Annotated in this window: 87 protein-coding genes, 3 tRNA genes, 1 other RNA gene and 1 pseudogene (1 of these 92 running past the window's edge); 34 read left to right on the top strand and 58 right to left on the bottom strand. The window is 43.1% G+C overall.

Translation table 11 applies throughout. The features are described from left to right. The 19 genes from BW947_RS08080 to BW947_RS07990 form a co-directional block, all read right to left on the bottom strand. A protein-coding gene (locus tag BW947_RS08080) for a peptidoglycan DD-metalloendopeptidase family protein (RefSeq protein WP_076498253.1) crosses the window boundary here: on the bottom strand, positions 1 to 659 show its 5' portion. The gene continues 643 nt to the left of window position 1, outside the view; 659 of the gene's 1,302 nt are visible here — the first part of the coding sequence; its start codon is at positions 657 to 659; the stop codon falls past the left edge of the window. 264 nt (positions 660 to 923) lie between these two features. Further along, positions 924 to 3,980 (bottom strand): AAA family ATPase, encoded by a 3,057-nt coding sequence (locus tag BW947_RS08075; RefSeq protein ID WP_076498251.1) that lies wholly within the window; start codon positions 3,978 to 3,980, stop codon positions 924 to 926. Continuing rightward, the gene (locus tag BW947_RS08070; RefSeq protein ID WP_076498250.1) at positions 3,977 to 5,122 is read right to left on the bottom strand and encodes an exonuclease SbcCD subunit D; all 1,146 of its coding nucleotides are present in this window, start codon (positions 5,120 to 5,122) and stop codon (positions 3,977 to 3,979) included. Before BW947_RS08070 ends, BW947_RS08075 begins: the two co-directional genes overlap by 4 nt. Positions 5,123 to 5,492: 370 nt before the next feature. Then, on the bottom strand, positions 5,493 to 6,263 hold the full coding sequence (locus BW947_RS08065; RefSeq protein WP_076498496.1) for a TSUP family transporter: 771 nt from the start codon (positions 6,261 to 6,263) through the stop codon (positions 5,493 to 5,495). A 491-nt stretch (positions 6,264 to 6,754) separates the two neighbouring features. Then, on the bottom strand, positions 6,755 to 7,150 hold the full coding sequence (locus BW947_RS08060; protein ID WP_076498248.1) for a ribonuclease E inhibitor RraB: 396 nt from the start codon (positions 7,148 to 7,150) through the stop codon (positions 6,755 to 6,757). Between the two features lie 22 nt (positions 7,151 to 7,172). Further along, a complete protein-coding gene (locus BW947_RS08055) occupies positions 7,173 to 7,403 on the bottom strand; it encodes an RNA-binding S4 domain-containing protein (protein WP_076498245.1) in 231 nt (76 codons plus the stop codon). A 74-nt stretch (positions 7,404 to 7,477) separates the two neighbouring features. Next, positions 7,478 to 8,014 carry a GNAT family N-acetyltransferase gene (locus BW947_RS08050; protein ID WP_076498242.1) on the bottom strand — a complete coding sequence of 179 codons (537 nt, stop codon included), beginning with the start codon at positions 8,012 to 8,014 and terminating at the stop codon, positions 7,478 to 7,480. A gap of 84 nt (positions 8,015 to 8,098) precedes the next feature. Beyond that, positions 8,099 to 8,377 (bottom strand): peptidylprolyl isomerase, encoded by a 279-nt coding sequence (locus BW947_RS08045; protein WP_076498240.1) that lies wholly within the window; start codon positions 8,375 to 8,377, stop codon positions 8,099 to 8,101. Positions 8,378 to 8,544: 167 nt separating this feature from the next. Further along, positions 8,545 to 10,377 carry a DUF885 domain-containing protein gene (locus BW947_RS08040; RefSeq protein WP_076498239.1) on the bottom strand — a complete coding sequence of 611 codons (1,833 nt, stop codon included), beginning with the start codon at positions 10,375 to 10,377 and terminating at the stop codon, positions 8,545 to 8,547. A 448-nt stretch (positions 10,378 to 10,825) separates the two neighbouring features. Continuing rightward, positions 10,826 to 12,073 carry a tetratricopeptide repeat protein gene (locus BW947_RS08035; RefSeq protein WP_076498237.1) on the bottom strand — a complete coding sequence of 416 codons (1,248 nt, stop codon included), beginning with the start codon at positions 12,071 to 12,073 and terminating at the stop codon, positions 10,826 to 10,828. Positions 12,074 to 12,075: 2 nt separating this feature from the next. Continuing rightward, the gene (locus tag BW947_RS08030; RefSeq protein ID WP_076498236.1) at positions 12,076 to 12,696 is read right to left on the bottom strand and encodes an energy transducer TonB; all 621 of its coding nucleotides are present in this window, start codon (positions 12,694 to 12,696) and stop codon (positions 12,076 to 12,078) included. A 1-nt stretch (position 12,697) separates the two neighbouring features. Further along, entirely contained in the window at positions 12,698 to 13,102 is a 405-nt protein-coding gene (locus BW947_RS08025; protein WP_012588012.1) for an ExbD/TolR family protein, read from the bottom strand. Between the two features lie 13 nt (positions 13,103 to 13,115). Then, positions 13,116 to 13,643: a MotA/TolQ/ExbB proton channel family protein gene (locus BW947_RS08020; protein WP_076498234.1), complete on the bottom strand. Its 528-nt coding sequence runs from the start codon at positions 13,641 to 13,643 to the stop codon at positions 13,116 to 13,118. After that, a complete protein-coding gene (locus BW947_RS08015) occupies positions 13,643 to 14,998 on the bottom strand; it encodes a MotA/TolQ/ExbB proton channel family protein (RefSeq protein ID WP_076498232.1) in 1,356 nt (451 codons plus the stop codon). Before BW947_RS08015 ends, BW947_RS08020 begins: the two co-directional genes overlap by 1 nt. Beyond that, complete coding sequence (locus BW947_RS08010; protein ID WP_076498230.1) at positions 14,998 to 15,780, bottom strand: DUF3450 domain-containing protein; 783 nt, start codon at positions 15,778 to 15,780, stop codon at positions 14,998 to 15,000. The genes BW947_RS08015 and BW947_RS08010 overlap by 1 nt, the downstream gene beginning before the upstream one ends. 316 nt (positions 15,781 to 16,096) lie before the next feature. Then, complete coding sequence (locus BW947_RS08005; RefSeq protein WP_076498228.1) at positions 16,097 to 17,050, bottom strand: class I SAM-dependent methyltransferase; 954 nt, start codon at positions 17,048 to 17,050, stop codon at positions 16,097 to 16,099. A 102-nt stretch (positions 17,051 to 17,152) separates the two neighbouring features. Then, a complete protein-coding gene (locus BW947_RS08000; protein WP_076498225.1) occupies positions 17,153 to 19,759 on the bottom strand; it encodes a TonB-dependent receptor in 2,607 nt (868 codons plus the stop codon). 291 nt (positions 19,760 to 20,050) lie between these two features. Next, a complete protein-coding gene (locus tag BW947_RS07995; RefSeq protein ID WP_076498224.1) occupies positions 20,051 to 21,262 on the bottom strand; it encodes a porin in 1,212 nt (403 codons plus the stop codon). 220 nt (positions 21,263 to 21,482) lie between these two features. Then, entirely contained in the window at positions 21,483 to 23,912 is a 2,430-nt protein-coding gene (locus BW947_RS07990) for a DNA polymerase II (protein ID WP_076498222.1), read from the bottom strand. A gap of 120 nt (positions 23,913 to 24,032) precedes the next feature. Here BW947_RS07990 and dinG point away from each other — a divergent pair, with 120 nt between their 5' ends. The 5 genes from dinG (at position 24,033) to BW947_RS07965 (ending at position 29,004) form a co-directional block, all read left to right on the top strand. After that, the gene (gene dinG / locus BW947_RS07985; RefSeq protein WP_076498220.1) at positions 24,033 to 26,105 is read left to right on the top strand and encodes an ATP-dependent DNA helicase DinG; all 2,073 of its coding nucleotides are present in this window, start codon (positions 24,033 to 24,035) and stop codon (positions 26,103 to 26,105) included. Positions 26,106 to 26,114: 9 nt separating this feature from the next. Continuing rightward, entirely contained in the window at positions 26,115 to 26,888 is a 774-nt protein-coding gene (locus BW947_RS07980; RefSeq protein ID WP_076498219.1) for a sulfite exporter TauE/SafE family protein, read from the top strand. Further along, positions 26,879 to 27,547, top strand: coding sequence for a primosomal replication protein (locus BW947_RS07975; protein ID WP_425272273.1), 669 nt, complete (start codon positions 26,879 to 26,881; stop codon positions 27,545 to 27,547). The genes BW947_RS07980 and BW947_RS07975 overlap by 10 nt, the downstream gene beginning before the upstream one ends. A gap of 9 nt (positions 27,548 to 27,556) precedes the next feature. Further along, the gene (locus tag BW947_RS07970; protein WP_076498217.1) at positions 27,557 to 28,246 is read left to right on the top strand and encodes a DUF2057 domain-containing protein; all 690 of its coding nucleotides are present in this window, start codon (positions 27,557 to 27,559) and stop codon (positions 28,244 to 28,246) included. Between the two features lie 470 nt (positions 28,247 to 28,716). After that, positions 28,717 to 29,004 (top strand): late competence development ComFB family protein, encoded by a 288-nt coding sequence (locus BW947_RS07965; RefSeq protein WP_076498492.1) that lies wholly within the window; start codon positions 28,717 to 28,719, stop codon positions 29,002 to 29,004. Between the two features lie 277 nt (positions 29,005 to 29,281). Here BW947_RS07965 and ffs read toward each other — a convergent pair. The 8 genes from ffs to pspA all read right to left on the bottom strand — a co-directional run bounded on the left by ffs (position 29,282) and on the right by pspA (position 36,062). Further along, positions 29,282 to 29,378, bottom strand: an RNA gene (gene ffs / locus BW947_RS07960) — signal recognition particle sRNA small type. 258 nt (positions 29,379 to 29,636) lie between these two features. Next, entirely contained in the window at positions 29,637 to 30,002 is a 366-nt protein-coding gene (locus BW947_RS07955) for a ComEA family DNA-binding protein (RefSeq protein ID WP_076498216.1), read from the bottom strand. A gap of 170 nt (positions 30,003 to 30,172) precedes the next feature. Then, positions 30,173 to 31,366, bottom strand: coding sequence for a methionine gamma-lyase (gene megL / locus BW947_RS07950; RefSeq protein WP_076498214.1), 1,194 nt, complete (start codon positions 31,364 to 31,366; stop codon positions 30,173 to 30,175). 622 nt (positions 31,367 to 31,988) lie between these two features. After that, positions 31,989 to 33,197, bottom strand: a complete 1,209-nt coding sequence (locus tag BW947_RS07945; protein ID WP_076498213.1) for a TIGR01620 family protein — start codon at positions 33,195 to 33,197, stop codon at positions 31,989 to 31,991. After that, positions 33,194 to 34,654 (bottom strand): YcjX family GTP-binding protein, encoded by a 1,461-nt coding sequence (locus BW947_RS07940; RefSeq protein WP_076498211.1) that lies wholly within the window; start codon positions 34,652 to 34,654, stop codon positions 33,194 to 33,196. Before BW947_RS07940 ends, BW947_RS07945 begins: the two co-directional genes overlap by 4 nt. Before the next feature lie 94 nt (positions 34,655 to 34,748). Further along, complete coding sequence (gene pspC, locus BW947_RS07935; protein WP_076498210.1) at positions 34,749 to 35,135, bottom strand: envelope stress response membrane protein PspC; 387 nt, start codon at positions 35,133 to 35,135, stop codon at positions 34,749 to 34,751. Next, positions 35,122 to 35,361 (bottom strand): envelope stress response membrane protein PspB, encoded by a 240-nt coding sequence (gene pspB, locus BW947_RS07930; RefSeq protein WP_107882410.1) that lies wholly within the window; start codon positions 35,359 to 35,361, stop codon positions 35,122 to 35,124. Before pspB ends, pspC begins: the two co-directional genes overlap by 14 nt. Before the next feature lie 17 nt (positions 35,362 to 35,378). Then, positions 35,379 to 36,062, bottom strand: a complete 684-nt coding sequence (gene pspA / locus BW947_RS07925) for a phage shock protein PspA (RefSeq protein WP_076498208.1) — start codon at positions 36,060 to 36,062, stop codon at positions 35,379 to 35,381. A gap of 178 nt (positions 36,063 to 36,240) precedes the next feature. On the opposite strand from pspA, the gene pspF reads away from it, so the two are divergent. The 8 genes from pspF (at position 36,241) to BW947_RS07885 (ending at position 44,487) form a co-directional block, all read left to right on the top strand. Continuing rightward, the gene (pspF, locus tag BW947_RS07920; protein ID WP_076498207.1) at positions 36,241 to 37,332 is read left to right on the top strand and encodes a phage shock protein operon transcriptional activator; all 1,092 of its coding nucleotides are present in this window, start codon (positions 36,241 to 36,243) and stop codon (positions 37,330 to 37,332) included. Between the two features lie 69 nt (positions 37,333 to 37,401). Continuing rightward, positions 37,402 to 39,027: an ABC transporter substrate-binding protein gene (locus BW947_RS07915; RefSeq protein ID WP_076498205.1), complete on the top strand. Its 1,626-nt coding sequence runs from the start codon at positions 37,402 to 37,404 to the stop codon at positions 39,025 to 39,027. After that, positions 39,027 to 40,058 carry an ABC transporter permease gene (locus BW947_RS07910; protein ID WP_076498204.1) on the top strand — a complete coding sequence of 344 codons (1,032 nt, stop codon included), beginning with the start codon at positions 39,027 to 39,029 and terminating at the stop codon, positions 40,056 to 40,058. The genes BW947_RS07915 and BW947_RS07910 overlap by 1 nt, the downstream gene beginning before the upstream one ends. After that, positions 40,045 to 40,935: an ABC transporter permease subunit gene (locus tag BW947_RS07905; protein WP_076498202.1), complete on the top strand. Its 891-nt coding sequence runs from the start codon at positions 40,045 to 40,047 to the stop codon at positions 40,933 to 40,935. The genes BW947_RS07910 and BW947_RS07905 overlap by 14 nt, the downstream gene beginning before the upstream one ends. 3 nt (positions 40,936 to 40,938) lie before the next feature. Then, on the top strand, positions 40,939 to 41,946 hold the full coding sequence (locus tag BW947_RS07900) for a peptide ABC transporter ATP-binding protein (RefSeq protein ID WP_076498201.1): 1,008 nt from the start codon (positions 40,939 to 40,941) through the stop codon (positions 41,944 to 41,946). Continuing rightward, entirely contained in the window at positions 41,927 to 42,712 is a 786-nt protein-coding gene (locus BW947_RS07895; RefSeq protein WP_076498199.1) for a peptide ABC transporter ATP-binding protein, read from the top strand. Before BW947_RS07900 ends, BW947_RS07895 begins: the two co-directional genes overlap by 20 nt. 105 nt (positions 42,713 to 42,817) lie before the next feature. Continuing rightward, a complete protein-coding gene (fabV, locus tag BW947_RS07890; protein WP_076498197.1) occupies positions 42,818 to 44,020 on the top strand; it encodes an enoyl-ACP reductase FabV in 1,203 nt (400 codons plus the stop codon). A gap of 254 nt (positions 44,021 to 44,274) precedes the next feature. Continuing rightward, positions 44,275 to 44,487 carry a TOBE domain-containing protein gene (locus BW947_RS07885; RefSeq protein ID WP_076498195.1) on the top strand — a complete coding sequence of 71 codons (213 nt, stop codon included), beginning with the start codon at positions 44,275 to 44,277 and terminating at the stop codon, positions 44,485 to 44,487. Positions 44,488 to 44,667: 180 nt separating this feature from the next. Here the strand turns inward: BW947_RS07885 and BW947_RS07880 are convergent, their stop codons facing one another. The 9 genes from BW947_RS07880 to BW947_RS07840 all read right to left on the bottom strand — a co-directional run bounded on the left by BW947_RS07880 (position 44,668) and on the right by BW947_RS07840 (position 53,767). Beyond that, on the bottom strand, positions 44,668 to 46,533 hold the full coding sequence (locus BW947_RS07880; protein WP_076498194.1) for a SurA N-terminal domain-containing protein: 1,866 nt from the start codon (positions 46,531 to 46,533) through the stop codon (positions 44,668 to 44,670). Positions 46,534 to 46,758: 225 nt separating this feature from the next. Continuing rightward, on the bottom strand, positions 46,759 to 47,031 hold the full coding sequence (gene hupB / locus BW947_RS07875) for a nucleoid-associated protein HU-beta (protein WP_006081127.1): 273 nt from the start codon (positions 47,029 to 47,031) through the stop codon (positions 46,759 to 46,761). Positions 47,032 to 47,290: 259 nt separating this feature from the next. Beyond that, positions 47,291 to 49,648: an endopeptidase La gene (gene lon / locus BW947_RS07870; RefSeq protein ID WP_076498192.1), complete on the bottom strand. Its 2,358-nt coding sequence runs from the start codon at positions 49,646 to 49,648 to the stop codon at positions 47,291 to 47,293. Between the two features lie 135 nt (positions 49,649 to 49,783). Beyond that, entirely contained in the window at positions 49,784 to 51,061 is a 1,278-nt protein-coding gene (gene clpX / locus BW947_RS07865; protein WP_076498191.1) for an ATP-dependent protease ATP-binding subunit ClpX, read from the bottom strand. A gap of 85 nt (positions 51,062 to 51,146) precedes the next feature. Continuing rightward, positions 51,147 to 51,755, bottom strand: coding sequence for an ATP-dependent Clp endopeptidase proteolytic subunit ClpP (clpP, locus tag BW947_RS07860; protein ID WP_006081124.1), 609 nt, complete (start codon positions 51,753 to 51,755; stop codon positions 51,147 to 51,149). Positions 51,756 to 51,844: 89 nt separating this feature from the next. Then, entirely contained in the window at positions 51,845 to 53,149 is a 1,305-nt protein-coding gene (tig, locus tag BW947_RS07855) for a trigger factor (RefSeq protein WP_076498189.1), read from the bottom strand. Positions 53,150 to 53,412: 263 nt separating this feature from the next. Beyond that, positions 53,413 to 53,488, bottom strand: a tRNA-His gene (locus BW947_RS07850). 9 nt (positions 53,489 to 53,497) lie between these two features. Then, positions 53,498 to 53,574 (bottom strand) — tRNA-Arg (locus BW947_RS07845). A 116-nt stretch (positions 53,575 to 53,690) separates the two neighbouring features. Further along, positions 53,691 to 53,767, bottom strand: a tRNA-Pro gene (locus BW947_RS07840). Positions 53,768 to 54,033: 266 nt separating this feature from the next. Here BW947_RS07840 and folD point away from each other — a divergent pair. Beyond that, on the top strand, positions 54,034 to 54,888 hold the full coding sequence (gene folD, locus BW947_RS07835) for a bifunctional methylenetetrahydrofolate dehydrogenase/methenyltetrahydrofolate cyclohydrolase FolD (RefSeq protein ID WP_076498188.1): 855 nt from the start codon (positions 54,034 to 54,036) through the stop codon (positions 54,886 to 54,888). Between the two features lie 148 nt (positions 54,889 to 55,036). Here folD and cysS read toward each other — a convergent pair whose 3' ends face one another. Continuing rightward, positions 55,037 to 56,416, bottom strand: a complete 1,380-nt coding sequence (cysS, locus tag BW947_RS07830; protein WP_076498186.1) for a cysteine--tRNA ligase — start codon at positions 56,414 to 56,416, stop codon at positions 55,037 to 55,039. Between the two features lie 140 nt (positions 56,417 to 56,556). Here cysS and BW947_RS07825 point away from each other — a divergent pair, with 140 nt between their 5' ends. Both BW947_RS07825 and BW947_RS07820 read left to right on the top strand, forming a co-directional pair. Further along, positions 56,557 to 57,051 carry a peptidylprolyl isomerase gene (locus BW947_RS07825; protein ID WP_076498185.1) on the top strand — a complete coding sequence of 165 codons (495 nt, stop codon included), beginning with the start codon at positions 56,557 to 56,559 and terminating at the stop codon, positions 57,049 to 57,051. Between the two features lie 9 nt (positions 57,052 to 57,060). Beyond that, positions 57,061 to 57,783, top strand: coding sequence for a UDP-2,3-diacylglucosamine diphosphatase (locus BW947_RS07820; RefSeq protein ID WP_076498183.1), 723 nt, complete (start codon positions 57,061 to 57,063; stop codon positions 57,781 to 57,783). Positions 57,784 to 57,910: 127 nt separating this feature from the next. Here the strand turns inward: BW947_RS07820 and miaE are convergent, their stop codons facing one another. Beyond that, entirely contained in the window at positions 57,911 to 58,681 is a 771-nt protein-coding gene (gene miaE / locus BW947_RS07815; RefSeq protein ID WP_076498182.1) for a tRNA isopentenyl-2-thiomethyl-A-37 hydroxylase MiaE, read from the bottom strand. Between the two features lie 282 nt (positions 58,682 to 58,963). On the opposite strand from miaE, the gene BW947_RS07810 reads away from it, so the two are divergent. Beyond that, entirely contained in the window at positions 58,964 to 59,560 is a 597-nt protein-coding gene (locus BW947_RS07810) for a Yip1 family protein (RefSeq protein WP_076498180.1), read from the top strand. A 235-nt stretch (positions 59,561 to 59,795) separates the two neighbouring features. Here BW947_RS07810 and glnS read toward each other — a convergent pair whose 3' ends face one another. The 3 genes from glnS to BW947_RS07795 form a co-directional block, all read right to left on the bottom strand. Beyond that, complete coding sequence (gene glnS, locus BW947_RS07805) at positions 59,796 to 61,466, bottom strand: glutamine--tRNA ligase (RefSeq protein ID WP_076498178.1); 1,671 nt, start codon at positions 61,464 to 61,466, stop codon at positions 59,796 to 59,798. Between the two features lie 222 nt (positions 61,467 to 61,688). Next, the gene (gene feoB, locus BW947_RS07800) at positions 61,689 to 63,983 is read right to left on the bottom strand and encodes a Fe(2+) transporter permease subunit FeoB (RefSeq protein WP_076498177.1); all 2,295 of its coding nucleotides are present in this window, start codon (positions 63,981 to 63,983) and stop codon (positions 61,689 to 61,691) included. Beyond that, a complete protein-coding gene (locus BW947_RS07795) occupies positions 63,976 to 64,215 on the bottom strand; it encodes a FeoA family protein (RefSeq protein WP_076498175.1) in 240 nt (79 codons plus the stop codon). The genes feoB and BW947_RS07795 overlap by 8 nt, the downstream gene beginning before the upstream one ends. 728 nt (positions 64,216 to 64,943) lie before the next feature. Between BW947_RS07795 and BW947_RS07790 the strand changes: the two genes are divergently transcribed. From BW947_RS07790 to panP, 11 genes are all read left to right on the top strand, one after another. Next, complete coding sequence (locus BW947_RS07790; protein ID WP_076498174.1) at positions 64,944 to 67,136, top strand: OmcA/MtrC family decaheme c-type cytochrome; 2,193 nt, start codon at positions 64,944 to 64,946, stop codon at positions 67,134 to 67,136. Between the two features lie 349 nt (positions 67,137 to 67,485). Continuing rightward, the gene (locus BW947_RS07785; protein WP_076498172.1) at positions 67,486 to 69,456 is read left to right on the top strand and encodes an OmcA/MtrC family decaheme c-type cytochrome; all 1,971 of its coding nucleotides are present in this window, start codon (positions 67,486 to 67,488) and stop codon (positions 69,454 to 69,456) included. A 68-nt stretch (positions 69,457 to 69,524) separates the two neighbouring features. Further along, positions 69,525 to 70,526 carry a decaheme c-type cytochrome MtrA gene (gene mtrA / locus BW947_RS07780; RefSeq protein ID WP_076498171.1) on the top strand — a complete coding sequence of 334 codons (1,002 nt, stop codon included), beginning with the start codon at positions 69,525 to 69,527 and terminating at the stop codon, positions 70,524 to 70,526. Between the two features lie 12 nt (positions 70,527 to 70,538). After that, positions 70,539 to 72,626 (top strand): MtrB/PioB family decaheme-associated outer membrane protein, encoded by a 2,088-nt coding sequence (locus tag BW947_RS07775; protein WP_076498169.1) that lies wholly within the window; start codon positions 70,539 to 70,541, stop codon positions 72,624 to 72,626. A 238-nt stretch (positions 72,627 to 72,864) separates the two neighbouring features. Next, positions 72,865 to 73,470 carry a hypothetical protein gene (locus tag BW947_RS07770; protein WP_076498168.1) on the top strand — a complete coding sequence of 202 codons (606 nt, stop codon included), beginning with the start codon at positions 72,865 to 72,867 and terminating at the stop codon, positions 73,468 to 73,470. 54 nt (positions 73,471 to 73,524) lie between these two features. After that, entirely contained in the window at positions 73,525 to 74,178 is a 654-nt protein-coding gene (locus BW947_RS07765) for a uracil-DNA glycosylase family protein (RefSeq protein WP_076498166.1), read from the top strand. Between the two features lie 19 nt (positions 74,179 to 74,197). Then, positions 74,198 to 75,439, top strand: a complete 1,242-nt coding sequence (locus BW947_RS07760; RefSeq protein ID WP_076498164.1) for a sugar diacid recognition domain-containing protein — start codon at positions 74,198 to 74,200, stop codon at positions 75,437 to 75,439. A 364-nt stretch (positions 75,440 to 75,803) separates the two neighbouring features. Continuing rightward, positions 75,804 to 76,796 carry a catalase family peroxidase gene (locus BW947_RS07755; RefSeq protein ID WP_076498162.1) on the top strand — a complete coding sequence of 331 codons (993 nt, stop codon included), beginning with the start codon at positions 75,804 to 75,806 and terminating at the stop codon, positions 76,794 to 76,796. A 306-nt stretch (positions 76,797 to 77,102) separates the two neighbouring features. Further along, positions 77,103 to 78,461 (top strand): GntP family permease, encoded by a 1,359-nt coding sequence (locus tag BW947_RS07750; protein WP_076498160.1) that lies wholly within the window; start codon positions 77,103 to 77,105, stop codon positions 78,459 to 78,461. Positions 78,462 to 78,713: 252 nt separating this feature from the next. Further along, positions 78,714 to 79,907 (top strand): glycerate kinase, encoded by a 1,194-nt coding sequence (locus tag BW947_RS07745; protein WP_076498158.1) that lies wholly within the window; start codon positions 78,714 to 78,716, stop codon positions 79,905 to 79,907. 254 nt (positions 79,908 to 80,161) lie between these two features. After that, the gene (gene panP, locus BW947_RS07740) at positions 80,162 to 81,811 is read left to right on the top strand and encodes a pyridoxal-dependent aspartate 1-decarboxylase PanP (RefSeq protein WP_076498156.1); all 1,650 of its coding nucleotides are present in this window, start codon (positions 80,162 to 80,164) and stop codon (positions 81,809 to 81,811) included. 1,034 nt (positions 81,812 to 82,845) lie between these two features. Here the strand turns inward: panP and BW947_RS07735 are convergent. Further along, positions 82,846 to 84,936, bottom strand: coding sequence for a DNA topoisomerase III (locus BW947_RS07735; RefSeq protein WP_076498154.1), 2,091 nt, complete (start codon positions 84,934 to 84,936; stop codon positions 82,846 to 82,848). 165 nt (positions 84,937 to 85,101) lie between these two features. On the opposite strand from BW947_RS07735, the gene BW947_RS07730 reads away from it, so the two are divergent. Further along, on the top strand, positions 85,102 to 85,389 hold the full coding sequence (locus tag BW947_RS07730) for a hypothetical protein (RefSeq protein ID WP_076498152.1): 288 nt from the start codon (positions 85,102 to 85,104) through the stop codon (positions 85,387 to 85,389). Between the two features lie 81 nt (positions 85,390 to 85,470). Here BW947_RS07730 and purF read toward each other — a convergent pair whose 3' ends face one another. From purF to fabB, 9 genes are all read right to left on the bottom strand, one after another. Then, positions 85,471 to 86,985, bottom strand: a complete 1,515-nt coding sequence (gene purF, locus BW947_RS07725; protein ID WP_076498150.1) for an amidophosphoribosyltransferase — start codon at positions 86,983 to 86,985, stop codon at positions 85,471 to 85,473. Between the two features lie 266 nt (positions 86,986 to 87,251). After that, entirely contained in the window at positions 87,252 to 87,740 is a 489-nt protein-coding gene (locus tag BW947_RS07720) for a CvpA family protein (protein WP_076498148.1), read from the bottom strand. 116 nt (positions 87,741 to 87,856) lie between these two features. Further along, positions 87,857 to 88,609, bottom strand: a complete 753-nt coding sequence (gene dedD / locus BW947_RS07715) for a cell division protein DedD (RefSeq protein WP_076498146.1) — start codon at positions 88,607 to 88,609, stop codon at positions 87,857 to 87,859. Then, the gene (gene folC, locus BW947_RS07710; protein WP_076498144.1) at positions 88,602 to 89,873 is read right to left on the bottom strand and encodes a bifunctional tetrahydrofolate synthase/dihydrofolate synthase; all 1,272 of its coding nucleotides are present in this window, start codon (positions 89,871 to 89,873) and stop codon (positions 88,602 to 88,604) included. Before folC ends, dedD begins: the two co-directional genes overlap by 8 nt. 70 nt (positions 89,874 to 89,943) lie before the next feature. Next, entirely contained in the window at positions 89,944 to 90,729 is a 786-nt protein-coding gene (gene truA / locus BW947_RS07705) for a tRNA pseudouridine(38-40) synthase TruA (protein ID WP_076498142.1), read from the bottom strand. 109 nt (positions 90,730 to 90,838) lie between these two features. Further along, positions 90,839 to 94,648 carry a FimV/HubP family polar landmark protein gene (locus BW947_RS07700; RefSeq protein WP_076498140.1) on the bottom strand — a complete coding sequence of 1,270 codons (3,810 nt, stop codon included), beginning with the start codon at positions 94,646 to 94,648 and terminating at the stop codon, positions 90,839 to 90,841. Between the two features lie 177 nt (positions 94,649 to 94,825). After that, positions 94,826 to 95,842, bottom strand: a complete 1,017-nt coding sequence (locus BW947_RS07695) for an aspartate-semialdehyde dehydrogenase (protein WP_076498138.1) — start codon at positions 95,840 to 95,842, stop codon at positions 94,826 to 94,828. Between the two features lie 2 nt (positions 95,843 to 95,844). Next, a complete protein-coding gene (locus tag BW947_RS07690) occupies positions 95,845 to 96,975 on the bottom strand; it encodes a 4-phosphoerythronate dehydrogenase (RefSeq protein WP_076498136.1) in 1,131 nt (376 codons plus the stop codon). 158 nt (positions 96,976 to 97,133) lie between these two features. Beyond that, a complete protein-coding gene (fabB, locus tag BW947_RS07685) occupies positions 97,134 to 98,345 on the bottom strand; it encodes a beta-ketoacyl-ACP synthase I (RefSeq protein WP_076498488.1) in 1,212 nt (403 codons plus the stop codon). Between the two features lie 138 nt (positions 98,346 to 98,483). Between fabB and mnmC1 the strand changes: the two genes are divergently transcribed. Then, entirely contained in the window at positions 98,484 to 100,598 is a 2,115-nt protein-coding gene (gene mnmC1 / locus BW947_RS07680) for an FAD-dependent 5-carboxymethylaminomethyl-2-thiouridine(34) oxidoreductase MnmC1 (RefSeq protein WP_076498134.1), read from the top strand. A gap of 109 nt (positions 100,599 to 100,707) precedes the next feature. On the opposite strand, the gene BW947_RS07675 is transcribed toward mnmC1, so the two are convergent. The 6 genes from BW947_RS07675 to prmB all read right to left on the bottom strand — a co-directional run bounded on the left by BW947_RS07675 (position 100,708) and on the right by prmB (position 106,325). Then, the gene (locus BW947_RS07675; RefSeq protein WP_076498132.1) at positions 100,708 to 101,370 is read right to left on the bottom strand and encodes an RNA methyltransferase; all 663 of its coding nucleotides are present in this window, start codon (positions 101,368 to 101,370) and stop codon (positions 100,708 to 100,710) included. Positions 101,371 to 101,375: 5 nt separating this feature from the next. Then, the gene (locus BW947_RS07670) at positions 101,376 to 101,660 is read right to left on the bottom strand and encodes a YfcL family protein (protein WP_076498130.1); all 285 of its coding nucleotides are present in this window, start codon (positions 101,658 to 101,660) and stop codon (positions 101,376 to 101,378) included. Between the two features lie 5 nt (positions 101,661 to 101,665). Further along, positions 101,666 to 102,844 carry an ATP-NAD kinase family protein gene (locus BW947_RS07665; RefSeq protein ID WP_076498128.1) on the bottom strand — a complete coding sequence of 393 codons (1,179 nt, stop codon included), beginning with the start codon at positions 102,842 to 102,844 and terminating at the stop codon, positions 101,666 to 101,668. Positions 102,845 to 102,921: 77 nt separating this feature from the next. Beyond that, positions 102,922 to 104,094, bottom strand: a complete 1,173-nt coding sequence (locus BW947_RS07660; RefSeq protein WP_076498126.1) for an MFS transporter — start codon at positions 104,092 to 104,094, stop codon at positions 102,922 to 102,924. Between the two features lie 67 nt (positions 104,095 to 104,161). Further along, positions 104,162 to 105,256, bottom strand: a complete 1,095-nt coding sequence (gene aroC / locus BW947_RS07655; protein ID WP_076498124.1) for a chorismate synthase — start codon at positions 105,254 to 105,256, stop codon at positions 104,162 to 104,164. Positions 105,257 to 105,380: 124 nt separating this feature from the next. After that, complete coding sequence (prmB, locus tag BW947_RS07650) at positions 105,381 to 106,325, bottom strand: 50S ribosomal protein L3 N(5)-glutamine methyltransferase (RefSeq protein ID WP_076498122.1); 945 nt, start codon at positions 106,323 to 106,325, stop codon at positions 105,381 to 105,383. An 81-nt stretch (positions 106,326 to 106,406) separates the two neighbouring features. On the opposite strand from prmB, the gene smrB reads away from it, so the two are divergent. After that, a complete protein-coding gene (gene smrB, locus BW947_RS07645; protein ID WP_076498120.1) occupies positions 106,407 to 106,937 on the top strand; it encodes an endonuclease SmrB in 531 nt (176 codons plus the stop codon). A 105-nt stretch (positions 106,938 to 107,042) separates the two neighbouring features. Here the strand turns inward: smrB and sixA are convergent, their stop codons facing one another. After that, complete coding sequence (gene sixA / locus BW947_RS07640) at positions 107,043 to 107,513, bottom strand: phosphohistidine phosphatase SixA (RefSeq protein ID WP_076498118.1); 471 nt, start codon at positions 107,511 to 107,513, stop codon at positions 107,043 to 107,045. Positions 107,514 to 107,682: 169 nt separating this feature from the next. On the opposite strand from sixA, the gene BW947_RS07635 reads away from it, so the two are divergent. The 3 genes and pseudogenes from BW947_RS07635 to BW947_RS07625 all read left to right on the top strand — a co-directional run. Further along, positions 107,683 to 110,472 carry an insulinase family protein gene (locus tag BW947_RS07635; protein ID WP_076498116.1) on the top strand — a complete coding sequence of 930 codons (2,790 nt, stop codon included), beginning with the start codon at positions 107,683 to 107,685 and terminating at the stop codon, positions 110,470 to 110,472. 281 nt (positions 110,473 to 110,753) lie between these two features. Next, positions 110,754 to 115,043: an EAL domain-containing protein gene (locus tag BW947_RS07630; protein WP_076498115.1), complete on the top strand. Its 4,290-nt coding sequence runs from the start codon at positions 110,754 to 110,756 to the stop codon at positions 115,041 to 115,043. A gap of 109 nt (positions 115,044 to 115,152) precedes the next feature. Next, positions 115,153 to 115,343: pseudogene (locus BW947_RS07625) on the top strand (hypothetical protein); the annotation flags it as partial.

Raw genomic sequence — 115,343 nt, 5'->3', positions numbered from 1 at the left:
GCACGTAAATCACGGGCGAAATTTAACTTTTCTTTGAGTAAATCTTCAATGCGCTGAATGTCGGCGGCCGCTAAACCCATTTTTTGTGCCGAAACATAAAAAGAGCCTTTAATATCCCCACTGATAATACGATTTTGCCAAACACCTTCTACGTTAACTTCCTCAACATTAAAACTACCATCTTCATAACGAGTAAAAACAACTTGGCGGGCAGTGTTAAAATAAAGTTCTAATTTCTGTAGTTGGCCTTCGTTATCTAACCAAAATTGAATTCTGTTGCCGGGTAATAAAGTATCAAGTGCGAGGATATTTAAATCAGCTTCTAACACCTTATACATAGTCTGTTGATCAACGCCCGCTTTTGAAAACAAGCCACTCAATGTATCACCAGAGGCAATAACGCGTTCGAAATGAGGGATATTACTGATGAATGCACTATTTTCAGTTTCTTGAGACTCAGAAACTTGAGGTAGTATATTTTCGATATCGAGGGTAATAGGGATCCGCTGTGCAGTAGGCATGATATTGCTACTATTAGGCATTAGCATAGCAGCGCCAATCAACAGGCCACCCATTAATAGAATGTTCTTCTGTTTTGATGATAAGTTCTGCAAACGGGATTGCGATAAGTTGATAAAGTTGGGTTTGCCTGTTTGCAACGCTTCTCACCTTTCGTTAACTTTGTACTCTATTTTTGAACCAGCCCCTTAAAGGGAAGCTCTAATTTTTTCCAACTTATCCCAAAAAAACGATTATGACAATCGCTATTTCGCACTTTTAGCCCGATATTAACAAGAAACATGCGCTAGTTCGCACTTCAAATTAATTCCCCTTATATTTCCCAATGTTAAACACGAAAAAATCACAACAAATAACAGATTAAAAACAAATGTTTAAATGCGACTTCTGTAGAAAGTAAGCGGCTAAGGTAAAACAACCACCATTTCACTCCCATGTGAGGTTTTATGGATATCGATGCGGGTATTTATCTGCTCTTTCATCTCTGAGACGTGCGATATTACCCCTATCATACGGCCTGATGATTGCAGATCCATCAGGGTTCGAATGGCCAATTCTAATGAATCTTGGTCCAAACTACCAAAGCCTTCATCAATAAATAAGGTGTCGAGTTTGATGCCACCTGCATAGGCTTGCACCACATCGGATAACCCTAATGCCATTGATAATGCCGCCATAAAACTCTCACCGCCACTTAAGGTCGCCACAGGACGTACTTTTGAGGTGTAGGCATCTTCGACTTCTAACTCTAGGCCTGAAGCCTTGTTACCTTTTGCTCTATCTTCCTTACGCAATAAGCGATAACGCCCTTTACTCATCAAATGCAGCCTATGACTGGCTTCAAGTAACACATCATCAAGCAACACACTTAAGACAAAACGCTGCAAGCTAATTTTATTGCCCGTATTACCATTAGCAACGTCGGCGAGCGTGCCAATAACCGCATACTCATCTTCTAAACTCTTAGCTTTCGTATCGGCAATATTCAGCTGGGTTTGTGTTTGAAGCAGAAGCGCAGCTCGAGTATGGAGCTGTTGCCATGTGTGTTCGGCAGTGTGTAATGCTTGCTGCGCCATCTCAAGCTCTGCCGCAAGCTTAGTGCTATCGGGCGGTACTTTATCTTTAAGCTTAAGTGTCAGTTGCTCACTCTGGGCTTGAATTAACGCACATTGCTGCTGGTACGCTTCAATCTCACTTGCTAGTAGATGTAGTTGCTGCTCATCCAACATGGCCTCAAGCAAAGCTTGTTGATCGGTAAAACCGGCAGCTAATAACTGTTGACTGAGCTGCTGCTGTGCTCGAGTTAACTGCGTTAGTGCGGTCTCAGCGGTGTTCTCTGCTCCATTTAACGCAGCTTTAGCGGCGACAAAAGCCTGCCCAGTTTGTAGTTGAAGCTCGCGAATGCTGGCAATCTGTTGTTTAACATGATTAATATCTTGTTGGTTTTGTGCTATTGCAGCGTTTAATACCTCGAGCGTAGCCAGCTCCTTCGGTACATTTTGCTGCATTTGCGCTAGCTGCCCTTGCAATACATCAACCTTTGATTGCGAGGTATTTTCTTGCGCGTGTCCTTGCTCCAGCTTTTGCTGTAATTGCGTTTCTTGCATCTGTAGCAGCACGATATCTTGCTGCAGCTGCTGCAAACTTAAGTGGGCTTGTTCGGCTGTTGTAAGTGAAGAAGCCAATTGCGCCAAAGTATGCGTATGTTCATCGAGAGAAGTATCAACTGCAACGCCTAATTGTGCTGCGAGATCCTGCGATTGTTGCTGCAAGGTTTCTAACTGCGTTTGAAAGCCCCGATATTCAGCTCTTGCCTTACTCAACATATCTTGGGCATAGGCTTCTGCATCTTGGGCTGATTGCAGCGCTTCATCACTGGGCAGCGCTTCTTGGCTCTGCGCTGGCTGTGGGTGGATTGTGCTACCGCATACAGGGCAAGGTTCATCTTGCTGTAATTGCCGAGCTAAAATAGCCGCCTGCCCTTGATGCCAAGTCAACAATAGGGTTTTATGCGCTATCTGTGCTTGTTGATGTTGAGTATTAAGCAGTTGGCCTTGCGCCTTAGCCTTGTCAAGTTTAGCCAGTGTTGAAGCAACTCTGACCGCCACCTGTTGCCATTGCTGATAAGCAGATAATACCTGCTGTTGCTGCTGGTGCGATTGCTGTAATGACAGACGAGCTTCACTGCTAGCTTGTAATGGTGGCAGAGTTGATTCCAGTTCACGGCGTTTTTGGCTAACAGCGGTTAATTCATTTTTGCTAGCCAGAAACTGCGCCTTAGCCTTAGTTAACAGCTGTTGTTCTTGCTCGACTGTCTTAGTGAGTTTATCGAGTTCCCTAAGCTGAGGTCCTAATGCATTCAGTTGCGGTTTAGCTTGCTCCTTTTCAAGTAACTGCGCTTCCAACACGGGTAACCCTGTTGCTTTTAGTTCAGCACTTTCAAAAGCTTGCTTAGTATTTAATAAGGCTGTTTTTGTGTGGTTAAGGTTAAGGTTTGCTGATTTAGATTCTTGCTCACGGGACAAAAACACTTCAACGATTGGCCCTAAACGTTGCGCTTGCTTAGCAAGTTCCACTGCGTGACTTTTAGCCTTAATATTATTTTGCTGCGCACTAAGCTCTGCAGCAGTTCGAGTTAACACATCCAGCTGAGTAAAATCGGCCAGTAAATGCTGCGCAGCGGCGCCCCGCTTGATGATAAGTTGCTGTTGTTGTAATGCCTGCTCTTTCGCGCTTTGGGCCACTTCAAGTTCTGGTGCGAGCTTAGCTAATTCATTATTCAGTTCATCATCGGATGCAACAGCCGCACTTTGTAAGATGCCATCGCGACGACTACGCTGGTCTTTTACTAAGGCGCGAATATCCGCTGCCTTACTTTTTAAGGAATCTTCAATGCGGCGATAAATATGAGTTTGAAATAATTGACTAAATATCTGCTCACGCGCCTTAGAATCTGCCATTAATAACTCACGGAACTTGCCCTGTGGCAATACCATGACTTGGCGAAACTGTTCGACATCAAGCCCTGTTAAGGCTTCAATTTCAGCAGTCGCCTCAGAGACTTTACTCGCCACAAGCAAGCTTTCATTGCCATCAGCGTCAATTTTATAGAGCTGAGCTTCAGGCTTTTGTACCGTTGAGCCATCGCCGCTTTTTTTTACTCTATCTTGCTCTGGCACGCGTCGAATACGATAGTGATTACTGCCAAGCTGAAAGCTAAATGTGACCTCAGTGAGCAAGTTATCATCGGCCATATCGCAACGCATCTGACTGCCTTCACGCTCGTTACCCGTAGTTTTGCCGTAAAGCGCAAAACAAATACCGTCGAGCAAGGTCGTTTTACCCGCACCTGTTGGCCCATTAATTAAAAATAATGGATTAGTGCCAAGCGCTGTAAAATCAAGTGATTGAGTTGATGCAAAGGGGCCAAAGGCTGACATTGAAAGGCTAAGGGGTCTCATGCTTGACGCTCCTCATTGTGCAACTTAGTCAAGAGGTCGTCCATCACAGTTTGCTGTGCCTGCGTTAATGGCTCGCCAGACACCTGAGAGAAAAAGTCGCAGAACATATCCATTTCGCCTTTTTTGATATGATCGCGGCTTAAAGCGACTTGCTGCTGCCCCGCCATCAAGCCTGTGCGCTCTAAATGCAGTACATTAGGGTAAACGGCTCTGAGTTTGCCCATAGCATCTAAAATGGCATGTTTATCCAGTAGTCTCACCATCAGGTAATCTTCACGCTTTATATCCGTTTTGCCTTGAGCGAGTAATGTTTCTAATTCCCCCTCTAAGATGCGCACATCACGCATCGACGTTAATGGTAATAAACGAATATTTAGCGGCGTTTGCGCGCCAAGTTCAACTAAGGTTACCGACTTGTGTTGATGTTGTTCGCTAAAGGAATATTTTAAAATCGAACCTGAATAGCGCACATGTTCGGCGCCTTTGTATTGTGGCCCGTGCAAATGGCCTAATGCAACATAATCAAATTCAGTAAATAGCTTTGGCGATATTTTGTCGGCGCCGCCAATACTGAGCGGTCGCTCTGATTCTGACTCACTGCCACCATCCAAAAAGCAGTGGCCAATCACCACTTTGGGTAAGCCTTGACTATCGTGCTGACGCACTTGCTCAAGCAAAATATCCATAGCCATTTCGTGGCTCGCAGCCTCGCACTCAAATACGTGGCGCACGGTGGCTGGATCAGCATAAGGCAGGGGATAAAAAACCACATCACCGCTTAAACTCGACAAAGTAATAGGATGAATATTAACGCTCAGTGGCCCAATAATGTGTAACCCACTTGCCGCCATTTGTTTTGCTGCAAAACCCAAACGCTCGTGGCCGTCATGGTTTCCAGCAATCATAATCACTTGCAAGCCTAAACCATGTACCAAACGATTAAGCACATCATCTAATAACGCAACTGCATTAGCTGGCGGAATCGAACGGTCATAAATATCCCCCGCAACAATCACAGCATCAACCTTATGCTCACTTGCCAAAGCAATAATTTGCTCGAGCACAAAGACTTGATCATCTAGTAATGACTGATTGTGTAACTGGCGGCCAATATGCCAGTCTGAGGTATGGATAAATTTCATAATCGCTCTTTTAACAAAGTGATGGCGCCAAAGCTAAGCACTCGTATCGCCCATTAACGCAAAATAAGGTAAACAATTTACGTATTCAAATCTAATTAAATCTTAATAAGTAAAACATAGTGTTAAAATACACATAGAAAAATAAGAACACAAAAAGTGTATTAAAAAGGACGGGATATACTATTCAAAAACCTTGAAAGAGTACACCTATTGCCAAAATAGGAGGTGGGATTTTTGATAGTATTGGAAGGTTCTACACTGCGATATCATCCTCGACCTAACTGTTAAGCCAAGGTTGACATCATTCAGATAAAATAGCGCACTAAGATAAGCTAACGCGCCGTTTAAGGCTGCGCCTATTGATTGTCTATTAGAATAACTGGTATTGCGTTGCGAGCAGTTTAAAGCTCATCGCAAGGGACATAGTCACCACGAGTGGCTTAATGATCTTAGTGCCTTTAGTCACCACTAAACGAGAACCTAAGGTTGCGCCAATGGCTTGTCCGGCCAGCATTACTAACCCCAATAACCAAATCACTTTCCCGCCTAAGGCAAAAAAGATCAACGAGGCGATATTGGTCGAAAAATTTAGCAGCTTCGCGTGAGCTGTAGCCTTTGCCAAACCAAAACCAGCTAATGATACAAAAGCTAATGCAAAAAAACTGCCGGTACCTGGACCAAAAAAACCATCGTACAAGCCAACGCCTAAAGCCGCAGTGAACGCAAACGCGGTCGGTGTGAGCACTTGATGTTTATCATCCTCAGATATCTTTTTCGAAAACAAAAAGTAACAACCAATGGCCAATATTAAAAATGGCAACATCAATTCGAGCACTTTAGTATCAACAAGTTGAACTAAAACAGTCCCTAATGCAGCGCCGATAAACGCACAAATTAAAGCTAACTTAACCGACTTAAGATCAACCAGCCCCTTGCGCACAAAGTACCAGCTCGCAAAAAAACTACCGCCACAAGCCTGTAACTTATTGGTCCCTAAGGCAACCGTAGGCGGTAATCCAGCCCACATGAGTGCCGGAATTGTTAATAAACCACCGCCACCGGCAATTGAATCAATAAAACCTGCCACCAGTGCCACGGCAAAAAGTATTGCTGCGATTTGTAGAGTTAATTCAAATTCCATAATTTTTATTATTCTGTTGATAAAAAGAGAGTCATTGCCGAGCATTAGACTGCGTTTGCCAACTAAATGCAAAGGAGTTATTACCGCCTTTACATCAAATATAGTGACGTAAGAGTGAGATATTCCGGCTCCAACACCCGCCATAGGAAATAATATACTCACCGGTTTATTACCACTTAACGTCATAAAAAATAACTGATACATAACATTGCAATCAAACCATAAGTCTCAATACTCATGTCCCACCTTTATAATTTATTCACGCCGACATCCCCTTACCTACCACTAGAAACCTAGCCTTTATCGCTTGGTTACTGGAGATTTATCCTTTGATTGTTAGAGATTGATGTTTCTTAGCGATATTAAGTATTTTGGCAAGGGATTGAGCATGGATAAGACTTTAGCATTAACGCATCCAATAGCAGACAATGAGTAATAAAAAACCACCCTCGGGTGGTTTTCGTTTAAATTTAACAACTAACAGGATAGCATTAATGGTTACAGTTTGGACCATGTACATGCCCATGGTCGTCTTCGTCTATAAACTCATCGTCACCGTCTTGATGTTGCATTACACCCCAACCGTCACTCGTACCACCAAACTCGGCAGCAAAATCATTAAGCATGACCTCTTGCTCAACTAAAGTGTCGTACTCAGGTACCATATTTAGGCAAACAATAATTTCCCACTTGCCAAGCTCATCATTCAGATTGAGCTCAATCTCGCCTTGCAAGTCAGAATTAGTTAACTCTTCTAACGCTGTCTCTGCATCGCGTTGATCATCAAATACTAAAAAGAAATCAACATCTAACGCTTTAGTTAAATCGATTCCCGATTCAGCCATTGCTGCCAGCATTTTACCATTGTCATCATCTGGAAATTGCATATATTGCTCCACTGTTGCAGGCTTATTCTGCCGCAATGATTTGAACTGATTCACCGTTAAAGCTGACGATATCGCCCGCCACGATCTTTTTACGTTTACGAGTTTCAACTTCACCGTTAACAGTGACTTGACCTTCGTCAATAAAATGCTTAGCTTCACCGCCAGCACTGCTCATGCCTTGGACTTTTAATACCTTGTACAATTCAATGAAATCTTCGCCAGAATGCAAAGCTAATTGATTAATTTGCGTCACTTAGTACACGCCTTCTAAAAATAAACCTGTGGCATTATACCAGCACCGCGCCAAATACGCTGAAGATAATTAGGCTAGAGGCGTCTTTCATCAGCGAGTAAACCATAGGCACATTCATCAAGCCAATTTTCCCCGATTTTGAATTGCTGTCTGAGCAAACCCTCAAGCCGAAAACCACATTTCTCAAGGACACGTGCTGATGCATGATTATCTTTGGCACAATGACCAACAAATTTATGAAGATTAAAACTTAAGCAGGCCCAATCAATGACCGCCCTTAAGCTCTCAGTTGCATAACCTTTGCCGTGGCCTTCTGCTGCCAGCAAGTAACCTACTTCAGCCCGTTGCTCATCAAGGCTTTGACAATAGAGGCCTGTTAACCCGATAAATTGCCCTGTATCAACGGTCTCAATCACTAAGGTCAGCCAATCGCCAGAACCATAAAACCAAGTGTCAGAACGCTGATCAAATTTACTGCGAAGAGCTACTTGCGACTCAGGAACTCGCACATAGCGATTAATCTCAGGATCACTGTGCAATGCATAAAAATGTTCCCAGTCGCTATCTTGTAAGCTCCGGAGTTTCAATCTATCGGTATAGAGTTCCAGCATAATAACTCCGTGATGAGTAGATAAAACAAAAACGGCAGCCACCGCTGCCGTTTCAAACACCTTGCATGAAACAAACCGTAAAACTTATGCGCGGCTGGTCACTTCAAGTAAATGAAAACCAAATTGAGTTTTAACAGGGCCTTGCACTTCATTTAATGGTGCACTGAATACCACTTCGTCAAACTCTTTGACCATCATACCTGGGCCAAATGAACCTAATTCGCCACCTTGTGCACCTGATGGACAAGATGAATGCGCACGAGCAATCTCGGCAAAATCTGCTCCATCTACTATTTGTTGTTTCAGCGTTTGGCATTGATCTTCACTGCTGACTAACAAATGTCTTGCTGTTGCCTGGACCATAATAAAACTCCTATTTGGATCATGAGACATTTGCCTCAAATATCATCAACGTCCCATTATCATTCGATCTAATGGGCTGGGTTCAATAGTATAAAAACTTTCTATTGAATAAAAAAGTTTTAAAATACCGTTACTCCTATCAATCTCGAGTAACGGCATATTGAGTACTAAACTTGTTTAGCCGCTATCCAACGATCGATTTTTTGCTCCATCACTGCCATAGGAAGTGAACCTGAAGTGAGGATTTGATCGTGGAATGCTTTTAAATCAAACTTATCACCCAGGGCTTTTTCAGCGCGAGCGCGTAAGGCAATAATTTTTAACTGGCCCACTTTGTAAGACAAAGCTTGGCCTGGGATCGCCATATAACGCTCAACTTCTGCGACAATATCGCTTTCAGCCATTGGCGAGTTATCTTTCATGTACTGAATTGCTTGCTCACGGCTCCAGCCTTTAGCATGAAGGCCAGTGTCAACGACTAAGCGCATTGCGCGCAGCATTTCATCTGAAAGCTTACCAAAATACTGGTAAGGATCGGTAAACAAGCCCATTTCAACGCCTAAATATTCAGCATAAAGTGCCCACCCCTCTTCAAAGGCGGTATAACCACTAAAGCGTTGGAACTCAGGCACGCCCGTTAATTCTTGTTTAATTGCAATTTGGAAGTGATGCCCTGGTGCAGCTTCATGTAAAGACAGCGTCGTCATACCCCACTTTGGCTGTGCTTTAAGATTATAAGTATTGATATAAAATACACCTGGGCGACTACCATCAACGGCTGGCGCTTCATAAGAGGCTCCGGCTGCAGACTGTTCTCTGAAGCTTTCAACCGGTTTCACTACATAATCAGCCTTTGGCATCACATTAAAGTAGTTAGGTAAAACTTTATTGATTTTATCTTTTAGTACCATATAGCCATCAATCAAGCCTTGACGATCATCATAAAAATACTGCGGTTCAGATGATAATGCCGCAAAAAATGCCTTTAAATCCCCTTTAAAACCCACTTGAGCACGCACCTTATCCATTTCTGATAAAATTCTTGCCACCTCAGTTAGGCCAATTTGATGGATTTCATCGACTGACATAGTGGTGGTAGTGTGAAAGTTGGCCAAATGCTGATACCAAGCTTTACCATTAGGCAAGCCTGACCAGCCATCTGTTGCACGCGACTTAGGCAAATAAGTTTGTTTAAAGTAATCTCGTAAACTCGTTAAAGCGGGTAAAATACGTTCAGTAATCATGGCTTGATAACGCGCAGTTAATTCCGCTTTATCTTGTTCAGAAAAACTTTCAGGAAAATGCAGGATAGGTGAGTAGAAAATACTCTGGGTAACATCCGTGGTTAACATGGCGTCTAACTGTGGAATAATACGCTCTACCAGTACTCTTGGTAGCACGACTTTACTTTCAATACCTTCATCCATCCGATTTTCAGCTAATGATACCCACTTGATAAAACCATCAACTCTTTGCTCCCAATTTCGATAATCTTGCACGCTATTAAAAGGTTGTGCACTTTCACCACTACCTAACTGCACCATAGTGATCACGGTACTATAGAACTGGCTTATCGGCATAAAGCGTGACGGATACGTTTCATCAACTAAAGCCATATCACGGTCGTAGACAAACAAGTCATAACTCAACTGGAGATCTGCAGGTAACTGCTTAGGATTAATCGCGCGCACCTGTTCTAAATAACGCGTATTAAGATCATGACGAGCTTTAAGATAATCTTCAGTTAAATCACCACCAAAATCAGCGTTATAATCATTAACACCGACAAAAGTGGCGTAAATAGGCTCTAATTTCAAATAATCTTTAAAATAAGCATCAACAAGTGCTAAGTAACGCTGTTCTGCTGTCTGCGTTTCGCCCTGCTCTGCAGCCGCAGCATTAGCCGTGCTATTTTCTTGAACTGCGGTAACTTCAGGCTTAGAGCAACCTTGAAGAGTTAAGATTAATGCGATTGAACCCGCTAATAAACCCAATTTCATTTTAATATTTCTCCTATTTAGTCCGTTATTACAGACTTCTTTTAATTCTTTTCTCAAAATCTACTGTCGAATGAATTGATCATATCGATATTACACAGTGAAGATTCGTTGTTAACCCCCAAAACACTAGGACTGAAATCTTATAGCGGGTAAGAGATACAGGTTAAACATACTGGCATGATTACACATTTAAACCGCACCTCTTAGTTTGGGGCTGCTGTGAAATAGATAAAATAGTCCCGCGAATGTATTAAAGCGATTAAACCAACAAACGCCTGACTTTAATCAAGAATATGGTAAAAAACACAAGCTGGCAATCTGCGGTAAACTGACTATTACTATTTGCTACACCCACACAAGACCAACAAAAGTAAGCTCAGCCCTCTCTCCCAAAGAAAAAGCCCCTTTCGGGGCTTTCAAACTAAAACATTAACAAACTGCGAAATGATTACAGTGCGACATCATGCATACGTGCTTTCTCTTTAATATAAGAGATATAGCTTTTTGCACTCTTCTCAGTCTTCTTATCGTTAGCAGCTAATACCGCGCGGTTATAAGCAGACTTGTACTGTTTCAAACTTAAATGAGCCAAAGCTAATTCAAAGTTTGCTTCTCCAGGATGATCAACGCCTACTGCGATGGCTTTTTCAAGCACTGGGATCGCAGCAGAATATTGTCCATCTAAGCTTAACAAACGACCTTGCTTGAGATAAGTCTTACCATCATTATTGATAGCAGCAGATTTACCATAATACTCAGCGGCTTGTTTAAACTCTTTCGCATTTTGGAAAAATCCTGCCAAAATATCGAACGACTTAGCATCTTCAGCGATCATGCCTGACTTTATATGCTTCTGGTAGATTTTAGCCGCTTGATATGGAGCACCTTTCTGTGCCATCAATTGTGCTAAACGCGTGATATTACCCGCGCTATCTAAGAAACCATTTCTGTAGGCTAAATCGTAAGCTGCCAGAGATTTGTCGTAGTCTTCAACCATCAAATAAAACTGTGCTAATTGAACCCATAATCTGCCATCAGATGGAAATAAAGGCACCATGACTTCTAACACACCAACCGCTTTCTTATACTTCTTTTGATTGAAGTAAGCAGTCAGTTTCATTTGATACAGACCTTTATCAGGAGCTTCAGCTAATGAAAGACCTTTATCGGCCACTTCAATCACTTTATCCCACTGTTTAAGCTCTGAATGTGCAATACCAATACGGCGATACATTTGAGAATCTGCTTTACAAGTAAAATCCATCCACTTGTAATAATAAGGAATCGCTTCCTTAAACTTTTTCTCTTGTAACAGCAAATCCGCATAAAGACGCATTGTCGCAGCGTGATCCGTTCCACCTAAAATATCAGCTTCTACAGCCTGTTTCAGGTACTTGATCGCAGTATCCATTTTGCCTTTTTCGGCATAAAAGTTACCTAGCATACGTGCAACATAAGCTTTATCGAAATCGTTCTTCGCATTCGCCTCAAGCAAAATAGTAATAGCTTCATCTATTTTGCCATTAGTATAAGCTTCAAATGATTTCTGAACTTTTTTCGCTGCGCCTTCGCCTACCGCTTTAGATTGACGTTTATCGATGGCACACTTCTCTTCAGCCATAGCTGAAGACAATGTTAACGTACCACCACAAACAGAAAGCAATAATAGCACTGCGATTTTATTAACATTACGCATAATTATTTGCCTCCCTTATCTAAGGTAAAGTCTATTTGGACAGTCATACCCGGCTGTTTCAGTGGTTTGCCATCTACAATCTTTGGCTTGTATTTCCACTTCTTCAATGCACGAATCGCTTCTTTATCAAATAAACGCTTTGGTTCTGCTTGAATAACTTCGACATCGTCAATACCACCGAGTTCGTTAATGGTAAAACGAAGTTGTACCCAACCTTCTTTACCATCGCGAGCCGCAGCAATTGGATACTGAGGTTCGATACGAACGATAGGCGTAGCATCGCCGTCGCGAGTCATCATATTACCTAATTTAAAGCCGGTGCTTGGACCGCCAGCTTCTACACCACCCATATTGAACGACATTGATGTATCAATATTGCTTGAGGAGTCTGGTGGTGTTACATCAGGCTTCTGCGGCTGTTCTGGTGGTGGTGGTGGCTTAGGCACAACCCTTGGCTTATTCTGTGCTTTTGAATCTTGTCTATCCATTGTGATTTCAATTACAGGGGTCTCGGCCGATGTATCACCGCGCTGTGCGCCGCCACCGACCAAGAACGCCATAAAAGCGAACAGACCAAAAGTCACAGCAGCACCAATAATGATCGATACTAGTGCTCTTAGCATATTAATCGTTCCCCGCAGATACCGAAATTTTATCTATACCAGCCGCTTTCACTTGGTCTAGAACTTTAACAACTAAGCCGTGTAATGCATCTTTATCAGCCTGAATTAATACAGCAGCTTCAGGTGCTTCAGCCAGCATACGCTCAACGTTTGCCGTTACACGTTCGATATCAACCTGACGGTTTTCCATCATAATGACACCAGTTTTACTGACGCCAATAAAGATGTTCGCCGAAGGCTTTGAAGTCGCTTGTGAAGCTTTTGGTTTGTTATAGTCCAAACCAGATGGTTTCACGAATGACGTTGTTACAATGAAGAAGATTAGCATAATGAACACGATGTCGAGCATCGGTGTCATATCAATTTGCGCTTCCTCATCTATACTGGAATGCTTTTTACGTGCCATGTTCAATCTCTCTCTAGTGGTGCGGCATGCTGTCTTTTAGCTTTTCTAAACTGATTTTCATTTTTGCATCAAGACGAGTACTAAAAAATACTCCTGATAATGCTGCAACCATACCAGCCATAGTCGGCATGGTCGCCATTGAAATACCAGCCGCCATCAAACGAGCATTACTCGTCCCCTGAACTGCCATCACATCGAACACTGAAATCATACCGGTTACGGTACCTAATAAACCTATCATTGGGCAAATTGCCACTAAGGTTTTAATGATCAGCATACGTGCATTCAAATCTTGCTTCGCTTGGGACATCCAAGCTTCACGGATACGGTGCGCATACCAAGAGGTTGTTTCCTCTCTGGCGTCCCATGCAGTTATGATTGCTTTATGGTGCTTTGGTGATATCCAATTAAGATACCAATAACGCTCCAGCATCAATACCCACATTAAGAACAGTACAGCCGCTACAAGCCAGAGGACGTTGCCCCCGGAGGCCATGAAGCCCCTGACGGAATCCCAAATATCCATCAGGTATATCATCATTAGTCAGCCCTCTTCTCAGCATGTGCTGCGATGATGCCAGCGCTTTGCTCTTCAAGGATCTGTACAATTGACTTACTACGCGCAACAACAATTGCATGCATTAACATTAATGGCAGAGCCGCAACCAGACCTTGTACTGTTGTTACCAACGCCATCGAAATACCGCCAGCCATCAGCTTTGGATCGCCAGTACCGAATAATTGAATACTTTGGAAAGTTGCAATCATACCCGTTACTGTACCTAACAGACCCATCATAGGTGCGATAGCAGCTAGAACTTTAATGATTGAAATACGTGCTTCTAATGCTGGTGTTTCTTTCAAAATAGCTTCGTCAAGTTTCAACTCTAATGTTTCAACATCAACATCTTTGTTTTCTTGGTAAACTTTTAAGATACGACCTAAAGCATTATTACCAGGCTTATCAACATTTTTACGTTGGCTGTTAACACGAGCACCGATAATAGTCATAGTCACTAAACGCTCGATAGAAATCAGCATACCTAGCGCGAGTAATATCATGATGATATAACCGATTGTGCCGCCAGATTCTATACGATCTTCCATACTCGCTTTGTTAGTAAAGATGTTTAACAGTACACCACGAGCTGGGTCAACGTAGAAAGGTGCAGTACCTGAAGTGGTTTCTTCCCATTTAGCAACAGCGCGAACTTGATAGCCTTCTGGTTGCTGAGACAACTGCTGAATTAACCGTAAGTCTGGGTTATAGACAACATATTTACCATCAGCGGTAAGGTTATATGCTCCAACACGATAGATAGTCGTTGTTTTAACACTACCGTCGATACCTGTAACAGAACCTTCGAACTTAACAACTTTGCCAGATTGCGCCATTTCAAATAGCTGCTCTTGCCAGAATTGCTCTAGTTCTTCGATTTTAGGTAATTGTTTGCGAGAACCTAAATCAGCGATAAACTTGTCACGATTTGGAAATTGGGCACTGGTATTTGAACTTGCTAATTTACCAGCAAAATCACCCGCTTCACCTTTAACCACACCAAACATCTCGCCCAAGTCACCTTGAGCAGTTTTCAAGTCTTCTTCTAACTGAGCGATTTTGCGCTCATTATCTAAAAACGCTTGGTTTAAATCTTTACCGCGTTGTTTCTCAGCGGCTAAAGCATCTTTTTCACGCTTTAACAATGCTGCTTTATCACCACGTTCGGCTTGGAACTCTTGTTCGCGTTTGCTGTTGATTTTGCCTTCTGCAGCGCGTTCAGATTTAACTTGTTGCAACAATTGGTCAATAGATTTAGGCGCATCAGCAGCGCTTACCATGCCAACAGTTAAAGAGAGACTTGCAGCCAACACTGCTGTAGTAATTAACTTCTTCATTATTGTGCAGTCTCCGCAGCAGGAATTGGTAATGCGAATAGGTCTAGAGCGCCTTGTTTACGGGCAATGCGGATACCTTTAGTCAGTTCACGCAAATAGCTGTCATCCAACTTATCCCAACCCTTAGATTCGGAGTTATACATCCAGCCAGTCTTTTGATCTAAACTCTGTGCATAAAGAGCCACACGGCCTAGGTTAAAGAAGTCAACTAACACTTCTTTTCCATCTAGGTTTAACTTGCCTTGGTTTACTGCAACTGCACTGCCATATTCACGTTCGATACTATAAGCATCAAGGATTAAGCGGTATTTTTCTGCCAGTGTTACTTCAGCAGTGTTCAACAGTGTTTTTAATTCTGCTACGCGATTAGTACGTACTTCAGAGTTAAAAGGTAAATCTAATTGAACAAACTGTTCTAATGAGTCAACCATTTTGAACATTAATGGCACAACGCCCTGGCGAAGTTTATCAACACCATTAATGTCAACTTGCACAGAATCCATCGTCTTTTGCTGGTCAGCGACCAAACTTGCGACATAATCGTTATATGACTTCAGTGATTCGCGCTCATCAGCAACAGAACCATACTCAAAGAGCATGTCTTGTGCTTGATCAAAATACTTATCAACGTTCTTCTGCGACGCAGCAGCATCAGCATGGATTTGACCATCTGCTTTCTGTACGTCGGTAAGAGGATCTGCAACCACGAAGTTACTGCTCGCTAATGCCAGCACGCCAACAAGTGCAGTAGCGATTTTTGTTCTATTGCTTACCTTGGACATAGCTCCCAACCAATTTGAAGTGAATAAAAAAGGTTTAACTTACACTTAACAATGTTTATATTTTTAACAAATTAAGACAAATTAATGTAAGTATCTCTTTATCTTGTGATTGTTTATTTTTTTCTTCCCTTTCCTACACTATTAAAGCGTAGACCCGCTGGCATCATTCCATAAAATGTTGACCGGTGTCAACATTTGAGATTGCTGAAAAGTTGCTAATTAGGGTGCTTTTAAACAGATAACCTACTAATGGCTAATTTGTGTACATTTATAGTGCAAAACCCTTTACATTCGTTGCGAGTAAAGAATGCTATATTCACTTTAATGCCTTTTGAAAAATAAAATGCCAAGCAAGTAATTGTGCATCAGTTGATTTTAAGGTTGTAGCGGATACGAACTCAACACGCTCATTCGATAGAATTTTTAGCATTGAAGCTAACTTAGTTTCGTCAATTGCCGCGCATACTAACTCTTCAAGTCTAAGCGCTAAATCACTTAATTGTTTTTGAACAAATTTAAGATAATCATTTTTCTTATCTACAGACCAATAAAGCCCTTGTTTGAAAAAAGTCGTCACATAATTCAATATTTCTGAATCCATTAATGCGGCTTCATTAGATTCATATAATTCACCAATTAATTGATTAATGTCATTACGCAACACTTCACAAACTTGATCGTTTTTTATTCTATTTATATCAACTTTAGTTGTGACTTGCCCCATTGAGTCTGCGAGCGAATATAATTTCTCTATCAGTTTTTTTGTTGTGACGCTTTGTATAAGCAATAAAACTTGTTTATTCCTACTAATAATCATCGAGTTATGATGATGACAGACAAGAGACAATCTCCCTCCTGTTTTTAAAATATTTGCGACGGTTTTTAATGATGCTGATAGATTAGAATACTCAATTCCGAATTGAGAAGTCACTAGATCGACAGGATCACTGAAGGGCAAGGATTCACAGTTAACTTCACCAATCAGTTCTATCTTAATTGAGTTGTCAGCATCAACTTTTCTAGGCTGTATCTTCGCAATATCTACACCACGAACACGGCCATTTATATTGGATTCATCTAAATAGTTTTTAAGTAATAAAGGTAAAGCACCATTACCTGTTGCAATATCTAACACTTCAAAGTTTGGCCTTAATTCTTTAAATATTGGAAGCCAAATATCTTTTAGTATTCCAGCATAATTACTGCTGAAATCTGTCCCAAACGAAGTTAAATGGCCTTGTTCCCAATACTCACTCCAATGTTGACTCATGCAATCTCCTACGAAATTGAAATATCACCGCTTTTAGATGTTCGAAATATAACAAAAAGGCCAGCAATTTGCTGGCCTTGTCATCAGTATTCTAACGGTTTATTAGAATTTTAGAGTATAGCTTGCACGATATTCACGACCATAGTTGTTATACAACTCTGGGTTGTCGTACGAACCAGAAGAACTCAGTACAGGATCTTCATTAGTCAGGTTATTAACACCTAACAATACTTTGCCATAACTACCGATATCGTAGCTGTAGCTGATATTGTGGATTAACCAAGAATCTAACTTACCTTCTTCTTTATCTTCATTTGTTGAGCTGGTGTAGTTCATGTTCCACGAGAAAGCGTTATCACCAATTTTATATACTGTAGTAAATACAGATCTATAGTCTGGCTGACCATTCCATCCTGCGGTATCAACTGAACCTGCGCCACCTTCAACTTCTTCATCATATTTAAGTATGAAACTGTTAGTCCAGTTTACTGAAAAGTCACCAAACTCTGTTTCAAGGTTGCCATTAAGTGCAACGTCAATGCCTTCAATTTGTAACTTATCGCCGTTGCCATAACCAGTACCTACTTCATAGGCCTTACCTAGGCTTCCACCAGTACCTGGCGCACGTAAAACATAGAAAGTCCCATCTTGAGCTAACGAACCGGAGGCTACACCTTCCATTACGTTAGTAATACTGCGCTGACTGATTACGTTATCGATGTTTAAATCGAAGTAGTCAACCTTGATACCAAAGTTATCAACGATATCCCAAGCAACACCTAAGTTGATATATTCAGAAGTTTCAGGGCCTAACTCGCTGTTTGCTGAGATAAATGTATCGTACTGCGTTTCTAAACATTGAGTGTCGCTAATGCCATTAGAACGACAATACGCATAGTCCGTACCATATTCCGCACTATACGTAGTAGCCGCATTTAATTGATCTAGGCCTGGAGCGCGGAACGCTTCTGAGTATGATGCACGCACAACAACGTTATCCAGCGCTTGCCAACGAACAGAAGCTTTAGGCGCAACGTTACCACCAAAATCGCTATAATCGTCATAACGGGCAGCAAGGTTTACTTCAATTGTTTCTGTAATAGGTAAGGCTGCTTCATAAAACGCTGCCCATACTTGACGATCGCCGCCAGCAGAGTTACCCGCGCTACCACCAACTAAACCCGCTTCAGATTGAGCATCATAGACTGATGTAAAGTTCTGATCGAAGTATTCCATACCGAAATAATGCGCAATAGCACCAGCTGGTAGGCTGAATGCGTCAAAACCGATACCGGCGTTCCATTGCTTAAACGTTGCACGGTCTTGCGTTAACGTAGTAGCTTTCATGTTATTAACGCCAGCCTCAGAGCCGAGATCAATACCATTAGCTTCGTTGTATGCTAAACCTGAATAACTAAGATAATACTCGCCGATAGATTTGTTATCAGCGATGTTGTGGTGATAATAGACTTCCCAAGTGGCATCATTCCACGCACTAATACTACCGCGCAGTCCGGTTAAGTAATCTTGGTTGTAATCATTAACGTTACCGTCACGATTGCCAATATCTACCCAGCGAAATGCTCCTATAGCACCATCTACACCATAAGGGTTATGTGGGTTGTCAGCAGTCATGTTGTTCCAATTTGCTGCAGGTGGCGCATAGCGACCAAAAGAGCTGTTTTGAGTGAACATGACACGGCCAAACCACTCTACATCTTCAGCAACTTCATAGTTAGAATCGACATAGACAGTATTACGATCTACAGAGGCTTTGTTATAAGAAACGTTAGCTGGAGCAAACGCACAATATGTGTGGCCTGCGCCTGATACGTTGTCAGCTTTAATCGTTCGGAATTTATCAGAGCCATACTTTGCTTCTAAATCATCACAAAGTGGTGAAGCTTGAGTCATTGTTCTATCGGGGTTAGTAATAGTTGCGCCGTATCTACTCCAACCGATAGCTTCTTCGAACTGGATTTCTCCGTCACCGTTTAAATCGTTCAAGCTAGGCGCAGTGTAAGAGCGATCTGCATCTCTAATACCTTCACGGTCCTGATGATCAAACGCAAAGGTCAGGTTACCTTTATCCATCTGATAACCAGCAACAACAGAAAACTCTTTACTTGTCATGCCTTCATCTTGATCGCGAGCACCAGCGCCAACGTTAAATTCGATACCCTGGTAGTTCTTTTTCATGATGATGTTAACAACACCAGCAATGGCATCTGAACCATAAGTAGAAGAAGCACCATCGGTTAGAATTTCAATGCGCTCTACTGCCGCCATAGGAATAGCGTTTAAGTTCGCAGATGAACCGCCTAACGTTGGAGAACCAGGAAAGCGTTTGCCATCGATTAACACAAGCGTACGACTTGAGCCGGCACCGCGTAAATCAATAGTCGCTTGCGACTGAGCTGAACTACCTGAACGCTCAGAAAAAGAACCAAATGAGTTTAAGTTACTATTTCGTAAAGCGTCCGCAACGGTAAAGTTACCTTCAACCTTCATGTCTTCAGTCGTAATGGTTGTAACTGGTGAAGCACCTTCTAGGTCAGTACGTTTAATTCGTGAACCTGTAACTTCAATACGCTCGACTTTCGCCCCATCTTCAGCCGCCACAGCAACTGGAGCCGTAAAAGCAGCAACTGCTACGCCGCTAATCAAAGCTAAGCGTACAGAATTAGCAAGTAAATTATGTTTTAGCATTGTCAATCTCCCTGGAAATATTATGTCTTTATTATAATCCGCTTATTTAATAAACGGTTTCAAACAGAGGTGTCTTCGACCCTCGCTTGAAACAATAAAATCACATATAAAACCTTTAAGCAACAATAAATACACAAACGTCTCATTTGCGCGACAATTTGCACATTATGTGTACATATTAGCTAAAAGAAAGACTTTGAAACCACAAAAAAAATACCAGTCATTTCTGACTGGTATTTTTACAAAGAGAGTTCGGTATTAACTCAATTTATGTTTTAAAGAATGAAACGACTAGAGTGAGTATCGAATACCAATTGCGACACCGTCATCTTCAGAAAGTGCCATTCTGGCCTCCTGATCTTTATCTGCACTCGTAAAATCGCTGTAATCTTTACGTGCTTCTACGTAAAGAACGGTGTTTGGGTCCCAAACAAAATGCAACCCCACCACCACAAACTGACGCTTAAACACGTCTTTTGGATCTGCATTAAAGTTAGGCTGGATTACGTAGTCATCACCTGCGTCTAATATGTTGTACGATATAAATGGACGTAGTCCATTATCAAACTTATAAGAGGCTAATGATTCAATACCATAAGCATCTTTAATTAAGCGGCCAATGTTATCTGTATCGTGATTTTCTTGTTTATTGATGTTTGCTGCTGCGTATAAACCATCATTGTCGAAATTGCCCCAAGTAATACCGGCACCATAGATAAGATCAACCGCAGTAGATTGCGTGCCATTGCCAAAACTTACATCAAACTCACCGCGGTTAGCACCTGCAGTTAATGTCAGCATGTCAGTCGCTTTATAGGTCAGCGCGCCACCATAGGTGTAGTTATATTCGACTTTCTGCGCCGCTTTATCGCCACTTTCCCAGTTTATTTGGCACTGACTTTGAGAGATCTCAGCGGTTGTGTCACAGGTGTAAAAACTGTCGTTTTTTAACTGAGCTTGAATAGCGAAGCTTAGATCGCCAAAAGCGTTACGATACTGAACCGTTTTATCACCACGACCCACACCGTTTACTGCGCCATCATCTTTGTTAAAAGTATAAACACCGGCAGTATTACCATCCCATACAAAACCGTAGTTTGTGCTGTAAACAACATCGTACCAAGCACCCCACTGCTTGCCGATAGTTAAGGTACCGTATTTATCGTGGGATAAACCTGCATAACCTAAACGATTATAAAAGAATTCTTCTTGTACCGATTCAAAGCGATTATTGTACACAATATCGCTATTACCCACCGGATTGACACCCCATTCTAGTTTTGCAAATGCTTTCCAGCCATCGGTCAACTCACGGTTAAAACCGAAATTAATCCGTGAAGCACCATTAACAACCTCTGTTTCATCTTGAGTGTTGATCACGCGAGCATCGATAAAACCACCGATTTCTACGGCATTTTTATTATCTTTGTAGATCTCGATAGCACTGACAGAAGGGGCTATAAATATTACTGCCAGCGCAGTGGCTACTAACGTCTTGTTCATTTGGGGTTTAACCTTTTTGTTTATGTTTTACCAACGTCATTTCGTTGTTACATTTCCTTACAGTTTCAGCTTAAAGAGTAGCAAACTTTCAATATCTCCTCAAAGCGAAACCTAAAAAATATGCATCGCAGCATCACAAAAACAAAATTATTAACAGTATAAAACCTATATACCCTCCACGCTCACCACGGAATAAAACACAATAAAAACAGCTAACACACTATATTAACAACAGTTGTTTTGATGCAATACTCATGTAGTTTAGTTTCATTATTGAAAACACAGGCTCGGCAATAGGGCCTATTTGCTTGTCTATGTAGTATTGATAGTCAATTTTAGACGTTCTGTACTCAACAGACTCAGGACCGTTTACAGTGATTAGGTAATCTATTTGTGTGCCTCGCTTGCCAAAAGCCGCATTATCTGTCGCATCACATAATTGCTGTGCAACCTTTACATGTGGAGAAGACTTAGCCGTATAATCTTCAATATTGCGCCGCATACGTTTACGAAAGACCAAGTCATCATCTAATTGCCCATCGAGCAGTTTTTCAAACACACTGGTTAAATAAATACTGATATCCCTTTGGTTAAACATACGTTCATAGAGTGACGCTTGAACTTTACGTGCTAAAGGACTCCAATCACTACGCACTTGCTCCATGCCTTTAAAAATAAGTTCAAGTTCATCGCTCGCATTACGCCAAGCACCCACATAACGCTTCTTACTGCCTTCTAATGACCCTCTTAGCGTTGGCATAAAGAACTGCTCGTAATGACGCTCAAACTGTAACTCGAGAAAACTCTCAACTTGGTATTCTTCAGTAATCTTAGCGTGCCATTTTGCGTTGATATCGTCGGCAAGTGTCTGACCTAAGGCGCTTATATCGGTGACATCGGGCTCGCTGCCAAGCCAGACAAAGGTGGAATCCGTATCGCCGTAAATCACTTGATAGCCCATTTCTTCTATCCAGGCGCGGGTTTGCTTCATAATTTGATGACCACGCATAGTGATAGAACTTGCCAACTTAGCATCATGAAAAACACAGCCTTGGGAGCCTAAAACCCCATAAAGGGAGTTCATGATAATTTTTATCGCTTGGGATAACGGCGCATTATGTTCACGTTTAGACTTTTCGCGCTGCTCTGATAAGGTTTGGATAAGCTTAGGTAAAATAGGCTGCTTCCGGCTAAATCGGCCACCTAAAAAACCTGCGACACACTCAGACTCAGGTAACTGTAAACCTTCAATCAAACCTTTAGGATCGATCAAAAAGGTGCGAATAATGGAGGGATACAGACTTTTAAAATCGAACACTAAGATATGTTTATAAAGACCCGGCACAGAATCCATCACGTAGCCGCCAGGACTTTCAATGCCCTGACTCACAGGCTCTGCAGGAGCGACATAACCCGCTCGATGTAAATGTGGTAAATACAAATGATTAAACGCCGCCACCGAAGCCCCTACTCGCCCCAGTTCTAAACCTGTCAGTTCGGCCCGCGCGAGGGCAAAATCCCACAATTGAGTGTGAGTAAAAATATCCCACACTAAGCGGCTATCGGTAAGATTATAATGCGCTAAGGCTTGTTTATTGGTCTTAAACAGCAGGTCAATTTCTTCAACGCGGTTGTCCACGTTATGAATGGCCTTGCCTTCCCCTAATAGTTGCCGCGACACAAATTCCAACGAGAAACGCTCAAAGTGATAAAAAGCAGCTTTAAGCCAATCGATACCATCGAGTACAACGCGCCCCGGTAAACTCAAGGTTTCTGGGCGAAACTTATTTTCAACTTTCCAATCGAGCTTGGCGCCGCCGCGGCCAATAGTGAGCGGAATACGGTGTAATTGCGCGCGACGCGAGAGTAGCGCGAGATCAAAACTGACCACTGACCAACCGATAATAAAGTCAGGATCAAACTCATGGAACCAAGCGATTAATCGATGGATCAGCGTCGCTTCATCGGCCACCCATTCGATATAATCGGGGGAGTTTAGTTCAGCTTCCCCCACCATAATGACTTTTTCATAAGTCTGCTTGAGGCTAGCTTGACCATTAGATTGGCCACCGTCTTGACCATATAGCGCCACCGAATAGAGCAAACCCTCAAAACTGCATTCAAAATCCAGTGAGATACAACGTAAATGCACAGCCGTTAAAGGAACAATACTCTTAGCTCGCTCGGCGATAAACACGGGGAGCAAATTAGTCTCAGGATTATCAAAACCCTGCTCAAGATAAGATCCTAAAAAAGCCACATCAAGTGCCACAAAACGCTCAAATAAATAACGTTGCTCTGGGCGAATATCAGCTTCAAATAAAGGAATATCAGCATCTTTAGCAATGCGTTGTAAAGTACGTAAGCTACTGCTGGATTTAGCATAAATGCCACTGACTGCGCCGCCTTTAAAGCTCTTAAGCGCTAATGGCACAAAACGCAGTGCTTGACCCGGTGTTTGTAATTGTAACGAGGCGACATCTGTTTGATGACAAAAACAAATATGTTCAGTGTCTTGCACCTCCACCAGTACTGGGCCTTTCTCGGTGGCTAAATAATACTGCAACACTAAACTCCCATGACGATGAATCGCATGGCGTGTTATGACTCGACCTTGTACACTAACGGCCGCGGTTGCCTCAGGCTTCATCGCATTGGTTCCCAAATCGCATCGCTACTCAATTTAAATGCCGCCAAATGGCAGAAAAGTTTCTTAGGCTATGCAATCACTGTTATTATGTACAGCATTAATTCGATAAAGTAGTGACGCATGTTACCTGACAATGTAAAAACCCAGATCCGCGCCATCTATAAAGATATTGCTACCGCCTTGCCTAATTTTAGGCCGCGCCGTGAACAAAATTATATGGTGGCAGAAATATCTAAGACCCTCGCCGGCGACTATGACAAAGATAGACGCATTATTGTGGTCGAAGCGGGGACGGGTATCGGTAAATCATTGTCTTATATTCTTGGTACCATCCCACTGGCATTATCGAGTAAGAAAAAAGTTTGTATTGCCACCGCTACCGTGGCATTACAAGAGCAACTGCTGCATAAAGACTTACCGTTTTTCTTTGAACAATCTGGTTTAAATTTCCGTTTTGGCCTAGTAAAAGGTCGACAACGTTATGTGTGTTTATCAAAACTGGCGATGCTCATCGGTGATGACGACAGTACACAAATGGCCATGTGGCAAACTAAGCCAGACAATAGCCAAGTGGCGATGATGCACGGCCTGTTAAAAGACTATAACGAAGGTCGCTGGAACGGTGAAATTGATACCTTAGACGTGCCATTGCCAGATCATTTATGGCAACAAATCGCCTGTGACAAACACAGCTGCCATCGCCAAGTTGCCAGCCATAGAAATTGTCCGTTCCATAAGGCCCGTGAAGATATCGACACATGGGACGTGCTCATCGTCAACCACAGCTTATTATTTGCCGACTTAGAACTGGGTGGTGGGGTAATTTTACCCGATCCTGAAGATGTGTTTTACGTTATCGATGAGGCGCATCATTTACCGATTGTGGCACGGGACTTTTCCAGTGCACAGGCCACGCTAAGAGGCGCTGGCGACTGGCTCGAAAAAATTGGCAAGACTTGCGCTAAGTTACAAAATCAAATAAAGAGCAACAATATCATTGCTCCTGCACAGGCGATGCAAGATCATTTAGGCGATTTGATCACTCAGCTTAATCAAGTTGCTCAATATTGCGACTCCCAGACCAAGCACTTTGCCAACCCGGAAAACCGTTTACGTTTTGAGCACGGAAAACTGCCCGAGTCACTGCTTATTCTTGCCGAAAACCTTGCTGTTACCTCTAATCTCGCCCTGAAGCAATTTAATAAAATGCTGTCACTATTGGCCGAAGCAATAAAAGATGGTGATATTCCTAAACATCAATCCGAAGCGCTACTGGCTGAAACCGGATTTATGTTGCAAAGGCTCGAAAATCTACAGAAATTGTGGAAGATGATGGCCAAGGAAGATAAACACAAAGGTGCCCCTATGGCGCGCTGGGTTGAACTTATCACCGGTAAACAAGCAGATTACCTCTTTAGTGCCTCGCCTATCGAAGTCGGCTTTATGCTGGAATCTATGTTGTGGCAAAAGGCTGCGGGCGTGGTCTTATGTAGTGCCACGCTGCGCGCACTGAATAATTTTGACCATTTCGTGCATCAAGTCGGTTTATCTCTTAATGATGGCAGCCGTTATTTAGCCTTACAATCCCCCTTCGATTACCCGAATAATGCGACACTGTATTTACCCAAAATGCGTACTGAGCCGACTGACGATGCCTATACGGCAGAGCTTGCCGAACAAATCATCACGCTTATTGATGGTGAAATGGCCACCTTAGTGCTATTTGCTTCTTATTGGCAGATGGAAAAAGTGGTTGAATTACTTGAAGGTAAACTCACCACTGAGCTGCTTATTCAAGGCAATGCTCCGCGACAGCAGTTGCTCGAAAATCATAAAGCCAAGTGCGATAAAGGTGAACCGAGCATATTATTCGGCACCGGCAGTTTCTCTGAAGGTCTCGATTTACCCGGCGATTATCTCACTAATTTAATCGTCACTAAACTGCCCTTTGCCGTGCCAACCTCGCCCGTTGAGCAAGCCCATGCAGAATATGTAAAAGTGAAAGGTGGTAACCCCTTCTTACAATTAACCATCCCCGATGCATCGCGTAAGCTAATTCAAAGTTGTGGTAGATTACTGCGTAAAGAGCAAGATTATGGCAGAGTCACTATCCTAGATAGGCGATTAGTAACTAAGCGTTATGGCAAATCTTTGTTAGATGCCTTACCGCCCTTTAGACGAGTTATAGAGTAGGATTAAAATTTGGAATTGTTACTCGAGCCTAGTCATTGGGCCCTGTTGGCAGTTATTGGCCTTATCGCTGGATTTATTGATGCCGTTGTGGGTGGTGGTGGCTTATTGTCGATCCCTGCACTATTAGCTTTAGGCATGCCGCCGCATATGGTATTAGGCACTAATAAGTTAGCGGCAAGTTTTGGATCATCTATGGCGGCTTGGACCTATTATCGCCAACATCTTTTTACTCCTTCGTTTTGGTACATGGCTTTTATCGCTACATTTATTGGCGCAATCTTGGGCAGTTTTTTAGTCTATTTAGTCGATACACAGTGGCTTGAAAAAGCCTTACCACTACTCATCATTGGCATTGCTATTTACAGTTTAGTCAGCCCCAATGCGATATCCGATATCAACAGCCAAACCCCAATTGTTAAACCTCCCGCTAAAAAACAGTGGCTTCAGGGATTAGCTTTAGGCACTTACGATGGTTTTGCAGGCCCTGGTATTGGTGCATTTTGGACGGTAACATCAGGCTCTTTGTATAAGCTGCCTTTACTGCACTGCTGTGGCCTAGCCCGAGCAATGACCTTTACCAGCAATTTAACCGCATTAGCTATTTTTGGCTGGCTTGGACAAGTACAGTGGCAAATAGGTTTAGGAATGGGATTGTGCATGATGTTAGGCTCATTTATTGGCGCTCGCTGCGCGATTAAATTTGGCATGCCATTTATTCGTCCACTGTTTATTTTGATCGTGCTAATGATTGCAGCAAATTTGGCATGGAGCGCATGGTTGTGAACACCCAACAATTACTGGTGATGCTGAAAAATCAGCTCAAAGCCCTAGAGCAAGAAGTACTGCAGCACGATAATCGGCTTGCACCACCGCAACGTAAGCTATTACAAGAAACAGAGCGCTTTAACCATTCGCTATTTGTTCAGCACGGCGCTTTGCTTAGTCCTTGTATCGAACAAATCCGTAGCAGCATTATTCAGCTCGAAAAACAAATTAAGCTAAAACTTGCCCCACAAACTATCGCGCTGAGCTGTGAGCGAATCCAAGACAGATTCACCGCTGTTAAACGTGCCTTGCTAACAACCTCTATTGATATCAAGTCTAAAACTCAGCAACGTGCCAGTAGTCGTGCTCGCTTTACCCAACGCCAGAATCAATCTCATCAAGCCAGTGGTTTTGAATGGATTGCCAATAACGTGATGCAAAATAGTCATGAAATTTACGCAGAATTGAACAAACATTTAAATTGGGCGAAAAAATTTGAACAAAAAATTGAAGAAATGGAATCAAAACTTGAAAACTGTCATAGTGCTGACAAAATACAATTGCAAAATGACATCCTTTTGATGCATCGTCGTTTAGGAAAATGCAGGCAAGCTATTAGTTATATAGAAAATCGCATTCAAATATTCGAACGCCCGTATCAGAGTAATAATCGTTAAGGAATAATAATGAAATCACTTTTGCCAATTAGCAGCCTGCTCGTATTACTTAGTTCTGCCTCAGTGTTCGCAGCAGACCTAACCATTCCTATGTCGTTTGAATATATTGCCCTTGACGGTAAAAAAGTGGAGTCCAGTCTATTCAATCATAAAAGCAGCTTAACCTTGGCACCCGGCACTCACAAAATTGCTCTTCGTTACCATGAAATGGTAGAAGATGATTATAGTGACAGCCAAACCTTCGTTAAATCAGCTCCTTTTATCGTGACGTTAAACGTGGATGGCGACTATCAATACCACCTTGAGGCCGCCGAAGGAGAAGTTGTTAAAAAGCCCAAAATCTATGCTAAAAATCCGCAAGTTAAATTAACCCGTAGTGACAAAGGCGACGTCAATTACCAAGTCACTAATACTGATTTAGAAGAAGAAAGCTTTGTTTCTCGTTTGTTCACGGGTAATCAAACTGATGATGTATCTGGTAGTGCCACTGCAGCTACTGCCGCAGCGGGTGCTGTTGTCGCTGTTACCCCTACGGCAACATCCGCTCAAACGGCGATTAGCGCAACCTCGTTAACTGCTCCTGTTGATACATCTAAAGCCGCTGGTGCTCATCCACAGCAAATGTTGCAATACTGGTGGCTACAAGCAGATGAAAAAACACGCAAAGAGTTTATGAGTTGGGCAATTTCACAGTTATAACTATTGGCTATTAGTCGATATTGACTATCGAGCTAACAGACTATTGCGCCAGCATAACTAAGCTGGCGCTCCCTCTACAAATCAGAGTTTAACGCCAACATAGATTTTCACTTAGCGATAAAATACTGCCTAATAAAAACTCATAAAATGATGATGTTAAAATAGTATCAATAACTAAATCACTACTAAATTAATAGGTTAAAGCTGACTGACACAAAATCAAGTCATCTTCATGATGCGAAGGCGACATGGAGCTATTGTTTTACCGTCAATTAGCGAATAAGGACAAGGAGTCTTTAAAATGGCTATTGGTAGTGATTACAACAACAGCTGAAAACTCATTAATAGACCCAATTAGCGGCAATGTTAAAGCCGTCACACTACAATATAAGCTAAAGATTCGACCAAATTTTGATTGTGATAAACTATTTGTAGTAGCAAACTCAATAAAACAGTCATGGAGTATCAAAATGCAACTTGAAATCCGTAATTACTATGAAGTGCTTTTAATGGAAATATTGTCCGACGAAGGACTGATGGATGAGCTTCCCGAAGATTATCTCGCAGATCTTTGCTGCGTCACCTTAAACCAACTCCCTGTACGTTACGTTCGTCATCTTGTCGATACCTACTTTTTTGAGGATTACAACGAACTACAACAATTAAAACGCGAGATCCAAACAGCACTAGAAAAGTCGCGAGCCTTTCTTAAACAAAATCTGCAAAAAAGATTACAAGAGGTTGAAGCAAGCAATTAATATTGACTAAGTATCGCATTCGGACTGAATTAACAATTGCCGAGGAATAATCAGGTAAAAATCATCAAACACAACTTTCAAACCTCAGATGATACGAATAATACATATAATTAGATGGAAGAGTGCAATAGATAAATTTGACGTTTAATCTAAACGTATTCGAATGCTGATAATCGTTATTAAGCGTATTTCAGATAAAAAACAAACAAAAAATACGATAGAAAAGACATGGTGGAGAAAGGGGGATAATAAAATAGCAGATTAAAAATTGGAGGTTCCCCTAGAGCCGCACCCCGGCACACGAGTCACTTGCTGCGGTTGCTCCCTTCCAGGCCTGGCCGAGTTCACAAGTTATCATTGCGGGGGGACCCTAGGGTCACCATAACTTCGAGCATTTTCTTGTGATTAGATAAACCAAAGAGCTTGCTAGAACGCGAAGGATTATCCCCTATGGCCACTACGGGATCAAGCGCTAATCAACAAGATCTGCTAATATCCTAGTCAACTGCACAATCTATAAGCAAATTAAGTGATTAAAATAATAAAAGCCTAACTATGTAGGCTTTTATTTAGATGTTACTGAACATTGTTATCCCAAACTTAGCATTGCTAAACACTGAATATCTTAAAGATTATAACTTGATGATATGACGATTCTGTTCAATCAATTTAGTTCCAACACCCGACACATTGGCTAAATCATCTATTGTACTGAACTTGCCATTTTTAGTGCGGTAATCAACAATTGCTTGAGCTTTAGCAGCGCCAATTCCTTTCAGCGTTTGTAACTGTTCAACCGAAGCCGTGTTTATGTTGACTTGGGCGGCATCTGGCATCGCCTTTTTCGCAGTACCAGTCATCTCACTGGTCTCAGATTTAACCTGAGTCTGCATTTTTTCGGCGGCTTTTTTTGTTTCTGTGGCACTCACTGGTGTTGTTAATAACAAGGTTAATGCCATGACACTCATAATAACGGGTATACGATTTGTGGTTTTCATAACGATTCCTCTGCTCCATGAAATTCGGCCTCTCGTCCTACTTCCGTGGCCTTCAATCAAAAATAGACTAAGGGATCCTAAAATACCAAATCGATACTGAAAAATATTCTAAATAACTTAACTGCCCCCTAAAATAACCAAGCAGGCCTAATCTTAGTAGGATTAACTTGCTACATGATGCGCATCAAAGCTTGCTTTAAGTCGGCGATAATATCATCACAATCCTCTAAGCCAATTGAAATACGCAGTAAATTATCACTAATTCCCGCCGCGGCTCTGGCTTTTACGGTATAAGGCGAATGTGTCATCGATGCCGGATGTTGAATAAGGGATTCAGCGTCCCCTAAACTTACCGCTATGGAAAACAGCGTTAGATAACCTACAAATGCCATGGTCTCATCTAAATTTGCGGCTAATTCAAAAGCAATTACACCACCAGCACGTTTCATCTGTTTACCGATAAACCTATGGCCCGGGTGGCATTTAAGCCCAGGGTAGTACACTCGAGTGACCGCGGGATGCTCAGATAAAAACTCAGCTACACACTCGGCGCTATCGCAATGACGCTGTAAACGCACATCTAGGGTTTTAAGCCCACGTAAAATCAACCATGCATCGTGCGGCGATATGACCGCGCCGATATCTTTTAAGATTTCATACTTCACTTTATGGATCTGTTCTTCGCTACCGCACACAATGCCTGCAATCACATCACCGTGACCATTTAAATATTTAGTGGCACTATGAACTACTATATCAATCCCCAAATCCAGTGGTCGCTGCAGCAAGGGCGTCATAAAGGTATTGTCGACAATACTAACCAGTTGATGCCGTTTAGCGATATTGGCAATAGCCGTTAAATCAAATACCTGTAAATGAGGATTCACCGGCGTTTCACAGAAAATCACTTTGGTATTAGGTTTTATCGCCGCTTCAACTTCCGCTACAACTGAAAAGTCGACTAACGACACTTCAATACCAAAACGAGCCAATTGAGTGGTCATTAAGGCAAATGTGCAACCATAAACCGCATTAGATGCGACCAAGTGATCGCCCATTTCTAAATTAGCCAGTAGTGCGCCAGAAACGGCGCCCATACCAGATGCTGTCGCAGCAGCGGCCTCAGCCCCCTCTAAAATCGCCATTTTACGCTCAAGTTCAGCAGTGGTGGGATTACCTAAACGAGTGTAAATATAACCCGGTTCATTACCCGCAAATCGCTCACCACCTTGTTTTGCCGACTCAAATACAAATGTTGCACTTTGATAAAGCGGCGTCACTAAAGCGCCAAAAGCCTCTCGCGTATGTCCTGCATGAATAACCTGTGTTGCCGCTTGCCACGCTTTAGCTGACTTATCTTGCATACCTAGCTCCTTGTCATTAGCTTTGAGCTCTTCCTGCTCTTTATGGTTGTTAGTTGTTGGGTTAGAAAGCTTAATATCCGCATTATGTGGCGATGCTATAGAAAGGATTCGTCCCATCGAATAAGTTCTACCATACCTTGACTAAACACTTAAGCTAGTAACATGGCGAAAAAACCCACGGTCAAACTGTAACTAACTTGTTACGTAGAGATTGTTGCAAAGTACTTGCTATACCAATCGTATTAACTATCTGTTCATTCAGCGGGAATTCAACGCGCTTTAGACAAGGCGAAGGATTGAAGACATAGTGGTGCTCTGTCGAAAGCCTTAAACGCAGTATAAAGCGCGTTGCCATGCAGTTAAATCAGCCGCCCTTTGGGAGCCTCACAGGCATCCCACTCCCGTGTTGCATTGACTTAAAAGGGAATAACCATTTCTGCGTCAATGCGCCTCGGATTGAAATACCCGTGAGGCTCTGAACTGATTAGATAGTTAATGTGATTGGTGTTAATAGCTATTTACGGGCAAAAATCTCCACCATAAGCGATAAAAAATGCGCTAAGGAGCAAGTCCATTAGCGCATTTCCGGCAGTTTAACGCTCTATTTGATAGAGAGTATTTTTTACTCTTTAGACGGTCGATAATCCTTGTCATCTACATCAGCAAATTGGCCTTTTAGTGCATCGCGGCCTTCCTTGGTAAACAGTTTGCCTGAAAACTGCTTAAGCTCGATTAATAATTCCTGATGCACTTTTGATAATTTAGGCCTTTGATCTTCCCTAAACACTATCGGACGACACAGCGCCATCGCTTGATACCCAAGGCGTGCGGTTAACATGCCGCCGCCTAAGCCTTGAGCCAAGCGAGCTGACAATTTACCGGTCATTTCAACCGATAATAACTGTGTGCCTAAATCGGTGACTAACTCACTCGTCCCCGCATAGATAATATTAATAATGATACTGCGGATAAGTTTAATCCGGCTCCAATAGCCTAATTCAATACCATAACAGCGGGCTACATCGCGCAGCATGCGTTGATTACGCCATAGGATAATCGCCATATCGAGCACAGCTAAAGGGCTAGCGGCCAACAACACGGCTGATTCTGCCGCATATCTTCGCACCACTTTTTTCGCCAGTTCATCTCGCTCAGTTAGCACTAAATCTTCGAATAGCATGACTTTCTCGGCATCATTATGCTCATCTTTTAATGAGCGGCGAAGTTGCTGTAGCCCTTGGCTGTTTTCATAATGACAAACGATATTATCGATAAAACTGTCAGCTTCACCCATTTGCATGCTCTGCGCTAACCTTGCTCCCGTTTCTTGAGTATCTGCGACATGTTTTAGTCGCTTAAGTTTGCGGTACTCACTGATAGCTCCCGCCAATGCCCACGCACTGACGACCCCAAGCACTACAGCATAAAAACTAAACAACCAAGGGCTTTCAAGCCATGCATCCCTTAGCCCTAATCCTGTTTGAACCACAACGAGCAGCAATAGACTCAACGCCGCAAAACGAGCGAGCCAAGACCAACGGCGCGATTTAACCAGTTGAGGCGATACCGATTTAGCATCAATAATTTTAGGATGGGCTAACAATGTCTCGTCCATTAACGCCTCAACATCGGCGGTAACGTCTTGCACTGGTGTATTGGGCTCAAAGGCTTTCGCTGCTTTGAGTTCCTCTTTAGTAGGGTTAAGTTCTACGCTTTGTGAGTCAAACAGCTGCTGTTTTTTCAGTGGTTTATTCTCAATCAATTGTCCTGCTGCGTTTACAGCGGAATTGGAGGTTTGATCATTGGGTTTATCCGATAGCTTTAACGTCATTCCAACTTATCTCCTAATAAATACTGCAGCAGATGATCAAGTCGAATATGCTCAAAATGCACTTGGGATGGGTCGACATTGGCATTACTTGGCGGTGCAAAGCCGATAAAGTTAAACCCTTGGTTACGCCAAAAATCAGGATCAGGTAAGCGAGTAGGTACTTCGCCGGGAAACAAGGTGAGAGGTTTACCGTTAAGTCCGATGCCCTGCACCACTTCGACCTCACCCTCTTGTGTTTTCACCATGCCATGACGAGTCGCTTTGATAGCGCTAATCGCCATGGTTTCTACTTTGCAACCATCGAAACTGGCAAAATGTTGGCTGTGTTTGAGCATATCGGTTAACAGCGACAATACATGGCTTTGTTGATCGCGGGTGACATGGTCAACCTTGCTCGCAGCAAATAGTAAGCGATCTATTCGCGGAGCAAATAACCGTCGTAAATAACTCGATTGACCAAACTGAAAGCTTTCCATAATGGCATTGAGCGCCGCGCCCATATCCTCAAATTGCTTTTTACCGCGATTCAACGCACTAAAACAGTCAACGAGTACTAACTGCCGGTCAAAACCAGCAAAATGATGTTTATAAAAAGGTTTAACAACTTTAGCAACATATTCTTGATAGCGTTTTTCAAGCACATGAAAAGCACTGTGCTTATGACTTTGCTGTAACTTGGTAAACTCTTCACTTGTTATCAATAACAAGGGGAAAAATGCTAATAAAGGCGCGTCCTGCCATTCGCCCGGCAATAACATACGCCCAGGCTGCGCTTGGTAATAGCCTTGCATATGCACTAAATCATTGAGTAACTGCTGGTATTGATCGGCAATCAGCTTTAACTGCTGCTCGTCGGCATTGGCCGCTAAATCCAATGTCTTTAAAGATTGCTCAAACTGGGCATATAAGGGTGAACTTTTAAGATTATCAATACGCACTTGCTGGGCACTGCACCAAGTTACAAAATCTTGGCGCAGCATAGGTAAATCAAGTAACCACTCACCGGGGTAATCAACGATATCTAAATAGAGCGTGGCGGTATCAGAAAACTTAGCCAGTAACCCTTTTTTGGGCTGGTATTTAATCGCCAGTCGCAATTCAGAAATGGTACGAGTGGAAGCAGGCCAAGTCGCAGGATTGGCAGTAAGCGCTAACATAGCGCCTTGATAATCAAAACTGGCAATTTCAAGATCCGGCTGCATGGCACGCTTTACGCCGAGCAATCGCTGATCGCGGCTCACTTTCCACAGGGGTAACGCATTATTATTGTGGGCATGGGGTAACGTAGACACGGGGCCTGCATTGAGCAGCTGATTGACTAACCCAGTAATAAACGCAGTTTTACCTGCACCAGAAAGCCCAGTCACAGCCAAGCGTAAATGCCGGTCTGCGGTTCGATGTAATAGAGATTGACCCTTTTGGGTTAATTTATGGAGTGAAGCATCAAGCATTCCCATTAGAGACTTCCCTTATGTCGAATGATGTTAACTATACACTAGAATCAAAAAGAAATTAAACAACAAGGGCGGACATAGCCGCCCTTTAAAAGGGTTATAAACTGTTGATTTGTCTTTTTAAATCAAAGTTATCAGAGGTGACGTGACGTTCTAAATTTTGTAGTCTGATTTCTAAACTTCTAAATTGACGATTCACGTCACTCAGCGCTTGCTTGGCAGGTTCTCCCGATTGCCACGGCTTCTTCTTTAGCTCGATATCGTCTCTATCGTAATGCTTTTGTGGCTTGATATCTAAAATCACCCACAAAGCGACATAAATGATAAATACAACACCTGAACCCCCAAGTAAGAAGATAGACGCTGCTAACACTCGTACTAGCCAGGTTTCTATCGCAAAGTAATCAGCAATCCCAGCACATACACCCGCTATTTTTCCTGACTGGGGAATGCGGTACAAAGTACGGCCATTAGATCCTCTCATGTTTCCCCCTCCATTCAGGCGATTCTGTATCCAGAATGGCCTCTAAGGTCTCGATACGCGCCGCCATTTTATCGGCCTTAGATATCAAGTCATTGAGTTGTGAAAACTCTTCTTCTGTGAGTCCCTGGCTCACTTGTCGCTTACTGCGATAATGAAGAACTAACCATATAGGCGCGACTATCACCATAAAAATAATAATCGGCGCCATTAGCATGTCCATATCCATAACTCACCTCTGAATTGTTATTCTTTTGACGTAGTGGGTGCTTTACTTTTTATCTTGGCTTTTAGTGCTGCCAGTTCTGCATTCACAGAATCTTCTGCTTCTAGTGCAGCAAACTCATCGGCTAAGGTCTTTTTACTGCCAAGATCATAGGATTCAACTTGGGCTTCTAAACCTTCGACACGACGCTCATATTGCTCAAATTTAAGCATAGCGTTGTCAATCTTGCTTGAATCTAACTGCTTTTTCACTTCTAAGCGTGATGACGCGGTTTGCGTACGCAAAATAATGGTCTTTTGACGCGCTTTAGCATCGAGCAGCTTTTCTTGTAGCATGCCCACTTCATCTTTCAAGCGTGCAATATGTTCCTCTATAACGACTAATTCTTGATTCAGCGTGTCAGCTAAACCGGTCGCTTTTTGCTTTTCAACTAAAGCGGCTTTAGCTAAATCTTCACGGTCTTTCGACAGTGCCAGTTCAGCCTTATCTTGCCAATCTTGCACTTGCTCTAACACACGGTTGATACGACGTTGCAGCTCTTTCTTCTCTGCTAACACTTTAGCTGAGGTAGAACGCACTTCAACGAGTGTATCTTCCATTTCTTGGATAATCAGTCGAACCATTTTTTCTGGGTCTTCAGCTTTATCCAGCAATGCACTGATATTAGAGTTAATGATATCGGCGAAACGAGAGAAAATTCCCATAATCTTATCCTCAAATTGATGTTGGTCTCGCAGAAGGTATTACACTAACCGTGCCAACTTTAAATTTAATATTGCATACAGCCACTTAAACAAAATTTTAACTTTTTACTTCCTTTTACGCTTCAAGCCACCTATTATCATTTTCACCAAATTGTAGCGTGAAAGACTAAAAAATACCGTGGATAATAAATTTCAGCAAGACAACCTAATCGGTCAATCTAACGCCCTACTCGAAGTGCTAGAACATGTGTCGCAACTTGCACCACTGTCTAAACCCGTGCTGATTATTGGTGAACGTGGCACAGGTAAAGAGCTTATTGCTGAACGCTTACATTATCTATCTAAGCGCTGGGATCAAAGTTTTATTAAGCTAAACTGTTCATCATTGAGTGAGAATTTACTCGAGAGTGAATTATTTGGCCACGAATCCGGCGCTTTTACCGGCGCAAAAGGTAAACACGAAGGTCGGTTTGAGCGCGCCGACGGCGGTACGTTATTCCTTGACGAACTCGCCAACACCTCTGGACTTATCCAAGAAAAATTACTGCGCGTGATTGAATATGGTGAATTTGAACGAGTAGGCGGCAGTAAAACCGTACAGGCCGATGTTCGTTTAATCTGCGCTGCCAACGAAGATTTACCATCACTTGCTGAGGCAGGCGAATTTCGTGCCGATTTGTTAGATAGACTCGCGTTTGATGTCATCACGCTGCCGCCGCTGCGTTGTCGTCCCGAAGATATTATGACGCTGGCAGAATACTTCGCTATCGGCATGGCGCGGCAATTAAAACTACAACTTTTTAGTGGTTTTAGCCCCTATGCTATCGAGCAGTTAATGACCTACGATTGGCCGGGTAACATCCGCGAGCTTAAAAACGTCGTTGAGCGCAGCGTGTATCGTAATGGCGGTGAAAATAGTCCTATTGAGCATATTACCCTCGATCCTTTTGCTTCGCCCTATCGCCCTAAAACGCGAATGAAAACACGCGAACGTCAAATAGCCTCAGTTACACCCACCACAGTGATAAATATGCCACAAGCTACACCAATAGCTGAGGTTGAAGTCCAAACCCTCTCAGGTTCACCAGCCAATAGCTTTAATTTTCCATTGGACTTTAAAGAGCAAACCGAGAAATATGAGATGGACCTGATTCAACAGGCACTATCAAGCAGCCAATACAACCAAAAGAAGACCGCAGACATGCTCGGATTAAGTTATCACCAACTACGTGGTATCCTCAAAAAATACAATTTACTTGATAAAGCATAAGCAGATTGCCCACGGGGGAGATGCACTGCTAAAATGGGCATTCATAGTCGATAAAATAATGATTTATAAATGAGTATGCAAATTAGACGCTGGTGCCTAACAACTGCAGTAATCTGCATGAGTGGGTTGTTGGTCGCGTGTAGTCCTCAACAACTCCCTTCTGGTTTGGTATATTGCTCCGAAGGGAATCCTGAGTCATTTAATCCACAATTGGTGACCTCAGGCACCACAATTGATGCCACCTCGCATCAGATTTACAGTCGACTCATAGATTATGATACTCAGTCAGGTAAACTTGTCCCTGCTTTAGCTACGAGTTGGGCCATGTCCGATGATGGTTTAAGCTATCGATTCACCCTCAGAGAAAATGTACAGTTTCAGCATTCAAGCCGTTTTATCCCGAGTCGTTACTTTAATGCCGATGATGTGTTGTTCTCCTTTAATCGCATTATCGATGCTCAACACCCTTACCATTTTGTCTCCCGCACTGGTTATCCTTTTTTCCAAAGTATTGGCTTTTCGGAACAAGTTAAAAAGATAGAAAAAATAAACGAGCATGAAGTGGTGCTTTATTTAAACCGTAAAGATGCATCGTTTCTATCAAACCTAGCAACTGACTTTGCCATTATTTTGTCCGATGAATACGCACAGCAACAATTAGCGCTAGGCCAGCCAGAAAATGTAGACCATTTTGCGATTGGCACGGGTCCGTTCACCTTAGTTCAATACGCTAAAAATGAATATATTCGCTATCGACGTAACCCTGATTATTGGGGAGAACCCGCAAACGTTGAAATGCTAGTATTTGATATCACGCTAAAAAGTACCACCCGACTCGCTAAACTCATTACTGGTGACTGCAGTGTATCTGCCCTGCCTAAAGCCGGTGAGCTAGCCGTTATCAAACAACATGAAGAATTAAATATTGAATCTCAACCAGGGCTCAATGTGGCATTTTGGGCTTTTAACACACAAAAACCTCCTTTGAATGACGTCAGAGTACGCCGCGCCCTTGCCTACGCTGTTGATAAGCAAGATATCTTGCGAGCGGTTTATCAAAATACTGCCATCGAAGCTACAGGTGTTCTGCCGCCGGCTTCTTGGGCTTATGAAAACAATAAAAGAATTGATGATTATAATCCGCAAAAGGCGCGTGATTTACTGAAAGAAGCTGGTGTAGCCAATCTCAGTATCGATATTTGGGCTATGCCTGTCGCCCGTGCTTATAACCCTAATACGATGAAAACGGCTGAGTTAATCCAGTCAGATTTAGCCAATATAGGCGTAAAAGTTAATATCATCAGTTACGATTGGAGCGTGTTTACTCAAAGGCTTAGTCGTGATGAATATGATTCTGTACTCATTGGTTGGAATGCTGATAACAGCGATCCAGATAACTTCTTTACGCCAATATTGAGCTGTTCAGCCATGCAATCGAATAATAATCGGTCTCGTTGGTGTAACCCAGAGTTTGATGCTCTGTTAGATAGCGCCAGAGAAATAGCTGATCAAGCCGAACGTAAAGTCATTTACCAACAAGCTGAAGCTTTTTTAGCCGATCAAGTCCCTCTGCTTAGTTTTGCCCACGCCAAACGCGTTATTTTAACACGACATGATATCAGTAATATGCAAGTAACCCCCTTTGGCGGGATCTCCTTCGCGCGCACAAGCCAAGTCCACTCGGAGGCGAATTAATGTTTGCATATCTATTACGCCGCCTTAATTTGTTCCTTGCGACCTCATTAGTGATGATCGGGGTCTTATTTTATGCCACTGGATTATTTCCAGTTGAACGTACCTATGCACTAACGGGGATCCATGCGCCTACGACTAGCCAGCTAATTCAAATCGAACAAGACTATAAGCTAGATAAGCACTCTGGGTGGCAATTTATCGCTTATCTGCAACAGCGGCTCAGCGGCAATTTAGGCATTTCGGTGACTTCGCACCAACAAGTCGCTGAAGAATTACGTTCTGTTTTACCTGCCTCTTTTGAATTAGCCACTATGGCGGCAATTATCGCCATTTGTCTCGGAGTCCCTATAGGCGTTTTGGCCTCTCAAAGTCAGCATAAACTCACCCAAAATACCATTATGGCCATCACCTTAACTGGCTACTCTGTCCCGGTATTTTGGCTAGGATTATATCTTTCACTGTGGTTTGGGGTCGATTTGGGTTGGTTACCCATTTCAGGTCAAATCAACCTACTGTATGAAATTAAGCCCATTACTGGCTTTATGCTGGTTGATACTTTGCTATCAAAATCTGAATACGGTATGTCTGCATTTAAAGATGCACTGCTGCATATTATTTTACCGGCGATGACTCTAGCAGTTTTACCCTTTACCGTTGTCGTTCGTAGCACCCGCTCAGCCATGATGAATGTGATGGATCAAACTTATATTCGCGCTGCAGAAGCACGAGGCATGCATACTAGCACTATCATACTGCGTCACGCCTTGCCTAATGCGCTCATTCCTGTACTTAAACATTTAGGCCTAATGCTGGGTTCATTTGCCAGCTATGCTATTGTCGTTGAAATGATTTTCTCTTGGCCAGGTGTTGGCTCTTGGCTGGTTTCAGGTATTTACCAACGAGATTATACCGTTATCCAAGGAGGGATTCTGGCCGTGGCCCTACTGATCATCTTCCTAAGTATCTTGATTGAAGTACTACACACAGTCTTTAATCCACTGAGCAGAAAAGACCTTTATGCAACCCGTTAAAGTTTATCAAGAAGACCGTATTGCTTCTCCGGCAAAGCGAGTTTGGATAACATTTTCTGCCAACCCCTTTGCGTTAGCAGGCCTGTGGTCGATTTCATTATTGCTCTTACTCACCTTATTTGGCCCGATGATCGCGCCCTTTGCGCCAGAAACTCAAGATCCTAGAGCTTTGCTATTACCGCCCTCTTGGGATCCTTCAGGTACAGTGACGCATTTTTTAGGCACTGACGATCTTGGTCGCGATATTTTTAGTCGATTACTATACGGTGCCCATCTTACTTTTGGCATGGCGTTATTAATCGTCATCACGGCACTCATTATAGGATTTATTATCGGCTCGTTATCGGGCATGATGCGCGGGTTAAAATCCAGTATTCTTGCCCATTTACTCGATTCGCTTCTATCCATCCCATCATTATTAATGGCTATTTTAGTGGTCGCCGTGATGGGGCCTGGGTTAGAAAACGTTTTTTGGGCAGTTGGTATCGCGTTAACCCCGCAATTTGTACGATCAATTCATCATTCTGTACATGAAGAACTACAAAAAGAATACGTTACTGCCGCGCGTTTAGATGGTGCGAATTCTCTGCAAGTTTTTTGGTATGTGATCATGCCAAACGTCTGGGAAGTCGTTATTATTCAAACGACGCTAGCTATTTCAGCGGCAATTTTAGACATTGCAGCCCTCGGTTTTTTAAACTTAGGCGCACAAGCGCCAAGCCCTGAATGGGGCGCGATGGTGGCACAAGGCATGGACAATCTATTAACTGCGCCTTGGGCAGTCACCATTCCGGGTTTAGCGATTCTCTTTAGTGTGCTGGCCATTAACTTGGTTGGTGATGGCTTACGGTCGGCGCTCGCGCCCATCAGAAACTAACTTATGCCTTTACTCGACGTACGAAATCTAACGATTGAGCTCGATACTCCCCATGGCAGAGTGCGGGCACTTGAGAATGTCAGCTTAACCCTCAATGCCGGTGAGATTCATGGTCTAGTCGGCGAGTCTGGTTCTGGTCGTAGTTTATTAGCAAGGGCTATCTTGGGAATACCGGGACCTAGCTGGACGATTACCGCTGACCGCATGATGTGGGATGGTAATAACCTGATGGCGATGAGTTCAAAAGAGCGTCGCAATCTGATGGGCTCAGATATCGCGATGATTTTTCAAGATCCCTCGGGTAGTTTAGATCCCACTCAAACCATCGGCCGCCAATTAATGCCTGCAATGCCCAAAAATCCAAATATTTACTTTTGGAAACGGCGTAAATATGCACGGCTTACGGCACAAAAATGGTTACATAAAGTGGGCATTAAAAACCCTCAACAAGTCATGTCTAGCTATGCATGGCAGTTGTCCGAAGGTGAGTGCCAAAAGGTTATGATTGCCATGGCAGTTGCTAACCAACCTCGCCTTTTAATTGCTGACGAACCAACAAGCTCAATGGAGCTCAGTACTCAAGCACAAATATTCAGATTATTATCGCAATTAAATCAGTTACAAAACGTATCTATTTTATTAATAAGCCATGAGCTTGAAACCTTGGCTCAATGGTGCGATCACTTATCAGTGCTCTATTGTGGCCAAGTGATGGAGTCAGGGCCGACAGATGATGTAATCAAGCAGCCCTATCATCCCTACACCAAGGCATTACTGGATAATATGCCCGGCTATTCAGGTATTATTGGCCATAAAGCGATTATGCCGACATTACCGGGCTCAGCCCCTGCATTGCAGCATTTACCTATTGGTTGCCGTTTAGGGCCTCGTTGCCCTGAAGCACAGAAAAAATGCGTTTATCAGCCAAAGTTAAGTCATATAAAAGACCGCTATTTTGCCTGTCATTTCCCTTATCACGGTGACACTCCAAATGACGACTCCACTGCTTAAAGTTAACGATCTTTATAAAAGATACGATATGGGCTACAAAGGCTTTTCGCGTCAGTACAAGGACGCACTAGCCCCTATTTCCTTTGAGTTAAAGCGCGGTGAAACCTTAGCGATTGTCGGCGAAACGGGTTCGGGTAAAAGTACACTCGCACGGATTTTAGTTGGCGCGGAGTCTCGTAGCGGCGGTGAAATATTTTTTGAAGGAGAGGCACTAGACAGTCGCAATCTTAAACAAAGATGCCGCTTAATTAGGATGATTTTCCAAGATCCTAACACCTCACTTAACCCGCGACTAACAATAGGGCAGTTGCTCGATGAGCCCTTAAAGTTTAATACGCAATTATCATCGCACTTACGTCATACACAAGTAGTTGATACTTTAAAAAAAGTGGGATTATTACCCGAGCATGCCGATTTTTATCCGCATATGATTTCTGAAGGCCAAAAACAACGAGTTGCGGTTGCACGAGCTTTAATGTTAAATCCTAAAATCATTATTGCCGACGAGGCATTAACCGCTCTGGACCTTTCAGTACGCTCGCAAATTTTGAATTTACTGCTCAAATTACAAAAAGATCTCGGTTTGTCCTATATCTTCGTATCTCATAATCTCAATATTATTCGCCATGTCAGCGATAAAATAATGGTGCTCAACAAAGGCATAATGGTTGAGAAAGCATCGACAGAACAGATATTTAGCTCACCTCAACATGAATATACCCAGAGGTTGATTCAAGAGCAAAGTGTGTTTGTCCACAAACGTTAAACTGCTCCAACCACTTAACTAATCAGGGGAATTGGTTAAAAATAGGTGCCATTTACCCGTCGATATATTTATCCTATTGGTCATTTTGATAGAAGAAGCTTAAACATGATTATCAAACCAAAAATTCGTGGATTCATTTGTACCACTACACATCCAGTTGGTTGTGAAGCAAACGTTAAAGAACAAATCACCTTTACTAAAGCAAAAGGTAAAATTGCTAATGGCCCTAAAAAGGTATTAGTAGTGGGTTCATCAAGCGGTTATGGCCTATCTTCACGTATTGCAGCAGCATTCGGTAGCGATGCAGCCACCATTGGTGTGTTCTTTGAAAAACCGGGAACTGAAACCAAGCCCGGCACTGCAGGTTGGTACAACACTGCTGCTTTTGATAAGTTTGCTAAAGCCGAAGGCTTATATTCTAAAAGTGTCAATGGCGATGCATTTAGTCACGAAGCAAAACAAAAAGTTATCGAGTTAATTAAGCAAGATCTCGGTGAAATCGATATGGTCGTTTACTCACTGGCCTCGCCTGTACGTAAACTGCCAGATTCTGGTGAGTTAATTCGCTCAGCTTTAAAACCAATTGGCGAAACTTACACCGCAACTGCCGTTGATACCAATAAAGACTGCATTATTGAAGCCACTGTAGAACCTGCAACTGAACAAGAGATTGCCGATACAGTGACGGTAATGGGCGGTGAAGATTGGGAACTGTGGATTAAAGCCTTATCTGACGCAGGTGTTTTAGCCGATAACTGTAAAACAGTTGCTTATAGCTACATTGGTACTGAACTAACTTGGCCTATCTACTGGCACGGCGCCCTTGGCAAGGCTAAGATGGATCTCGATCGTGCGGCAAAAGCCTTAAATGAGCAACTGTCTCGCACGGGTGGCAGTGCCAATGTCGCAGTGCTTAAAAGCGTAGTGACTCAAGCAAGTTCAGCTATCCCTGTGATGCCATTATATATTGCTATGGTATTCAAAAAGATGCGCCAAGAAGGTCTGCATGAAGGCTGTATGGAGCAAATTTATCGTCTATTTACCGAACGTCTATTCCGCGCTGACGGCGCTAAACCCGAAACAGACAGCGACAATCGTTTACGCTTAGATGACTGGGAACTGCGTGAAGATATTCAGCAGCACTGCCGTAATTTGTGGCCACAAGTGACCACTGAAAACCTATCAGAACTGACTGATTACCGCGAATATAAAGCTGAATTCATTAAGTTATTTGGCTTTGGTATCGAAGGCATTGATTATGATGCCGACGTTAACCCCTATGTTGAGTTTGACGTTATTGAGCTTTAATTAACGCTGATAATAGAGATCGTTCACAAAACATAAACGCCACTTTTAAGTGGCGTTTTTTATTTATAACGCTCTGATTAAAATGGTTATACTATCTCTGTTAATTTATAAAAAATATTTATCATGTCCAGCGCTTTTCAGTCGATAAGCTCACACATGCTGCATTAGATAAACTAAACAGCCATCCGTCAAAGCGACACTGAACTGATTGAATGTTAATACTCTTAGTTTGAAATACTCTATAAGGAAATATAATGAAAATTAGCGCAAGAAACACACTCAGCGGCACAATAAAATCCATCGAAATGGGCGCTGTTAATAATGAAATAACTATCGAGCTTGCACCAGGCGTAGTATTAACGTCAGTTGTCACTAAAGCATCCTGTGAGCGCCTTGGCCTTAAAGTGGGTGATTCTGCCTACGCACTCATCAAAGCCAGTAGCGTGATGATAGGCGTTGACGACTAAACCCGAATCATTAGTACTGAGTAATGGGCTCTTCTTATATTAATAGATAAATAAAACAGCTCCTTTTTTAAAAATAAAAAGAATTAGAAAACAAAAAAGGCCAAGTAAAATTACTTGGCCTTTTTAATTAACATTTATCAGTAGCATGGCAGGTTTACCCCGCCACCTTATACTTGTGGACTACTCAGCTACAGGGTAAAGCACCTTAGCGTTAGCCTTTAACGAATCAATCAGCCCACGGTAGTCTGCTTCACTGTATTGTGCGTTCAAGCGTTGTTTAAGCGCATTAACCAGCTCATCGCTAACGCCTTCTGCTGCGTTAACTTTATCGAGTGCAATGACTGCATAGCCATTAGCTAAACCAACAATGTCTACAACCGCAGTTGTACTAGGCGTTGGCATTTGGAACGCCTTACCTATAATTGCGGCATCAACATCCTGTGCATCACGAGCGAGCTTAACCTTAGACACAAATGCTAAATCAGTTGCACCGGCTTTTACTTGTGCCATCAACTCTTGCGCTTTGGCGCGCGCGGCATCATTGGCTTGCTCTTGCTTTAAACGTTCAACAATGCTGTCTTTTACTTCAGCTAACGCCATTGTACCCGCATCGTGGTGCTCTTTTACGCGGATAACCACAACATGGTTAGGCTCCAGCTCAATTACTTCACTGTTTAAACCTTTCAGCATTACCGTTTCAGAGAAAGCGGCTTTGACTAAGTCTGGTTTGTTTAGCGCAGCAGGAACATTATCGCGAGAAAACAGAGCTGTTGTCTTAATATCAACGCCGACAGCTTTAGCCGTTTCAGATAGTGTATCTGGCACTTCGTAGCTAGTATCAGCTAGTTTGCTTTGTAAACTGTAGAACTGATCAACTGCTTTTTTATCTTGCAGTTGAGCAATAATTTTAGCTTTCACATCATCAAATGGCACAGTGGCACCGGCTTGCACATCTAATAACTTAATAACGTGGAAACCAAAGTCAGTTTTAACGACTGCTGAATATTGACCTTTATTTAAGGCGAACAATGCCGCATCAAAAGACGGTTCCATTACGCCAGGCTCAAACCAATCCAGCTTGCCGCCCTGCTCAGCACTCAGAGTATCATCTGAATTTGCTTTAGCTAATGCAGCAAAATCAGCACCGTTATCTAATTGCTTAACAATATCTTCTGCTTTAGTTTTTGCCGCAACTTCATCGCTACCTGGCATGACCAGAATATGTGCTGCTAAACGCTTTTCATTAGAGACGTACTGCGCTTTATGTTCTTCATAATAAGCTCGTGCTTCATCATCTGAAACTGGGCTATTTTTAGCAAAATCGGTAGCATTTAACTCAACATATTCTAAGCTCACCATTTCAGGGCTAATAAACTGCCCTTGGTTAGCATCGTAATAATTTTTGACTTGTTCATCGCTGACAACTGCTGTTGCGAAGAAAGGTGCGGAATCTACAAGCAAATAACGCACATCGCGAGTTTGACCTTGCAGTTCTGCCAATTGCTTAGCTTCCCCAGGTAAAACAAACTCAGTGCCAATAAGCGCTGCAGTTAACTGACGACGGGTCATATCGACACGCATCATATCTCTGAAAGCTTGAGGCTGATAACCTAACTGGCGCAAAATAGCTTGATAACGATCATTATCAAATCTGCCATCCGTTTGGAATGCCGGCTCAGTTTTAACTGCATTAATAATCTGTTCGTCAGAAACGCGCAGACCCATAGCTTTAGCCGCTTGGTCAATTAATTTATCAGCAACTAAGCGCTCTAATACACTTTGTTTAATGCTTTCTAGGTATCTTTCGTCTGCCGATAATGCGGCAAACATTTCACCGAGTTGTTGCTCCATACGAGAGCGCTCGCTCTGGTAGGCTTGTTCTAACTCTGCTTTAGTGATCATGTCACCATTAACTTCTGCAGCGGGTTCATCAGTGGTTGAGCCTAAGTAGCTACTGACACCTGCGAATGCAAAAGATAAAATCACAAGTACGAGAATGCCTTTAGCAATCACGCCTTGCGAACCGTCGCGGATCTTTTCTAACATCAGATTTCTCGCTTGTTGCGATTAACAAAATAAAAAGGCGCATCAGTTCGAGATGCGCCTTTCTGTAATTTATGGGGATGGTTCAGACGCTACCACAGGTAAATTCTAACACCCCGAGTAATGGTAGAAACTAAGCTTCATATTCCATTACTTTCAATTCGTAAAAAGCACTGATAAACAGTGCTTGTAATTACGAACGCCTTACAAAGGCTACGATATTAATGATTAGTTAACAGCGTCTTTCAGTGCTTTACCGGCTTTGAATGCTGGAATTTTAGCTGCTGCGATTTTGATCTCTTCACCCGTTTGTGGGTTGCGACCAGTACGCTCAGCGCGTTCACGCACTTCAAAAGTACCAAAACCAACAAGAGAAATTTTATCGCCTTCTTTCAGACCTTCAGTCACAGCAGCGATAAAAGAATCCAGTGCGCGGCCAGCAGCGGCTTTAGAAATGTCAGCACCAGATGCGATTTTCTCGATTAGTTCAGATTTGTTCATGTCATCCCCTTGAATGTAATTTTTTTTGCGCCGCAACCAAATCCATGTCTAGAGCGGTCTGCGGAGGCTTTTATAACAAGCTTGAATTCAAAGTTCAAGCTGAGTTCGAAAACCAAAGAATTAAAACTGGATACAGCTCAAAGCCAGTTGCGCCAAGGGCTTGGAGCAGCTGGCTCTCCACAGACCTAGGCTACCACAGGTCTGCGCTTTGTTAAGCCCTTTTTTCACTTTTTTTAGCGTGATAGCGCAATTTCTTGCGTTATGCCAAGTTTTTAACCACTTCGAAGCCTTCAACCGGTCTTTCTAGTGCCAGTTTCAGTACTTCATCGACCCAACGCACAGGACGAATTTCTAAATCAGCGATCACATTGGCTGGAATTTCTTCCAAATCACGCTCATTTTCCTTTGGAATCAATACTAACTTAATGCCGCCACGGTGAGCTGCCAGCAGTTTCTCTTTTAAACCACCAATAGGTAATACTTCACCCCGTAAGGTAATTTCACCGGTCATGGCTACATCACTACGCACTGGGTTACCCGTTAGGCTTGATACTAAAGCGGTACACATAGCCGCACCCGCAGATGGGCCATCTTTTGGCGTAGCACCTTCTGGCACATGCACGTGAATATCACGCTTCTCGTAGAAATCAGCATTAATACCTAATTGTTCCGCACGGGCACGAACGACTGTCATTGCCGCTTGAATCGACTCTTGCATCACATCACCAAGAGAACCGGTATAAGTTAACTTGCCTTTACCTGGTACCGATGTTGCTTCAATCGTCAGTAAATCACCGCCGACTTGTGTCCAGGCTAAGCCTGTCACTTGACCGATTTGGTTTTTAGACTCAGCTTTACCATAATCAAAACGCTGCACGCCAAGGAACGATTTAAGATTATCTTGATTAACCGTCACAGACTTAACTGACTTATCAAGCAAAATCATCTTCACGACTTTACGGCAAATTTTAGACAATTCACGCTCAAGCGATCGCACGCCAGCTTCACGGGTGTAATAACGGATGATGCCGACTATCGCACTATCATCCACATGAATTTCACTCGCTTTTAAGCCATTACGCTCAATTTGCTTATTCAGCAAATGTTGTTTGGCGATATTCAGCTTTTCATCTTCGGTGTAACCCGATAAACGGATCACTTCCATACGGTCAAGTAGCGGCCCTGGAATATCCATCGAGTTCGACGTTGCCACGAACATTACATCGGATAAGTCATAATCGACTTCCAAATAATGATCGTTAAACGTTGAGTTTTGCTCAGGATCTAACACTTCTAATAGTGCTGATGCTGGGTCGCCACGCATGTCCGAACTCATTTTATCGATTTCATCGAGCAAAAATAATGGGTTTTTAACGCCCACTTTAGCCATTTTTTGAATGACTTTACCCGGCATAGAACCAATATAAGTACGGCGATGACCACGGATTTCCGCTTCATCACGCACGCCGCCCAAAGCAACACGCACATATTTACGGCCCGTCGCTTTAGCGATTGATTGCCCCAGCGAAGTTTTACCCACACCTGGTGGCCCAACTAAACACAGAATAGGCCCTTTAAGCTGGCGAACTCGGCTTTGTACGGCCAAATATTCCAAGATACGTTCTTTAACTTTTTCAAGGCCAAAATGATCGGAGTCGAGCACCTCTTTGGCTTTCGCTAAATCACGCTTAATTTTAGAACGTTGGCTCCAAGGCACGGCTGTCATCCAATCGACATAGCTGCGTACGACAGTAGCCTCAGCTGACATAGGCGACATCATACGTAACTTGTTCAGCTCGGCGAGGGCCTTTTCTTTGGCATCGCTTGGCATATTGGCGTCTTCAATCTTACGATTTAAGACGTCAAATTCGTCATGACCTTCGTCTAAATCACCCAGTTCTTTTTGGATGGCTTTCATCTGTTCGTTGAGATAATACTCGCGCTGGCTCTTTTCCATCTGTTTTTTAACACGAGTACGGATACGTTTCTCAACCTGTAATAGATCGATTTCCGATTCCATCATCGCCATTAAATATTCTAGACGCTCGCCGACATTGACCATCTCAAGTACAGATTGCTTATCTTCAAGCTTAAGCGGCATGTGAGCAGCCATAGTATCTGCCAGACGCGCCGCTTCATCGATTCCCGATAAAGAGGTCAAGACTTCTAGCGGGATCTTTTTGTTCAGTTTGATATAACCTTCAAACTGACCAATAGCACTGCGCACTAACACTTCTTCTTCTTTGTCTTCTAGCGGCTCTGATTCCAGATACTCAGCCTTGGCAACAAAGAACTCTGTTTCTTGGGTATAAGCGGTAATACGGGCACGACGGCCGCCTTCAACCAGTACTTTCACAGTGCCATCTGGCAGTTTAAGTAACTGTAAAATAGAGGCCACCGTACCCACTTCGAAGATGTCATCTTTTGATGGTTCGTCGAGCTCGGCATCACGCTGTGCCACTAAAATAATTTGCTTATCCTGCGCCATTGCGGTTTCGAGACATCGAATAGATTTTTCTCGTCCGACAAATAACGGAATTACCATATGGGGATAGACCACCACATCTCGCAGTGGCAGCACGGGGAGTTCGATATGCGCTTCACGCTCTTGGGTCATAGCTCGATTCCGTTTTGGTGAAATGGATTAATACTGGAGTATATTGGGACGCTTTCTTAAGTTTCAATGGCTAATACGAAAAAAGGAGCCCATTGGACTCCTTGTTTTTCAGTTTATTAGTAATCAGTACGATTATTACTCACCAGAGGCGGTTTGAGTCTCATTTGGCTCATAAATCAGGATAGGTGCAGATTCACCCTTCACGACCGATTCATCCACAACGGCTTTCACAACACCATCTACAGAAGGAATATCGTACATAGTATCCAGTAAAATACTTTCAACGATTGAGCGTAAACCGCGGGCGCCAGTCTTACGTGACATCGCTTTATGTGCAATCGCTTTGAGTGCATCTTCGCGGAACTCAAGTTCTACACCTTCCATCTCAAATAACGCACTGTATTGCTTAGTGAGCGCATTTTTAGGTTGAGACAAAATTTGAACTAGGGCTTCTTCATCTAACTCAGTTAACGTTGCGACTACAGGCAAACGGCCAATAAACTCTGGGATCAGACCATATTTGACTAAGTCGCCCGGCTCAACTTGAGCGAGGGTTTCAGAAATAGAGGCCTTTTCTTTTTCACCTTTCACTTGCGCACCGAAACCGATACCCGAGCCAACGTGTGCACGTTGTTCGATGACCTTTTCAAGCCCAGCAAATGCACCACCACAGATAAACAGGATCTTAGAGGTATCAACCTGTAAGAACTCTTGTTGTGGATGCTTACGGCCGCCTTGTGGTGGAACTGCGGCAACAGTACCTTCAATCAGTTTAAGCAGTGCTTGCTGCACGCCTTCACCCGATACGTCACGGGTAATTGATGGATTGTCAGACTTGCGACTGATTTTATCAATTTCATCAATATAAACGATACCGCGCTGTGCTTTCTCAACATCGTAGTCGCACTTTTGCAGCAACTTTTGAATGATGTTTTCAACGTCTTCACCCACATATCCCGCTTCGGTCAATGTAGTGGCATCCGCCATAGTGAAAGGCACATTCAGTGAGCGAGCCAAAGTTTCAGCTAATAGCGTTTTACCACTACCGGTTGGACCGATCAGCAAAATGTTACTCTTACCCAGCTCAATGCCATCTTTAGGTGAGGCATTTTTTAAACGCTTATAGTGATTATACACTGCCACAGCAAGCACTTTTTTTGCTCTGTCTTGGCCAATGACGTAATCATCTAAATGCGCACGTAACTCGTGCGGTGTAGGCAATTTATCGCTATCGCGCTTTGGAGAGATTTCTTTAATCTCTTCACGAATGATGTCATTACACAGCTCAACACATTCGTCGCATACATACACTGATGGGCCAGCAATGAGTTTTCTGACTTCATGCTGGCTCTTACCGCAAAAAGAGCAGTACAGCAATTTGCCACTGTCACCATTATTTTTGTTGTCGCCCATTAATTACCTCTTTTTGCAGTCTGCTGTACTGCCTGTCTTAAATTTGCTTAACTTTTACAGAGCATAGCTCAGTCAAAAGCAAAAATCAGCCGCGTTTAGTCATCACTGAATCAACTAACCCGTATTCAACGGCTTGAGTGGCGCTCATAAAATTATCACGATCGGTATCGCGTTCTACAACTTCAAGTGGTTGGCCGGTATGTTCTGCCAGCATCTGATTAAGCTTATTTTTAATGCCTAATATTTCTTTAGCATGAATAGCAATATCAGAAGCCTGGCCTTGAAAACCGCCCAGCGGCTGATGGATCATCACCCGAGAATTTGGTAAACAGTGACGTTTGCCCTTCTCACCACCAGCTAATAAGAAAGCACCCATGCTGGCCGCTTGGCCGATACAGACAGTGCTCACGTTTGGCTTAATAAACTGCATAGTATCATAAATAGCCATACCTGCTGTAACTGAGCCACCTGGAGAGTTAATGTATAAAAAGATATCTTTATCTGGGCTTTCTGATTCTAAGAATAATAATTGCGCCACGATAAGGTTTGCCATGTGTTCTTCAACTTGACCAACCAAAAAGATAATACGCTCTTTCAACAAACGAGAATAAATATCGTATGAGCGTTCACCCTTAGCGGTCTGTTCGATCACCATCGGCACTAAAGCACTTTGTATGTCTGACGCATTATGCATTATTCACTTCCCTAAATAAAAATGGCTCGCATGAGGAGCCTCATACGAGCCATTATAAATGGCGAACAGCTAATCAAGTCAAGCTTAGCTTATGCGCGACCAGTAGCCTTGTTCATAAATTCTTCAAAAGCGACCTGTTTTTCAGTTACTTTTGCAGATTTTAACAGTGCTTCAACCGCTTGTTCTTCTAAAGCAACGTTGCGCATGTTTTGCATCATTTCTTTGTTGCTATTGTAATAAGCAACAACTTCACTTGGATCTTCATAGGCAGAAGCCATAGAAGCGATCAAGCCTTGTACACGTTCGTCTTCAGCTTTTAGCTCGTTAGTCTTGATAACTTCGCCTAATAACAAACCGATTTTAACGCGACGAGCAGCTTGTTCAGTGAACAATTCTGCTGGTAGCTCTGGCATGTTAGCCGTTTGGCCGCCAAAACGTTGCATAGCTTGCTGACGCAGTACGTTAACTTCGGCATCTATTAATGCTTTTGGCAACGTGATGTCGTTATTAGCTAACAGACCTTCGATCACTTGCTCTTTAACGTTAGCTTTTAACGCTTGATCAAGCTCACGGTTCATGTTTTTACGGATTTCAGCTTTTAGGGCTTCTAAACCACCTTCGCTAATACCAAACAATGAAGCAAACTCATCATTAACTTCTGGTAGGTTAGCAGCTTGAACTTCAGTCAAAGTAATCGCGAACTTAGCGGCTTTACCTTTCAGGTTTTCAGCGTGATATTCTTCTGGGAAGTTTACGTCGATAACAAATTCTTCACCTGCTTTGTGACCTAAGATACCCGCTTCAAAACCTGGGATCATACGGCCGCTGCCTAATTGCAGTTCGAAATCGTCAGCTTTTCCGCCTTCAAATTCTTCACCATCAACAGAGCCGATAAAGTTCATTTTCACTTTATCGCCATCTGCAGCAGCGCGGTCAACAACTGCAAATGTTGCATGTTGCTTGCGAAGTGTTTCGATCATGGTGTCAACGTCAGCGTCAGTGACTTCAGCTTTTGGTTGTTCTACTTCGATTGCATCTAAGCCTTTAAGCTCAACTTCTGGGTAGACTTCAAACGTAGCGATAAATTCAAATTTATCGCCATCAGTTGAACCAGGCACGAAAGTCGGTGCACCCGCTGGGTTTAACTTCTCAGCAATAATTGCATCGATGAAGTTACGCTGCATTACTTCGCCCATGATATCTTGACGAATAGCCGCACCATAACGCTTATTAATCACTGTTACAGGCACTTTACCAGGACGAAAACCTGGAATACGAGCACGCTTAGCTTCACGTTGTAGACTGTCTTTAACCAGCTTTTCAATTTGTTCCGCAGGAACAGAAATGGTCAGGCGACGCTCTAGGCCTTGAGTTGCTTCAACAGAAACTTGCATTGTTTTACCTCGAAATTTGTCTAACGTCCTTTTTAATAGCCGAGTTGTCAACTATTCAGGTATTCGTTTCTTGATCATTAAATTTGACTACCATGCCTACCACTACTGGCTTTAGGCACAAGTCGCTCATAATATTTGATATCTATCAAGACGCGACATTATAGCCACCGTTTTCTGCAGAGTCGAGCCTCTATAGCCGAATCTGAGGTATAAAAAAAGCGACCTAGGTCGCTTTTTTTATTTTGTACTCAAAGTACTAAAAATGGGGTGACTGATGGGGCTCGAACCCACGACAACCGGAATCACAATCCGGGACTCTACCAACTGAGCTACAATCACCATTAAAACTGGTACGCCCGGCAGGATTCGAACCTGCGACCACCCGCTTAGAAGGCGGGTGCTCTATCCAACTGAGCTACGGGCGCATGGTTCTACAGAATAGTCTGTATCCTAACCGATTCGGAAAGCATTTATGCTAACCCTATCATTCGCTATTTGAATTTAAAAAATATCAGTTCAACGATTGCAAATGACCTTAAAATGGTCGGTGATAGAGGATTCGAACCTCTGACCCTCTGGTCCCAAACCAGATGCGCTACCGGGCTGCGCTAATCACCGAAAGTGTTACTGTATAACAAAAACAAGGTTTACAGACGACATCAACACATGTGCCTGAGAACGGAGCGCATCTTATCGCCTCACTTTGCACCCGTCAACGATTTTTTTAATGATTGACTCTAGGTGCTGAATTATCAGGCTAATATCGCTTTTTAAATCCATTTGTAATCAGCTTTAGCACGACACAGTAGCCGTGCCCTGTTAAAATAGTGGCGATTGCCAATCTCTGTTTTAACCATCGCCCATATAAAGGATATCCTACACCCATGACAGCCCAAATAATCGACGGCAAGGCGATTGCTCAATCCATCCGTACTCAACTACGTAAAAAAGTCACCGCCCGCAAAGAGGCTGGACAACGCATACCAGGTTTAGCCGTGATATTAGTGGGGGCCGATCCGGCATCTCAAGTTTATGTTGGAAGTAAACGTAAAGCCTGTGAAGAAGTTGGCTTTATTTCTCGCTCATACGATTTAGAAACAAACTGCAGCGAAGATGAGTTATTAGGCCTTATTGATAATTTAAATAATGATCCGACTATCGATGGCATACTTGTGCAACTTCCCTTACCTGCCCATATCGAAGATTCAAAAGTTATCGAGCGTATTCGTCCTGATAAAGATGTTGATGGCTTTCACCCATACAACGTTGGCCGCTTAGCCCAACGTATTCCAGTGCTACGCTCATGCACCCCCATGGGTATCATGACGCTGATCAAATCAACTGGCATCGATACCTATGGTTTAGATGCTGTGGTGGTTGGCGCGTCTAATATTGTCGGTCGCCCTATGACCTTAGAATTACTGCTGGCGGGTTGTACCACTACCACTTGCCATCGTTTCACTAAAAATCTTGAGCAAAAAATCCGCCTAGCAGATTTAGTTGTTGTCGCTGTGGGTAAACCAGGCTTTATTCCTGGTGAATGGATCAAACCTGGCGCAATTGTCATTGATGTAGGTATTAACCGTTTAGATAACGGCACCTTAGTCGGTGATGTGCAATATGAAGTGGCCGCGCAACATGCCAGTTTTATTACTCCTGTACCTGGCGGCGTTGGCCCTATGACTATAGCAAGCCTCTTAGAAAACACCTTGTACGCTGCTGAGCAGTATCACGACTAGATTCTAGATTCTAGATTCTAGATTCTAGATTCTAGATTCTAGGTTCTAGGTTCTAGGTTCTAGGTTCTGTAAGCATAAAAAAACCTGCGTAATGCAGGTTTTTTTATGCCAGGCGATTAACCTATATTGAAGATAAAAGCTAATAAGCTTATTTCTTACGCCAAGTAGTGCCACTAGGGCCATCTTCGAGCTCAACCCCTAACTCATTTAAGCGATTACGCGCCACATCGGCAGCAGACCAATCCTTTTCAGTACGAGCACGGTTACGTTCAACAATTAAGGCTTCAATTTCGGCCACTTCATCGTCACTACCACCACCTTGAAAGAAAGTCTCTGGCGATTGGCTTAATAAGCCTAAAACATCCGCTAACTGCTTTAACGTGACCGCTAACGCAGATGCTTGCACCATATTGGTTAGCTTTAAACGATTAACCTCACGCACCATATCAAATAGCACTGAATAGGCTTCAGGCGTATTAAAGTCATCGTCCATAGCCGCATTAAATCTTGCGACAAACTCTTCTGCGGGTGCGGCTATAGCAGTTAAATCGACATCTTTTAACGCAGTATATAAACGCTCTAATGCTGAACGAGCTTGTTTTAAGTTATCTTCCGAATAGTTCAGTTGGCTACGATAATGGCCAGACAATAGGAAATAGCGCACCGTTTCAGCATCATAATGGCCAAGTACGTCACGAATTGTGAAGAAGTTGCCTAAAGATTTAGACATTTTTTCACGGTCGACCATCACCATGCCAGTGTGCATCCAATAGTTCACGTAGGGCGTGTCGTGGGCACAGCAGGACTGAGCTATTTCGTTCTCATGGTGTGGGAACTGTAAGTCTGAACCCCCACCATGAATATCAAAATGCAGACCTAAATGTTTGCTGTTCATCGCGGAACATTCAATATGCCAGCCTGGACGACCTGGTCCCCATGGTGATTCCCACGTTGGTTCACCTGGCTTAGACATTTTCCACAACACAAAATCCATTGGATTTTGTTTGGTTTGATCCACTTCTACCCGAGCACCAGCTTGTAGTTGATCTAAATTCTGCCCCGACAAACGGCCGTAATCAGGATAAGAGGCCACGCTGAAAAGTACATCACCATCGCTCGCCACGTAGGCATGACCACGAGCGAGTAATAACTCGACCATATCAATAATTTCTTCGATATGCAGTGTTGCGCGCGGTTCAAAGTCAGGGCGAAGCATATTCAAAGCATCAAAGTCTTGATGCATTTCACCAATAAGACGCTCAGTTAAGGCTTCACAGCTTTCGTTATTCTCGTTGGCACGCTTAATGATTTTGTCGTCAACATCGGTAATATTGCGTTGAAAATTCACTTCATAACCCGCATAACGCAGGTAGCGCACTATCATGTCAAAGGAAACAAAAGTACGCCCGTGACCAATGTGACAGAGATCGTATATGGTCACACCACACACATACATCCCGATTTTTCCGGGAGTAATTGGCTTAAATTCCTGTTTTTGGCGGGTAATACTGTTGTAAATCTTCAACATCGACATTCTCTTTAATGATACATTCAGGTGTAAAATCAATGAGTCAGTCTACCACGGCAAGCCCGCTTTTGAATACTGCACTTTGCGCGCAATCCTAGATAAGTTAGAATCGCGCCACTATTTATGGAGAGTATGAAAACATGATCACATTACACACCAATTTTGGCGACATCAAACTGCAACTGAATGCTGAGAAAGCACCGTTAACAGTAGCAAACTTCATGAAATATGTTGACGAAGGTTTCTTCGACGGCACTATCTTCCACCGTGTGATTGACGGTTTCATGATCCAAGGTGGTGGCTTTAATGAAGATATGAGCCAAAAGCGTAGCGGCGAGCCCGTGAAAAACGAAGCGAACAATGGCTTATCAAATCGCACTGGTACTGTGGCTATGGCACGTACCTCTGATCCACATTCAGCCACTGCACAATTTTTTATTAACATTAATGACAACACTTTCTTAGACTTTAAAGCAGAGAACAACCAAGGTTGGGGTTACTGCGTATTTGGTGAAGTCGTTGAAGGTATGGATATTGTCGAAAAAATCAAAGCGGTTAGCACAGGTAATAAAGGCATGCATCAAGACGTACCTTTAGAAGCCGTGGTGATTGAAAAAGTTAGCGTTGCGGCATAATCGCGCCTAATGCGAACTCTATTTATAGGCGATCTGCACCTGAGTGCAGATCGCCTTGATATTACCCAAGCGTTCACTCATTTTCTCGATACACAACTCGATAATGCTGACGCCCTCTATATCCTCGGTGATTTGTTTGAAGTCTGGGTTGGCGATGATATCGCCTTGCCTTTTGCTCTAGAACTCGCCAAAAAACTCAAACAAGTATCACAAAAGCTGCCAGTGTATTTCATCCACGGCAATCGTGATTTTATGCTAGGTAAGCAATTTGCGCACGCCGCAGGTATGCAAATCTTACCCGAAGTGACTTGCCTGAATTTATACGGTGTAGAAACGGTTATTTTACACGGCGACAGCTTATGTACGTTAGATAAGGCTTACCAACGTTTTAGAAAGTTGCGCAGTTTTGCACTAGCAAGATGGTTATACGGTTGCTTATCGAGAAAAACTCGCCAAGGTATTGCTAATAAAATTCGTAATAAGAGTAAGAGTAGCAATCAGCAAAAAAGCTATACCATCATGGATGTGGAGCCCAATGCGGTCGAGGCATTATTTGCCCAGACGCATACTCAGCAGATGATCCACGGTCACACCCATAGACCCGCGATTCATCAACTCGATAATGGCTGCAGACGCATTGTAGTGGGTGATTGGTATGAACAAGGAAGTGTACTGAGTGTAAGCGCTGAAGGGATTAATTTAGAATCGTTACCTTTTGAGCCGACAACTTAAGTTAGGTTACTTTTATTGACGTTATTTGAGCCTAAAGATGCTTTATATTAACGGTTCGCTCGAACCGTTAATCGTTTCAGTAAGTTCGAGCTAACCCTGCAAGGCTTAAATTTAAAAATCTTTAAAGTCAAATTGATAGTGGCGACCCACTGTGGAAACGAAACTCATCATCGGGTGCTAAAATCAACTGCGCCTCGACCTCACCAAAGTACTTTACTCGCTCACTAATATCCTCTGGTGAAACCAACTGTGCTAACGCAAGATAGTCTTGATAATGACGCGCTTCAGAGCGCAACAATGACACATAAAATTTACTCAGTTCGCTGTCTAAATAAGGCGCCAACTTAGCAAACCGCTCACAGGAACGAGCTTCAATATAAGCACCTACAATCAGTTTATCCCGCAGGATATCTTTCTCATGGGTGGTCACATAACTCATCATGCCCTTGGCATAACGGCCCGCGCGAATATTACGGTAATCGATACCACGCTTATGCATTAGCTCCAATACTTGCTCAAAATGATGAAACTCTTCTTTAATCAAGCGGATCAAAGGTGAAACCAGATTAGCGGCAAACTTAAAATTAGGCTTAGGCATAAGTTCAGCCACCAGCTCATTCTTTTTCACATCTCGGGCCAGAAAACTCACCACATCGTGATCTTGCGAATAAATAAACTCTTCATAGGGTTTAGCCCACGCCAACAGGGTTCGACCGCTATCTTTATCTAACGCATATTTTCGTAGCAAAAATATCGCTGTCTGAGCCGCTTTCAACTCACAGTTACAATGGTCAATCAGCAGCTTATCCAAGGAGTCTGATTTTATCGCGATATCAATCCAAGTTTGCGGCGTATCACAGCGAAGAAAGGCGCGGATGGGGGCAAGAAGTTGCTGCATGGAGTCACTCAAGATCATTCTCAGTATTAGGCTATTTTACGCATATTTACCTATAAGCTACAGCACTAGGGCTTAGTAAACTTGACGTACAAGATTTTTTGTTCAATAAATGTTCTACACTCTATAGAACTGAGATATTGATCACGCTGTATCTCGGTTTGTTTGTGTAACCAATCGAGAGTTAAAAAAACAAGATAATGTTTTAACCTCGATTGTGGAGCTGTTATCAGCTCGTCTGACGTTTGGCGAGCCACTTATCAATGCTGAACAAGGATAATTATAATGATACTGAATCACTTAATGGGGCTCTACATCCATCCTAAGCAAGAATGGCAAACAATTGAAAAAAATCATGAGGCACTAAAAAGTAGTTTAAGTCATGTGATGCTTATCGCCTTAATACCGGCAGTTTGCAGCTATATAGCTACGGCTTATATTGGTTGGAATCCTGGCGCTGGCGATCCAATTTACCTCACTCCACAAAGCGCCTTATTTATGTCAGCAGGCATGTACTTAGGCCTTATTGCGGGCGTCTTCGCCCTCGCCTATTTAGCCTATTGGATGGCAAAAACCTTCGATGCAAATCCAACCTACACTCAAGCATTAGAGCTTGCATCCTATACGGCAACACCGTTGTTTATGGTCGGTCTAGCCGCATTATATCCAGTACTGTGGTTTATTATGATAGTGGGATTGATTGGTTTGGCTTACTCAGTATATTTACTGTACGCGGGTGTACCCATAATTATGAATATCCCTGAAGAGAAAGGCTTTATTTATGCCAGTTCGATGGTGACCGCTGGTTTAGTGCTGTTAGTGGCGTTAATGGCAACCAGCGTTATTCTATGGAGCCTAGGTTTTGGTCCTATGTATCAATAACAACTTAAATTAACTGCAACTCACACAAGTCCATAGCTCTTTCACTGATTCCAAAAATAAAAAAGAAGGCCTAAAAGGCCTTCTTTTTTAGTCGCATTAATTGTTTGAACAACTTAGCTTCGTTTAATTGAGTGCTTAATTGAGTGCTTAATTGAGTGCTTAATTGAGTGCTTAATTGAGTTGAGCTGTTTGTCTTATGCCATTAAACGCACTCAATCAAACCAACACTATCAAATCATTCGAAAGAATCACGCAGTGCTACGGTTAAGTTAAACACTAAATTATTTGGTGATGAATCTTTGCTGTCTGCGCAAAAATAACCTTCACGTTCAAACTGATACGCTTTTTCGGCGGGTGCATTGACTAGACTTGCTTCAGCAAAGCCTTGCACAACAATCAGTGACTCTGGGTTTAATACTTCGTCCACAGTCTCAGCAGCTGCTGGATTAGGATCGGTAAATAAACGCTGATAGAGACGGAACTGCGCTGGTTTAGCCGTTGATGCCTCAACCCAATGGATAACGCCTTTAACTTTACGGCCATCAGCAGGGTTTTTACCTAATGTCTCAGGATCATAAGTACAGTAAACTGTTGTGATATTACCATCACTGTCTTTATCGCAACGCTCAGCTTTAATCACATAAGCATTACGTAAACGTACTTCTTTACCTGTAACCAGACGTTTATATTGTTTGTTACCTTCTTCTTTAAAGTCAGCGATATCAATTAAGATTTCACGGCCAAAGGCTAATTCACGCGTGCCCATGTTCTCATCATTTGGATGAGCGGCTGCTTGAATGAACTCAAGTTTACCTTCTACATAGTTTTCAATAATCACTTTTAATGGACGCAATACGGCCATTGCACGCGGTGCATGTTCGTTTAGTTCTTCACGAATACACGCATCTAACATGCCGACTTCAATCATATTTTCTTGCTTAGTCACACCAATACGTTGGCAGAACTCGCGAATTGATGCAGGTGTATAACCACGGCGACGTAAGCCAGCAATCGTTGGCATACGTGGGTCATCCCAACCTGATACGAGTTTACGCGCCACAAGGTCGTTCAGCTTACGCTTAGACATCAAGGTATATTCGAGATTTAAGCGTGAAAATTCGTATTGACGCGTACGATTCGGCGCTTGAAAATCATTTAAATTATCTAATACCCAATCGTATAAACGACGGTTATCTTGGAATTCTAATGTACATAAAGAATGGGTAATATGCTCTAACGCATCAGAAATACAGTGAGTAAAGTCGTACATTGGATAAATGCACCACTTGTCGCCCGTTTGATGATGATGGGCAAAACGAATACGGTAGATAATTGGGTCACGCATGCACATGAATGGTGAGGCCATATCAATCTTAGCACGCAGCGCACACTCACCTTCTTTAAAACCACCGTCGCGCATCTTAGCAAATAGAGCGAGGTTTTCTTCAACTGAAGTATCGCGGAAAGGGCTGTTTTTACCTGGCTCTTTTAACGTACCACGGTACTCACGAGTTTCATCGGCATTTAAAAAACAGACGTAGGCCAAACCTTTATTAATCAGCTCAACCGCATATTGGTGCAACTGATCAAAGTAGTTTGATGAATAGCGCACATCGCCATCCCATTGGAATCCAAGCCAACGTACATCCGCCTGAATAGAATTAACATAATCAATGTCTTCTTTTTCAGGATTGGTATCGTCAAAACGTAAATTACATAGACCGTTATAGTCTCGCGCTATGCCAAAATTTAAGCAGATAGACTTAGCATGACCGATATGAAGATAGCCATTGGGTTCAGGCGGGAAACGAGTTTGTACACTCTTGTGTTTACCAGTTTTTAAATCTTCATCTATGATATTACGAATAAAGTTACTCGGACGTACTTCAGTGTCCACATGACTCATGGAATTCCTCTTTGCGAACAATGGCAATTTTAATAAAGCCAGCATGATCCTACAGATCACTACTAGTTACAATGCCTAGTGATAAAACTATCGGTTATGGCCGCGATAGTAAAACAATAAAAGCAGCTACGAAAGCTGCTTTTATCTTTACTCTTACTAAGCTGACATTTATTGCTCAGTCAGGCTTATGCAGTAAACCTGACCAGTAGCTTACTCAGTCACCTATTCAGTAATGATGCGGATCCCAGGAATGATTTGCTGAGTTCTTCTGCCCTTACGTTTTAACCACAGATAAAAAGCAGCCAATGCAAATAAGAAGAAGCCAATCCACAGGCTTGATTGTAGTGGATGCTCGTTAAACGTTGTAGCTTGATACACCACAGTTGCAGTGCCATAAGCAAGTGCAAAAGTCCATGTACCGGCAAACGTTGCCCAGCGAGAACCAAACTCATGTACTAAAGCGCCCATCGCTGCAACACAGGGAGTGTAGAGCAAGATAAATAGCAAGTAAGAAAATGCCGCTATCTTAGTCGTAAATCCAGCCTGTAATGCACTAAATGTCGATGTGGCCACGCCTTGTGATTCTGCTGCAGCACTGGTGCTAGAGACATCACCAACAGATAATTTCAACGGATCCTCTAAATCTAAACCAAATAAATTAGCGGGGATCGTAGCCAACGCGGCATTAAAACTATCTGCCAACGGAGTTAACTCTGCATCATCTGCACCAGCATTGCTATAAAGACTGTTTAACGTACCCACAACAGCTTCTTTTGCAAAAATACCGGTAATAATACCCACAGTTGCGGGCCAGTTTTCTTGTTCAATCCCCATCGGCGCAAAGATTGGCGTCACTTTTTGACTCGCAACACTGAGTAATGATGCTTGGCTATCTTCATGGCCAAATGTGCCGTCAACACCAATAGCGTTAATAAAATTTAAAAAGGTAACGACTAAAACAATGGTTTTACCTGCACCAAAAATAAAGCTTTTAGTCCGTTTACTCGTGCGAACCATCACGGCTTTAAGTTTAGGCATCTCATAGCTTGGCAGCTCCATTACGACCGCACTACTGGTACCGGGTAACAATGTATTTCTGAGTAATAAACCAGTACCGATTGCAGCTAATATCCCAATGACATAAAGCAAGAATACTAAATTTTGCCCTGAGTCAGGGAAAAACGCTGCAGCAAATAAAGCATATACAGGTAAACGCGCGCCACATGACATAAATGGCGCCATCATACCGGTGACGATACGTTCACGCTCACTGCCTAAGGTTCGCGTCGCCATGATCGCAGGTACTGAACAGCCAAAACCCACAATCATTGGCACAAAAGCTTTGCCAGGAAGGCCAATACGACGCATCAAACCATCAACCACAAATGCCGCTCGCGCCATATAACCCGAACTTTCTAATACCGACAAGGCAAGGAATAACGCTGCAATAACCGGGATAAAGGTTGAAACAGTTTGAATACCTTGGCCAACACCACCGGCTAAAATAGTCACCAGCCAAGTTGGTGAGCCCATACTGGTTAAAAACGCTCCAAAATGGTCGACCAGTAATGCGCCAGCAAACACATCAAAGAAATCGATAAAGGCACTGCCAATATTAATGCTGAACATAAACATCAAATACATCACCAATAAGAACACCGGAATACCTAACACCGGATGCAATATCAGCTTATCGAGTTTGTCACTTAATGTAAGAAAACCATCAGCTTTAACTGAACCTTGAAATACCCTTTCAACAAAGTTAAAACGAGTCGTGGCCAGCATAATTTCAATATCATGGCCTTGCTGAGAAGTATTCTGAGTACAAGTGTTAATGTCACTCTGTAATTCAGCCCCTTGACTGCTACTACAACCTGCTCGATTACCTAGCAGCGCTAAAGCACGACCACGGCTTAATTCCACATCTTGATTGCAAAGTAACTTCACGCTCGTTTCAATTTGAGCGTCGTAATTAAGCATTAATGGCGCTTCAGACACTCGCCCTTGCAGTAAATCCAATACTTGCGCTTGCACTTTTTCTACATCAGCAAGATCGCGCGAACACACGCCAATTACAGGGCAACCGAGTTCTTGACTCATTTTCTTTAAGTCGACTTTTATCCCATGCTTTATCGCGACATCGATTTTATTCAATACAACGACCATAGGTACAGCAAGTTCACGCAACTGAACCGTGAGGTATAAGTGGCGCTCAATATTGGTCGCATCAACTAAATTGATAATGCCATCGACGCGTTGCTCTGCCAGATACTGCTGCGCGATTTGCTCATCTAAAGAGCAGTCACAACTATTACCCGCGGGAAGAAGATCGTAAATACCGGGTAAGTCAGTCAGATAGATATCAGCACCATTTAGGGTGAAATGGCCCGTCTTTTTCTCAACCGTCACACCAGACCAGTTGCCGACTTGTTGATTCGCGCCAGTTAGCGCGTTAAAGAGTGTCGATTTGCCCGCATTAGGGTTACCAACGGTGACGCAATGAAACTGCTTAGCCATTCGCCTTTTCCACCTCAATGATGTCTGCCAAGTCTTTGCGCATACAAAGTTTACTACCACGAATATCCAACTCTAAACCTGAGCCCATTGGTGCGTATCGGATCAATAAAAAACGCGTATTGGGTGTTATCCCCATAGATAACAACTTGCGCTTTACGGTTTGTGGTAGATCTAAGCGCCCGACTTCAGAAATAACACCGCGATCACCGGGGCTGAGTTCGCTTAACTTCATTACGTATCCTACCTTTGCAACAGGTCCAGTTCGAAAAACTGTGCTCATTGTAACTGAGCAATGACCCTAATAACTTTACCTAGATCAAGATTTTTGATTGGTAACGATAATAGTTTTCAATTGTGTTGGCTATTATGTGACAAAAAACCTCATGAATAAACGGTCTACTGAAAATAAAAAAAACGAGTAGCAATCATTACCTCTAAGACAACTAATTTACTAACGGTCAATCTTCAACTCAAAACACTGACGCAGGCTTAATGTGTCACATAAATAGCCTCGCTAGAGCGAGTTTACTGACGTCGATGGCAAACCATTACCACAGTTTATTCATACAACTGATATTACGATATAGTCAGCCATAACATCAAAAACCTAAGCACCTGCTTTTATTAAAAAACATTGTAAAACTACCGAAGTTGAAATCGTAATCTTCTGCCACAAATAAGACTTAAGTGATTCGTGAACTACGCGTCCACCCATTTCTAATTTAAGCTTAAAAAAGTCAGTAACAACAGATATTAGAGACGCGCTTACGATACAGCCAACTACTCCAAAAGAAATAGTCAGATCTCAGTCACATTACCCACTTAAAATAACTGATTAATCGCTGTGACTTCGCTAGCCTTACAGATGGAAACTAATTCCACACATCCTATGTGGGTAATGAGATTTATTACCATTTACCCAGTATTCGATGATGATTACAATTATTGCAGGGAAATATCATGATGAAACGGTTCAATTTCAATAGCGCAACAAAAGCGATGTTGGGTGCCGGTTTACTTTCACTACTGCTCACCGCTTGCGGTGGGAGTGATGGTAAAGATGGTGAAGATGGAAAACCAGGAGTGGTTGGTGTCAATATCGATGCCACTCCTACACTAAAAGCTGATTTCACTAATGCTACTGTTGAAGCAGGTAAGGTCACTGTCAACTTTACATTAGAAAATGCCAATGGCGTAGCCGTTCTAGGCTTAACAAAAGATCACGACATTCGCTTTGGTATTGCGCAGTTAACACATGTCACTGTTGCAACAGACGATCCCGCTAAGCCTGCTGATCGCGGCTTCCAATGGCAAGCCTACATAAATGACAAAAAAGCACCCGGTACTGTCCCTACAGGTGTAGATAATCTTAATCCATCAGATCAATATCAGGCCAACGTGGAAGCAGCAGCTAAGTGTGATAGCTGTTTAGTCGACCATGGTGATGGTAGTTATAGCTACACATACCAAGCCAATATTGCCAATGTTACTGAACCATTAACCATCACTTATAGTGCTGATGCAACTCAACGTGCAACATTAGAACTTGAATTACCTCAAGTCACGGCTAATGCGCACCTAGACTGGCAGCCATCTACCGGTAAAACAGAAGGTATTCAGACACGTAACGTTGTTTCAATTGAGACCTGTTATACTTGTCACCAGCCTGAAAGTTTAGCGCTACACGGCGGTCGCAGAATCGATATTGAAAACTGTGCATCCTGCCATACTGCTACCTCTGGTGACCCAGAATCAGGCAATAGTGTTGATTTTACCTATATGATCCATGCAATTCATAAAGGTGCTGACCGAAATACTGTCGATGCCAATGGTGCACCATTAGCAGCACCGTACAAGATTGTGGGCTATGGCGGTAAAGTCATCGACTACGGAAAAGTCAATTTCCCTCAAAAACCAGCTGCTGATTGTACTTCCTGCCACCTTGAAGGTGTAAATGCGCCTGCGAATGCAGATCTATTTAAAGCGGACTTAAGCAATACGGCTTGTATCGCTTGTCATACAGAGAAGCCTTCGAGCAACCATAGCAGCACAGATTGTGTCGCTTGCCATAATGCAACCGAACCCTATGGTGGAACAGGCAGTGCGGCTAAACGTCACGGGGATGTATTAAAGGCATACACAGATGCCGAAGCAATGAGCGTTAAATTCACGAATGTAGGCGCTAATAACACGGGCAAAATCACTTTTGATGTCCAAGTTGTTGACAAAGATGGTAATGCCGTCGAGAAAGCCTTCGTCAGTCAAAGCTCACGTGTAGTGGTTGCATGGGATTCAGATAAAGATTACCCAAGTGATGCTAGCGCATCTTATAGCAAACGTCGTATCGCGCTAAATGAAGGTACCTATAATGAAGTAAGTAAAACTTATTCATTAACAGGCACTAATTTTAATTTACCTGCTGATGCTAATGGCAAGACATTCGAACTATTTTCGACACTAGATGTGTGTTTCAATAATGGTGGCTATGGCGTTGCAGCAGTCATAATGACTGATTGTTCTGCAGCAAACGTACGTAAGGTCGCAGTTAAAGAAACTCCATACCATTTTGTGTGGAAAGATAATGGAGTAGACAGTTCTGCCACAGCAAAAAATCGACGTGAAATCATTGATGCTGCTAAGTGCCAAGGTTGTCACAATCAAGAAATCCACCATTATGACAACGGTGTAAACTGCCAAACTTGTCATACTTCGGATAAAGGCTTGAAAACTGACACCAATTATCCTGGTGGCAAGATCCCAACCAGCTTCGCTTGGAAAGCCCACGAGCGTGAAGGCCATTACCTGAAATATGCAGGCGTACAATCAGGTACTGTATTAAAAACCGATTGTGCAACTTGCCATACGGTTGATAAGTCAAATGTCATTACTGGTATCACTTTAGGCCGCGCGCCAACACGCACATGGCGTTTTGGTGATATGGCTAATAACGGTGCCGATATTTGGATTTCCTCAGATACGGGTACTTGCTTAAGTTGTCACCAGAAGTACCTTAGTGACACAGCGAAATCTCACATTGAGACTAACGGTGGTATCTTAAATGGTAGCAGTGCAGCGGATGTTCAAACTCGTGCATCTGAGAGCTGTGCAACATGCCACACGCCGACTCAACTGAGTGAAGTACACGGTAATTAGTCAACAATAACACTGCCTCGTTTTGTAAATAAAGACGCAGTGCTGGACTAACAAAAAGAGAGAGAGATGCAAACCTCTCTCTTTTTATTATCATCTTCAAAAACCTGCTGTTTTTTCGTTCTAAAATCATTTTTTGCCCTCGCTTTAAATACCCCTTTAGAAATAGAAAGATCCAAGTCACACATTAGCAAAGGCCTTGGAGATTTTAAGGTCATGTTAGGTTAGCCTTTCCTTGGGGAATTCTATTTCCAGCATCCACTTAATACTTCTACTGGCCAAAAATACAGACATAGATCTGTTGGCTTTAGAACATAACGTTTAAGTAATGCCAAACCTATGCAGGGAAAAAATGATGAACACACATAAAACTAAAATCGCACTGTTGCTCGCAGCAAGTGCAGTGACTATGGCCTTAACGGGTTGTGGTGGCAGCGATGGTAATTCTGGTGAACCGGGTGAACCTGGCGGTGAGCCCGCAGGCGCCATTAAAACGCTTAATTTCACGTTCGAAAAAGCAATAATAACTGATGGTCTGCCTCGTGTTGATTTTCGCGTTACTAACGAAGATGACATGCCAGTTGTCGGCTTACAGTATTTCAAATTTTATGCCGAACAACTGGTACCACAAGGTGCAACAGGGGCGGGAAATGCCTCCCAGTGGCAATATCTTGTTGACGAGACTTGTGATTTAACGCCTAAGGTAAACAAATGCGCTGGCACCTTAGTTGATAACAAAAATGGTAGCTACAGCTATAGCTTCAGCACCAACCTCAACTCAAGCACTCGCGCAGCCTATAACAGTGATTTAGCACAACGTATTGTGCTAAACAACTATATCCGTGGCACAACCCCAGCGCCACTCCCAGATGGCACTACGCTGCCCGTATTTACCGGTATATTTGATTACGTTGCAGACACAGGCGCAGAAGCGACCTATAGCCGCAAAATCGTCACTACCGCCAGCTGTAATACTTGCCACGAAGATGTCATCAACGCTAAACACTACACCAGCGATGTCAACTTCTGCGCCAGTTGCCATACCGAAGGTAAAGTAAAACCTGGCAATGAGTTCAATGTTTTGGTGCACGCAAAACATAAAGACTTAAAGCTAGGCTCATTAGACAGCTGTCAAAGCTGCCACACAGCCAGTGATGCGGCGCCAGATTGGGGTAATTGGTCACGTATTCCAACGGCTGCCACCTGCGGAAGCTGTCATAGCAATATCGATTTCGCAGCGGGTAAAGGTCACTCACAACAGCTAGATAACTCTAATTGTATTGCCTGCCATAACAGTAATTGGACTGCTGAAATACACACTGGCAAGACTGCCGATAAGAAAGCGGTTATTGCGCAGTTAGGTATGTCAGCAGTATTAGCCGCTCAAGCTGATGATGCTGCGGTATTAACAGTCTCTATCTTAGATAAAGACGGTAACGCTATTGATGCAGCCACAGTTCAAGACAAAATCAAACGCTTAGAAACAGCAACGAACGTTGGCCCTAATTTCCCAATCATGGGTTACAACCCAAGCCCTGGTAGTGGAAAAGCCAAAATAGCTAAAGATTTAATTTTGGATGGTGCACTGCAAGCAGATGTAAGTATCGTTGACGGTAAACTGGTATTCACAACGCCTGCCTTACCTTTCGGTGCTGGCGACACAGATACTGCCTTTACCTTTATCGGCTTAGAAATGTGTAACACTGGCACAACTTTAACAGCATGTACCACTGACAGCGCCACAACCAGTATGAAGTCTGCACTAGCCTTTGGTACTAAGTCAGGTAAAGCACCAAGCATGCGCCATGTTAACTCTGTTGAGTTTAGCACTTGCCAAGGCTGTCACAGTGATACCTTCGAAATCCACAAAGGCCATCACTCAGGTTTTGTGATGACAGAACAAGTTTCACATGCCAAAGATGCTAACGGTAAAGCGATCATTGGTGTTGATGCTTGTGTCGCTTGTCATACACCTGATGGTACTTATGCCTCTGGCGCAAACAAAGGTGCATTTGAGATGAAACTGCACGTGGTTCACGGCAAACAGGGTGTCATTAAAGAATGTACTCAATGTCATAACGACTTCAACCTAGATGCATTCAAGGTCAAAGGCGCATTGGCAACATCTGCAGGTAAGTACACCACGCCAATCACTGCAACTTGTACTTCATGCCATACGCCAGAGTCTATTGGCCATGGCTTAGAGAATATGGGCGCGATTGTGAACGGCGATTATGTTCAAGCTAATCAAGCGGCGCAGTCAGAAACCTGTTTCTACTGTCACAAACCCACACCAACAGATCACACTCAGGTGAAAATGTAATTTGCCCAAGCAGGGGGAGCTCTATCCCCCTTTCTTGAATATTGTTGGGACAAATTGGGAAGCCTATTATGAAAAACAACTTAAAAATTAAAAACCTACTGCCGGCACTGGTCATCTCTTTGACTATGTCAGCGGTGATGTCATTGTGCATAACACCGAGCGCTTACGCCTCAAAGTGGGATGAAAAAATGACTCCTGAGCAAGTTGAAGCCACATTGGATAAAAAGTTCGCCGAAGGCAACTATTCACCCAAAGGTGCTGATTCTTGTTTAATGTGCCATAAAAAATCTGAAAAAGTGATGGACCTTTTCAAAGGTGTCCATGGTGCAATCGACTCATCGAAAAGCCCAATGGCTGGCCTACAATGTGAAGCCTGTCATGGTCCTTTAGGTCAACACAACAAAGGCGGCAATGAGCCGATGATCACTTTTGGGAAGTTATCGACCTTAAGTGCAGACAAGCAAAACAGTGTGTGTATGAGCTGTCACCTAGACGATAAACGTATGTCTTGGAACGCGGGTCACCATGACAATGCCGATGTTGCTTGTGCCTCTTGCCACCAAGTGCATGTGGCAAAAGATCCTGTGTTATCAAAAAATACTGAAATGGAAGTCTGTACTAGCTGCCACACTAAGCAAAAAGCAGACATGAACAAGCGTTCAAGTCACCCACTGAAATGGGCTCAAATGACCTGTAGCGATTGCCATAATCCCCATGGGAGCATGACGGATTCCGATCTTAACAAGCCTACCATCAACGAAACTTGTTATTCCTGTCACGCCGAAAAACGCGGTCCAAAATTGTGGGAACATGCTCCCGTTACGGAGAATTGTGTTACATGCCACAATCCTCACGGCAGCGTGAACGATGCCATGTTGAAAACCCGCGCACCGCAGCTGTGTCAGCAATGTCACGCTAGCGATGGCCACGCCAGCAATGCTTATTTAGGTAATACAGGGGTAGGCTCAAATATCGGTGACAATGCCTTTACGGGTGGAAAGAGCTGTTTAAATTGCCACAGTCAGATCCATGGTTCAAACCATCCATCTGGCAAGCTATTACAGCGCTAAGGAGACGAGAAAATGAAATTTAAACTCAATTTGATCACTCTGGCGTTACTAGCAAACACAGGTTTTGCAATAGCGGCCGATGGGTATGGTTTGGCCAATGCCAATACTGAAAAAGTCAAAATGTCCGCTTGGAGCTGTAAAGGCTGCCTTGTTGAAACCGGAACATCAGGCACAGTAGGCGTAGGGATTGGTTACAACAACGAAGCTGATATTCGCTCAGCGAATGCCTTTGGCACTTCAAATGAAGTCGCGGGTAAGTTTGATGCAGACTTAGCCTTTCGCGGTGAAAAAGGTTATCGCGCCAGCGTTGAAGCTTATCAGCTGGGGATGGATGGCGGCCACTTAGATGTGAACGCCGGCAAACCAGGCCAATATAATGTCAATGTTAACTATCGCCAGATTGCCACGTACAACAGCAATAGCGCCTTAACGCCCTACTCTGGCATGGGTGGTAACCACTTAACCCTACCAGACAACTGGATAACGGCGGGTTCAAGCAGCCAAATGCCTTTGTTATTAGATAACCTCAATGCCTTAGAACTGTCGCTTAAACGTGAACGCACAGGTTTAGGGTTTGATTATCAAGGTGAATCGCTGTGGAGCACACATGTGAGCTACATGCGTGAAGAAAAAACCGGTTTGAAAAAAACATCAGGTGGATTCTTCAACCAATCGATGATGCTCGCTGAGCCTGTGGATTACACCACTGACTCCATCGAAGCTGGCATCAAGCTTAAAGGCGATCGTTGGTTTACTGCACTTAACTACAACGGCTCGATTTTTAAGAACGAGTACAACCAGTTAAACTTCGACAGCGCTTTCAATCCTACTTTTGGCGCACAAACCTCGGGTACTCTCGCCCTTGACCCAGATAATCAGGCACATACAGTGTCGTTAATGGGTCAATATAACGACAGTACCCATGTATTCACTGGCCGTTTACTTGCCGGGCAGATGAGTCAAGACCAAGCGTTAGTGACTTCAGGTTATGGTTATCAAGTACCAACTGAAGCTGTTGATGCCAAAGTTGACCTTATCGGTTTAAACTTAAAAGTGGTCAGCAAAGTGACTAACTCACTGCGTTTAAGTGGTAGCTACGACTATAACGACCGTGATAACAATACGCAGATTGAACAGTGGACCCAAGTCAGCATCAACAATGTCAACGGTAAGGTGGCCTATAACACGCCTTACGATAACACCAGCCAACGCGTCAAAGTGGCGGCGGATTATCGTATTACCAACGGCATGAAGCTTGATGGCGGCTATGATTTCAAACGTGACGAACGTAATTATCAAGACCGTGAAACTACGGATGAAAACACTGTTTGGGCACGTTTTCGAGTTAATAGCTTCGAGATGTGGGATATGTGGGTTAAGGGCAGCTACGGTCAACGTGACGGCTCGCAATACCAAGCCTCTGAATGGACATCGTCTGAAACCAACAGCCTGTTACGTAAGTATAATCTGGCTAATCGTGACAGAACCCAAGTCGAAGCTCGTGTGACTCACTCGCCTATCGAAAGCCTGACGATTGATTTAGGTGCTCGCTATGCCCTTGATGACTACAGCGATACTGTGATTGGTTTAACTGAGTCAAAAGACACCAGTTATGATGCTAACATCAGCTACATGATCACCGATGACATACTGGCAACGGCATTTTACAATTATCAAACGATTAAATCTGAACAAGCTGGTAGCAGTAATTACAGCACACCAACCTGGACTGGATTAATTGAAGATCAGATTGATGTTGTTGGCGCAGGCCTAAGTTACAACAACCTATTCGAAAATAAGTTACGTCTAGGGCTGGATTATACTTACTCAGACTCCGACAGTAACACTCAAGTCAGACAAGGTATCACCGGTGACTATGGCGATTATTTTGCCAAAGTACACAACATTAACCTATACGCTCAATATCAAGCCAGCGAGAAAATGGCGCTACGCTTTGATTACAAAATTGAGAATTATGAGGATAATGATGCCGCCAATGATATCGCCGTTGATGGGATTTGGAACGTTGTAGGCTTTGGCAGTAATAGCCATGATTACACGGCGCAGATGATCATGTTAAGCATGAGCTACAAAATCTAATCAATAGCTATACTCATATTTAAAATTAGCATTTGAAATCAGCATCTAAAACCCGCATTTTGCGGGTTTTTTTCTCGTAATATCCCCGACTAAAGTCAGTAAATCACGGTAGATAATATGAGAATCTTGAATAAGATCAGACTCTGGCACTAAAGTTAGCCCATAAAAATCTTATTCCTTGAGTTTTGGTTCACTTTAGCGGATCTTAATTCAATCTTTTGGTTAATCTTCTGAGCTCATGCGTATTTATTCTCCAGTCACCCAATATCAATGGCTATCATCAACTCCTGCCTTATTAGGGTTGAGCCTGCTGCCTATGCCCGTTATGGCATTTGACCCATCTGGCGGCACTGCTAGCCTGTTTATCATTCTCGGCCTTGGCGGATTTACCTTAATCAACCTGCTTTTACAGGGCTTATTCTTTTTCGCGGGAAAGTATCGCAATGCCACATTTGCCAAACGTCACGTATTAAGCGCACTGATTATCCCCTTAATGGCGATTGCATTAGCCATTTATGACCACAGAGGTTGGAGTGATTTGGCCCTTAACTTAGGCATTATTTGTGTGGGTATTGGGTTGATTCTATTGCCGCTACAGCTTTGCCAAATTGAAAAAGTGGCGAATCATAATGCTGACTGGATAATCAGCGTGGGCGCATTATTTATCTTAGCCCTAAGTTACGTGATTGCGCCATTCGCCTTTTTTACCATTGTGTTAGCCCATATCTGCTTGGCCTCTTCACCCAGTAAAGCACCTAAACGATTAAGTTATCTAGGCTTAGTGCTTGGTTATGCGCTTTTTGGCTACTGGATATACCAAACGATAATGATGCTGCAATCTTAATCGCCTATGAATACAATAACTAAAGTGCCGTCTCACCCATCCTCTTCTGCGCCCATGGATGAGCTATTGATAAAAATTAGAGCCTGCACACTATGTCAAGCCTATTTACCCTTAGCGCCCAAACCGATATTACAGGCCAGTAGCCAAGCGCGGATTTTAATTGCTGGCCAAGCACCGGGCGTTAAAACCCATCACAAAGGTATTCCCTTTGATGATGCCAGCGGCGAGCGTTTACGTACTTGGTTAGATGTCACGCGGGAACAATTTTACGATCCAACTCTTTTTGCTATTGTACCTATGGGATTTTGCTTTCCCGGTAGTATTGAGAAAAATGGCAAAAAACAAGGCGATAAACCGCCTCGACCCGAATGCGCTGCCACTTGGCATCAACAGTTACTCGCCTTAATGCCACATATTGAGTTAATCGTGATCCTCGGACAGTATGCGATTGATTACCACCTGCCCCGCGAGCCTATTGATCTAATCAGTACAACAGCACAGGCTAGCAAGACACACTCGAAAAGCATTAAAGTAAAATCAATCACAGTGACGCAAGCAACTGTGCAGTGGCAGCAATATTGGCCTAAATACATTGTGTTGCCCCACCCAAGCCCTCGCAATAATCTCTGGCTGAAGCGCAATCCCGAATTTGAGCGCGATATGCTACCCAAACTCAAAATGCGCATTGCGTCGCTATTACACCCTTAACAATATACTGGGCACTTGTATGTATCTGCTTGATTCTGCTATTGCTAAACAGATTGTGAGCCGCACAATGAAAATCATCGGCCACAATATTAATGTGATGAACGGCCAAGGAGTGATTTTAGGCTCTGGCGATCCTAAACGCATTGGTTCAATCCATGAGGGCGCACTGCTAGCGATTGCACAAAACCGTAATGTAGAAATCAATCAACAAGTTGCCTCTGGGTTACATGGCGTAAAACCCGGTATCAATTTACCCTTACACTATCAAGGGCAAATCGTTGGTGTGGTGGGTATTACAGGCGAACCAAGTGAGTTAACTCATTACGGTGAATTGCTCAAAATGACCGCTGAAATAATTGTCGAACAAGCGAATCTTCAAGATAAATTACAGTGGGAGAACCGCCAACGGGAAGAGTTTATTCTGCAGCTAATCAAAGCTGAGAACAATGATGATGAGCAGTTGCAACGCTGGGCGAAACAACTTGAGATTGATATTAATCTTCCACGAGTCGCCGCGATTATTGAAATCAGTGAGATCGGTTCACCGCGACATCTCTCAAAAAATAATGTGCCGACACCCATCATAAACCTAAGCCCAAAAAATCATCAGCCCAATGATGAACACAATCCCAGAGTCAGTGAAACACTGAAGCAAGTGCTACATTTGTTGCAATATCCCGATCGAGGCAACTTAATTGCCATGACCTCAATGTCGCAACTGGTTATCTTAAAACCAGCCTTTTTAGATGGTAAACAATGGGATCCTGAGCTTGAAAATCAGCGTATCGACAAATTGTTGCAACGCTTACCGGCGCAAATGGATTTACACTTTAAAATTGCCCTTGGCCATTTTTTCCCTGAAAAAGGAGGCATCACGCGCTCCTATCAAACAGCGCAAGAAACCTTAACCTTAGGTAAGCAACTTAACCCTGAAGCTAATAAGTACTTGTTCGAAACCTATTCACTACAAGTGCTGCTTGCAGGGCTTAAACATGATTGGCGCGGTCAAGCCCTAGCATCACCTTATCAGCAACTGGCTAAGGCTGATAAAAATGGACAGTTACGTAAAACCTTAGCGGCGTATATCACTCACTTTGGTGATGCGCAGCAATGTGCTAATGCACTGTTTATTCACCGTAATACCTTAAGATACCGCCTCGATAAAATTCAACAGATTACTCAAGCTGATATTCAATCACTACATGGATTGTTAAGCCTGTATTTAGGACAATTAATCGATACTTCCACCCGTTCGCTTTAATCCGTCGATAAACATAAACGCGGCGGTCAAGCCTGTTTTTTTAAACGGTTAAATAACCTGATCCCGGGATAAGCTCTGCGTCTCTACAGGTTATTTTTCCCTTTATCTGCGTTAACTTTGCTACTAATAGCCCACTATTAGGTACGCAAACTTGCCTTGATAACGGAAAAACTACCTCTGTAGAGTTAATTTTTCGAATAAGGTAATAAGATTAATTCGTTACCACAGCCACTATCCCGAGTTCAGGTTAAATAATCTTTCTGATTTATTAAAAGATCAATTGAAAGATTTTTACCGTATTGCCTTTCTAATACTGCAATCAATGCTAAACATTATTTGACTCAACCCATTGAAAGGAATTGCAATGAACCCAATAAAACTCACTTTACTCGCTAAAGCATGCCTTATTACTGGCTTTGCACTAACTTCCCCTACATTAATTGCTGCCGAAAAAACGATTCCAGAATTGGTTGATGCCGTTAATGGCACGCCCGATGCGGCAAGTCGAGAAGCGGGTAAAAAAGTCAAACTGCGTAATCACACTAAAGGGTTTTGCACCTCTGGTAGCTTTAAGCCCAATCCAAAACTACAAGACACGCTAGCAATCCCATTTTTTAATCAAGATACGATTAAAGTAACGGCACGTTTCTCCCTCGGCGGCGCTAACCCAAAGATTTCAGACAAAACCCCGGGGCGTTTTATGTCGCTTAAGATTGATGGCGATAAAGAAAACCTGAATTTTGTGACAACCAATATTCCTGTATTCTTTGCCAGCAATCTTGACGAGTTTTTTACCTTTCAAACAAAAAGTAAACAAGGTGCAGAAGGTAAACAATGGCTTATTGATAATCAGCCACACGCCAAAGCCTTCTTCGATTTTGTTAAACAGTTGCCTCCTAGCCCAAGTTTTGCCAATAGCCCCTATTACGGTGTAAACAGTTTTCTATTTACGGCTAACAATGGCGAGATCCAACCGGGACGTTGGATTTTTGAACCTGTCGCAGGCACAGCTGCACTAAGCGCAGAAGAACTGGCCAATCTTAGCGATAATTTTTTACAAGCTGAATTACTCAAGCGTATTCAAACCCAGCCCGCACAATGGAATCTTTATATCCAGCTCGCCGAAAAGGGCGATATGATTGATGATCCAATGGCTATCTGGCCACAAACCCGTCAACGCTTACTCGTCGGTCAAGTGATTATTAACGGCGAACGAGACAGCGATCCTCAAGTTCAGCAATGCGATAAAGGTATATTTAACCCAGTGTTACTGCCAAAAGGTATTACACCTTCGGCCGATCCCATTCTCAATGCGCGCACACCCGCCTACGTAGAATCCCTTATTCGTCGTCTATAAGTGCGAATAAACCTAAATCCCCATATTGAAGATTGGCAAATAAAAATATTTGCCAATCTTCTTCAACAAAATAAAATCAATTCCCTCCCAAATCCCCGCTCATTTTTGTGCATAAGCACAAAAATAAGTGATAATACAGCCGCAATTCCGTGGTTTTAGCCAAAGCTATTCAACAATACCTGCACAATAATAGGATGACTTTAAAGCAGCCCTTATTGGACTCAAGCCCAAATAAAAGCTGCGCCCTACAATATCGGTCAAGAAACTCACTCAAGAACTTCAGCCCAGAACTGAACGGGACATAATATGAACTTAGTGCTTATTCTCATCGGCGTGATTGCATTTATTGTTATCGCGACCTCAAAATTTAAACTACATCCTTTTTTAACCTTAATTCTAGCGGCTTTTATCGCCGCCTTTGCCTATGGTCTACCGAGTGGAGAGATTGCTAAAACCATTACTACCGGTTTTGGCGGAATCTTAGGTTATATTGGCCTAGTGATCGTCTTAGGGACGATTATTGGTATCATTCTAGAAAAAAGCGGCGCCGCCATCACCATGGCAGATGTGGTGATAAAAATATTAGGTAAACGCTTCCCGACATTAACTATGTCGGTCATCGGCTACCTCGTCTCCATTCCAGTATTTTGTGACTCGGGTTTTGTTATTTTAAACTCACTGAAACAATCAATGGCGAACCGCATGAAGGTTTCTAGCGTCTCGATGAGCGTAGCCTTAGCCACAGGTCTGTACGCAACTCATACCTTTGTACCGCCAACGCCAGGCCCTATCGCAGCTGCAGGTAACTTAGGTCTAGAGTCTAATTTAGGCTTAGTGATTGGTGTCGGTCTATTTGTGGCCGCTGTAGCTACATTAGCAGGCATGTTATGGGCTAACCGGTTTGCTGGTGTTGAACCCGATGGTGAAGGGGCTGAGGAGCTAAAAGCGCAGGCAAGCGACTATGAAACCCTCAAAAAAAGCTACGGAACACTGCCAAGTCCAGTAAAAGCGTTTGCACCGATATTTATCCCTATTATATTGATTTGTTTAGGATCTATCGCTAACTTCCCCTCAGCACCGCTAGGTAAAGAAGGCTTGTTTGATGCGTTAGTGTTCCTTGGTCAGCCGGTTAACGCTTTGATGATAGGCCTATTTTTATCGCTGTCGTTATTAAAAGGCGATAATAAAATCAGTGAATTTAGCGAGCGTATTAGCCAAGGCCTAGTAACCGCTGCACCGATTATTTTAATCACAGGTGCGGGCGGTGCCTTTGGCGCGGTATTAAAAGCGACCCCTATTGGTGATTTTTTAGGTACATCACTGTCGGCACTGGGCGTTGGTATCTTTATGCCCTTTATCGTTGCCGCAGCACTTAAATCAGCCCAAGGTTCATCGACTGTAGCATTGGTTGCAACCTCAGCATTAGTCGCGCCTATGCTCGGCGATATTGGCCTTGGCAGCGAGATGGGCCGAGTTTTAACAGTAATGGCCATTGGTGCAGGCGCCATGACGGTATCCCACGCCAACGACAGCTTCTTTTGGGTTGTCGCCCAGTTTAGCCGCATGAGTGTAAAACAAGCTTATAAAGCGCAAACTATGGCAACGCTTATCCAGGGTGTGACCGCCATGGTGACAGTGTATCTGTTAAGCCTAGTGCTACTCTAATATGCTGTATTCTTTATTTAATACAATGTGATATTGATTTAATTGTATCCCTTGGGCGTAGACCGCGCCCAAGATATCTGTGTGTTATACGCCCTAATCATTGCAACACATTCATGCGCCACCGCTTTATATAAATCTATTTTATATAAACCTATGTTGGCACAGGGATATCGTTGCCCCAAAAGTAAGTGGTATTGGGTTAAATGTTCAACATTAAGCCCTGCTTTATCCCATTTAGCTGTAGGATTTTTAATGAAAATAGTTATCGCCCCCGACTCATTTAAAGAAAGCTTAAGCGCGCTCGACGTAGCCAATGCTATTGAACAAGGCTTAAGACAAGTAATCCCAAACTGCGATATCATCAAAATTCCCGTTGCCGATGGCGGCGAAGGCACGGTGCAGTCTATGGTTGATGCCACGGGTGGCAGCATTATTAGCCTAGAAGTCATGGGCCCACTTGGGCTAAAAGTACAGGCGCACTATGGCATTCTCGGTGATGCTTTAAATACCGGTTCAGCTTCTAGTACAAGCTCGACTAACAAGTCGCATCATCATGGCGCGATTGCCGTGATTGAAATGGCCTCAGCGTCTGGCTTACATCATGTGCCAAGAGATCAACGTAATCCGCTGCTCACCACCAGTTATGGGACGGGTGAGCTGATTTGTGATGCGCTTAATCGGGGGATAAAGCACATTATTTTAGGGCTTGGTGGCAGCGCCACCAACGATGGCGGCGCGGGAATGGCCCAAGCGCTGGATATTTTATTACTCGATAATCAAGGTAAAACCCTGCCTTCTGGCGGTGCAGCATTGGTAAATCTTGCAAAAATTGACGCTTCAAACGCACACCCACTACTACGTGAATGCAGCTTCGAAGTCGCTTGTGATGTTGATAATCCGCTGTGCGGCGAACGTGGTGCTTCGGCGATTTTTGGCCCGCAAAAAGGCGCAACCCCAGAAATGGTTAAGCAGCTAGATACCGCGCTCGCCCATTATGCCGATGTGATTGCCCGCAACGGCATGACAGATCACCGTGAACATGCCGGTGCTGGTGCTGCTGGCGGTATGGGCCTTGGCGTGATGGCTTTTTTACATGCCGAGCTTAAACCCGGCGTTGAAATTGTGATGCGAACCGTGGGGCTTGCCGATAAAATTCGCGGCGCCGATTTAGTCATCACAGGTGAAGGTCGCATTGATGGCCAAACTGTGTTTGGTAAAACGCCGATGGGCGTGTTAAAGCAAGCTAAACTTCAGGGCATTCCCACTATCGGCATTGCGGGTTGTCTAGGAGAAAATGCCAATGCTGTATTAGAACACGGTATGACGGCTATCTTCCCGATTATCCCGCACTTAAGCCCGCTTGATAATGTACTCGCCAATGCCAAACTAAACCTTTGTAATACTGCCCGCAATATTGGTGCGATACTGATGTTAGGACAGCGCTAATACTTGGGCTAATGCTTAAATTATTCCCTCATTTTGATGATTTAAATAATGGCGCCAATACGGCGCCTTTGCTTATGTTAAGCGGCAACTCTTTGGCTGCACAAAATTTTAGTACTTGATGCCTAAAAGGCCTTGCAGTAAAGTGAGCTCCCTTTTTAGTATTCCGCTAGATTAATATGTTGAGAGTCACTAATTCGTTATACTCTTCGAGCAAATTTACGGTTTCACTATAAAAATCAATAGACGACAAGCCCATGACCCAAAAACTCCCTCGCCAAGCCACCGCATCTGAAGCAAGTCTGCTACGCATTTTTACTGCGCCAGAAGATGCAGGATCAACGCTAAGTATTATCGAGCAGAAGCTTTCCGAGGACTTAGCCGGCTTTTTGGGTGACAGTATCGCCGCGCTCGAAAAACCCTTGTCGGAAATTGAGACCGATTTTCAAGCTTTTGAAATTCCGAGTCAGCCGCGTTTTGTGTCCGATTACACCGACGAAATCATGCAAAATTTAGTGGCGCATTCAGTGCATACAGCAGCGCCAAGCTTTATCGGCCACATGACTTCAGCACTGCCCTACTTTGTGTTACCACTGTCAAAAATGATGGTCGGACTCAATCAAAATCTGGTCAAAATCGAAACCTCTAAGGCATTTACGCCGCTTGAGCGCCAAGTGCTTGGCATGATGCACCATTTGATTTACGACCAAGATACGGATTTTTATCAAAGCTGGATGCACAGCGCCAATCATTCTCTCGGGGCATTTTGCTCCGGCGGCACAGTGGCCAACATCACTGCACTGTGGATTGCCCGCAATCAGTTACTGAAGGCCGATGGTGAGTTTAAAGGTGTCAGCCGCGAAGGTTTACTTAAAGCACTGCACCATTATGGCTACGATGATTTAGCGATTTTAGTCTCGGAGCGAGGTCACTATTCGCTGGGAAAAGCCGTCGATCTACTTGGCATCGGCCGCGACAACATCATCAGCATTCCCACGGGCAGCGATAACAAGGTCGATGTGGCAAAAATGCGCCAAGCAGCCCTTGAACTTGCCAATAAAAACATCAAAGTACTTGCCATTGTAGGTGTTGCTGGCACCACAGAAACCGGTAATGTTGACCCACTGACAGAGTTAGCAGAGCTAGCAAAAGAATTAAATTGCCATTTCCATGTAGATGCTGCTTGGGGCGGCGCAAGTTTATTGTCTAATAAATACCGCCACTTACTCGCAGGCATTGAACTAGCTGACTCAGTCACCATTGATGCCCACAAACAAATGTACGTGCCCATGGGCGCTGGTATGGTGTTATTTAAAGACCCCGAGTTTGCCCATGCCATTGCCCATCATGCCGAATACATTCTGCGCCGTGGTTCAAAGGATCTCGGCAGCCAAACGCTGGAAGGTTCACGCCCCGGCATGGCGATGTTAGTGCACGCTTGCTTGCAAATCATCGGTCGTGATGGTTATGAAATTTTAATCAACAACAGCCTCGAAAAGGCCCGCTATTTTGCAGAACAAATCAAAGCTCGTGAGGATTTTGAGCTCGTCACAGAGCCAGAACTGTGTCTGCTGACCTATCGTTATGTCCCCGCCAGCATCCAAGCCGCCATGCAACTAGCTTGCGAGCAAGCAGACACAACTAAACTCGCTCGCTTTAACGAGCTACTTGATGGCCTGACCCAGTTTATTCAAAAGCACCAACGCGAGCAGGGTAAGTCCTTCGTCTCCCGTACCCGCATTCAGCCAGCACGCTATTTTAGACAGGCGACCGTGGTGTTTCGCGTAGTACTCGCTAACCCCCTCACCAGCCATGACATACTCAATCAAGTGCTGGTTGAGCAAAGTGAAATCGCCACATTAGATAACGAGTTTCTACCCGCACTCTTGGCGATGGTTACCCAATAGCGAGTAGTGTAAAGTGAGTTTCAAATAGTAAAAATAACGGTTCATTACATAGCTGGGATGATTAACACTTGGCAATCGGTATACGATTAAACACTTAATCTGTAACTCGTTTATACGCTCGAATTCATCAACTTCAGTGTCACGCCGTGAAGCCATTCACGGCGGCTCTTCGATGACAGATATAAGCCCCGATTAATGGATACAATATGAAGAGTAAATCGATAAATATTGGAGGGATTACTGGCTTTAAAAAAGCTATCTATTTATTTTGATAACCATATGCACCTTATACCACTCGTATTAAAGATCTGTTCATTCAGCGGGTGTTCAATGCACTTTAGACAAGGCGAAAGCTGAAGGCATATAGTGGTGCTCGGTCAAAAGCCTTAAACGCAGTATAAAGCGTGTTGCCATGCCGTTAATATCAGCCGCCCTGTGGAGCCACACAAGCATCTGAACTGATTAGATAGTTAATGTGATTGGTGCTGCCTGTGGGCGAATGGCATCAGAAAGCGACTATCCTTGAGAGTATTACTCATCCATTTTTAGCTAACAGTACACATATTCTTAAACAGAGTGTTTAAGTCGGCAAAGAGCCTTTAAAGCAATAATCAAAGGCGATAATGAACAAATACAGTCGAGTGTCAAAATTGCAGTCTTTGATCCAGAAAAAATTTTAAGTATTAGAGGATTACATTAATATGCAGATAATTACCTTTATCATATTTAAGTGTTAATTAAGATAGCACTGGCATGATGTGCTGGCTCTACACCAATTGAGTGATTTTGCCATTTTTACAGCAACTTATTTCCGTAAGAGTAAACCGTATTGGTTTACTCTTTTTTTTGCCTATTATTAACGACTTTAAATAGTTAATTTTATGAGTTAATCGATAAACCCAAGCCATTTTTTATCTTACTATCAATGCAATACACTAATATTAACCGAATAAACTAGCCTACATTACCCATTAATTATCAGCCACTTACATGGATGGTTACTCTTGTATTATAACAAGTGACAATAATTAAGCTTATACGGCAAGCGGTTTGCGGGCACGGCTTTTAGTGCCTGAGTTTTTAGTCACTGAATTTTTAGCACCACTGGCTTTAGTTGCAGTTGTTTTTAACCCATTTGACGCTTTACGGTAAGTCGACTTGCGATAACCAGATTTACCACTCGTAGATTTACCATAACCTTGGCCCTTTAAGCCATTAAGCGCGGTAGGCAGCTGTGCCCCTGCATTTTGGATAAGGGTAAATAGTGTGTCGAGTAGTGGCTGCATAAAGGCTTGATAAGATGTTTCTTTACGGCAAATGCTGTTCAAACTCGCCTCCCATAGTGCTGTCATATCAGGTGACGTTGCGCTGACGGGCAAACTGTTTATCAACCCTTTACCCACTTCAGTTGATACGATAGATTTGCCCAAACGTTGTAAAAAGCTGCGTTTAAACAGTAATTCAATAATACCCGCACGGGTGGCCTCTGTGCCTAAGCCATCGGTTTCTTTGAGAATTTTACGAATATTAGCATCGGTCACATAACGATTAATCCCTGTCATAGCGCCAAGTAAAGTTGCATCGGTAAAGGCTTTAGGCGGCTGAGTATTTTTCTCCAGCAGTTCACCTTGAGTGCAATGCAACACTTGTCCTAATGTTAAGGGTGGCAACTGACTGCTAAACTCATCATTGTCAGCATCGTCTGTGCTAGTGCTTTCATCCGCTGGATTTTTTTCTATAGACTTATTGCCATGAGATTCTTGGCGGGCAAAGAGTTGCTTCCAACCTAACGATTTATCCTGCCGCGCTTTGGTATTAAATAATCCGCCCTCTATAGTGACTTGCACTGTGGTTTCACCGTAACAATAAGCGGGGTAAAACTGTGCTAGATATTGACGAGCAACGTGCAGATATAGCTGTTTTTCCCGCAGACTTAAACTCGATAAGTTAGCCGTTTTCTCTGTTGGCACTATCGCATGGTGAGCATCGACTTTTTTATCATCCCATGCTTTGGATTTAAGACGATGATCTGGCGCGTCAACCTGTTGTAATAATTCAGCAGCTCCGCCACTAATCGCTTTTAATACTAAGGGGGCAAGGCTGTGTTGCTCAACGGGCAAATAACGGCTGTCGGAGCGCGGATAAGTGATCAGTTTATGGCGTTCATACAGACTCTGGCAGGTATCAAGTACATCCTTAGCGCTCATACCAAAACGTTTTGCCGCATCAATTTGTAACGCCGACAAACTATAAGGTAATGGCGGATATTGTTTTTTATCCTTAGACACTAGTTGCGTAATGACAGCTGACTTATCGTTAATCCGACTCACCACATTTTGCGCTAACCCTCTGGCTAACACTCGGCCTTCTTCATCCATATAAGGCAAACAAGCTTCACTGGGCCGCCATTTTGCGCTAAAGGTTTCTTGTTTTTGTGTCGCCAAATGCGCCAATACTTCATAAAAAGGTTTAGATTGAAAATTGGCTATCTCTTCATCGCGGCGCACCACCAACCCAAGCAAAGGAGTTTGTACTCGGCCAACAGATAACACCCCCTGATAACCGACCTTTTTACCTTGAATAGTGTAGGCGCGCGTCATGTTCATCCCATAGAGCCAGTCGGCGCGGCTACGGGCAAGTGCTGAAGTCGATAACGGAATAAATTCACGGTTGCTGCGTAATTGTGTCAGTGCACGCTTTACCGCTTGTGGGTTTAAATCACTGATAAGTAGACGCTGGGTTTGATGCAACTTATCGCCCGTCACCCCAAGATAGGCAATTACTTCATCCACAAGTAACTGCCCTTCACGGTCAGGATCGCCAGCATTCACTAGCGTATTGGCTTGTTTAACTAATCGTTTAAGCACTGTGAGCTGGCTACGAGTTGTGGCCTTAGGTTTTAATTGCCATTTATCGGGCACTATTGGTAAATGTTCGAATTTCCAAGATTTAAATTCAGGATTGTAGGCATCGGGCTCGGCTTGTTCGAGCAAGTGCCCCACGCACCAAGACACACAATCGCCATTGGCAGCTTCGATAAATCCATCGCCTTTTTTATGGGGTTTAGGCAATACATCGGCAATGGCCCGCCCTAGGCTAGGTTTCTCTGCGATATAAAGGATCATACAAACACCAAGTACTGGATATAATTACAGTGTAATTTAGCCCAAACAGTCGCTAAGTGCAAATATCTATCCAACTCGCTCATTAAAAAGCCGGTTCAACTGTAAATTCAATTGCGAATAGTTCTCAATAACAGCTAAGGTACAATGAATAAAATGGGAGTGATTATGAGACAGTTTGCTATACACGCACGAGAAAAGATAACGTTTAGCCCTGCATTAACATTAAGATTCAACCAACTACTGTTATTTCACAGTTTAATGTTACTCGCGATTAGCCTATTTGCTAGTCGATGGTTTGGACAGGTTAGCATTATCGATTTACCACTAGCATGGGGATTAATGTTATTGCTACCGATTGTGCTGATTTTGTCGCTACTGCTAAGGCATCAAGTGACGCGTTATAGCTTGAACTACTTATTTGGTGTGTGGATGCTGCTATGGGTATTGGGATGAGAGTCATAAAAAAGCCAGTGAAATATCACTGGCTCCTGCTCTTTATACGCTAACGGCTCGCGTTCAAACGCTTATCTTTCTTTATGGATGACAGACGTTATGCAACTCTAAGTTAGTGCCCACATCCTTATTGCGATCCACTTTAGCATCATCATTACGCAGATGTGTTAAGTGATCTAAATACGCTTGATCAACATCATTAGTAATGTAATGGCCATCAAATACTGAGGTTTCAAAACGCTTAATCGCTGGATTTTCCATTCTTACTGCTTCAATTAAGTCAGGTAAATCCTGGAAAATAATGCCATCGGCACCGATTAATTTAGCAATTTCATCAACATCACGCCCATGGGCGATTAACTCATTTGATGTTGGCATGTCGATGCCGTAAACATTAGGGAAGCGAATTTCTGGAGCCGCAGAGGCGAAATACACTTTCTTAGCACCCGCTTCACGAGCCATTTCAATGATTTGCTCTGAGGTTGTACCGCGCACAATAGAGTCATCTACTAGCAGCACATTTTTACCGTAAAACTCGGTATTAATGGCATTGAGCTTACGGCGCACAGACTTCTTACGCTCCTGCTGACCCGGCATGATGAAAGTACGGCCAATATAACGGTTTTTTACAAATCCTTGGCGATACGGTAAACCCATGCAACGGGCAATTTCAAGGGCGGTATCACAAGAGGTTTCAGGAATAGGGATTACCACATCGATATCGTGATCGCACCATTCCTTCTTAATTTTCTCGCCAAGCTTGGCGCCCATATTAACGCGACTGGCATATACCGATACTTTGTCGATGGTCGAATCTGGACGGGCAAAATAAACAAACTCAAAGATGCAAGGCGCATAGCTCGGATTAGCCGCACATTGACGCGTATAAAGCTCGCCATCAATAGACACATAAATCGCTTCACCCGGCGCCACATCACGCATCACCTCAAAGCCAACAGCATCGAGAGCAACACTTTCAGAGGCGACCATGTATTCGGTACCTGTTGGCGTTTCGTGCTTGCCTAACACCAAAGGACGAATACCGAATGGGTCACGAAACGCGACAAGGCCTTGGCCAATGATCATCGCCACTACCGCATAGGCACCACGAGCTTGCTGGTGCACGTTAGCAACCGCATCAAATACTTCTTCTGAAGTCAGGGTTAAGCTAGTGGTTTTTTGTAATTCATCAGCCAACAGGTTTAATAACACTTCAGAGTCTGAGGTGGTATTCACATGGCGACGTTTTTTGATCAGCCCCTCGGCTAATTCAACCGTGTTAGTTAAGTTGCCGTTGTGGGCTAAAGAGATCCCAAATGGCGAGTTAACATAAAAAGGCTGCGCCTCTGACGCACTTGAACTGCCCGCCGTTGGATAGCGCACATGGCCAATACCTGCATTACCTTGTAGGCGTTGCATGTGTTTGACTTCAAAAACGTCTTTGACTAAACCATTGGCTTTACGCAGCCTGAAAGCACCACGATCAATGGTCACAATACCTGCCGCATCCTGACCTCTGTGCTGCAGCACTGTCAGTGCATCATAAATGGTTTGATTAACCGATGATTGGCCAACTATTCCGACGATACCACACATGGATAAGCTTCCTCATTGTAAGATGTTCTATGCCTTTTATGCTGAAATATAAGCAGGTTATAAGATCATACTTTTACCTTTCGGTTTAAATACGACGTTATTTATCACTCAGGTATTCGGTCACGTTTCTGCTTATTCAAATAACAACATCGAGGTCATTATCTAAATGGCGTGTGTATGTAATAGGCATCAGCCCTTAAACATGCGTAACATAAATTCCCAAGCGACAGCGTTTTTCAGCATTTAGGATTAATTAATTTTATTTCTTATAGTTTGGGTACAAAGCTGGAGGTGTTTTCCAAATAGTTAAAAAACCATTGAATAACCACGCCAAATTCGGGCACTAGCACAGAGTCCTTCCACCACTGAGTGTTGGGTGAGCCTGTAAAAGCATCCATAAAAAACAGTAAAGCACTGACAATCAAGGCGCCGCGAATGGCACCGAAACAAAGGCCTAAAAGCCTGTCAGTGCCAGATAATCCGGTTTTAACAACCAGTTGTCCAAGAATGTAGTTAACTAGAGCGCCGAGCACTAAGGTAGTAATAAACAGAATGGCAATGGAAACGCCATTGCGCAGCATCTCATCACTCATTTGCGTTAAATGAACGGCAAGATCGAGGTAAAATTGGCTGGCAATAAAGAAAGCTGCAAACCATACCACTAACGACATGGCTTCTTTGGCAAATCCTCGGATCAGACTGATGAGAGTCGATAATCCGATGACGAATATGATAGCGTAATCAATCCAAACCATTGAGATGGCTTTCCGACATGGGCTTTAAGACGGCGAGATTCTACCAGAGACTGAAACGATTCTCACCCCCTAGTGAGGTAAATAAATCATTTTCAGTCTCGGGCGTGGTATCGCCATTAAGACTCTAAGGGGTTAAAAGGTATTATCCAGCCCTTAAGCCGTGTGAGGGTTTCGACCTCAATTTGTATTTTTTTCAGTTTTGCTTCGGACACATCTGGCCCAACAAAAACTTTAGTCAATACGCCATCCTTAGGTGTTGCTGGAATGGTGTAAGCTTTAAAACCATTCTTACGCAGTTGTGCGACTAAGGTTTTAACGTTAGCGGCATTATTAAAACCACCTAACTGTAAGGTAAAACCGCTTTTTATATTGTCACGACTAACAGTTTTAACTTCAGCCTCTTTTGCCGTATTGACTTTAGGCGCTGTAACTTTTGGTTTTTCAACTTTAGCTTTTTCAACCTTTTCCACTGCGACCGGTTTGCTCTCAGACTTTTTAATCGCTTCAGCTTTAACGGTTGCCTTAGGCGGCTCTTTTTTGACGTCAGCCTTTTTTATCTCGGGCTGGATTTCAGCCTTAGCATCTGACTTAGAGGACTCTTTGACTGCAACCTCAAGCTGATTATCCGCATTAGCTTGAGCATCAGCCGCTAACGCAGGTTCATTTGAGCTAAGTTCACCATCAACCGATAAAACCTCAAACATATCGTCGGCTTTTTGCTGTTCAATTACAGTCGGACGTAAAGGGATCTCTGAAAATTGCTCTTCTTGATGATCTTTTTTACCATCTAAAATATCCGGCAAAAAAAGCACACCAAGCGCAACCAGCACCACAGTGCCAACTAAACGATTATGAAACTGGCTAGACAAAACGCACTTCCTGCTTAAATTGAGACTTAAAACCTGCCACAGTGTAAAAGGAGCCAAACACAATTACCACATCATCTGGGGTTATTTGCACTTTTAATGCAGACCAGGCAGCATCTATGTCTTCAAACTCAATCGCTTTGCTATCTGCTGCTAAGGTTTGACGCAACTGAGCCGCACTTGCACCGCGCTCACCTTTCAGACTCACTAAGCACCATGTGTCAACCAAAGGTTCAATCACCGACAGCACGCCAGCAATATCTTTATCTTTAAGCATGCCGCATAGCGCAAATACGCGCTTCCCTGCAACTATCGGCTGTAACTGTTGCACTAAAAATCGAGCCGCATGGGGATTATGGGCGACATCAAGCAGCACTAAAGGTTGTTCACTCACTCGCTCTAATCGACCGGTTAAACGAGCCGTACTAATACCTTTATCGATAATATCCGCCGTAATATAAGGCCAACCATGTTCAATCACCGCCAGTACCGTTGCCGCATTAGGCAAGGGTAAGGTCGGTAATGTTAGGTGATTAAGCTGCCTTATTTTCCCCGAAAACTCCCATGAGTCACCATGATTTTGATAACTAAATTCATGACCAACACGGTATAAATGTGCGCCGACTTCCTTAGCAACATCATTAACGCTGCATGGCAGGTTGGGTTCACCTACGATAGCGGGTTTACCAGCGCGGAAAATCCCCGCCTTTTCACGGCCCACAAGTTCACGGGTATTACCAAGATAACCTTCGTGATCTAAATCCACTGAAGTGACCACACTAATATCGGCATCAATAATGTTAGTGGCATCTAAACGTCCTCCTAAACCGACTTCTAGAATCACAACATCAAGCTTTGCGGCTTTAAAAAGGATTAATCCCGCCAGCGTAGCGTATTCAAAAAAGGTCAGAGAGATCTCGGCGCGCGCCGCTTCAATTTGCTCAAAGGCCGCAACAAAAGCACAGTCTTTCGCATCTTCGCCATTGATACGCACTCGCTCGTTATACTTGAGCATATGCGGTGAGCTGTACACTCCCACAGTCAAACCCGATAAGCGCAAAATTTGTTCTAACATAGCGCAAGTGGTGCCTTTACCATTTGTGCCAGCCACAGTAACCACTTTAGTTTGGCCAAGTGTCAGTAGATCTAAGCGGCGCGCCACTTGTGAAACACGGCTTAACCCCATGTCTATTTCAGTGGGATGAATGGATAACAAATAGTCAAGCCACTGATTAATCTCTGCATTTGACGCTGGTACTGTTAGCATATCGGTACATCCTCGTATTCGATGTCTTACAATCTATTGAAATAAAGCCTGAGTATTATAAACGGTAATTTTAGTCCAACATAAACAGCGGCCCAAGAGCCAATTTGGGTAACTGGTACTGCTCTGGATACGTCACATCAACTAAATAAAGCCCATTGGGTTTTGCCGTTGCTGCCGCTTGTTTTCTATCCTTTAGCGCTAACAGCTCTGTCATCCACGTTAAAGGCTGATTACCTAAACCAATTTCTAATAACGAACCCACAATATTACGCACCATGTGGTGCAAAAAGGCATTAGCAGCAATATCAACAATCACATACATACCTTGGCGAGTCACATTTACGCAATGCACATTGCGAAATGGCGTTTTAGATTGACACTGCATAGCACGGAAACTGGTAAAATCATGTTCACCGAGTAATAACTGCGCCGCTTGATGCATTTTGTTAGCATCGATATCACCGTGATAATGACTGACGCCGTGACGTAAAATTCCTGGGCGAAATTGATGATTATAAATCACATAACGGTAGCGACGAGCCGTGGCGGAAAAACGAGCATGGAAGCTATCATCCACCTCTTTCACCCAGCGCACAGCAATATCATCAGGCAGATTAGCATTCACCCCGAGGGTCCATGCGCTTTCGTTACGAATTGCATTTGTTTCAAAATGCACCACTTGGCCAGTGGCATGAACCCCCGCATCGGTACGACCAGCACAAAGTACGCCAATGGGTTCGTTGGCCACTATCGATAACGCACGTTCTAATTGCGTTTGTACTGAATCGACGTCTGTTTGGCGTTGCCAGCCAAAATAGCCCTTACCGTCATATTCAATACCTAATGCAATCCGCATTCACTTATCCTCACTTGTGACTATTATTTAGCGGCGCATTTTATCACAGCATTAACTAAAAAAAACGGCGCTGTTAGCGCCGTTTAATCAAAACTGAAAGGTGACCGCTTTAGCTGATATTCTTCAGTAAACGTTGCGCTTCTTCTTGCTGACGCGCATTACCATCAATATTGACTTCTTTTAGCAAGGCTTTGGCGCTATCACTATCGTCAATTTCAATATATGCACGGGCTAAATCAAGTTTGGCATTGACTGAATTTTCCTCGTCATCAACATCAATCATCGCCGCATCACCGATTAAAGCATTTACGTCACTCATTTCAACGTCAATTTCTGAATACTGATCGGTATCACCCTCTTCATTGGCATCATTTAACAACTTATCGATATCAATAAAACCATTTTCATTTTGGAAGTGAGTTAAATCGTGCTCAGGCACAAACCTCTGCTGTGCTTTACGCGACTCTTGGGCATCAAGCGCAGCCAAGGCTTCATCAACGGTGAGATTATGATCATCAATGAGAGAAAAGCTGTCTTCCGACGTCAATACGTCTTCATCTTCATCAAAATCTGCATTAGCAGTAAAGGCGGCGAGCACATTATCGTCACTTAAATCAAACCCTTGCTCAAAATCTAGTTCATCCACATCTTCTTGAGTATCGAGTTTAACATCTTCACTAAAATCAAGATCGTTCCGTGTCGCCTTGATGGGCTTATCTTGAGCTGCTTGAATGAAATCGGTGTTAGGCTCAACATTATTGCCATCAGTTGCGGTGCTAGTTTGAGGCGTGACAGGGTTTGCTTTAGGGGCAAAATCAAGCTCTGAATCCCAATCGAGTACATGGGGATCTGCACTTTTATTGGCTTTTAAATCATTAAAAAATGATGATTCTTTCTCTTTGGTGCTTAATACTGCGGCCGTTGCTGCTGCCACTCCAGCCGTTGTTAAACTGACTTGAGGTTCATCATCAAGCTCAAACGTATCGTCAGTACCATTTGGGTCGTGACCTGCACCAATACCTTTAAGTAAATCATTAGCATCATCGGTGTCAGTAGACTCTATTGCTGCGGTTTCGATATCAAAATTAATTTCGTCGGCATCGGCCTCTGATTGTTCAGGCAAATCAAACTGAGCTAAAAGCGCATCTAAATCTTCTTCATTGGTTAAGTCTTCTGGCAACGAAGCTTGCAACTCTGCAGTAATAGCTGCATTGATGTCGCTATCTGCACTATCTTGTAAATCATTTTGTGGTTCTGCAGTGGTATCAAGCTCAACCTCTGGTTTTGTCTCAAAACTGGCCAATAAGGAGTCAATGTCATCGGTATCGTCAACACCTAGCTCATCAATGTCTGCGTCTAACTCAGCGGCAATTTCAGCGCTAATATTGGGTTCTGCGACTTCGGGTTCAGATCCTGATACAGATGTTGGTTTGTCAAAATCTGCCAACAAAGCATCAATATCATCACTATTACCAACGTCTAAGTCATCAAGCTCTGCGTCTAACTCAGCGGCAATTTCGGCGCTAAGATCGGATTCTGCGACTGCGGCTGTAGATTCAGAAGCGGGCGCCGGTTTATCGAAACCTGCCAATAAGGCATCAATATCAGCGCTATTATCAACGTCTAAGTCATCAAGCTCAGCGTCTAACTCAGCGGCAATTTCAGCGCTATGATCTGCGACTGCGGCTGTAGATTCAGAAGCGGGCGCCGGTTTATCGAAACCTGCCAATAAGGCATCAATATCAGCGCTATTATCAACGTCTAAGTCATCAAGCTCAGCGTCTAACTCAGCGGCAATTTCAGCGCTAAGATCAGGTCTTGTAACTTCTGGTCCAGATTCTGGTGCAGGTGTCGGTTTATCAAAATCTGCCAATAAGGCATCGATATCATCATTATTATCAATGTCTAAGTTATCAAGCTCTGCGTCTAACTCGGCGGCAATTTCGGCGCTAAGATCAGGTTCTGCGACTTCAGCTGTAGATTCAGAAGCGGGTGTAGGTTTATCAAAACCTGCCAACAAGGCATCAATATCATCAACGTCTAAGCCATCAACGTCTAAGTCATCAAGCTTGGCGTCTAACTCATCGGCAATTTCGGCGCTAAGATCGGGCTCAGTAACTGCTGATTCAGATTCTGGTGCAGGTGTCGGTTTATCAAAACCTGCGAGTAGAGCAGCGATATCGTCATTAGAATCCGTAATCGCATCATCTAATTCAACCGATTCAACTGATGAATCAGATAATGCGTCGCTGAGATCATCAGCCGCCACAGATTCGGGAGTAGTTTTTGCTACTGGCGCACTAAACTCGGCAAGCAAAGCATCAAGATCGTCAGTATCTGCTGTCGACGCCTTGGCAGGTTCAGCCGCGTCAATCTCAACAGCGTTGTTTTTCTCAAAGCCAACGTCATTCGTTTGCGCCAAATCATTGCCAAAGTTGCGCTCTAACTCACTAAAATTGTCATTCTCATTTGAGGTTTCTTCAAAATCTAGACCGGCTAATAGCGCATCAAGATCAGCTTCCTCAATGATATTGTCAGATTTAGGTTTACTTTCTGGGATACCTTCTTCCTGATCCCCCATGGCTTCTGCCCATAGATCATCTAAAGATTGGCCTTCCTCCTCAACATCAGATCCAATAGCAACACTCTGATCAATAAACATCTCAGAGGCCATATCCATTTGGTCACTCGCATCAGAGAGATCGTGTTCTGGTTGTAAATCTACACTTCCCATATCGAGTAAACTGTCGATAGAATCAATAGGATCACGGTCTAAATGAACCGCCATATCACCTAAATCGTCATTATCCATACTCAGAGTCGTAGCCGTAGCACCAGCAGCCATAGCCGCTTGCTGCGCCTGCATCTCGCGACGTTCTTTATTCCGTTTGCGACGTAATAACCAAAACACTCCTAGCAATAAAAACAAAGCAGGTATAACCGCCGCCGCAACCATTAACATCGGGTTATTAAGGAAGTTACGCCACAGGTCGTCAGGCTCTGCCGCTGTATCTGTATCAGCTTCTGTGGTTATTGGCTCGGATATTTGAGTCGCTTCAATCTCTGTTTTTAACGCTTGGTTTTGTAATTTACTGGCTTGTAGCGTTTCTTCTAGTACGGCAATGCGTTGATTTAACTCTTCAACTTTAACTTTTAATGCTTCTACATCAGCAGTGCGTACAGAGAGTTGATCTTGCGTTCTGGCTAATTCATCGGTTAAGGACAGGTTTTTACTCTCAGCTGCCTCTAACCGTGTAGTGATATCGGAACTCACCATTTCAGGCGTAGATTGAGTCTGTGTATTAGTCACAGCTGCTGACGTAGTGGCTTTATCGGCTGCAGGTACTGATGCTACGGCAGTATCAATTGGTGCCACTGCTGGTGCTTCTACCGCAGGAGCTGGAGGTGTCGAAGCTTTTTCTGCGAGCACTGTGGATGCTACTGCCGGCGCGATTACAGGCACTTTAGTCGTCACCTTCGGTGTCGGTTTCGCAGTATTTTTTGCCGCGCTGCGGGAAGGTTTATCACTTTGTTCAGCTCTAGCTATCGCAATACGATTAGGAATAGATTGCATGACATCTTTAGACGGAACGAGCAAGATCATGCCACGTTCTAAACTGTTGTAACTAGCAGAATTAAAAGCATGGGGGTTGGCATCGTATAACGCGGCCATTACTTGGTAAATACTGACACTGGCATCAGGGCGGACTTTTTGCGCTATGCTCCAAAAAGTGTCTTTAGATGTCGTAGGGCCGTATTGATGATTAACCTGACGAATTTGTCCATCTGGACCCATGATTTTTAAAGGTTTTAATCTTGGTGTGTCTGCTGCAATGGCGGGATCAACAAAATAAGTAATGGAAGAAACGGCTAAAATAGTGGCAACTAGACCCACAAGATACGAAGTGCGAAATGTCATCAATCCTTCCCTTTGAAGCGCTATAAAGTTATCTCTCTGATAACAGGCTTTAGGCAATTGTATTTATTGAGATTACTATAAACCAGAAATCCCTGCCCTGCTACTGTTCACAATTGTAAAACAAAAAAAGCCTGCTGACTGCAGGCTTTTTCAATGGGCATCATTACTTTATAAAACTTAGTAGTAATCTCTCACTAAGATCTCGGCAATTTGCACACTATTTAAGGCTGCGCCCTTACGAATATTGTCTGACACCACCCACAAGTTAATACCGTGAGAATGGGAAATATCCTTACGAATACGGCCAACATAAACGGGATCAGTGCCAGCACCATCAGTCACGGCCGTAGGATAATCGTCATCAGACTCAAACAATACCACGCCATCGGCATTACGCAGTAACGCTTTAACGTCTTCTGCATCGACAGGTTGGCGTGTTTCGATGTTAATCGCTTCAGAGTGACCATAAAATACCGGAACACGTACAGCGGTCGCATTGACTAATATCTCATCGTCACCGAAAATCTTTTGGGTTTCCCAAACCATTTTCATTTCTTCTTTGGTATAGCCATTATCCATAAATTTATCGATTTGTGGCAATACGTTAAAAGCAATTTGCTTAGGATAAACTTCCGCTTCCGCTGGTAAGCCTTGCAATAGTTTAGTGCACTGATGTACTAGTTCTTCAATCGCTTTTTTGCCCGTACCAGATACCGACTGGTAAGTAGCTACGTTGATGCGCGTAATACCATAAGCATCATAAATCGGTTTAAGCGCCACCAGCATTTGGATGGTCGAACAATTGGGATTGGCGATAATATTGCGATTACGGAAATCGGCAATCGCGTGCGGGTTAACTTCGGGTATGACTAAAGGAACATCGATGTCGTATCTAAAGTGTGAAGTGTTATCAATCACAACACAGCCCGCTTCGGCAGCAATCGGTGCCCATTTGGCAGAAACATCACCGCCTGCTGAGAAAAAACCAATTTGGGCTTGGGTCCAATCGAAGGTTTCTACGTCGAGAATGGTAATTTGTTTGCCATGAAAACTGACCGTTTCACCAGCGCTGCGGCTACTAGCTAAAGGGTACAAATTAGCAATCGGGAAATTACGCTCTTCGAGGATCTCAATCATAGTTTGACCCACTGCGCCCGATGCACCTAAAACGACAACATTAAATTCCTGTGACATGGTTACTTACCGACTCCTGAAAAACCTAAATTGGACAACCAATCTACATCAGATAGGTTGTTATAAGCCAGTGCCAACGCACTAAATTCGCGTCTATGTAGGTGATTTTTTCTCATAGTGTCAAAGCCATTCTGATTTAAGAATGTATTTCTGAAGATTTGGTCGTCGTCGCGCAAATCATAAACAAAGCGCGCAAGTTGCAATAGCGCTTTTTCATTCGGCGCAGTCATAAACTCGACTTCTTTAATATTAAATGTCGGTAATAAATCTAAAAGGTTTTTATCAGCGGGAAGATTAAGTAACTGACACAGTTTTTGATAAAGCATAAAAGTACCGCGCGCCTTACCCTCTAAGCTATAGCCGGCAATATGCGGTGTGGCGAACTCTGCAAGCGCTACCAGCTCAGGCAAGGGTTTGGGTTCCCCTTCCCACACATCGAGTACTAACTTAAGGTCAGCACGTTTTTGCTTAACCTTAATCAGCGCTTGATTATCAATCACATCACCACGGCAGCAGTTAATTAGCCACGTATTTTGCTTAAGCGCGCTTAAACGTGCCTCGTCAAATAAATGCTTGGTCTTATGCTCACCCGTGCGCGTAATGGGCACATGTAAACTGATAATGTCAGCCTGCGCCATGATGGTATCTAAACTAACAAAACTGCGTGGGTCACCTTCAGCGGCTTTAATGGGGTCATTAAGTAACACTTTAATGCCATAGGCTTGCAAACATTTTGCCGTTGCAGTGCCGGTATTACCCGCACCGACGATACCGACCACTTTCCCTTTCAGTGGTGAGTTAACACGCTGCGCTAATTCCAACATAGCGATAAACGCAAACTCTCCAACCGCGGTGGCATTACAACCCGGCGCATTAGAAAAGGGAATATTGTGCTTTGCAAGGTAAGCTAAATCGACATGATCAGTGCCTATGGTGGCACTACCCACAAATTTAAGTCGATTATTACCCGCAAGTAACTCCGCATTAACGTTTGTTATCGAGCGCACTAGCAACACATCGGCATCGTGTACTTGCGCAGACGTTAAACTGCGACCATTGAACGGAATAACCTCACCCATATCGCTAAAGAGCGGTATAACATAGGGCATATTTTCATCGACTAAAATATTCATAGGCACCTGATTTTAAAAATGTGGAAAAGAAGGCATCAAGATGCTCGGCATTCTAACAAGACTTAAGCGATAAATCCTTGTCGGTGCAATAGGTTCGCGAAAAACACCAACAAAAAAGGAAGCCGAAGCTTCCTTTTTATACTGCTTGATAAACAAGCTTATTTAAATTTGCGCATCACTAACGTGGCGTTTGTACCGCCAAAACCAAAACTGTTGCTCATTACTGTGGTCAACTCAGCATCGCGATATTCTCTAACAATTGGCATACCTTTCGCCGCGTCGTCAAGATTATCGATATTGATACTTGGAGCAATAAAGCTGTTTTCCATCATCAGTAAACTATAGATAGCTTCATGTACACCAGCAGCACCTAATGCATGGCCTGTCATCGACTTAGTCGATGCGATAGGCGGGCACTGGTCTTTGAATACTTCACGTAATGCTTCTAGCTCACGCATATCACCGACAGGCGTTGAAGTGCCGTGAGTGTTGATGTAATCAATCGGGGTATCGACATCAGCCATGGCTAATCTCATGCAGCGAACCGCACCTTCGCCCGATGGAGCCACCATGTCATAACCGTCAGATGACGCGCCGTAACCAATCACTTCTGCGTAAATTTTTGCGCCGCGAGCCAGAGCATGCTCTAACTCCTCAACCACAACAATACCGCCGCCGCCTGAAATCACAAACCCATCGCGGTCTGCATCATAGGTGCGTGAGGCTTTTTCTGGCGTGGCATTGTATTTAGTAGACAGCGCGCCCATAGCATCAAAGCCCATGGTGAGTGTCCAATCTACTTCCTCAGCACCACCGGCAAATACCATATCTTGCTTACCCATTTGGATAAGTTCTACAGCATGACCAATACAATGCGCGCTGGTGGCACAAGCAGAACTGATTGAATAGTTCATGCCTTTAATTTTAAACGGCGTGGCTAAACAAGCGCTGGCGGTGCTCGACATAATACGTGGCACAATATACGGGCCAACACGTTTAACGCCTTTTTCACGCAGTGTGTCTGCAGATTGTACTTGGTTAGACGATGATGCACCGCCAGTACCAACAATCAAACCTACGCGCGGATCTGAATACTGCTCTTCCGTTAAATTGGCATCGCTAATCGCTTCTTGCATTGCAATATAAGCATAAGCAGCAGCATCGCCCATGAAGCGCAATGCTTTACGATCGATATGCTCAGCAGGGTTTAATTTGATATCTCCCCATACATGGCTACGTAATTGCATTTCTTCAAACTGAGCGGAATGCGTAATACCACTGCGGCCCGCTTTCAGTGACTCGGTTACTTCTTGCTTGTTATTACCGATGCTTGAAACAACACCCATTCCGGTGATCACGACTCTTTTCATTTTATTGCTACCCATTGTGTACATATCAGTACCTACTTTTTGCTGAGCCAATAATATCTGTTTTGACTCAATTAAGTGGTCAGCTTTCCATAAAGATGCGTAAAATAATGCCTATTATGAGACCGAGAGTAAATTTCTTTGATTGCAGAGCTCGATAAACCTTGCCAAATTAAGCGTGATTACCAGCAATTAATCAACCTTTATCCCGCAACAGCTCACACTGATGCACACTATGCCAGCAAACTGCGCGTTTATCAGCAGCAGATAGTTAAGGCTAATGCACAGCAAAAGTTACTCGTACTAGGACAAATAGGCCTAGGTGACGGGCTTGAAATGTTATCTTGGTGGCACGCACAAGCCAATCTTAACCAGCGTTTACTGCTTAAAGTATTCGAGCCCAACCCTATTAATAGGTACGAACTTACATTACTTTGGGATCAATCACGCACTTCAATGGCTGAACCCGCCAGTGAATTAAAGCTTGATTCAGCCTTCACATTCAAGTTTGGCACTAAGCTTAACCCATTAGCGCAAACCTTACTCTATGCTGCGCCTGCGGCTATTATAGGCTGTCAAAGATTTATTTTTGATGATGGTCGTATCACCATTGATTTGCACTTTGGTGATATTCACACTCAACTATCTTCATTCATCCATACGCCACAGCATCCCATTTGCCACTGGCTAGTGCTGCCCCATCTGCAAAAGCTGTTACATTCGCAAATCTATTGGCAGATGGCCAAACTCAGTGACGATAATACAACGATTGCCGGTGTGGAATTAACCGAAACGACACGTAATAGCATGAAAACCTGCGGTTTTGCAGTGAATGACATCAATGATTACAGTAGCAGTGATTACAGTAATCGTGATGATATAAGCTTCGCCGAAAAGTCGCTTAACCACCCGCGCGATGCAGTACTATTACACGAGCGCCATGTATTGCGTCAGCAAGACGCTCAAGCCTACGCCTTTAATCCTACACAGGGAGTTTTACCCTCAGATATCACCTCCCCGATTGCCATTATTGGCGGTGGATTAGCCTCGGCGCATTTAGCCTTGTCTTTAGCTGAGCGTGGCCAAGGCACGCAACTATTTTGTAAAGATATCCAGCTCGGCCAAGGCGCATCGGGTAACCGTCAGGGGGCGATTTATCCGTTACTCACGCCCGAAAATGATGAATTGAGCAGTTTTTTCCAGCAAGCATTTTTATTTAGCCGACGCCGAGTGCAATCTCTAACGGCTGCCAGCGCCGAAAATCAAACATCTATTTCCCATGATTTTTGCGGTGTATTGCAAACCGCCCACGATGAACGCAGCCAATTAAGACTGAATAAAATAATAAAAAGCCAAGATTGGCCACCGGAAATTGCCTATGCCGTCGATGCAAATAAAGCCAATGCCATTGCCAAGATTAATCTTGATAAACCCGGCTTTTTTTATCCTTTAGGTGGCTGGGTTTGTCCATTTGAATATGCCGAGGCCGCCATACAAAAAGCGATGCAACTTACCGAGGTCAAACTCAATCTCAATACTGACATCCTTAACATTGAGCGCCAAACCGATGGCTGGTATTTATTAACTGACAATCATCGTTTTGGCCCCTTTGCTCAGCTAGTGCTCGCTAATGGCGCAGAGCTCACGCAATTTGATGCCAGTAATCAATTACAAATCAGCCCTTTTCGCGGCCAAGTTAGCCATGTGCCGGCTCAATTTGAATTGAGTCAACTTGCGACAGTGCTGTGTGCTAATGGTTATTTAACACCGAGCCATGAAGGGCTCCATTGCCTTGGTGCCAGTTACGTTAAAGATCCCGCACATCTGGACTTTTGTCCGCAGGAACAGCAAGACAATCTTGCAAAAATGCATGAGAGTTATCCTAACCAGAGTTGGCTTGAAAATATTGATATGAGTGACAACAATGCCCGCATAGGGGTGAGAATGGTGACGCGGGATCATTTCCCTATGATGGGCTGCGCCCCAGATGTAGCAAAAATTTTTAACGATTATCAGCAACATCAACTCACTAAAGAGAGTCGACACTACTGGCAAATAACGCCAGCGCCGGTGCATCAAGGCCTGTATATTCTCGGTGGCTTAGGCTCAAGGGGATTAAGTTCAGGGCCACTAGCTGCCGAATGCCTTGCGGCGCAGCTTTGCGGCGAGCCAATACCGCTCGACAAAGAAACCTTATGTAAACTTAACCCTAATCGTATGTGGCTGCGTAAGTTACTCAAGGGCAAAGCCCTTTAGTTGGCAAGTGACTTTAAAAGGCACAAGTCACTTAAAAAAGAACGTTTTGTAACAAAAAAGGAATTAAGCCAAGGCTTAATTCCTTTTTTGTATATTATCTGTAAACCATTTAAGCAGCGGTAATTACGATAGATGTATCGATACTACTTGGTTCAATATGTCTAGGTTTTCGCGGTGCTCGAGGCACTTTTACCCGAGTACGATTATTGTTATCGCGGCTCTGACGAATGAGCGCATCACCAGCTAAATTCAATGACAGGTTTGCAGCCTCACGATGGGATTTAGCCAATCTGTCATATAGCAACACATTGACCGATGCCGCCAGATTCATACAACCAACCGTAGGCACATACACTACGGCATCGGCTTTATCGATAATGTCTTGGCCAATAGTGCCATCTTCAGGGCCAAACACATAAAAGGCTTTCGGTGGATGGACAAAATCGGGCAACGGCGTTGCGCCAACGACTAAATCTACACAAATCAGTTTAGTATCTGCCGGAATTGATTCTAATAATGAGTTAACCCCCATGAGCGGAATATGCTCGCCAGCGTCTTTAGTATCAACATGATATTGCGCCGCGCCTGAACGCGCTGCGAGCTCGTAACGTCTGCCGGTATAGAATACGCCGTTAACGCCATAACAACCCGATGCGCGCATAATGCCGCCAACATTAACTGGCGTTTTAGGGTTTACTAAACCGATAAATACCGAGCTAGCATCTTGTAAATCATCACTTATTGCCACTTGTAGCGGTTCTGAAATCAACATCGTATTTAGGCTACATCCAGCTCACTGATAATCTTGGCGTGTAACTGTGCCCATGCTTGCTCAACTAAGGCGTAGTCGGCATCGTTTAATTCTTGGCGCGCCAGAGCTAAACAATCGGTCATTTTCAACATAAGGGCATCGATATCGGTTTCACCCTGCGCTTCAAGTTGTGACAACACCACGGCCACATGGCCCTGTAAATAACCACAGGCAAACAAGGCATCGTCATCACCATGGCTGACTACGCTGGCGATCCACTGTTCTAATGCGTCTTCGTAATGCTCTAACATTGACTCTAATTCTCCATTGATACTGAATTTACGGGCGCATTGGCTGCGGCCAATAAATCTGGATTAGCCACCTGATACATCACGTAATCATGGTAACCGGTAATCACTTTGTAATAGCCGCCAAGCTCGCGATCTAATTTAGGGTCGCCACTATCCACAATTAGTGGTCGTCCTTCAAGTGCTTTTAACTTAGTTTTTGTAGCAAGGATAATAATATTGTCTTTTCCGATACGCCTAATAAGCGCAGGCGACAACTGTTGATTACCACGCCCGAAAATATGCCCCTGACCACCAATCAAAGTGATCACTAATTTAGTCGGCTTGTCTTGGGTAAGCTTAAGTAACTCATTGGCAGTTAAATCACTACCAATAAGTTTTTTATGCTGAATAAGATCAACACCTAACAAGGTATTATCGAGCTTTAATTCTTCCATCATAAAGGCAACGGTACTACCAGAACCTATAATGTAAAGCTCATCTTCCATTTGATTAATCACATCGGCGGCAATATCTGCCAATACAAGTTCATCGACTTCTTTACCGCCCATTTTAACCGCTTGCACATAACGCGGCTCGGCAGGCACTAAAAGTTCACCAAATCGTTTGGCGCGCACAGTGCCTTGACGAAAAGCCACTTCGTCGATATCCATTACATCTGCGGACATTAAGCTAACAAGCTCGCCATCGAGTAACATTTTCACCACCATACCTGACGCATGGGGCGTAATACCATAAACGCCAGAATGGATTTTAACGCCCGCAGGCACGCCCAGTACGGGTAATTTGTCATCAATATCGGCTTGTTCACACACAGAATAAACATCGCGAGCGGTACCATCACCACCGGCAAAAAGGAGTAAATCTAGCGGTTCATCCAGCAATACGCGCGCAACGGCTTGGGTATCTCGTGCTTGGGTTTTTTCAGGAGTGTGATACACCACTCGCGTGGTAAACCCCAGCGCTTTAGCGACATCTTCTCCCATACTACCTGAGGCAGTAATAACTTCGATTTCATCACGATAATCACGGATCACCTCAAGCGCTTGCATCATGCGCATCGCAGCTTTCGGCTCTGCCCCTAAAGCCAGAGCCTCTGCTGCCACACCATCACTACCTTTAAGACCAACACTGCCACCAAGGCCTGCTAATGGGTTGATAACTAAGCCTAAACGAAATCGAATCACTTCTTACCTCACTCAGCACAATCTTGTTATTGTTTTTAGTTTATTATTTTTAAATTCTGTTCAAAAAATGGCTTATTTTACACTGCAGCAGTAACACTAGGCTTATCTTTAGGGATAAATAATACTGCCAACATCGCAGCAAAAGCGCACACAGCGGCAAATACCCACGACCAGACAGCGCCGCTACCATCGCCCCAAATATAACCACAAATCCACGTTCCGAGCGCACCGCCAACCCCAAAACTTAAGCTGGCGTACAGCGCTTGGCCTTGGCTTCGATGACTAGCATCAAAGTGCCTGTGCACAAATTGAATCGATGCCGCGTGGGTTAATCCAAAGGTAAAGGCATGTAAGAGTTGACTAAAGCCTAGCCACAACACGCTGTCCACTCCAAAGGCGACCAACAACCAGCGCAGGCAAGTCATACCAATACTGACAATCAATAAGGTATTAACGCCATAGCGGCCAAGTAAACGCGGCGCAAACATAAACATGACGATTTCGGCCATCGCGCCAAGGGCGACAAACATGCCCGCAGAGGATTCAGAATAGCCTGCTTGCTTTAAATATAAGACGAAGAACCCGTAAAAAGGCCCCGCACTCATTTGCAACAACATCGCCGAGATCAAGAACCAAATAATCGCCTTATTCCATTGTAACGGTACTCGGCTTTGATGGGTGTCGCGCACTAAACGATTGGCAGGTAATGGCAGCGCACAAACTAACATGCCAATAAATAATGATAGGCCGATATAGGGCAGCACTTCTGTGCCCCACTGGCCAATCGCAAAGCCAGCACTCACCACCAAGCAAATATAACCGACACTGCCCCAACTGCGTATTTGGCCGTAACGGCTGGCATTCTCACCTAAAGTTTCTAAGGTAATCACTTCAAGCTGGGCGAGAATGGCATTCCAAAAGAATGTATATAAGGCCAAACTGAGCGCCATATACACAAATCCGCCGTGGTAGAAAAAGCTCAAATAGGCGAGTGCAGCGGCCCCTGCGCCCATTTTAATTAGCTCAGCGCGCATGCCTGTTCGGTCAGCTACTTTAGCCCACACATTGGGTGCAACAATGCGCGTCGCCATAAGAATGGCGAGTAAAAAACCAATTTCTTGAGGGTTAAATCCGCGGTTTTCAAAAAAGACCCCAAGATAAGGGATCATAGTACCGAGAATAGAAAAGAAGAAAAAATAACAGGCACAAAGCCAGCGTAATTGCTGGTTTGTGCTAGAAGATACTGACATTAATACATTCCGTTTATCTCATGCCATCCATAGCATTTGTTATCGCATAGCGTCTATTTAATACCGACTATCTCATGCCAAGAATGGGCGTTTGGCTACATACATCTTGGTTTTGCGCCCGGTGCCTTAGCAAGTGATCCATCAGCACTATAGCAAGCATGGCCTCGGCAATCGGTACAGCGCGGATACCCACACAAGGATCGTGACGACCTTTAGTGATAACTTCGGCCATTTCACCTTGCGCCGTCATACTTTGACCCGGTACGCTAATGCTTGACGTCGGTTTTAATGCAATATGGGCAATGATCGGCTGACCCGATGAAATTCCACCGAGCACGCCACCCGCATGGTTTGACTCAAAACCCAGTGGTGACATTAAGTCGCGGCCTTCGGAGCCTTTTTGCGTGATAACGCCAAAACCATCACCGATCTCAACGCCTTTCACCGCATTAATCCCCATCAAAGCGTGGGCGATATCGGCATCTAATCTGTCAAACACTGGCTCCCCTAAGCCCACAGGTACGCCTGTAGCAACAACGGAGATTTTTGCGCCAATTGAGTCACCGGACTTTTTAAGCTCGCGCATATAGTCATCAAGCGCTTCAAGTTTGCTGGCATCGGGAAAGAAAAAGGCATTTTGTTCAATCTGACTAAAATCAAGCGTCTCGGCAAAAATAGGCCCCAGTTGCGACATATAGCCGTGGATCTCAATACCATGAATTTGTTTTAAATATTTTTTCGCTACCGCACCTGCCGCCACCCGCATTGCGGTTTCGCGAGCTGACGAGCGGCCACCGCCACGGTAATCACGCATACCGTACTTTTGCTGATAGGTATAATCGGCGTGCCCTGGACGGAATAAATCTTTGATATTCGAGTAATCTTGACTGCGTTGATCGGTATTTTCAATCAAGAGTCCAATTGAGGTGCCCGTAGTTTTACCTTCAAAGATGCCTGATAAAATACGCACTTCGTCAGGCTCACGGCGAGCCGTGGTGTATCGTGATGTACCTGGGCGACGGCGGTCAAGATCGTGCTGCATATCGGCTTCGGTTAATTCAAGCCCGGGAGGGCAACCATCAATTATGCAACCGAGCGCTACACCGTGGCTCTCACCAAACGTCGTCACTACAAAGTTTTGACCAATACTGTTTCCAGACATCCGCGTTGTACACCTTAAATTATTTGTTTATCGCTCCGTGTCCAGCGACCACTGGACCATTTATTTTCCCACTGCAAGCCTAACTGGCAGCGGGAAAAGTCTCAACCTAATTTGCTATCTTAAGTTATTGCGCGTCGCGATAAATACCAAACACTGATTGATTCTCAACCAGTTGATCACGCGTTAATACAAATACACCGTCACCCCCATTTTCAAAGGTAATCCAAGTAAATGGCACTTCAGGAAATTGCTCAATCAAATGCACCATAGAATTACCCACTTCGACTACGAGTAGACCCGTTGGCGTCAGGTACTGTGCGGCGTTGGCCAGTATGCGTTTAGTTAAATCTAAGCCGTCACGACCCGATGCTAAACCAATGGCAGGCTCGTGATGATATTCATCAGGCATATCGCCAATATCTTCGGCGTCTACATAAGGCGGGTTTGAGACAATCAAATCATATTGCGGCCCTTCTGGAATGGCTGAGAATAAGTCCGACTGCATCGGGAACACTCTGTCCATGACCCCTAAGGTTTCAATATTAATTTGCGCCACATCTAACGCATCTTGACTGATATCCAGCGCATCAACCTCAGCGTCTTCAAATTCGTAGGCACAGGCAATCGCGATACAAGCGCTACCAGTGCATAAATCTAAAATACGCGTGACCGGTTTACCGTATAACCAAGGGCTAAAACGATTGGCGATCATTTCGGCAATCGGTGAGCGCGGCACTAACACGCGTTCATCGACGTAAAACTCAAGCCCTGCAAAACGCGCCTTATTGGTCAGATAAGGTACCGGTAAGCGCTCCCTTACACGGCGAATAATCAACTCGACAATTTTATGTTTTTCACTGCTGGTCAAGTTGCTTAAAATCACTTGCTGGCCGATTTCTTCGGGTAAGTGTAAAGCATGGAAAACTAAGGCAATGGCTTCATCCCATGCGTTATCAGTACCATGACCATAATACACATTGGCATCGTTAAAACGGCTTACAGCCCAACGCAACATATCGCCAATGGTGCGCAACTCTGTCACGGCTTCATCTACAAAGATCTTATCCAAAACGTGCTCCTGCTAATTTGTTCGCAAAACATTGTAACTGAACTCTATTCAGAAACCATAGGATTCAATAGAATACCCGCCATGAATAAAGACGATGACAATGAAGGTTTGGCGATGTTTTCAAAGCTTATTGATGGGATTAAGCCTATCAGCCAAAATAAGCGACACTTCGGCACGCCCTTAAAAACCAAACAAGAAATCGAACTGAAAGAGCAGCAACTGCATGCTAACAGTTATTTCTCAGATACTTATCAACCATTACTGCCAGTACATGGACCGATGCGTTGGCTAGAAGATGGTGTTGATAGCATAGAACTCAAACGCCTTAGACGTGGGGACTACCAACCAGATTTACTGCTGGACTTACATGGCTATCGCCAATCAGAAGCCAAACTTGAATTAGCGGCCCTGATCCAAGCCTGCGTAAAACAGCAAAGCTTGTGTTGCTGCATTATGCATGGTTACGGCAGCGGCATATTGAAACAGCAAGTCCCCATGTGGTTAGTACAGCATCCTATGGTAAAAGCTTTCCACCAAGCCCCTAAAGAATGGGGCGGCGACGCAGCGCTATTAGTGCTGATAGATATTGGGGAACTGCCGCATCGACGGTAACTTGCTATCGGCTTTAGATATCAACGTTGCAGGTTTAGGGGGTTAGCAAAAACAAACGGCCCCATTAAGTGGACCGTTTTTTTGTGATAGAGACATAAATCTAGACTAGCTAATACTGTGGGGCGCATGCTGCCAAACGATTGAAGCTTGCTCAGCATGTTTATCAATAAGCGTAATACCCGATGTCGCAAATAAAGGCGGTTCCACACCGGCGACTAACTCACTGACTAAGTAGCCCAATAACGGCATGTGAGCAATCACTAGCACCTTATCGGCCTTGTATAACTCAGCGTAGGCAACCACCAAAGCGGCCACATTCGCAGGATCGCCAGCGGGGACAAGGTCGTCAGCGACTAACCATTTACGCGGCTCAGGAAAATGCTGACTTAGCTCCTGCCAAGTTTGCTGTGCACGTAAGTAAGGACTCACTAAAACAAGATCGAAATCAGTCACACTGCGCGCTAACCAGTTACTCATCAAAACGGTGTGGTGCCTACCTACGTCGGTTAGCGTTCTGTCTCTATCAGACTGCGCATTAAATCCTGCGTCACCATGTCTCATCAAAAATAGCTGCATACTTATCTCGCGACTCACATGTGTTTTTGTTTTATCCCAATTGTAGCCCTAAAACTCATTTCAACAAACCATGTAAGACTTAATCTTTAGTCGATAAATACAAGAGATATTTGCTAAAAACCGTTAAGGCTATCAATATATATCAAGCTATCGTTATCGGAGTCTCTCTTTGCAAGCCTCTCAGTCCATTTATAAAAGTCCTAATGATCATCGTCAGTACCGTTATCTCGTGTTAGATAACGCGCTTAGGGTGCTATTAGTTGAAGATCAAGATGCTAGCCAAGCAGCGGCGTCCATGGCTGTAGGCGTAGGTCATTTCGATGATCCCGCAGATAGACCCGGCATGGCGCACTTTTTAGAGCATATGCTCTTTCTTGGCACAGAGAAGTTCCCTGACTCAGGCGAGTATCACGCTTTTATCAATCAGCATGGCGGCAGTAATAATGCTTGGACAGGCACTGAACACACTAACTTTTTTTTCACCATCAATGAAGATGTGTTTGCAGATTCTTTAGACAGATTTAGCCAGTTTTTTATCGCACCTAAATTTGATTTAGAATTAGTGGATAGAGAACGCCAAGCCATTGAATCTGAATTTAGTTTAAAGCTCAAAGATGATATCCGCCGAACCTATCAAGTGCTAAAAGAAACCGTTAACCCGCTCCACCCTTTTTCAAAATTCTCCGTAGGGAATTTAGTCACCTTAGGCGGTGAACAAGCGCAAGTCCGTAGCGAATTACTCAACTTTTACCAAAGCCATTACAGTGCCAACTTAATGACACTGTGCTTAGTCGCGCCACTTTCTCTTGATGAATTACAAGACTTAGCAAACCATTACTTTAGTGGCATACAGAACCTAGACTTAGTTAAAAACTATCCTCAAGTGCCTATTTTTTCTGAAAAAGAACTATTAACACAAATCAACATTGTGCCGCTTAAAGAACAAAAACGCTTAAGTATCAGTTTTAATTTCCCTGGGATTGACCACTACTACAAACGTAAACCTTTGACTTATATCAGCCATATTTTAGGTAATGAGAGCCAAGGTAGTCTGTTGTCCTATCTTAAAGAGCAAGGACTGGTGAATAACTTGTCTGCGGGTGGTGGCGTAAACGGGTATAACTTTAAAGATTACAGTATCGGCTTGCAGTTAACCGATAAGGGACTGGCGAATCTTGATGAGATTATCAGTTGTTGTTTTGAGTACATTGAACTCATCAAAACCCAAGGGTTAGATGAGTGGCGTTATTTAGAACGCGCAAATTTACTTAAAATGGCATTTCGTTATCAAGAACAAGTAAAATCACTCGATTTAGCCAGCCATCTCAGCATCAATATGCATCATTATGACGTTGAAGATTTAGTCTTTGGTGACTACCGCATGGATGGACTCGATATCCCCGAGACTATCGAGTTACTTGAGTTAATGACGCCATCGAACATGCGTCTACAGCTTATCGCGCAATCGGTTAAGACAGATCGTAAAGCGAACTGGTATCACACACCTTATAAAGTCAGCACAATTGCTGCACAATCTCTTGCTCGCTGGCAAGTTAAGCATATTCGTCATGAATTACAACTTCCTACGCCTAACCCTTTTATCGTAGCAGACTCGATTCCCAGGCCAGATAAGAGCGATGTAGATGTTCCTGTGATCGTCGCAGAATCGACTGGATACCGTATTTGGCATAAGAAAGATGATGAGTTTAATGTGCCGAAAGGTCACATGTATTTATCACTGGATTCAGAACAAGCGAGTAAAACACCAAAGCATGCCGCCCTCACCCGCTTATATGTTGAAATGCTGCTAGATTATTTGACCGAGCCAACCTATCAGGCTGAGGTAGCAGGCTTAAGTTACAATATTTATCCGCATCAAGGCGGGATCACACTGCATTTATCTGGTTTTACGGGCAATCAAGAAACTCTACTAACTTTGTTAATTGATAAAGCAAGGGAGCGTAATTTTACTGAAGATCGTTTTGCGCTGATTAAATCTCAATTACTGCGCAGCTGGCAGAATATGGCCCAAGCTAAACCCATTTCACAATTGTTTACGAGTCTCACTGTCACGCTACAAAAAAGCAGTTATGAGCCAGCTCGCATGGCACAAATGCTAGAAGACATTAGCCTTGAAGATTTACATGACCATGTACGTGCCTTTTACGAAAAAATTTACCTCGAAGGTTTAGTCTATGGAGATTGGTTAGTTTCTGAAGCTCAAGCACTCGGCAAACGTTTAGAGCACATTTTATCCTTAGTTTCGACGCCAAGCGCTGAGTCCACTAGAGAATTAGTAAATTTAACCGGCCAAGGCACATTGCTAAGGGAGCTCAGCATAGATCATCAAGATAGCGCAATCATAGTGTATTACCAATCGGCCGTGGCAACGCCAGATAAAATGGCGCTATTTAGCTTACTTAATCACACTATGTCATCCACTTTTTTTCATGAACTGCGTACTGAAAAGCAATTAGGTTATATGGTCGGGACAGGTTATCTGCCACTCAATCGTCATCCTGGACTCATTTTTTATATACAGTCACCCACAACAGGTCCATTGCATTTATTAGAAGCAATCGATGAGTTTATTGCCGACTTTAATTATGCGGTGATGCAAATCACCAACGAAGAATGGGAAAGCACTAAAGTAGGTTTAATTAGCCAGATAATGGAGCATGATGCGAATCTAAAAACGCGTAGTCAGCGTTATTGGGTCAGTGTCGGCAATAGAGATTATCAATTTAACCAAAGAGAAATTGTTGTCGATGAGATAGCTAAACTCACCCGTACCGATTTGCTGAAATTTATGATGCGTAGAATGCGCACTAAACACAGTGACCGCTTAGTCTTATTTAGCACTGGTGAAGAACATAAAACCCAGGCACCACTGCTATCAGAAAAAATGATTACCGATCTCAAGACTTTCAAGCAAATAGCGGAAAAGTTTAATTTTTAAACAAATTACTTTTACCCACATATTTGTTCACTATTTTAAATAAACAAACAAAACCGCTACTAATCAGCCCAACGATAGTCGTATCTATCACTGTTGGGCATAATACTGATGTAAAACGTGGTTAACCCATGTTTTATCACATATTAATTGAACAATTTTACCGCATCCACGTGCTATTAAAGAATTTTATGCAAACTGCACTTTGACAAAACCCTCACTTTCTGGAAAAGTGATGTAACACAATTGTTTCATGGCATCATCGGATAATAAGAACAAATACTATGCCTAAAGCACTCTTTAAAATCGTCTTGCTCGCTTTCTTTGGCTTGCAAGCATTCGAAGACGTAAACGCATCTCCCTTTTCTGACAAATCCCCAATTATTCTCCAATCACAATCTTTTGGTGTCCCGCAAGGGCTTTCCCAAAGCACTGTTACGTCTATCGTTACGGATAATGATGGCTACATTTGGATTGGCACACTTAACGGACTAAATCGGTTCGACGGAAAAGAGTTTAAACACTTTTATGCTGATAATAGCGCTTCTGGTTTACCCAGCTCTTTTATTCGAAGCCTGCTAATCACTGAAGAAGGTGATCTACTTGTTGGTACTGACAAAGGACTTGCTATATATGATAGAAATGATGAATCACTTAAATTTATCGATGTGGAAAATGAATATTTAAATGGTGAAATATGGAGTTTATCCAACAATGACTTTACTAAAGAGATTTTAGTTGGAACCAATAAGGGCATACTTAGCCTCAACTTAAAAAATAAATCTCTAAGCTTAGAGCACATTGAAAAAGAATATTTCGAAGTAAAGAAAAGTGTAAACATTGGTGATGAAATATTTATAAAAAGTTATGATGGTAAGCTTTACAGGATAAATAGTAGTAATAATAAGGTGCAAATTATTGATAACGTACTTGATATAGAAAAGGAAAATAAAATCCTATATATATCAACAGAAAATGGACTTTACACCTATAGTGATAAAAGGATATTAAAATTATCAAACAGCAAATATACTTTATTAAGTCGATCCAATAGTGATATTTATGGAATAGATAAAAACAAAATATACTCGGTAAATAACGAACCCTATCTGATTGGGAAAACGGTAGATGAGAAAGAAAAAAGTAAGGAAACATATCTATTTTCAACGGCTGACTACCTCATTATCGGAATGAACAATCAAGGGTTTGAAATAATAAGAAAGTCAAACAACCTTGTTTTAAGCACAGACCTAATAAAGGATAATGTTTGGCACATTAGTAAAACATTTGATAGCAAAATATTAATATCATCTGATGATAGTATTCTTCGATGTTACGACACAAATTTGAATTTAATAAAAACTTATCAAACAGGCATTGCCGGCTATAAAAACTCTGTAATGACAAAATACGGAATTTACATTGGAAATGAGAAAGGTGTAATTTTCTTACATAACAATGGTAATATAAGTAGCATAATAGAAGGTGAACAGATAACAACTATTGACTTAATAAATAACAATGAAAACATTATAGTTGGAACCGCTTCAGGGAAAGCTTTAATCATAAAAGATAATCTAATTTCAAAAAAAATTACAACTAATAAAAAAGATCCAGTTTTTGAAATCCTTTACATTTCAGATGCCAATATTTATTTAGCAAGCCAAAATGGTCTATATCATTACACTGATAATGAAACCAATAAAATAGCAGATGAACTAACCTATAGCATTACAAAGTTTAGAAATGAAATTATATTTGGCACTTCAACCGCAATTAAGAAGTACAACCCTATTAGTAAAAAAACAAATAAATTATTCTCCGACAACAAAGAAGTTTACTCCATATTAACTTTGGACAACTACATTTTCGCATCATCTCTGGGGCAAATTGTTTTAATTGATGGTGATAGTAATTATATTTTTTCAACAAATAATGGAAGTCAATACGAGTATAATACTAGAAGTAGCGTAGTCATTGATAATGAAAATATTTTTTTTGGGGGCATTGATGGTTTAAGCTTGATATCTAAAGATATAATTTTAGACCATATTAAAAACGCACAGCCACCAGAGACCTTCATCTCTGGATTACGTATTTTCAACTCCGTAATAGCTGGGGATGGTGAGTATTTCAAAGGTTCAATAAGTAAATCAAAGAGTATACAACTAAAATACTCTGATTATCCATTCACCATAACATTTAACTCACCAACATCAGAACCCTCTACTACATCTTATTACTATAAAATGGATGGTCTATCAGATGAATGGATAGCATCAAATAAAATAAACTCAGCAACCTATACAAATTTATCACCTGATGAGTATATTTTCAAAGTTTATGCAGTTGATTCATTAACGCAGATAAATGGTCCAGTAAAAGAATTAAAAGTTATAATTACACCACCTTGGTGGCTATCAAAATTAGCAAAGTCAATTTACTTCATTATTATAGTAATAATATTTTTAGGGGTTACAAAATCAATTTTAAGAAAACGAGAGGTTCAACGCCAAATAGCGCTCAGCGAAGAAAGATTAAAGCTTTCCCTATGGGGAAGTGGTGATGAAATGTGGGACTGGGATATAGAAACTGGCAACATTTTCCGCTCAAATATCTGGGGAGCACTTGAATTTCCGCGTGATGGACATCGCTCGGGTAAATCGGATGAAGAGAGTAATATACATCCAATGGATCAAGAACGTGTTCGAGAAGCGCTCAATAAGCATTTTTATGGTGAAACAGATCATTTCGAAGCCGCATACCGAGTAAAAGGTAAAGACGACAATTGGGTATGGATCTTAGACCGCGCCAAAATTGTAGAACGTGATGACAAAGATAATGCCCTGCGAATGACCGGAACGATTAAGAATATTAGTCAATTTAAACAAAAAGAAGAGCAACTAAAACTCTTTGAAAAGGCAATTGAAAATATTTCGGAAGGCATGTTTATACTCGATAGCGAATACCACTTTGTTGAAGTTAATGAAGCTTGCTGTAAGATTTCATTACGTAACAGAACTGATTTTATTGGCAACGTACTCACATTTGATTTATATCCTGAAACCTTCTCCACCCAAATCAGAACCATGTTGAAGCAACAAGGTCGCTGGGCAAATGAAGTCGAAGCAATAAGAGGAGACAAAAGTCGCTTTAATATGGAACTCACTATCGACGCCATCTATGATGAACAAGGTGAATTATCACACTATGTTGGCATTTTTTCCGATATATCGAGACGAAAACAACAAGAAGAAGAACTTAGAAAACTAACAAACAATGATGTATTGACAGGACTCCCAAATCGTTCAAATTTACAAGTCACCTTAAGTAACTTAGTCAATAAAGAAATAGCCCATGCTCTAATGGTACTCGACCTTGATAATTTCAAACGTATTAATGACTCCTTAGGTCATCAGGTTGGAGATACATTACTACAACAGGTTTCAGTGCGTATAAAATCATTACTGCCTAAAAATACTAACATTTACCGATTAGGTGGAGATGAGTTTGCAATTGTACTCGATAAAATTTCAGATATAAATGCCAGTGCAGCAATCGCAAGTCGTATTATAGAAGGACTAAAACCAGCCTTTGAAATTAATCATGAACTGTTAGTCTTAGGATTGAGTATTGGTATTGTATTATTTCCGGAGGATGAGCAAAACGAGCAAGCATTATTGAGAAAAGCTGATATCGCGATGTACCATGCTAAATCAGCAGGAGGTAATTGTTATCAGTTTTATTCAGAGCCATTAAACCAACATGCTATTCGTCAATTAGAGGTGGAAACCTTAATTCGTGAAGGTTTAAAGGAAGATTTATTCGAAGTTTATTATCAACCTAAAATTGATCTTAAACGCGGTAAAATTACTGGCATGGAGGCTTTGGTTAGATTAAATCATCCAATACATGGTTTAATTCCACCGAATGATTTTATTCCTCTAGCCGAAGAAAATGGTTTAATTGTTGAAATTGGTGAAATTGTATTACGTAAAGCCTGTTTCGCCGCACAGAATTGGCGGGAACAAGGAATATTTAGCGGCAGGGTTGCTGTCAATTTATCGTCACGTCAATTTGCCCTCCCCGATCTTCAACAACGAATTGAGTCAATTTTAAGACTTACTAAACTGCCAGCTTGTCATCTAGAATTAGAAATTACTGAAGGTACCGTCATTAAACAGCCGGAAACAGCAATTATTGTCATGCAACAACTGGCTAAAATGGGCGTGAGTCTAGCACTCGATGATTTTGGTACTGGGTACTCGTCACTCTCATACTTAAAACGCTTCCCAATCCATACGTTAAAGATTGATAAAGCATTTGTTGACGATATTGATAAGTCTGATCGCGATCTAAAAATGGTCGATTCTATTATCACTATCGCCCATAACATGGGGCTATCAGTGGTAGGTGAAGGCGTAGAGCAGACTGCACAATTAAATATTTTACGGGCGCTCAACTGCGAAGAAATTCAAGGCTATATTTTTAGTAAGGCCATAAAAGAGACCGAATTTACCCTGTTACTCCAAGAAGACATGATAAAGCCAAACACAAAAAGCAACATCAACTAATCATTTAACTCTCAATTTGATTGCGATTTACAACATTGGCACAACAAGTGCAGTAGTACTATCAGTGTCAATAATAAATCAATATCAACTACCCTGAGAGAGAATTAGAATGATTAAAGGAATCCTAGTAGCCGTTACTTTATTATCTTCAATTGGTTTTGTAGCAAATAGTGTTGCTCTTCAAGGTTCTCCATATGTGAAGTTCAAACCCCTTGAAGTTGCTTGTTCCCCATATGTGAAATTCAAACCCCTTGAAGTTGCTGGTTCTCCATATGTGAAATTCAAACCCCTTGAAGTTGC

Origin of the sequence: Shewanella morhuae (genome assembly GCF_900156405.1) — a bacterium.
GTDB classification, from domain to species: domain Bacteria; phylum Pseudomonadota; class Gammaproteobacteria; order Enterobacterales; family Shewanellaceae; genus Shewanella; species Shewanella morhuae.
This window is presented reverse-complemented; position numbering and strand designations above follow the sequence as displayed.

What these genes read in the sequence shown, in the direction of transcription:
- hupB (WP_006081127.1), bottom strand. Translation starts at nt 47,031, where the DNA reads ATGAACAAATCTGAACTAATCGAGAAAATCGCATCTGGTGCTGACATT.
- miaE (WP_076498182.1), bottom strand. Translation starts at nt 58,681, where the DNA reads ATGCAGCAACTTCTTGCCCCCATCCGCGCCTTTCTTCGCTGTGATACG.
- BW947_RS07915 (WP_076498205.1), top strand. Translation starts at nt 37,402, where the DNA reads ATGAGTATGCAAATTAGACGCTGGTGCCTAACAACTGCAGTAATCTGC.
- BW947_RS07945 (WP_076498213.1), bottom strand. Translation starts at nt 33,197, where the DNA reads ATGACGTTAAAGCTATCGGATAAACCCAATGATCAAACCTCCAATTCC.
- BW947_RS07820 (WP_076498183.1), top strand. Translation starts at nt 57,061, where the DNA reads ATGCGAACTCTATTTATAGGCGATCTGCACCTGAGTGCAGATCGCCTT.
- aroC (WP_076498124.1), bottom strand. Translation starts at nt 105,256, where the DNA reads ATGTCTGGAAACAGTATTGGTCAAAACTTTGTAGTGACGACGTTTGGT.
- BW947_RS07825 (WP_076498185.1), top strand. Translation starts at nt 56,557, where the DNA reads ATGATCACATTACACACCAATTTTGGCGACATCAAACTGCAACTGAAT.
- BW947_RS08000 (WP_076498225.1), bottom strand. Translation starts at nt 19,759, where the DNA reads ATGCTAAAACATAATTTACTTGCTAATTCTGTACGCTTAGCTTTGATT.
- BW947_RS08005 (WP_076498228.1), bottom strand. Translation starts at nt 17,050, where the DNA reads ATGAGTCAACATTGGAGTGAGTATTGGGAACAAGGCCATTTAACTTCG.
- BW947_RS07940 (WP_076498211.1), bottom strand. Translation starts at nt 34,654, where the DNA reads ATGGGAATGCTTGATGCTTCACTCCATAAATTAACCCAAAAGGGTCAA.
- feoB (WP_076498177.1), bottom strand. Translation starts at nt 63,983, where the DNA reads ATGGCTAAGCAGTTTCATTGCGTCACCGTTGGTAACCCTAATGCGGGC.
- megL (WP_076498214.1), bottom strand. Translation starts at nt 31,366, where the DNA reads ATGCAAGATAAGTCAGCTAAAGCGTGGCAAGCGGCAACACAGGTTATT.
- BW947_RS08050 (WP_076498242.1), bottom strand. Translation starts at nt 8,014, where the DNA reads ATGCTGGAACTCTATACCGATAGATTGAAACTCCGGAGCTTACAAGAT.
- folC (WP_076498144.1), bottom strand. Translation starts at nt 89,873, where the DNA reads ATGCTAACAGTACCAGCGTCAAATGCAGAGATTAATCAGTGGCTTGAC.
- pspA (WP_076498208.1), bottom strand. Translation starts at nt 36,062, where the DNA reads ATGGGAATTTTCTCTCGTTTCGCCGATATCATTAACTCTAATATCAGT.
- BW947_RS07770 (WP_076498168.1), top strand. Translation starts at nt 72,865, where the DNA reads ATGCGTATTTATTCTCCAGTCACCCAATATCAATGGCTATCATCAACT.
- BW947_RS07795 (WP_076498175.1), bottom strand. Translation starts at nt 64,215, where the DNA reads ATGAAGTTAAGCGAACTCAGCCCCGGTGATCGCGGTGTTATTTCTGAA.
- BW947_RS07730 (WP_076498152.1), top strand. Translation starts at nt 85,102, where the DNA reads ATGAGACAGTTTGCTATACACGCACGAGAAAAGATAACGTTTAGCCCT.
- BW947_RS07690 (WP_076498136.1), bottom strand. Translation starts at nt 96,975, where the DNA reads ATGAATATTTTAGTCGATGAAAATATGCCCTATGTTATACCGCTCTTT.
- cysS (WP_076498186.1), bottom strand. Translation starts at nt 56,416, where the DNA reads ATGTTGAAGATTTACAACAGTATTACCCGCCAAAAACAGGAATTTAAG.
- BW947_RS07660 (WP_076498126.1), bottom strand. Translation starts at nt 104,094, where the DNA reads ATGTCAGTATCTTCTAGCACAAACCAGCAATTACGCTGGCTTTGTGCC.
- pspC (WP_076498210.1), bottom strand. Translation starts at nt 35,135, where the DNA reads ATGAGAGGATCTAATGGCCGTACTTTGTACCGCATTCCCCAGTCAGGA.
- panP (WP_076498156.1), top strand. Translation starts at nt 80,162, where the DNA reads ATGACCCAAAAACTCCCTCGCCAAGCCACCGCATCTGAAGCAAGTCTG.
- BW947_RS07695 (WP_076498138.1), bottom strand. Translation starts at nt 95,842, where the DNA reads ATGTCACAGGAATTTAATGTTGTCGTTTTAGGTGCATCGGGCGCAGTG.
- BW947_RS07750 (WP_076498160.1), top strand. Translation starts at nt 77,103, where the DNA reads ATGAACTTAGTGCTTATTCTCATCGGCGTGATTGCATTTATTGTTATC.
- purF (WP_076498150.1), bottom strand. Translation starts at nt 86,985, where the DNA reads ATGTGTGGTATCGTCGGAATAGTTGGCCAATCATCGGTTAATCAAACC.
- dinG (WP_076498220.1), top strand. Translation starts at nt 24,033, where the DNA reads ATGTTACCTGACAATGTAAAAACCCAGATCCGCGCCATCTATAAAGAT.
- smrB (WP_076498120.1), top strand. Translation starts at nt 106,407, where the DNA reads ATGAATAAAGACGATGACAATGAAGGTTTGGCGATGTTTTCAAAGCTT.
- BW947_RS08075 (WP_076498251.1), bottom strand. Translation starts at nt 3,980, where the DNA reads ATGAGACCCCTTAGCCTTTCAATGTCAGCCTTTGGCCCCTTTGCATCA.
- clpP (WP_006081124.1), bottom strand. Translation starts at nt 51,755, where the DNA reads ATGCATAATGCGTCAGACATACAAAGTGCTTTAGTGCCGATGGTGATC.
- folD (WP_076498188.1), top strand. Translation starts at nt 54,034, where the DNA reads ATGACAGCCCAAATAATCGACGGCAAGGCGATTGCTCAATCCATCCGT.
- BW947_RS08060 (WP_076498248.1), bottom strand. Translation starts at nt 7,150, where the DNA reads ATGCAATTTCCAGATGATGACAATGGTAAAATGCTGGCAGCAATGGCT.
- BW947_RS07900 (WP_076498201.1), top strand. Translation starts at nt 40,939, where the DNA reads ATGCCTTTACTCGACGTACGAAATCTAACGATTGAGCTCGATACTCCC.
- BW947_RS07755 (WP_076498162.1), top strand. Translation starts at nt 75,804, where the DNA reads ATGAACCCAATAAAACTCACTTTACTCGCTAAAGCATGCCTTATTACT.
- BW947_RS07785 (WP_076498172.1), top strand. Translation starts at nt 67,486, where the DNA reads ATGATGAACACACATAAAACTAAAATCGCACTGTTGCTCGCAGCAAGT.
- BW947_RS07765 (WP_076498166.1), top strand. Translation starts at nt 73,525, where the DNA reads ATGGATGAGCTATTGATAAAAATTAGAGCCTGCACACTATGTCAAGCC.
- BW947_RS07630 (WP_076498115.1), top strand. Translation starts at nt 110,754, where the DNA reads ATGCCTAAAGCACTCTTTAAAATCGTCTTGCTCGCTTTCTTTGGCTTG.
- fabB (WP_076498488.1), bottom strand. Translation starts at nt 98,345, where the DNA reads ATGAAAAGAGTCGTGATCACCGGAATGGGTGTTGTTTCAAGCATCGGT.
- BW947_RS07955 (WP_076498216.1), bottom strand. Translation starts at nt 30,002, where the DNA reads ATGAAAACCACAAATCGTATACCCGTTATTATGAGTGTCATGGCATTA.
- BW947_RS07995 (WP_076498224.1), bottom strand. Translation starts at nt 21,262, where the DNA reads ATGAACAAGACGTTAGTAGCCACTGCGCTGGCAGTAATATTTATAGCC.
- BW947_RS08040 (WP_076498239.1), bottom strand. Translation starts at nt 10,377, where the DNA reads ATGAAATTGGGTTTATTAGCGGGTTCAATCGCATTAATCTTAACTCTT.
- pspB (WP_107882410.1), bottom strand. Translation starts at nt 35,361, where the DNA reads ATGGATATGGACATGCTAATGGCGCCGATTATTATTTTTATGGTGATA.
- glnS (WP_076498178.1), bottom strand. Translation starts at nt 61,466, where the DNA reads ATGAGTCATGTGGACACTGAAGTACGTCCGAGTAACTTTATTCGTAAT.
- BW947_RS07700 (WP_076498140.1), bottom strand. Translation starts at nt 94,648, where the DNA reads ATGACATTTCGCACTTCGTATCTTGTGGGTCTAGTTGCCACTATTTTA.
- BW947_RS07810 (WP_076498180.1), top strand. Translation starts at nt 58,964, where the DNA reads ATGATACTGAATCACTTAATGGGGCTCTACATCCATCCTAAGCAAGAA.
- tig (WP_076498189.1), bottom strand. Translation starts at nt 53,149, where the DNA reads ATGCAAGTTTCTGTTGAAGCAACTCAAGGCCTAGAGCGTCGCCTGACC.
- BW947_RS08065 (WP_076498496.1), bottom strand. Translation starts at nt 6,263, where the DNA reads ATGGAATTTGAATTAACTCTACAAATCGCAGCAATACTTTTTGCCGTG.
- BW947_RS08045 (WP_076498240.1), bottom strand. Translation starts at nt 8,377, where the DNA reads ATGGTCCAGGCAACAGCAAGACATTTGTTAGTCAGCAGTGAAGATCAA.
- BW947_RS07990 (WP_076498222.1), bottom strand. Translation starts at nt 23,912, where the DNA reads ATGAAGCCTGAGGCAACCGCGGCCGTTAGTGTACAAGGTCGAGTCATA.
- BW947_RS07910 (WP_076498204.1), top strand. Translation starts at nt 39,027, where the DNA reads ATGTTTGCATATCTATTACGCCGCCTTAATTTGTTCCTTGCGACCTCA.
- truA (WP_076498142.1), bottom strand. Translation starts at nt 90,729, where the DNA reads ATGCGGATTGCATTAGGTATTGAATATGACGGTAAGGGCTATTTTGGC.
- BW947_RS07965 (WP_076498492.1), top strand. Translation starts at nt 28,717, where the DNA reads ATGCAACTTGAAATCCGTAATTACTATGAAGTGCTTTTAATGGAAATA.
- BW947_RS07895 (WP_076498199.1), top strand. Translation starts at nt 41,927, where the DNA reads ATGACGACTCCACTGCTTAAAGTTAACGATCTTTATAAAAGATACGAT.
- BW947_RS07760 (WP_076498164.1), top strand. Translation starts at nt 74,198, where the DNA reads ATGTATCTGCTTGATTCTGCTATTGCTAAACAGATTGTGAGCCGCACA.
- lon (WP_076498192.1), bottom strand. Translation starts at nt 49,648, where the DNA reads ATGACCCAAGAGCGTGAAGCGCATATCGAACTCCCCGTGCTGCCACTG.
- fabV (WP_076498197.1), top strand. Translation starts at nt 42,818, where the DNA reads ATGATTATCAAACCAAAAATTCGTGGATTCATTTGTACCACTACACAT.
- mtrA (WP_076498171.1), top strand. Translation starts at nt 69,525, where the DNA reads ATGAAAAACAACTTAAAAATTAAAAACCTACTGCCGGCACTGGTCATC.
- BW947_RS07885 (WP_076498195.1), top strand. Translation starts at nt 44,275, where the DNA reads ATGAAAATTAGCGCAAGAAACACACTCAGCGGCACAATAAAATCCATC.
- BW947_RS07905 (WP_076498202.1), top strand. Translation starts at nt 40,045, where the DNA reads ATGCAACCCGTTAAAGTTTATCAAGAAGACCGTATTGCTTCTCCGGCA.
- BW947_RS07880 (WP_076498194.1), bottom strand. Translation starts at nt 46,533, where the DNA reads ATGTTAGAAAAGATCCGCGACGGTTCGCAAGGCGTGATTGCTAAAGGC.
- BW947_RS07675 (WP_076498132.1), bottom strand. Translation starts at nt 101,370, where the DNA reads ATGTTGATTTCAGAACCGCTACAAGTGGCAATAAGTGATGATTTACAA.
- BW947_RS07720 (WP_076498148.1), bottom strand. Translation starts at nt 87,740, where the DNA reads ATGGTTTGGATTGATTACGCTATCATATTCGTCATCGGATTATCGACT.
- BW947_RS08010 (WP_076498230.1), bottom strand. Translation starts at nt 15,780, where the DNA reads ATGTCCAAGGTAAGCAATAGAACAAAAATCGCTACTGCACTTGTTGGC.
- BW947_RS07970 (WP_076498217.1), top strand. Translation starts at nt 27,557, where the DNA reads ATGAAATCACTTTTGCCAATTAGCAGCCTGCTCGTATTACTTAGTTCT.
- BW947_RS07745 (WP_076498158.1), top strand. Translation starts at nt 78,714, where the DNA reads ATGAAAATAGTTATCGCCCCCGACTCATTTAAAGAAAGCTTAAGCGCG.
- BW947_RS07775 (WP_076498169.1), top strand. Translation starts at nt 70,539, where the DNA reads ATGAAATTTAAACTCAATTTGATCACTCTGGCGTTACTAGCAAACACA.
- BW947_RS07975 (WP_425272273.1), top strand. Translation starts at nt 26,879, where the DNA reads ATGGTTGTGAACACCCAACAATTACTGGTGATGCTGAAAAATCAGCTC.
- BW947_RS07790 (WP_076498174.1), top strand. Translation starts at nt 64,944, where the DNA reads ATGATGAAACGGTTCAATTTCAATAGCGCAACAAAAGCGATGTTGGGT.
- sixA (WP_076498118.1), bottom strand. Translation starts at nt 107,513, where the DNA reads ATGCAGCTATTTTTGATGAGACATGGTGACGCAGGATTTAATGCGCAG.
- BW947_RS08030 (WP_076498236.1), bottom strand. Translation starts at nt 12,696, where the DNA reads ATGCTAAGAGCACTAGTATCGATCATTATTGGTGCTGCTGTGACTTTT.
- BW947_RS08035 (WP_076498237.1), bottom strand. Translation starts at nt 12,073, where the DNA reads ATGCGTAATGTTAATAAAATCGCAGTGCTATTATTGCTTTCTGTTTGT.
- BW947_RS08020 (WP_076498234.1), bottom strand. Translation starts at nt 13,643, where the DNA reads ATGATGATATACCTGATGGATATTTGGGATTCCGTCAGGGGCTTCATG.
- BW947_RS08070 (WP_076498250.1), bottom strand. Translation starts at nt 5,122, where the DNA reads ATGAAATTTATCCATACCTCAGACTGGCATATTGGCCGCCAGTTACAC.
- clpX (WP_076498191.1), bottom strand. Translation starts at nt 51,061, where the DNA reads ATGGGCGACAACAAAAATAATGGTGACAGTGGCAAATTGCTGTACTGC.
- BW947_RS07670 (WP_076498130.1), bottom strand. Translation starts at nt 101,660, where the DNA reads ATGTTAGAGCATTACGAAGACGCATTAGAACAGTGGATCGCCAGCGTA.
- BW947_RS08025 (WP_012588012.1), bottom strand. Translation starts at nt 13,102, where the DNA reads ATGGCACGTAAAAAGCATTCCAGTATAGATGAGGAAGCGCAAATTGAT.
- BW947_RS08015 (WP_076498232.1), bottom strand. Translation starts at nt 14,998, where the DNA reads ATGAAGAAGTTAATTACTACAGCAGTGTTGGCTGCAAGTCTCTCTTTA.
- BW947_RS07735 (WP_076498154.1), bottom strand. Translation starts at nt 84,936, where the DNA reads ATGATCCTTTATATCGCAGAGAAACCTAGCCTAGGGCGGGCCATTGCC.